Source organism: Novosphingobium sp. (assembly GCF_039595395.1).
Classification (GTDB): domain Bacteria; phylum Pseudomonadota; class Alphaproteobacteria; order Sphingomonadales; family Sphingomonadaceae; genus Novosphingobium.
Genome location: NZ_JBCNLP010000006.1, coordinates 1,100,755 through 1,216,097, shown reverse-complemented (window position 1 = coordinate 1,216,097; position 115,343 = coordinate 1,100,755). Strand labels below are relative to the sequence as shown.

Here is a 115,343-nt window from a genome sequence, read left to right as displayed (position 1 = left end):
AAGCAACCTTTCCTCTTCGCCCGGATGATCGACAATCTCTCCACGCGCGGCTGGCAGCATGGCGTGGGCCGCAACGACACCAGCGGCCATACCCAGTTCTTCGACAGTTTCGAGAAATTCGGCCCTGCCGAGACGGGCAAGGAAGCGCAAGGGCTGGTCTCGACCCGGCGCATCGCCGCGCTGGACCATGTGCTCTACCTTGAGTTGCAGCATAATCCGGGCGGCATCTGGGGCTGGGCCGGGGCGGCGCCCGATGAGGCTCTGACGCAGGCCGATCTGCCCCGCATCTTCGCACGGGAAAAGCCCGTGATGGAGGCGGTGGTTGCCCGCTCGGTGGCCGCTCTCGATGCGCAGGAGCAGCAGGTGAAAGCCGCCATGGGCTGCGGCACGGACAGGGCCGAAGCCGGCTGCGGCGTGGCGGTGCATTATCTGGCGCAATCGGCGCGGGGCATGCCGCCGCTCGGCGCTTTCCGGTCGCTGATGGCCAGCTTTGCGCTGGCGGCGCGCGATCCGCGCTATGTCGGTGTCAACATCGTCGAGCCTGAGGACTGGCCGATCTCGCTGCGGGACTACGACCTGCATATGGCAATGTTCCGCTTTCTGGAGGGGCAATATCCACAGGTCCACCGCAGCCTGCATGCCGGAGAGCTGGCTTTCGGACTGGTGCCGCCCACCGATCTTGCCGACCATATCGCCAAGGCCATCCGCGACGGCGGCGCCCAGCGCATCGGCCATGGCACGGATATCGCACTGGAAAGCGAGGCCAATGCCACCATGGCCCGCATGGCGCGCGAGGGCATCGCGGTGGAGATCAACCTCACCAGCAATGCGGTGATCCTTGGCGTGTCCGGCGCGGATCATCCGCTCAATCTCTATCGGCGGCGCGGGGTGCCGGTGGTGCTCTCCACCGACGATCAGGGCGTGCTGCGCACCGATATGACCAATGAATATCTGCGCGCCATTCGCGAGCAGGGGCTGACCTATCGCGACCTCAAGCAGATCTCGCGCAATGGGCTGGAGTTCAGCTTCATCCCCGGTGCCAGCCTTTGGCAGAGCCGCCATGTCGGCCTGCCCGTGGCAGCCTGCGCGGCAGGGTTCGAGGCCGCCGCCTGCCGTGTGCTGGCGGCGGGCAGTGAAAAGGCGCGGATGCAACTGGCTCTGGAAGGCCAGCTCGCCGCTTTCGAACGCCGCGCCATCGAGGAGAACAAGAGCGCCTGACGGAAGGGCGCAACGGCGCACAAAGCATTCAAAAACATAAATGAAATGCCTGGGATTGGAGGTTCAGCAATCTTGGCGAGGCGAGGGTAGAGCCCCGTCTGGCCGCAAATATGGGGGCAACAATGCCGCGTCTTGACCATCGCACATCGACCGTTACCGGCCAGAGGGCGCGCCGCGCGCTGATGTTGGCCAGCATGCTGACCTGCGTTTCACTGAGCGTTCCCGCCTTTGCCGCCGACGCGCCCGCGCCGGCTCCCGTCCCCGCGCCGGAGCCTGATCCCGCTGGCGAACAGAAGCCCGATATCGTGGTGCAAGGCTCGCTGGGGGCCTTGCCCTTGAAGGATGTCGGCTCGGTCTTCGGTTTCAACAAGACGCTGGTGGAAACGCCGCGTTCGGCTTCGACCGTCTCGAAAGAGCAGATGGAGCGCTTCGGCATCACCCAGATCTACGATCTGGTCTCGCAGGCGCCGGGTACCTTTACCTCCTCCTTCTTCGGCACCGGCGGCGCGCTGGATATCCGTGGCGCGCCTTCGGACGTTTACTATCGCGGCATGCTGCGGCTGGACAATCCGGGCAACTATTCCACCCCGATCGGCGCTGCCGACCGCATCGACATCGTGCGCGGGCCCGCCAGCGTGATCTATGGTCCGTCCAAGATCGGCGGCTATATGAACTTCGTGCCCAAGACCGCGCGCGCGGCCAACGGCACCTATGCGCCCGAGGCCAAGGGCGACATCCAGCTCGATCTGGGAAGCTGGGGCCGCAAGGTGTTGAAAGCCAGCGTCACCGGTCCGGGCAAGGTCGGAGGCCATGAATTCGGCTACAGCCTTTATGGCGAGCTTGAGGATTCGGGCAGCTATTACCGCAATGTCTTCACTCACAATGCCCTGTTCTCGGCGGCCTTCGACACCGACATCACCCCCAACCTGCTGGCCGAATTCGGCGGCACCTTCCAGCAATATCACAGCGTGCAGAACAGCGGCTGGAACCGCGTCACGCAGGATCTGATCGACAACGGCACCTACATCACCGGTCAAGGCACCAGCCTGGACACCAATGGCGACGGCAAGATCTCGCGTGAGGAAGCCTATGCCGCCAATGGCGGGAACGGCCTTGGCTGGTTCGGCAGCTTCAACTGCGGCGGTGGCACGGCCACGGCCGCGGGCTACACCGCGGCCTGCTTCCGCGGGGCCAAGGACTTCAATCTGGTCAACCCCGGCACCACCCATCTGAGCATGCGTGACACGCTGACCGGCCCTAACGACAAGCTCAACAACACCCAGAAGACCGCCTATTTCGACCTGACCTGGAAGGGCGGCGGCGATCTGAAGATCAAGAACCAGCTGTTCTACGACGGCGGCATCAACCTCAACGAGAACGCCTATGGCTTCGCGCAGGCCTTCAACTCCTATGTGATCGAGGACAAGATCGTCGCCTCCGACAGCTTCGACACGCCCTTTGCCAAGATCTCGCTGCAGCTCTCGCCCTCGCTGCGCTACACCCACTTCGACTTTGCCGACGATTACGGTGTGGAGCTGTGGAACCGGCCTGACATCACCGTCGGCTTCAACGCCCAGTCCACCCGCCTGCTCTCCACCCAGAGCGGCAACGATTATTCGGACTATGTGCGCGGCCATTACAGCGATTTCGGCATGGCCGGGCTGGTCGACATCGACTCCAAGGTCGGCCTCGATCTGATCGCGGGCGCGCGTTACGACACGGTGCATGCCGTCTCGACCGCGCTGCTGGGCAAGTATGACCCCACCAACATCGCGGGCAATGTCGGCGCCGGTTACGGCTCGACCGGCACGGCGACGGCCAAGGGCACGCAGGGCGGCTGGTCGTGGAACACCAGCCTCTCCTACAAGTCGCCGATCGGCCTGATCCCCTACATCACCGTCTCGCGCCAGCAGACGGTGGTCGCGGGTGAGGGTTCGGAACTCTATCTTTCCAATATCTTGAGCGGCAATGTTCTGGGCGAGTCGAACCTGCTGGAAGGCGGCGTCAAGGGCGAGTTCCTGAACAAGAAGCTCTATGCCGCCGTCTCGGTCTATAAGCAGAAGCGCACGCAGGCGGGCGCCGAAAGCTCGCTGACCAACCAGATCCTGCAGACCAAGGGCGTCGAGGCCGAGGTGCGCTGGTCGGTGGACAAGCATTTGCTGGTGACGGGGTCCTACACCCATATGAACGTCATCAACATCGGCGCGCTGACCGCCGGTTCCTACTTCAACTATTTTGGCGCCGCCGATTTCCCCGGCGTCAATCCCGCGCTGACCTTTGGCGGCTCGCAGTTCGGTCTGGTGCCGATCACCAAGGCCAACGCCAACCGCCCCGGCGAGCCCAAGAATGTCGTCTCGGCCACGGCGACCTATGCCTTCGACAATGGCATCGCCTTCACCGGCGACGTCACCCATGTGGACTCGGTTTTCCTGAGCTATTCAAACACGGTCAAGCTGCCCGCCTATTGGCTGCTCAACCTTGGCGCCTCCTACACCACAGGCTCGTGGATGCTGCGTGTTGGCATGAAGAATGTGAACAATGCGCGTTACTTCCGTGCGGGCGGACAGGATCTGTTCGGCGCCGATATCGTGCTGCCCCAGTTGCCGCGCAGTTGGCAGGCCTCGCTCAAGTACAAGTTCTGATGATGGGGGGAGGGGCTGCCGCGCGGCCCCTCCTTTCCTAAAATACCCAAGGAGTTTTGAAAACGTGTCCCCTCGAGTTCTGATCCGCCACGCCGATGTTCTGGTCACCATGGATGATGAGGGCCGGGAGATCGCCGATGGCGCCATCGCGTTTCAGGATGGCGTCATCACCGCCATCGGCACCAGCGCCGATCTGGCCCCGCTGGCGGATGGCGCGGAGGTGATCGAGGCGCATGGCTGCGTGATCACGCCCGGCCTCGTCAACACGCATCACCATCTCTACCAGACGCTGACCCGCGCCGTGCCGGGCGGGGCCAGCACATCCTTGTTCGGCTGGCTGAAAACGCTTTACCCGATCTGGGCGCGTTACACGCCTCAGGATGTCTATGCCGCCACGCGGCTGGGGCTGGCGGAGCTGGCGCTGTCGGGCTGCACGCTCAGTTCCGACCATCTCTATCTCTTCCCCAATGGCGTGACGCTGGACGACACCATCGCCGCCGCTGCCTCGGTTGGCCTGCGCTTCCACCCCACACGCGGCAGCATGAGCGTGGGCGAAAGCGCCGGAGGCCTGCCCCCCGACAGCCTCGTCGAGCGCGAGGATGCCATTCTGGCCGACACGATCCGCGTGATCGACCGTTTCCACGACCCGCGCGATGGCGCCATGGTGCGCGTCGGCGTGGCACCCTGTTCGCCCTTTTCGGTCAGTCAGGATCTGATGCGCGATGCCGCTCTGCTGGCGCGCGACAAGAAGGTGATGCTCCACACCCATCTGGCCGAAGACAAGGACGATGTCGCCTATTCGCTGGAGCGTTTCGGTTGCCGCCCCGGCCAATATGCCGAGGATCTGGGCTGGACCGGGCCGGATGTGTGGCACGCCCATTGCGTGCAGCTCGATGCCACCGAAATCGCGCTGTTTTCCGCCAGCAAGACCGGCGTGGCGCATTGCCCCTGTTCCAACTGCCGTTTGGGCTCCGGCATCGCGCCCATCCGCGCCATGGTGGATGCGGGCGTGCCGGTGGGGCTGGGCGTCGACGGTTCGGCCTCCAGCGATGCGGGCCATCTGCTGGCCGAGGCGCGTCAGGCCATGCTGCTCCAACGTGTGGCGCTGGGCGCCGAGGCCATGACCCCGCGCGAGGCTCTGCGCCTCGCCACCAGAGGCGGCGCGCAGATCCTTGGCCGCGAGGATTGCGGTCAACTCACGCCGGGTAAACGCGCCGACCTCGTCATATGGCCCATCGACGACATCGCCAGCGCTGGTAGTTGGGACAAGGTAGCCGCTCTGGCGCTGGCCCCTCCGCTCGCCGCGCGCGACGTCTTTGTCGAGGGCCGCGCCGTGGTGCGCGAGGGCGAGCTGGTCCAGGCCAGCCGCGCCGAGATCCTGACACAAGCCCGCTCTTCCCTGTCCCGATTGATGAGCCTGTCATGACGCCAGATGCCCTGACCCAAACCGCACCGCTGCCCCGCCCCAGCGCGCTGACCGCCGCACAGGCGCGCGATCCGGATTATTTCCCCGGTATGGCCATGGCGGTGCCTCTGGGCATCCAGCATATTCTCGCGATGTTCGTGTCGAATCTCACCCCGGCGATCATTGTTGCGGGGGCGGCGGGCTTCGGCTTTGGTTCCCATGATACGTCGCAGATGATCTATATGATCCAGATGTCGATGCTGTTCGCCGGCATTGCCACCCTGCTTCAGACGATCGGCCTTGGCCCCATCGGCGCGCGGCTGCCTTTGGTTCAGGGCACTAGCTTTGCCTATATTTCGGTGATGGTGCCCATCGTGGCGGGCAAGGGCCCGGCAGGCATGGCCGCGCTGACCACGGCGGCGCTGTGCGGCGGGCTGTTCCATGCCGCGCTCAGCCGCTTTGTGGGGCGGATCCGCTTTGCCCTGCCGCCGCTGGTGACGGGCCTTGTGGTGCTGATGATCGGCCTCTCGCTGATGCGGATCGGGGTGGAATATTCGGCGGGCGGCGTCACCGCCATCGGCACACCGGCCTTTGGAGCAGGCGAAAGCTGGCTGCTGGCGGGCACGGTGGTGATGGTGACGCTGGGGCTCAAGTTCTTTGCCAAGGGCATCTGGTCGACCGCCTCGGTGCTGCTGGGACTGGCGTCGGGTTATGGTCTGGCCATGGCGATGGGGCGAGTGGATTTCGCGCCCGTGGCTCAGGCCGGGCTGGTGATGGTGCCCATGCCGTTCCATTTCGGCTTCGAACTCTCCGCCTCGGCCATTGTCGGCTTCTGCCTGACGGGCTTTGTTTCCTCCATCGAGACCATCGGCGATGTGGAGGTCATCTGCGAAAACGCCGCCGGACGCCGTGCCACTGATCGCGAACTGGAAGGCTCGGTCGCCGCCGATGGCGTGGGCACGGCGCTGGCGGCGGTGTTCGGGGCGATGCCCAACACCACCTTCAGCCAGAATGTCGGCCTGATCGCCATGACCGGCATGATGAGCCGCCATGTGGTGACGCTGGGCGCGGTCATTCTGGTGATCTGCGGCCTGCTGCCCCGCATCGGCGCAATCATCACCACAATCCCCATCGAGGTGCTGGGCGGCGGCGTGATCGTGATGTTCGGGATGGTGGCCTCCAGCGCTTTGTCGATGCTCTCGGCGGTTGCGTGGAATCAGCGCAACATGCTGATCTTCGGGGTGGCGCTCTCGCTCAGCCTTGGTCTGCAACTGGAGCCCGCGGCACTGTCGCATCTGCCCGAGACCCTGCGCATCCTGTTGACGTCCGGTGTCATTCCGGCGGCAGTGATCGCGGTGGTGCTCAATCTTGTGCTGCCGCATGGGCTGGAGGAACCCCTGGCCAACGCCTGACAGTGAGAAGATCTAGAATTTCGTATCGAGCCCGAACCGTATGGTGCGGGGCCGCAGCGGCGTGATCTGATTGCCTTGCGAAAGGCCGAAAGGATTGCCGAAGGAGAAGGTGTTGGCCCGGACATTGCCCAGATTGTCCGCCATCATCGACAGGCCCAGACGCCCGATCTGGATGCGGGCATTGGCGCCCAGCACGACATAACCGCCCTGCGTCACCCCCTGATCCGCGCCTACGCCCAGCACCGACCGGCCGATGTAGCGCATGGTGGCGCCCGCGTTCACCGGCCAGCGCCGGCGCCATTGTCCGTTCCATCGTGCCTCGCCGCGTATGCCGCCCCGTGCGACATTGGGCAGTGTCTGCGACAGGCTGGAGGCATAGGCGGGCGCCGGATCGTTCAGGCGGCTGTCATTGAGAAAGGCCGCCGCGCTCAGCGTCCATGACGGGGCAGGATGCCAGCCGATCTCGCCATCCAGTCCGTAGATAAAACCATGGCCGATGTTGGCCGTGGTGATCAACCCGTTGCTGCCGACCAGATCGGCCTGGATGTTCGCCCAATCGGCAAAGAACAGCGCGCCGCGCAGCCACAGGCGGTCATGATCCTGCCGGCCATAGCGCAGGCCCAGTTCGTCCATGCTCAGATTGTCGGTCTCGAAGCGCTGGCTCTGCACGCCGCTGCCCGATGCCGCCACGGAAAGGCCGCCGGGGCGATAGCCCTGCTGGTAATGGAAGAAGGTCGAGACCGGCCCGCCGGGATGCCAATCCAGCGCCAGCGTGTGGGAGAGCCGCGCCGCAATATGGTTCACCCGGTTGGTGAAGGCGCCATTGGTATCGACAAGAAAACCGGTGCTGCTGGCCACGGTCAGCCGTTCCCCCACCGTGACGGTGAGGCGGCGGCCAAGGGGCAAGGAGACTTCGCCGAACAGCGCGCCTTCGCCCCGCGTGTTGACCACGGTGGTCAGCGCATCTTCCGCGTTCAGCGGGCCGAGACTGCGCATCAGCGCGCTGGCGTTGTAAAGGGTGGAGGCGCCCAGCACCCATGGGTGGCGCCGGCTATGGCCGCTCAGGCGAAACTCGCCGGTGAACAGGGTGATGTCGTTCAGCTCGGTGTAGCGGGCGGGGGTGGCCGTGCCGTCATAGCCGGTGGCGTCGAAGACCGTGCTCAGATCCTGTTTCACAAAGCCCAGACTGCCGGTCAGATCCGCCCAGCTCAGCGCGCGCCGGGCCGAGACATAGCCCATCCGCTCATCATTGTGGAAGGGCTGGGCGATGGCGCTGTTGCGGGTCAGTTCGGGAGTGCCCAGCAGCGTATACTGCCCGTCCGCGCTGTAGAGATTCTGGAACACCATGCCCAGATCGAGCCGCCAGCCGCCCAGATCGTCCAGCCGCACCGCCAGCCGCTGGCCATAGCTGGAGCTGCGGTTGATGTTCTTCAGCCCGCGTGAGGGGTCGTCGATGTAACCGCCAGACTGGCTGCCATAGGCCACCATCCGCACCGCTGCCTTGCCGCGCGCCAGCGGCAGGTTGACCATCGCCGCGCCATCCTCGCCCACCGCGCCGGACCATGTGTTGCTCAGCCCTGCCGAGGCGGTGGCGGCCACGGCGTGGCTGTCGGGCGGATTGGGCACAAAGCGGATGATGCCGCCCAGCGTGCCCGCGCCATAGAGCGTGCCCTGCGGGCCCACCAGCACCTCGACCCGGTCCATGTCGTAGAGGTTGAGGTTGGGATCGGGAGCGTTGTAGTTGAGGCGGATGTCCCCCAAATACTCACCCACGGTGGATTGGGTGGGGCCGTTGAAGCTGCTGTCGGCGATGCCGCGGATGAACAGCTTGTCGCGCCCGTCGCCCAGATTGGTGGAGGCCAGAATGGGCAGCAGCCGCGCGATGGCTCCGGTGCCCGATGCCGCGTTTTCGGCCAGCCAGCCCCGGTCGGTGGCGATGATCTTGGCCGAGCCGGGATAATGGTCCAGCCCCACCGCCTGCTTGCTGGCCGTGACGAGGATATCGCTCTGGGCCAGTGCGAGGGGCGCGACCACGGGGGCAGGGGGCGGCACCCGGCGCGGGGCGGCTGATACGCGGATGGTGTGCGGATCGATGAATTGCGCCTTGGCCTCGATGCCCTTGATCGCCTGACGCAGCGCGCCATGCAGTGAATGGGCATCATGCACCCCGCGCGATGGCCTGGTGCCCAGCACCGGATCGGTGACCAGAATGGTGGCATGGCCCGTCGCGCCGATGCGGGCCAGCACCTGCCCTAGCGGCCCGGCGGGAACCTCATAGCTGCCCGCCCTTGCCGCGGGGCCGGCCAGAAGCAGGGGGGCGCACAGCAGGATGCCCGATACACCCCGCCATGCGCCGTCAGGGCGTGGGGCCATGGGCGGGCTTCAGGATCCAGATCTTGCCCTTCTTCACCACCCGGACATTGAGGGCCGTGGCAAGCAGCGGGATGCGGGCGGGCGTGACATCCTGCACATCGATCGTGCCGAAGACCGGCTGGCGCGCGATGGCGGCATCCACCCGGAACGCCGCGCCCAGCACCCGCCCCAGATCCTGCGCGACCTGTTCCAGCGGGTTGCCGTCATAGCTCAGGCGCCGGTGTCGCCAGCCGCCGACCGCCTCGCGGTCCACGGGCGAGACCCGCGCCGTGCCGGTTTCCGCCTGCATCTGCTGCCCGGCGTGGAGGGGGATGGATTGCCCCTCGGGCCGGTAATCGACGGCGCCTTCGGCCACGGCAATGCGCGTCTGATCGGGCAGGCTGACCACATTGAACAGCGTGCCGACATCGACCACCTTGCTGGCGTTCAGCTCCAGCGTGAAGGGGTGCTGCGCGTCGTGCTGCACGGCAAACAGCGCTTCGCCATGGTCCAGCCGGGCGAAGCGGGCATCCTTATGGTCGAACACCATCCGCGTGTCGCCGTTAAGCGTGATCTGCGTGCCTGCATCGAGCTGGACGGTGCGGCTTTCGCCCGGCGCGGTCGCGATCTGGTAGCGGCTGGAGCCCGGACCCATTTTTGGCCCCATGAACAGCGCCAGGGCCAGTCCCGCCGCCAGCACGCCCCCCGCGCCCGCCACCCGGCGCCAGCGGCGCGTCGGGGGAGGGGGATCGTCATTGGCGGCGATGGGCAGGGGGGCCGCAGGCTGGGGCTGCGGAAAGTGCAGATCGGGCAAAGCGGGATCGAGGGCATGATCCATGGCCTCGATTTCGGCATAGGCCTCGGCGTGGTCGGGGTGCTCTGCCAGCCAGTCGGTGAAGGCATCCCAGTCCGCATTGCTGCCGTCGCGCAGGCGGATGTGCCAGCTCAGCGCGGTTTGGGTCAGGTCGGATGCGGTCTCAGTCATGATGTTGGCCCTGTTCATGAGCAGGATGCCGCACAGGCCCGCTTTCCTCATCAAATTTTTTGCGCGCGTTCAGAATATCGAGATAGGCCCGCGCCAGATGCTTCTCCACCGCGCTGACACTGATGCCCAGATCGGCGGCGATGGTCTTTTGGGGCACGCTTTCCAGCCGGAACAGGCGGAAGATGGTGGCGGTACGCTCGGGCATGGCATCGATCACGCCTTGCAGCAGATGCAGATGCTGGCTGGCGATCAGCGCGCTCTCCGCCGAGGGCTGGGGATCGACCTCGCGCATGAAGCCGCTTTGCGCATCGACCCAGCTTTCGTCGCGCAGCCGCCGCCTGGCATCACCCCGGCGGTGCAGCAGGAAGGCATTGGTGGCCATGCGGTAGAGATAGGCGCGCGGCTGATCGACCGGGCCGGTTTCCTGTGCCGTCAGCTTCAGGCCGACGCTCTGCAGAATGTCCTCGGCTTCGTCGGGCATGGCTCCGCGCAGCCGCAGGAAGCGCAGCAGCTCTGGCCGGGCGTTGAGGAAGGTCTGCAGCAGACCGCTGTCGGACATGGGATCGCTATGGCGTTTCGAGGAAGGGAAGGGGCATCGGGCTCGTGTACGCGTGAGGATAAAACCCTATCGCGCCGCGTCAACACGGGAGTAGATTTTGCAAGGCGTCAGTTTAAAGCACATATTTTCAGATGCTTGCGTAAATTATTGCCTGTTATGTCGATTTTCGGTGAGGGTCGGCGAAGGTCATGGTGTCTCAGCCATGAAAGGACCAGATCCATGCCCCCCGATGATCCTGAACAGCTTTCTCCCGCTCCCCCGCAATCGCTGGCGTCGCTGGAACGCACCGTGGTTGCTCTGGGCCTGCGCGATCCCTTGTGGAGCGTGCCGCGCCCCCGCCGCTGGTTTCATCTGACCCAGCCCCAGGCAGAACGGCTGCAACTGGCCAATCCCCGGCTGGAACGCCTGCGCCGCTTTGTCATCCTGCTGCGCCATGGTCAGCCCATCGAGGATGACGCCACCGTCTTGCTGACCAGCGGCTTCAGCCCCGGCCAGATCCTTGAGGCCCGCTTGCTGACGGATATTCACGCCGCCGCCTGACCGGTTCGCACACCACCATCCCCGCAAGCATCGCCCGATCCACGCTTACGGTGGAGAGTGGTGCTTGCCCGATATCCAGAGAGACCACGCATGAAGACTGTCATCACCACCGCCTGCGCCGCTTTTGCCCTGCTTGCCGTTTCCGAGGCGCGGGCACAGGATGTCGATGCCGCCGCCCAGGGCGACGCGGTGCGCAACACCGACCATATCATTGTGGGCATGGGCGCGCTCTATGCCCCGGCCTATGAGGGCGGTGACAAGTACCGCGCGCTGCCTCTGCCGGCCATCGACATCAAGCAGGGGCGCTTCTTCGCCAATCTGCGCGACGGCGTGGGCGTCAATCTTGTCGACACCAGTCTGGTGACGGTGGGGGCCAGCATCACCTATACGCAAGGCTATCGCTCGAAGGATGTGCCCGCCGGGATTGGCGCGGTCAATTTCGGGGCCGGCGCGCGCGGCTTCGTGTCGCTTCACGAAAAGGGCGTGATCCTGACTTTGGGCGCCACGCAGGGCTTTGTCGGCGGCACCAAGGGGTTGGTGGCCGATGCCAGCCTGTCCTACCCGGTCGCGGTCACGCGCCGCCTGACGATCATCCCCAGCGTGGGCACGACCTGGGCCAATGCCAAGTTCAACAACCGCTATTTCGGCATCGATACGGTGCAGGCCACCGCCTCGGGTCTGAGCACCTATGCCCTCGGCGCCGGTTTCAAGGATGCCAGCGGCAGCCTGACCGCCAGCTATCGCCTGACCAGCAACATCATGCTGAGCGCCTCGGGCGTGGTGACCACCGTGCTGGGTGCCGATGGCCGCAGTCCGTTGGTGGTCCACAAGACGCAGCCTGCGGGCTTCCTGTCGGTGGCCTATCGCTTCTGATCGCCCGGCCTTCCGATTGGAAGGCCGCCCGCGACGGCTGGAGCACCGATCGGGTCATCCCCCCACCATGGACCCGATCGCGTTGCTCCAGCCGGTTTTCGCCCTGGCAGGAGATCTCATCATGACTGGATCTTGCGTTGTGATCCGCCACCGTCTCGCCTTGCTGCTTGCCACCATGGCTTTGGCGGGCGGCGTGGCCTTTCCCCTCGACGCCTTCGCCCGGAACGAGGCGACATGACGGTTTCGAGAAAAGGCGCCGTTTGCCGATCCTGAAGGCCTCTACGGATCGGCACGCCAGGGCGAGCGATCGGCCCATCCCTTGATCGCCGCCGTGGCCCAGGCTGCAGTCTTGTCTTTATGGCAGGCATTGCACGCATTCGGGATGCCCAGCTTCTCGGACTGCGCGGGCATCACGAAACGGAAGGTGTGGCTGGCGACATTCACCTTGCCCACCGTCTGGGCGATCTTGGGCATATGACAGGCCACGCATTGGCTGCCAGGACTGCCTGGCAGATGATGCGTATGAGCCTCGATCGTTTCGGCATGCGGCCCGTTTTGGGTGTTCGGGCCATGGCATGACAGGCAGACCTGCGTGACCGGCTTGCGCAGCATCGCCTCATTCCCGCTGCCATGCGGATCATGGCAACTGAAGCAGGTGACACCTCGCGCATACATCAGGCTCTGCACGAAATCATTGCCTTGCATGCGGTTCTTGTGAGCCGTGCCGTCGGGGAAGTGGGTGAAGGAGAGCTCACCAAGCTTGTGATCCTCCAGCTTCCAGAAGTCTGACAGCTTCAGGCCCGCATGATAGCCGACCGGCCAGTCATAATATTGCCCGCGGATCGGGTTCCTGATCGGCTGTCCCTGCGAATGACACTGGATGCAGGTGTCATTCGCCTTCACATAGCCTTGCCGCGCCGGATTGAGGATGTTGACCATCGCCGGATTGGCGACATGGGCACTGCCGGCGCCGTGGCACATTTCACACCCGACATTCCATTCGGCGACAGCCTTGGTGGCAATGTTGTAGTTTACCGAATGGCAGCCATCGCACAGCGGCCCGGTGGGGCGGTTGGCGTTATCGCCCTTGTCGGGATAGTGCCGGGCCCACCAATCGCCGCCCTTGTCGGGAACGTGATAGGGCAGCCATTTTCTGTTGGTGATGTCCCACTGGACCGGAAACGGCGTGTAGGTATCGCCGGATTTCCTGAAATACCGCTGCTTCCAGTGGCTGCCATAGACCAGCGCGATATCGCTGACCTTGAACTTGACCAGCGCATCGGGCTTTGAAAAGTCGGGGATGATGGCGTCAGGGTGTTGTCGCGGATCGCGCACCACATTGGCCATTCTTGTTTTTGCCCAGCGCGCATAGATCTCCTGATGGCAGGACCGGCACGTTGCCGACCCGACATAATGGGCTTCGCGCACCGCCGCTTCCTGCCGTGGCGCAATGGGGCCGGATAACTGCGGGGCGACAAGAGGCAGCGCGCGAAGATAGGCAACCAAGCGCCAGATCTGGTCATCGGGCATGTTCCATGCAGGCATGGCGGTGTTCCGGATGCCGTTGCGGATATGGTAGAAAATCTCTCCGTCGCTCAGGGATGGCAGAAGGGCATGCAGAGCTGGTGGCCGGGGATATTCACCGGCTCCCATTTCGGACTTTCCGCCACCATCATAGGCGTGGCAGGATGCACATTTCCGCACAAACAGGTCATGTCCGGCAGCAATGGCTGCCGGATCGGGGCGATTGCCCAAGGGGTTCTTTGCAGCTTTCGCCGAGGCCGGGACACTGTGGCGCAGAAGCCAGCTTGCCGTCACGACCTCAAGGCGGGGCGGCTCCTGCCGGGCGACCGAAAGCCCCGGCAAAACCCACTGAAAGCCGAGAAGCGCAAGGAGCAACAGGAGGATGGTACCAGCAAGAAACCAGTGTTTCCGGGCGACAGGTAAGGGATTCCAAGACATCAGACAACGCTCCGCAACCTGCTTTCGCAAGGTGGAGCGGGTCTTGGCTGATCAGATCAGCTGATCGGGCGCCCCGCATAAGCCCGAGGTCATACCCATAACATCTGAACAGGTCAGTCGCCAGTGCTCATCCGAAGCTCTTTGGCGTTTAGCGGCCTATCGCATTACGCCATCTGTCAAGGATTTTTGCGGTGATGATGCTGTCACGGGCGGTCATGCCGGGGGAAGGAAATTCTTCGGCCCCGGCACGGATCGCCTGATTGGCGGCCTCGAACTGGAAGCTGTAAAGGTTGCGCGCCTCGGCGAGCGGAATGCTCTCAAGCCTGCCGTCGGATGTGAACAGCCGGATGGCCTTCACCCCGCCATCCTTACCGCTGCCGAACCAGAACTCGTCCACTTCGAGCCGGCCTTTGGTGCCCATGATGCGCAGCACATTGTCCTGATCGAGCGTGATCGAGCAGGACAATGTCGCCAGAATATCGCCGGGAAATCGCAGAATGGCGCAGGACCATTCGTCCACGCCGGTCTCGCCGATATGCGCCATGGCCTCAAGATGCTCGGGCTCGACCATCTGTTCGTCCGGCCCCACGCATCCAGCGAGCAAGGCGGCCATCGAGGCCGGATAGCCGCCGATATCGAGGATCGCGCCGCCGCCCAGCTCCGGGGAGAAGAGGCGATCGCCGGGGCCGGTGTGGCCGGCGGCAAAGCCGAAGCTCGACTGGATCAGGCGAACATCCCCGATGGCGCCAGCGCGGACAAGCTCAAGGATGCGCGAGATCAGCGGATGAAAGCGATACATATAGGCTTCGCCGAGGAAGGTTCCGGCCTTGCGCGCTGCGTCGAACATGGCCTGAACCTCGGGCAGGGACATGCTCATCGGCTTTTCGCACAACACATGCTTGCCATGGGCCATCGCGGCCAGAGCCCACTCCTTGTGAAGCGGGTGAGGCGTGGCGACATAGACCGCGTCGATATCCCTGTCGGCCAGCAAGGCATCATATCCGGCGATCACGCGGGCACCGGGGAAGCTGTGGGCCAGTTCCGCCGCATCGGGATGGCGCGAGGCAACCGCCGCGATAACGCCCGAAGCAGAGCCTGCCGCGCCATCCCGAAAGGCTCGGGCAATGCGGCCGGGCCCCAGGATGCCCCAGCGGATCGGCGCGGATGTCGTCATGATGTGTCTCCGGTGTTGACGCGGCGAGCAAGAGGAAGGTGCTGGGATAGTGGCATCTTCGAGGTGGCCATGGCAATCGCCTCAATCCACGGAAAATTCAGCCGAAAAGCCCGAATGATGACGAGAGCAACCGCAGTGATGTGGGGGCCCGGCAGGCGGTTATTTCTTCTGGCCCAGCCCCGTCGCGGCCCAATAGATGCCGCCCATCAGATGGGAGAGGTACTGCGGATCGCGGTACATCTCCACATTATGGCCCAGCGCGGTCACGAAGACGCGGCCCTTTTCCCAACTGTGGTACCAGGCGAGGGGATGGTCACGCCCCATCGGACCGGCGGTCTGTCCCGGCCAGATGCGGGTGGGGTCATAGCTGCTCTCATCGATGCCGAGCACCGTGTGGATGGGGATCGCATGGGGATTGGTCGTGACGTAGAACTCATCGCTCCAGATCCAGCGGGCGGGCAGGCCGAAGGTGGCGGGAAAGCTGCTGTCCTCCACCGTCACCACGCCGGTCTGCAGCATGGGGTGGATCACGAAATTGCGGCCGACCATCTTTTCATACCACGGCCAGTCATGCTTGGGCATGATCAGCGCGCGATGCACCACGATCGCATTGCCGCCGCCGCGCATATAGTCCTCGAAAGCGGCGCGCTGCTTGTCGTTGAGTTCCTCGCCGGGGGTGTTGAGGAACATCACCGCGGCATATTGCTTCAGATCGCCCTCGAAAGCGGTGGGCTGGTTGGTCCAGACCATGCTGAACTCATGCAGCTTGGCCAGATGTTCCAGACTGTCCCTGGCGACGGGGATATATTCATAATGGTACTTGTTCGGGATCGCGAACACCAGAATGCGATATTGCGATTCGGCCATGGCGCCTGTTGGCAGGATCGCGGTGAAAATCGCTGTGAGCATGAGCAGAAAGCGGGTCATGAGCACCTCAATGGCAGCAGCCTGGGCCGTGTTATGTGTGTCTGAGGACTGAATTTCTGCATGTTAGCCACGCCATCGCCTGATGGCCAAGGTCTTCCGGGCAGGCGCTGGCATCGAGGACCAGCGCTGTCTCGTCCGGCTCCGGCATTTCCAGCGTGGCCAATTGGCTGTTGAGCAGACTGGGCGGCATGTAATGGTCAGGCCGCCCTTCCATCCGCCGCGCCAGTTCCGTGGCGGTGGTGTTCAGCAGGATGAAGACCATCGGCTGATGCGCGCCGGTTGCCAGCCTTTCGCGATAGCTCCGCCGCAAGGCCGAGCAGGCCGCCACCACCAGCCCATCGCGGCCAACCGCCTCGCCCATGGCCGCCCCCAGATCATCCAGCCAGGGCCAGCGATCGGCATCGGTCAAGGGGATGCCATGGCGCATTTTCTCGACATTCTGCGTGGAATGAAAACTGTCGCCCTCAAGAAAGGCGCAGCCCAGTTGCTTGGCCAGCAGCGCGCCGAGCGTCGATTTGCCGCTGCCGCTTACCCCCATCACGGTGATGGCCAGGGGTGGCAGCAAGCCTGTCTCAAATTTGCCCGGCACCTGCTTCCATCTCCTGTGATCGTCCCGGCATCCTGTCCGGGGGCGTCCTGTCATGGCGCCGTCAGATTCCAGTGTTTTATCGCCCCCTTGCTGCTGCCAACTACTGGGACCTTGGTCCCTGCTGTGGCGGCGGGCAGACTCCCCTAACATCGCCTCTCTAAACGGGCGGATCTGAATGATACCGCTAACGGAAAAAGGGTAGGGCATGCGCAGAGGCTGGTTGGCACTCACGATGATCTGTGTCTGTGGCGGGCAGCAAGCCTCGGCCGCCACGGCGCCTTCGGCATGGAGCAGCGCGCCTGCGGACCCGCGTGCCGTCACCGTGAAGGGCGCGGGCGACGGCAAGACCGACGACACCGCCGCGATCCAGTCCGCCATTGCCGCTTCGCGCGGACGCACGGGCGAGGGGATCGTCTTCCTGCCCTCGGGCCGCTATCGTCTGACGCGCTCGATCCTGGTGCCGCAGGGCGTGCGCATCTTTGGCGTGGGCGCCACCCGCCCGGTGCTGGTGCTGGGGGACAACACGCCGGGTTTCCAGCAGGGGGTGGGCACGATGGTCGTCTTCACGGGCGGCGACCAGTATGATGTGGGCAAGGTCCCCGAACCGGTGCCCAGCGCGGTGCCCTTCAACGACAAGGTGCGCGACGCCAATTCGGCGACCTTCTATTCGGCGATGAGCAACATCGATATCGAGATCGGCGCGGGCAATCCGGCGGCGGCGGGTGTGCGCTTCCGCGTGGCCCAGCATGCGTTTCTTTCGCATATGGACTTCCACATCGGCTCGGGCTTCGCGGGCATCTATCAGGCCGGAAACGAGTGCGAGGACCTGCGGTTCTTCGGCGGCCGCTATGGCATCGTTTCGGAGAAGACCTCACCCGCCTGGCAGTTCACCTTGCTGGACTCCAGCTTCAGTGGCCAGCGTGAGGCTGCCATTCGCGAGCATGAGGCCGGGTTGACGCTGGTCAATGTCTCGATGCGCGATGTGCCGGTGGGGATCGATATCGATCAGGGCTATGGCGATTGGCTGTGGGGCAAGGATGTGCGCTTCGAGAATGTCTCGAAAGCGGGCGTGATCATCTCCAACGAGGACAACGCCTATACGCAGATCGGCTTTGAAAACGCCGTGGCCAGCGGCACGCCGACCTTCGCGCGCTTCCGCGACAGCGGCAAGACGGTGGCGGGCGCTGGCCCCGCCTACCGCGTGAAGGAATTCACCTATGGCCTGACACTGGCCGGGCAGGGCGCCATCGGCACCTATCAGACCCGGATGGATCAGGCGCGCATCGCCGCTCTGCCGCCGCGCCGCGCCCCGGCCATTCGCGCTCTGCCCGCGACGAAGGATTGGGTCGATGTCCGCACGCTGGGCGTAAAGGGCGACGGCAAAAGCGATGACACCGCTGCCATCCAGCGCGCCATCGACAGCCATCGCGTGCTCTATTTCCCCATCGGTTTCTACATGATCAGCGATACGCTGCATCTCAAGCCCGATACGGTGCTGATCGGGATGCATCCCAGCCTGACCCAGATCGCCCTGCCGGATAACGCACCGGCCTATGCCGGCCTCGGCGGTCCGCTGCCGATGATCGAGGCACCCAAGGGCGGTGACAACATGCTCTTCGGGCTGGGCGTGTTTGGCGGCCGGGTCAATCCGCGCGTGACGCCAGTGCTGTGGAAGGCCGGGGCCAGTTCGCAGATCGACGATGTGAAGATCCAAGGCGGTGGCGGCACGTTCATCGCCGACGGCAAGCCGCTGGACTTCTACAGCCGCCCCGGCGGCGATCCGGTGGCCAGCAACCATTGGGACGGGCAATATCCCGGCCTGTGGGTCACCGATGGCGGTGGCGGCACCTTCGCGGCGATCTGGGCCCCGAACACGCAGGCGCAGAATGGCCTCTATGTCTCGAACACGAAGACGCCGGGGCATGTCTATGAGTTTTCCAACGAGCATCATGTCCGCAACGAGATCGTGCTGGATGGTGTGGAGAACTGGGAGTTCCTGGCCCCCCAGACCGAGCAGGAAGTGGGCGAGGGCGGCGATGCCGTCTCGCTGGAAATCCGCAACTCCAGCAAGATCCTCGTCGCCAATTATCACGCCTATCGCGTGACGCGCAATTTCAAGCCCGCGCCCATGGCGGTGAAGCTCTACAATGCGTCCGACATCCGTTTCCGCAATGTGCATGTGAATGCCGAAAGCGGCTATGCCACCTGCGACAACAATGGCTGCGGCACCTATCTGCGTGCCAGCAAATTCCCCTTCGAAAACAGCATCGTCGATATGACGCACAAGATCGACACGCGCGAACGCGAATTTGCCGTGCTCGACGTGACGGCCGATCCGGCCCGGCCCGCGCCCTCCACCTTCCCGGCCAGCGCGAAGGTGGAAAAGCTGGAGGATGGCTTCTGGTCGATTTCCGGCGCGGCGGTGGCGGGGGACGGCACGCTCTATTTCGTCGATCACCGTTTCCAGCGGATTTATAGCTGGTCCGACAAAGCCGGGCTGGGTGTGGTGCGCGACAATCCCGTCGATCCGGTCAATCTGGCGGTGGCGCGCAACGGTGATCTGATGGTGCTATCCTCGCTGGGGCCGGAGGCGGGCGTCTACAGCTTCCGACCCGGCACGCAGGATGGCGCGATCAACATCATCAAGCCCACGCCCGCCACATCGCATCCCGCAGCGCAGACCCTGCTGCCGGTCAATCTGTGGAACAATGGCGAGTTCAAGGATCAATACGATCCGGCCACCGACCATTTCACCACGCTGGCCGAGATGTTCAAGCGCGATATGGGCGCCCCCAAGGCGCAGGAGTATGTCTCGCCCGATGGCAGTCTGGTGCTGCCCGCCTTCCGCGTGTTCCAGCAGGGATCGCCCGACCATCTGGGCTGGCGCTTTTCCGATACGCTCGATGCCCATGGGTTTGTCACCGCGCGCGCCGGAGAGCGCGTGTTCCTCAGCAATGAGTCCGAGGACAAGACCTATTCAGGCCTTGTCGGGCAGGGCGGCAGCGTCACCGACCTCAAGCCCTTCGCCAACCGGGGCGGGGAAAGCGTGGCGGTGGATGGCCAGGGCCGGGTCTATGTCGCCAACGGGCAGGTCTTCGTCTTCGCGCCGGACGGCAAGGATCTGGGCCGCATCGATGTGCCCGAACGCCCGCTGCAGATCCTGTTTGGCGGTGAGGACAACCGCACCCTTTTCATCCTGACCCATCACGCGCTTTACGCCGTGAAGGGCCAGTAAACCGACGATCAGAACCATAAATGGGGGACTACCAAATGATTGTTCGTAAATATCATTCACATCGTGGCCTGCGGTGCCGCGCCATGCTGGCGAGCGGCGGGGCGCTGATCGCCCTGACGCTGGCCGCCCCGGCGCTGGCCCAGAACGCAGCGCCGCCGCCGGTTTCAGCGCCGGAAACGCCCGCGCCGGCGCCTGCCTCAGCTTCGCCATCCGACATCATCGTGACCGGCTCGCGCATCACCAGCAGCGGCTTCAGCGCGCCCACGCCGACCCAGGTGCTCAGCTCGGCGGCGATCGCCAAGAACGCTCAGCCCAATGTCTTCACCACCATCGCGCAATTGCCCTCGCTGCAGGGCAGCACCGGCGCCACCGTGGGCACCAACAGCACGTCGAGCGGCACGCAGGGCCTCAGCTCCTTCAGCCTGCGCGGTCTGGGCACCATCCGCACGCTGACGCTGATCGACGGCCAGCGCGTGGTGGGCGCCAATGTGACCGGCGTACCCGATGTCAGCCTGTTCCCACAATTGCTGATCGAGCGGGTCGATGTGGTGACCGGCGGCGCCTCGGCCTCCTATGGCTCGGACGCGGTGGGCGGCGTGGTGAACTTCATCACCAAGACCCATTTCGAAGGCTTCAAGGCCAATGTGCAGGGCGGCATCTCCACCTATGGCGATGACGGCAACTACACCTTCCAGGCAGCGGGCGGTAAGAGCTTCCTCGACGGCCGCCTGCATGTGGTGCTGAGCGGCGAATACAGCCATGAGGACGGCATCCCCGCCGGCGGCTTCGGCGAGGCGGCGGCCAATGGGCGCACGTGGTACAACACCGACACACTGATCAACCGTGGCATCAACCCGGGCGATGGCGGTCCGCAATATCTCTACCGCCAGCATGTCCAGTCCTATCAATACACCAAATATGGCCTGATCTCGGCAGGGCCGCTGCAGGGCATCGCCTTTGACAAGAACGGCAATCCCTTCAACTTCAACTATGGCTCGAATGGCGTTCCGGCGCGTAATGCGGCGGGCAATGTGTCGAACTGCTATGGCGGTTTCTGCGTGGGCGGCGATCTGTCGGGCAATGTCGGCATCGGCACCAGCCTGCAGTCGGAAATCACCCGCTGGGATGGCTATGGGCGCATCGGTTTCGACATTGATTCGAACAACGAGATCTATGGCACGCTGAACGTCTCGCGCGTGGCCTCGAACAACACGCCCAACCCCGGCGCGGCCAAGACCGGCCTGACGATGCAATGCTCCAACCCCTTCGTGCCTGCCTCGGTGCAGGCCATGTGCACGACGGCCGGCATCACCAGCTTCAGCTATGGCGTCAGCAATGCGGTGCTGCCGGACTTCATCAACGTCAATCCGGTGCGCCGCCAGATCCGCGGTGTGGTCGGCGCCAAGGGCAAGCTGGATGTGCTGGGCACCAACTGGTCCTATGACGGCTATTACGAGCATGGTGAGAACATCACCGACATCCACGTCAGCAACATGACGCTCAACAACCGCTACAGCGCCGCGATTCAGGCGGTGCGTCAGCCTGATGGCACGATCACCTGCGCCAGCGCGGTGGCGGTGGCCTCGGGCTGCCAGCCGCTCAACATCTTTGGCGGGGCGACGCCCAGCGCGGCGACCTTGGCCTATATCTCGCCCGCCAACGGGCCTTACCAGCACACCCGCCAGACGCAGGATGTGGTCAGCCTGGCGATCAATGGCCAGCCTTTCTCGCTGCCGGGCGGCCCGGTGTCGGTCGCCTTCGGTGGCGAGTACCGGCATGAATATTACAAGGTCAACGGTGACCCCTATGGCAATGGCGTCACGGCGGACGATCCCAACACCTCGGCCTATCCCGCCGATCCGCTGCTCAACACCGCGGGCAACAACTGGTATGCGGGCAATTATCACAATGGCACCGGCAAGTATGATGTCTACGAGGGCTTCCTCGAACTCAACGTGCCGCTGTTCGACAGTCAGAAGTTGGGCAAGGCGAACCTGAACCTGGCCGGGCGCGGCACGCATTACAGCACGTCGGGCACGGTCTACACCTGGAAGATCGGCGGCACCTGGCAGACGCCGATCGACGGCATCCGCCTGCGCGCGGTGACCTCACGCGACGTGCGCGCGCCCAATCTGAGCGAACTCTATGCCGCGCCGATCACCATCACCGTGCCGGGCATCACCAACCCCACCAACAACCAGTCGGTGATCATCCAGCAGAACACCATCGGCAATTCGGCGCTGAAACCCGAAATCGCGCGCAACACCGAGGCGGGCATTGTGCTCTCGCGGCCGCATTGGGCGCCGGGGCTCAGCCTGTCCTTCGATTACTATCGCATCAAGATGACCGGCGTGATCTCGGCCCTGAGCGCGCAGCAGGAGATCAACTATTGCTCGGCGGGCGTGACGCAATTGTGCAGCGCCTTCAACCTGACCGCCGCCACGCCCTATGCCAATGTGCAGTCCTTCAACCTGGCCTCGATCTTCACCGACGGCTTCGACATCGAGGCGAGCTATCGCTTCAATCTCGACAGCATCAAGCTGCCGGGCAGCCTGACCTTGCGCGCGCTGGGCACCAATGTGCGCAACTTCATCACCGACACCGGCCTGCCGGGCACGATCCCCACGCAGGGCGCCGGGGTGAATGCGGGCGCCACGCCGCATTGGAAGGTGCTGGCCACGCAAAGCTGGGACACCGACAAGTTCAGCCTGAGCCTGACCGAGCGCTGGTTCAGCGCGGGCGTGTTCAACAATGAATACATCGTCTGCCAGACCAATTGCCCGGCCTCCACGGTCAACCACCCGACCGTCGATTACAACCGCATGCCCGGTGCGCTCTACATCGACATCGGCGGCACCTACAACATCACCAAGAAGCTGACGGCCTATGTGAAGGTGGACAATCTGTTCAATCACGATCCGGCGGGATCGCCGCAGACCAACACCGGTATCGACGTCAATCCGCAGCTCTATGATGTGATCGGGCGGATGTATCGCTTTGGTGTGCGGTATAATTTCTGAGGTTGAAGGGTGACCGCTTCCTTGCGGGGAAGCGGTCACCGTCAGGCGAATGCCACAGAAAAAGGGCGTTTCCACATCGTTGTGGAAACGCCCTTTTTTGATGGTCGAGAGCTTTCGCTCGCGTCAGATTTTGGTCGAATAGAGCGAATGCTGGGTCAAGATGTAGAGCGTGCGGCGATCCGTGCCGCCCAGCAGAAGCTGCAGCGGGCGTTCGGGCACATCGATGCGGCCCTGCTCCTTGCCGTCGCGGTCGTAGACGAAGACCTGCCCATTGGCGACATAGACCCGGCCCTGGCCGTCCACCGCCACGCTTTCCCCGCCCCGGTTGGCGAAGGGCTTCAAATCGGTGACGCTGCCGCCCGCACCCACCAGACCGGAATAGGTCTTGTCCTCGGACTCATTGCTGAGGAACACGCGGCTTCCGGCCTGTGCGGTGACAAACCCATAGGCATCCATCGTATCGCCAAAGCGCCAGCCACGATGATCCGACGGCCCCTGCTGGAACATGCGGAAGGCCGGTAGCACCAGACTGCCGTCGGGCGAGACATACTCTTGCGCCTTGGGCTCGGCCATATCGCGCGCGAACATCTCGGCCAGTGTGGTGAAATGGTCAGTCGTCGGATCGTACTGATCCTTGAACTCACCATTGTTCCAGAGGTTGACCGGCAGGGCGGTCAGGGCGCCCTGATGCGGGGCGGCAGGCGTGGGCGGGATCACCGTCAGGGCGGTGTCCGGCGTCCCCGGCTTGAAAGCATAGACCGTGCCGTTGCGCCCATAGGAGGACAGCACGATCAGATTGCCCGCCCGGTCGATGGTCAGATTGACCGGATCGAGCGGGTCGTCACGCTCGACGGTCAGGCCTTCAGCCTCGCTCCAGCCATGGATGCGGTGGCTGTGATGATCGACGAAATAGAGCTTGCCCTGCGCATCCACCACGCCGCCCGCCGCCGCGTAGAAATCGCCGGCCAGCTTGGTCACGCTGGGGGTGGCCGGTGGCGCCGAGGGATTGGCGGGCACATCCAGCACGGCAAACTCCCGCTCGCGCATCTCCAGCCGATGCGTGATATCGACGATGGCGTTTTCGAAGGGGAATTTGCTGGCGCGCAGCCTTGTGGCGCAACCGTTCTCGTCGCAGGTGCCCAGCCCGCTCTCGGCGTTCACATGCACGTTGCGGAAGCGGATGTTGCTTGCGTTCTGCAGACGCACCGCCATCAGCGCGGGGCGCACCGTGCGCGTCACGCGATAGGCATGCAGGTTGGCGATCAGAATATCATGCGCGTTGCGAATGTCGAAGGAGACCGCCTCCTGGCTTTCACCGCTTTCCTCCTCGGTCTGGGGGGCGAGGAACTCCCAATTGGCGACATTGTTCAGGGCAAATTCGGTGTGAACATGATGCTCGCTCGACATTTCATAGACATGGCCGGGCGTCTGCGTGTCCGAGACATACATGCCCGCGCGGGCATAGGTGTCGGGCGTCCACAGGTCGCTGAAGGTGCCCCCGCCGCCATCGGTGACCCACAGGCTAGGATATTGCCCGCCCCAGCGTTTGCGCGGGTCCGCGTCGGCGCTGTGCGTGGCATCATAGGGATCGAAGCGTGAGCCATCGGCCATTCGCGTGCCATGGCCGCCCTGGAATTTCACATCCTCGACCAGCGATCCGGCGCCCGCCTTCCACAGCAGGGCGGTGGCGCGCATGTTGATCCCGCCGGTGAACAGGCCAAGGCCGGTGACCACGGCCTCGCCGCCCCTGGCGCTCTCGATCAGCGCCTTGGGGGTGCCGATTCCCTGAAAACCGGGCGTGCCATCGGGCAGAACAATCTGGGTGAGATCGGGATGCAGGCCGATCAGCACCGTATCGGGCTTGAGATGCAGCGTGTCCGTCACGGCGTAGCGCCCGGTCGGGAAATAGAGCACGCGATGCGTGTCGATGGCGCGCTGCAGGGCGGCAGTGTCGTCGCTGGTGCCATCGCCCTTCACGCCCAGCGTGTGGACATTGACCCAGTCCTTCGTGGCAGGCAGCGCACGAATGGCCAGACCTCGGCGCGGCGGCAGGGCGGCAATGCGCGCCTGATCCATCCGCGTCTGATAGGTACCCATCGTGCCCAGTCCGGGCAAGGTCAGGCCATAGGTGAACTCTTTCACCCGATAGGCCGGGCCAGCGCCTGCCACCGCCTTGCCGCTGTCACGGAAGCGGGCGAAGGTCGGCGTGCCGCTGGCGACCGCATTCTCAAATCCGATCTGCGTGTAGGCGTTCTCCTCGTTGGAAATCACCACGCCCGCTTTCGAGATATTCTCGAAGCGCACATCCTTGCCCCACAGCCAGTCGCCATAGCCCTTGTCGATGTCGATCCCCACCGGCACGTCGCGCATGGAGACATTGACCAGCGTGAGGCTCGCCTCATGCTCGCGGATGGCCGCATCGCGTTGGCCGCTGAAGCTGGAATCGAGCAGGGTGAACTGCCATGCGGGCGATGGCTTCTCGGTCAGAATGCCATAGCGCCCCCCGAAGAAGCGCAGATCCTGACAAGCGTTGGCCACCTGATAGAGCCCCGCCAGCCCCGAGCCCACATGGAAGTCCATATGCCGCAGATAGGCATGTTGCGCGGCATGGAACCGCACCCCCACCGCCGCCGGATTGCCCGCGCCGATGGCGATGTCGATCCCCTCCATGGCCGAATAGAAAGTGCCCGGATTGGCATCGGCAATGGCGGGATTGAACGGAACGGCGTCAGGCGGCGGGAAGGGCACCTTGCCTGCCGGACCCTTGCCCTCTTTGGGGCCGCGCCCGGCGAAGATGACCATCGTCGCGACGCCTTTCTGGAAGCCGGGCGTACTGTCGGCCAGCACCAGTTCGGGGCGGCGTTCTCCGGTGCCGAACAGGCGCAGGCCCGGCCAGATGAACAGCGAGCGGGTGATGCGATAGCGCCCCGCAGGCAGGAAGACGATGCCTTCGCCCTTCTCCGCGGCGCTATCGAGCGCCTGCTGGATCGCGGCGGTGTCATCGGCCTTGCCGTCGCCCACGCCATGCACGGTGATCGCGAACGGGTCGGCGGGGGCCACGGCCAGCATCGGCCTTTCCGCCGGGTCCGTCGCGGCCATGGCCGGGAAAGTGTGTGCCAGCAGGCAAAGGCCTGACCCCAGCATCAGAACATGTCTGAACCTCACGCATCGTCTCCTATGGATATGCGCTGTTGATAGGCGAGGCGGCGTGGCAGGACATGCGGGACCAAGGTCCCGGCTTTTCGTCCCGCTGCAACCGTTCGGTGGTCAGGGCATCAGCCGCTTGCGCCCCTGCGACAGGTGCCAGCGCATCGCCAGAGCGGCAGCATCGCCGTCCTGTACCTTGATCGCCTCGACGATCATCTCATGCTCATTGAGCATGGCGCCGATCGCCTCGGGCGGGCGTGAGCGGGAAATGTCGACGCCCGCGCGCATGATGCGGTCGACCTCTTCATGCATATGGTCAAAGCAGGAAAGGAACACCGGATTGGCCGTGGCCAGCACGATGGCGCGATGCAGCAGCATGTCCTCGAGATGGGCCGGGCCGGTGGAAATCAGCGCCGCGCGCAAATTGTCCATCGCGCGCTGGATGGCGCTCATCTGCTCGACAGAACGGCGCATGGCGGCCAGCCGCGCCGCTTCAGCCTCCAGCACGAAGCGCACCTCATAGCTGCCCATGGTGGCCGACAGGTCCATCATCTGCATATGCGAGCCCAGCCGCATCGAGGGCCGCCGCTTGACGAAGGAACCCGCGCCGCGCCGCGCCTCGGTGATGCCGTCGGAGGCCAGCCTTACCAGCGCCTCGCGCACCATGGTGCGGGAAATGCCGAAGATCTCGGCCAGCCGCGCCTCGGAGGGCAGGCGGTTGCCGATTTCCAGATCCTCGGTGTTGATGATCTCGATGATGCCCGCATAGGCCCGATCGGCCAGCCGTCCTTCCTGCATTGTTCCCTCCCGCATCACAGCAGATAGCTGCCCGCCAGAACGAAAGCCAGAGCCACCACCGAAACGACGGTTTCCATGGCGGACCAACTGCGAAACGTATCGGGCGTGCTGGTGCCCAGATAGCTGCGCACCAGCCAGAAGCCCGGATCGTTGACATGCGAAAAGAAGATCGACCCGGCGCCGATGGCCAGCACCGTCCATTCCGGCGAGGCGCCCGTGGCGGTGACCACGGCGGGCATGATCCCGGCGGCGGTGATGGTGGCCACAGTGGCCGAGCCGGTCGCCAGACGGATGCAGACAGCGGTCATCCAGGCCATCGGAATGGCGGGAATGCCGCCATGCGAGGCGAGATGCGCGAGGAAATCGGCAAGCCCGGCGGTCACCAGCACCTGCTTGAGCGCGCCGCCCGCGCCGATGGCCAGAATGATGGCGCCGGCCGGTTTCATCGCTTCGGCCCAGATGGCGCCCTGCACGGGCGCCGCGCACATGCGCCGCCCGAACAGCAGGGGCATGGCCGCCAGATTGGCCAGCACCAGCGCAAAGACGGGATTGCTGACCAGCCCTGTCCAGCCCAGATGCGCTGCCATGGCGGGCGGCACCACGGCCTTGACCTGACCCAGCGCGATCAGCACCACCGGCAGCAGCACGGCGATCAGCGAGGCGCTGAGGCCCGGCGCCTGCACCAGCGGCTCGGCCTTGCCGATCACCGGCGCGGAAGGATGTACATGCCGCGCGATGATGCCCGCCAGCAGCGGCCCGGCGATGATCGCCGTGGGCAGGCCGACCAGCAGGCCGTAGAACATCGTCAGCCCCAGATTGGCGTGAAGGGCCGTCACCGCCAGCAAGGGGCCGGGGTGAGGGGGCACCAGCGCATGCAAGGTCGAGAGACCGGCCAGTGCGGGCAGCATCAGGCGCAGGCGCATGGTTGATGTGTCCTTGCCACCGCTCAGCCCGTCAGCGGCGGCGGCCACGATCGGCAGCAGCAGCACCAGCCCGGTTTCGAAAAACAGCGGCAGGCCCAGCAGCAGCGCAACGGCCATGCTCATCCATGGCGCCGCGCGCGGACCGCTCACCCGCAGGCCGGCCTGCGCTACGGCCTCCGCCCCGTTGGAGAGCTGCAGCATGGCGCCCAGCGACAGGCCCAGCGCGACGACCAGCCCCGTGCCGCCCAGCACATCGCCCGCGCCCTTTTCCACGGCATGCGCCAGCTCTGCCGGAGGAAGCCCCGTGAGCAGGCCGATCAGAAAGGCACCGCACAGCAGCGCCAGAAACGGATGGAACCGCGCCTTGACGATCAGCGTGATGGCCGCAGCGATTCCCAGCACCGCCGAGAGGATGAGTCGCATGTCCTCGGTCATCATACGGCCTCCGGTGAGGGATGCCGGTCTGGTCCGGGCGCCCGGAATGGCAGGCTTGCGATCACATTCATGTCCTCTCCGTGGTCCGCTTGGGTGCGCTTTTGCGTCACCTTCGGTCTTGTCATGCCAAAAAGCTGTATAACAGATGATAGGGCTAACAAAGCAGAAAAACAAAGATTGACGTCGGAACAGCGTCGCAATATTCAAGGGTTGTCCAACCACATCGGGCCATCCTACCGAATCTTCCATGATCGGGCGGGGCTTGCATGGCACACAAGAAGGCCTCGCCGGGAAGCCGGGCGAGCGGACATGGCAAGAGGAGGCTTGAGAGATGCAGCAAGTGAGCATTGAGGGCGCTGGTGTTGGCTCCGCGCCGCCGGTCCGGTTGACGCCCACGCAGATGAAGGTGATGCAGGGCGTCCGTTCCGGGCTGCTCAACAAGCAGATCGCTTTCGATCTGGGGATCGCCGAAAAGACGGTGAAGGCGCATATGACGCTGCTGATGCGCAAGCTGAATGTGCGCAACCGCACGCAGGTGGCGCTGGCCGCGCAGAATCTTCTGAAGACGGTGGCCTGATCGCCGGACGGGCGTCACCCCGTTTGACATGATGGTCGGGCCCGCCCCTTCTGGGTGGGGAGCAGGCCCGAGGGGGCGCTAGGCCGCAGGAACCGCGCTGCCCTCCTCTTCCGCGATGGCGCGGTTGATCATCAGCCGTGAGCGTGCCCCGCCCGCATCGATGTTCAGCTTGAGAAGCTGGCGTTCGGGGTAATCGAGCAGATTCTGCTGCTGGCGTTCCAGCATGTCGAGGTCTTCGCCAAAGATCTTGCCCTGCCCCTGACGGATCGTGTCGGTCAGCGCGCTGTCCTCCACCGCGAACTGGCGCGCCATGCCCCAGAAATAGTGATGTGAGGTCTCGGTCTCCGGCGTGATGAAATCGACCACGATGCTCGATGCCTTCTTGGAACGATTCGCCTCGTAACCGCCATGACCTTCCAGCGCGACGCCGACCTCGATCATGACATGGCTGGGCAGGGTGAAGCGGCAGATTTGCCAGCGGTCGACGGTGGCATCCTCGGGCAGCCCCGCGCCCTTCAGCGCCATGCGCCAGAAGGGGGGCGCCTTGATGCCGTCCATCATGCGGCTGGTGATGACTTCCTGCCCCTCGACGCGGGTCTTGACCGGCGCCTCATCGATTTCCTTCTGCCCGATGCTGGAGGCATGGACATAGGTTTCATGGGTAAGGTCCATGAGATTGTCGACCATCAGGCGGTAATCGCACTTGATGTGATAGAGGCCGCCGCCATAGGCCCAGTCCTCGCTTTCGGCCCATTCGAGGTGATGCAGCTTGTCGGGCGAGGCTTGCTCCGGATCACCCGGCCATACCCAGATGAAGCCATAGCGTTCGACGATCGGAAACTGTCGCACTGCCGGGAAATTCTGCACGCGCTGGCCGGGCATGTTGTCCGCCTTGCCCCGGCAATCCACCGCCAGGCCGTGATAGCCGCAGACCAGCGTGTCGCCGCGTCGGAAGCCCAGCGAGAGCGGCGCGCCCCGGTGCGGACAGAAATCCTCAAGCGCGACCACCCCGCCCGACTCCGGCCGGAAGAAGACCATGCGATGCCCGCAGATGCGCCGCCCGAGCGGCTTGTCCGCGACCTCGTCAGGCGTTGCCGCCACATACCAGGCGTTGCGCGGCCAGGGGGCAGGGGCTTGCGAAACGCTGGCGTGTGAAACAGGGGTTTCGTCGCGGGTGGGTGCTGTGTTCACGCGTATCATCTCCCGATCGGGCCTGTGCGACCTCGATTGCATCGTGCTGTCGGCAGGTCCTTCTCTGGACATGGTCCTGCAGATCCGTTGTGGCCGCAGGATAACAGGCGCAGGGATTATAAGCATCGCGCTATCTTTTTATGATCTGTATAAGCCCTGGAAATGATGCTCGACCTCAATCTGCTGCGCGTGCTCGACGCCATCTTTGCCGAAGGCTCCGTATCGGGCGCCGCGCGGGTGCTTGGGCTGAGCCAGCCCGGCGTCAGTCTCGCGCTGCGCCGCCTGCGCGACCATTTCGATGATGAGCTGTTCTTTCGTCAGGGCGGCATCATGGTACCCACCGTTCTGGCCGAGCAGTTGCGGGCCCCCGTTCAGCAGATGATGGGCACGCTGCGCGCGGATATCGTTTCCACCGGACGGTTCGATCCCGCGCAGAGCGAACGCTGTTTCGTGCTCAACATGTCGGATCTGGGCGGGCTGTCGTTCCTGCCGGATCTGGTGGCTTCCTGCGCGGCGGTGGCGCCGGGCGTCTCGCTGAGTTCGGTCGATCTGGGGCCTGATGAGCTGTTGCGCGCGCTGACGGCGGGGACGATCGATCTGGCCATCGGGCATCTGGTCGACATCGACACGACGAGCCTGTTCGAGCAGACCCTGTTCGACCATGAATTTGTCTGCCTCGTGCGCGATGGTCATCCCGCGATCACCGATCACCTTACGCTCGCCCAATATCTGGAGGCCGATCACATCGTGGTGCGGCAACCGGGGCGCAGTCAGGAGCGTTTTGAAAACCGCATTCAGGAGCTGGGTTATCAGCGCCGGATCCGTCTGCAATCCTCGCATTTCATGAGCGTGCCGCTGCTGGTGGCGCAGTCCGACATGATCGCGGTGGTACCGCGCTCGGTGGGGACGATCTATGCGAAGGTGTTGAAACTCAACATTCTTCCTCTGCCTTTTCATGTTGCTCCGGTGGAGCTCAAACAGTTCTGGCACCGGCGTGGGCATGCCGATCCGGCGATCATCTGGTTGCGCAAACAGGTGGCCGATCTGTTTCGCGGCAGGAATCCGACGGAAAGTGGCCTGTCGCCTTTCTGGTCGCGGTTTCTCGGATCGGCTTAGAGTCCGTTTGGAACATGCGCGACAGCGCATGTTCAGTGCGGTACCGGCCCTCTCCCCCACCCGGCCACCCAACGGCAGTATTCTATGGGTGGCCGGGTGGGGGAGAGGGCCGGTACCGCAAATCCGGCTTCCGCCGGATTTCCAAACAGTCTCTTCGTTCGAAGGTGATGTTCGACCTGGGCATCACCTCATGCAAAGATGGTCGATTGATCTGCCGCAAGCAGGGCATGTTTGACGAAAAGCGAGAAGAGGCGTAACCCGTGCCACCTTTATCCGACGAGGGTGACCATGGCCGACACTGTATCCGACAACACCGAGAGTTCATCCAAGCTTGCCGCCGATATTACCATCGCCTGGCTGCAGAACCCCAACGTCCATCCCGCCCTTGCGGATGTTTCCAATCTTTTGAAGACTGTGCTTGCCGCGTTCGACGGGAACAGCACGGGCGCGCCTGCCGCGAAGCCGGTTGCCCCTGCCAAGCAGCAGACCGCCGCCAAGCCGGTGGCCAAGGCGAAGCCTGCAGCCAAGGCCAAGCCCGCCGCGAAGACGGCTTCTGTTGCTGCTCTGAATGGTACGGGCAAAATCGCTGCTGACACGGCTGCGAAGCCCGTGCGCAAGGCGGCCGCCAAGGGCGCCGCTGCTGCTGTGACCGCATCGACCGCGAAGGCCGCCAGCACGCCTGCCGCCGCCAAGCCGGCCCGCGCTCCGCGCAAGGCGAAGGCTGAGGGCCTGGCCTTGTTGCAGGGGCTCACGGCCCCCGCGGCAGTGACCGCGCCCAAGGCTGCCTCGGACGAGAAGGTTGTCGCGCCTGCCGCGAAAGCCAAGCCTGCCAAATCCGCCGCCAAGCCGGTGACCAAGGCGAAGACTGTCGCGAAGGTGGCCGCCGAGACCAAGGCCGCGCCCAAGCCGGCGAAGGCCGCCAGCGCCGTGAAGGAAGCCGCACCTGCAGCGACTGACACGACGGCCGCGCCCGCTACGGCAACGCCTGCCGCCAAGCTTGCCCGCACCGCGCGCAAGGCGAAGGCTGACGCCGCTCCCGCCGCCGCCAAGGCAACCGAGAGCAAGGACGCCAAGCCCAAGGCCGCTGCCAAGCCGCGCCGCATGGCGCGTGAGCCGCAGCCTGCCGCGGCTGTTGCCGCTGTTGCCGCTGAGGCTGCGCCCAAGGCCTGACCGCTTTTGCGGCTGATGCCGTCGAACACCGTCCGGTCCTTGCGGGCCGGGCGGTGTCGTGTTTCAGGAAGACCGGGCGCCAGTCCTTTGGACGCTGGTCAGAAGCTGTCGAGATCGCGGGCCATGGTGATCGTCCCGTGATACTGCGCCGCGATGCCCTGCCGCAAATGCTCAACCAGTGCCGCCGATGGATCGGAGGGGGCGAAATGGGTCAGCACCACCTGCTTCACGCCGGCAGCGGCGGCCATCTTGCCGACCTCGGCGGCGGGCAGGTGATGGCGGCTGAGATGCTCGATCATGCCATCGCGTTTTTGCGCATCGAGATGGGGGTTCTCGCGGTTGACCATGGCCAGCGTGGCGTCCAGATCGATGATCTCGCTGACCAGCACATCGGCGCCTTTGGCAAAGCGCGTGACCGCCTCGCTGGGCCCGGTGTCGCCGGTGAAGACGAAGGAGCGCCCGCCCGTCTCGAAGCGCCATGCCAGCGAGCGGAAGCGCCGGTCATCCTCGCTGCCCGGCGCGAAGGAGTAATGGGTGTTCTGCACGGTGCTGGCCGCCACCGACCCCAGCGTGAGATGATCGCCGCCCGACAGTTCGGTGACGCTCACCGTGCTGGCCGGATCGACATGCGGCGTGCCGGGGATGCCATAGCCGCTCATGGCAAAGGGCATCATCGCGGCGACCAGTCCGTCCACCATGGCTTTGGTGCCCGGCGGGCCATAGATGGGCAGCGGCGCATAGGTGCTGGTCTGATAGCGCAGCCCCAGCAGCGCCGAGACCCCGCCGACATGATCGTAATGCAGATGGCTGATGAACAAGCCTTTCACCCGGTCGAGCGGGATATGCGCCTTGGCCAGTTGCTCGACACAGCCGTCGCCGCAATCGACCAGATAGACGCCCTCGCCCGTCACCAGCAGATTGGCCGGCTGGCTGCGCGTGGGCGAGGCCACGGGGCCGCCCGCCGTCCCCAGCGTGATCCATTGCGCGGCGGGCGCGGCGGAAACCGGTGCGGCGCCCAGCAGCAGAAGGGCGGTGAGAAGGGCATGACGCATCAGAATTTTACTCCTGCTCGCACGCCGAAGGTGCGCGGCGCGCTGGTGATGTAATTGAGGGATGAGGCCGCCGGATAGGTGGGCGCATTGACCGGGATGCGCGTCCCCTCGATGTTGCGGACATAGCCGGCCAGCGACCAGCGCCCTTCCTTGGGAGAAAGGCGCAATTCGGCATTGGTGGTCCAGGTGGCGCCGATCAGCTCTTCGGGCAGAAAATCGAAGGCGATATAGCGGCTGGTCTTGTATTGCGTGTCGATGGCGGCAACAAGGTTGTAGCGGCCCAGCGGCAGGGTCTGTTCCAGCCCCAGGTTGGCGGTCCAGCGCGGCGATTGATAGCCCGGCTTGCCGCTGCAATTGATGGTGTAGAGCGCCGCATTGGCCGGATTGAGCGCATAGGCGCAGCCGGTGATCGGCGGATTGGCGCCCACCGGCACCGAATAGGTGTAGCTGCCATATTTCGAATCCAGATATTGGATGTTGGCGGAAAGCAGCGTGGTGCGCGTCGCCTTCAACTGAAGATCGGCTTCAACGCCCTTGATCTTCGAATTGCCGACATTCTGGGTGAACTGCCCCTGATTGCCGTTCAGATCGATGCCCGAATGGTTCACCTGCTGGTTGGTGTAGTCCCAATAGAAGGCTTCGAGGTTGAACTGAACCCGGTTGTTCCAGAAGCGGTTCTTGCTGCCGATGGTGTAGGCGGTGAGATATTCCGGCTGAAACGTCTCATAGCCTGCCGAGAGCGAGAAGCCGCCCGAGCGATAGCCCGTCTCCACCGTGGCATAGAGCAGCGAGCGGGGCGTCACATCGAACTCCACGCCCGCGCGCCATGTCGCTTTGCTCTTGGGCAGCGAGGCATGGACCGGGGTCTGCGCATGGACCAGCACCGCGCCCGTGGCGCCGATGGGGGCCCCACCGCCCGCCGGAGCGATGACGAAAGGCGCGGTGAGATCGGTGTAGGAGGCGGTGACAGGCAGCAGCGGCGCGCTGGGGCAGGAGGGGCGCCCCGCCACCCGCAGCGTGCAGGTGTCGATGAACACATCGGCCTGTCCATCGAAGCGCTTTTCGTCACGGGTGAAGCGCAGGCCGCCGATCAGGCGGAAGCCTTGGGAAAGATGCGCGGTCAGGCGGCCGAAAGCGGCATAGGATTTGGTCTTCGAGGTGAAGGCCTGATAGGCGTTCAACTGCTGCTGCGCGAAGGTGTAATTGCCGTTCACCGTCTCGTCGAAATAATAGCCGCCCAGAATGGCTTCGAAGATGCTCACCCGCTTGGTGGCAAGCCGCGCTTCCAGACTGATCTGATCGTCCTTTTCGCGGATCCAGCCGACAAAACCGGGATTGCCGAAGCGGCTGTCGAGCTGGGAATGGCGCCATGCGGGCAGCAGGGTGAAGGTGCCGATGCCGCTCTTCCAGGTGATCTCGGCATTGGTGCCATAGAAGCTGTTGTTCTGATAGGCGGTGTCGTCCAGCGGGGCGGCGTTGCGACCGGTGGCGCCCAGAAACAGCGTCTGGCGATAGGCCTGAGATGCCGGGCTATAGAGCCCGGTGTCCACGCTCAACCCCGAGGGAACGAAGCTGTAGCTGCCGCTGGTGCGGTTGTAGGCATAGGCCCCGGCATAGCTGGCGCCCGGCCCCTTGCCGCCGGTGTGCGACCAGTCGGCGCCGACGCGCACAGTCAGATCTGGCGTCAGTTCGGCCAGCATCTGGCCGCGCAGGGCCTGGTTCTTCTCGTCGCTGGTGCCGTCGGACATGTAGCCGTCATGGCTGACGACATTGCCTGCCAACCGCAGCGCGCCATGCTCGCCGATGGGGGCATTGATCGCGCCTTGCAGGCCGAAGGCGTTGTAATTGCCGTAATAGGCGCTGGCATTGCCCGACCACTCGCCGATCTTCGGCTTGGCCGGAATGGCGTTGATGGCGCCTGCCGTGGCGTTGCGGCCATAGAGCGTGCCTTGCGGCCCTTTGAGCACCTCCAGCCGCTCCAGATCGTAGAACATGCCCGAGGTGGAGGTGGCGCGGCCCATGTAAACGCCGTCATAGGCGAAGGCGACCGCCGGGTCGGAATAGCCGTTGACGGTGAAATTGCCGACGCCGCGCACGAAGAAGGAGGTCAGCGGCCCACCGCCCGCCTGCACGTTGAGCGCGGGCACCGCCTTGCCCAGATCATTGGCGCTGGACAGGCCTTTTTGCAGCAGTTGCTCGCCGCTGAGCACGGCAATCGCAATGCCCGCCTTTTGCGTGCTTTCGGATTTGCGCTGGGCGGTGACGATGATGTCGCGGATGCCCGTGTTGCCGTTTCCGGCGGTGTCTTGCCCGGTGTCCTGTGCGGCGGCCGGTGCCCCCCAGCCTGCGATCAGCACCGATGATGCCAGCAGAAGCCTGCGCATGATCTTTCCCCCCTCTTTTTGACCGCCATTCTGTTCATGATGGCGATTCTTCACTTGTTGTCTACAAATGTAGAAGGTGCTGGGGCTTGTCAAGCGAGGCGTGAGGGCGGAAAGACCACGATGAAAGGATATCGGCACATGGATGAGAGTTCGCTCGCCCCGTTCAGGCAGGACAGCGATCGCGCGGATCGGCGCGCGGCCATTGCCGATGCCGCGATCGACATTCTGGGCGAGCAGGGCAGCCGCGGCCTCACCCATCGCGCCATCGACAAGCAGTTGGGCTATCCCGAAGGCACCACCTCGGCCTATTTCCGCCGCCGCGAGGATCTGGTGATGGCGACGGTCAAGGCGCTGTTCGACGCCGATTTCCGCCGTATTCGCATCCTGTTCGACACGCTGCTGGCGCGCGAGGTGGTCGATGTCGCCTCGGTGGCGCGCTGGTTTGCCGAGATGCTGGCCGCCGTTCGGCGGGAGCAGGGGCCGGTGCGCATGCTGGCGCGCTATGAGTGCTTTTTGATGGCGAAGCGCCAGCCCGAGACCGATCGTCTGCTGCGCGCCTCTTTCAGCCTGCGCACCGAAAGGACGCAGGAGGTCTTCCGGCGTCTGGGGGCGGCCGATCCGGAACGCGCGGCCATTCAGTTTGAGGTGTTGCTGCGCGGGGCCTTCTTCACCGCCTCTTTCGTGCCGGACATTCTGGATGACAGCGGCCTGGCCGATGAGGGATTTTTCCTGCGCGAGATCACCGCCGCCATGGCGGCGTGACGATGCTTTAGTCGACCTCTGCCGGAACGGCTGTTGTCAGGCGATCCTCGAAATAGCGTCGCAGCGTCTGATCCAGCTCGTTCGTGTCGATGATCGCGGCCAGATAGCCATCAGGGCGCACCAGCGCCCATTGGCCGGGCGCAAGCCCATAGGCATCGGCGATATGCCCGGCATCGTCGATAAGGTCGCCGTGCTCTCCAATCACGGCCATGCGCAGGCCCGCGCGCGGCGAGGGGCGTTCAGGGGAACCGAAACCGAGCAAGGTCCAGTGCGGCCCGGCAAACACCGAGAACAATCGTGTGGGCTGACCGGCCCGCCCCCGACATGGCGCGTCAGGCGCGCGGTCGCCCGGCTGGAGCCGTGTTTCGCCGGACAGCACCTTGCAGGACAGGGAGGATGCGCGATAGCCAAGGTCGAGCTGGCGTGACTCCCGGTCGCGGCGCATCGTGCCTTCCCTGGCTTCGCCCAGCAGGCGCGTGGCGAGGCCCAGCATGCCTGCCGCGATGGGGCGCCGCTCTCCCTCATAGGTGTCGAGCAGCGTATCCGACGCACCGGTAATAACCGCAGCCAGCTTCCAGCCAAGGTTGTAGGCATCCTGCACACTGGTGTTGAGCCCTTGCCCGCCTGTCGGCGGATGGGTGTGCGCCGCGTCTCCCGCCAGAAAGACCTGCCCGACGCGATAGCGGTCCGCCAGCCTTGCATTCATCGAATAGACCGACGCCCATGAGACGGCATGCACCACGATATCGGTCCGCCCGGTGCGCCGGGCGATCAGCTCGGTCAGGGCGGCGGGGGAGAGGTCGATATCGCCTTCGAGCGGCACTGGCCCCTGCAACTGGAACAGATCGGTGCCCGCCAGTGGGCACACCATGAACTGCGTCGCGGGGGAGCCGATCTGGAAACGGTGCCAGGCCAGCCGGTCGAGCCCCTCCAGCCGCACATCGGCGACCAATGCGCGAACCCCCAGCGTTTCGCCGGGAAAGCTGATGTTCAGCGTATGGCGCACAAAGCTGCGCCCGCCGTCGGTGCCGATCAGGAAGCGGGCGCGGACAAGATGCTCGCCCTGCGCATCGACGATGCGGGCGGCGACGCCGTTTTCGTCCTGGTCGAACCCGGCCAGTCGCCGTCCGAAGTGCGGGCGGTGGCCCAGTTCGGCCAGCCTTTCGCGCATTACGGCCTCGGTCCGGAACTGGGCGATCATCAGCGGGGCGGCATAGGGTTCCGAGGGGCTGGGGGAGACCTCCTCGCCGGTCAGCAGGGATTCCTCGGTGGTGCCGTCGCTGCGGTAATGGCGCAGCGGCGGATAGGGCGCCCCCGCCGCCGCCAGCCGGTCGACCAGACCGAGATCCTCGAAGACCTCCAGCGTGCGGGGCTGGATGCCCTTGCCGCGTGATCCGCCGAAAGGCTGTTCATTCTGCTCGATCAGGGTGAAGGCGATGCCGCGCCGCGCCAGATCGATGGCAAGCGCAAGGCCTGCGGCGCCTGCGCCGCTGATCAGGACGTCTGTGTCGAAAGACATTGGCATCTCCGCGAATCAATGTGTAATATGCACATATATCCGGCCATGCCATGGGGCAACGAAAAACGTGAATAATGCACATAATCGCGATATCCTGCGCGGGCTCCACGCCGCGCTCATCGATGTGGTGGATGAGTTCAACCGCCCCCGCCGGGATGACCGGCTGATCGAGGAAGCGGGCATTCCGCTTGACCGCGCGCTGTTTCCGTTGCTGGCGCGGATCGGGCGCTATGGGCCGATCGGCGTGGTCGAGCTGGCCGACCGGACGGGCCGCGACCATACCACCGTCAGCCGCCAGATGACGAAGCTGGAAGAGCTTGGGCTGATCGAACGGCAAGCCTCGCCGCGCGACAAGCGCATCCGCGAGGCCAGTGTCAGCACAAAGGGTCAGGCCATGATCGATGCGCTGAACGCCGCGCGCGAGCGCCTTGCCAACCGCATTCTGGCGTCATGGACCGACCCCGAGCTTGATCAGCTCCGGCAATTGCTGCGCAGGTTCGCGGACGATATCATGCGCTAAAAGCGGGGGGGCGTCATTCGCGCTTTTCCCGCAAGGGCTCGATGATCGCGGCGATGTCGCGATGGCCTTGCCCGGCTGCATCGGCGGCGGAGAAACGCTGCCGGGCCGTCTCCGCGATCCCCGAGTGAATGCCGGCCTCGCCCAGCGCCGCCTGGGCATAGGCCAGATCCTTGGCCATCAGCGGCACGAGGAAATGCGGCGTATAGGCGCGCTCCAGCATGCGGCGCCCCACGGCCTTGACCAGCGGGCTGCCCGGCGCGCCCTCGGCCAGAATAGAGAAGGCCTGCTCGACATCGAGGCCGCTTTTTTCCAGCAGAGCCAGCGCTTCGGCCAAAGCCGCTGCCTGAACCCCGCAGAGGAAATTGTTGGCCAGCTTGACCGTGGCCGCGCTGCCCGCCGGGCCCAGATGCACCGAGGCGCTGCCCATGGCGTCGAGTGCCGGGCGCGCCGCCGCGATGGCCGAAGCCTCGCCGCCCATAAGGAAACGCAGCGTGCCTTGCGCGGCCTGATCGCGGCTGCCGGTGACCGGGGCTTCGAGAAATTCCACGCCGCGCGCCGAAGCCAGCCCGGCCAGTTCGCGCACCCATGGGCTGGTCAGCGTGCTCGATTCCACCGCGACCGCGCCGGGTGCCATGGCGGGCAGGGCGCCCTCGGGCCCGGTCCAGACCTGCCGGGACACGGTGTCGTCGGCCAGCATGGAGACGACGATCTGCGCACCCCGCGCGGCCTCCGCCGGACTGGCGGCGACATGGCCGCCCAACGCGCGCAGGGCGGCGGCTTTCTCCGCACTGCGGTTCCACACGGCCACCTCGAAACCGGCTCCGATCAGTCGCGCGGCCATCCCGGCGCCCATGATGCCAAGGCCGAGAAATGCTGTCTTTGTCATCCGATCACCTTGAAACGCGAGAGGGCCGCCTCATCGATCTCCAGACCGAGGCCGGGGAGGTTGTCGTCCAGATCGATATAGCCGTCCACCGCCTGCGGCTCGCCCTTGAAAATATACCAGAAGAGTTCGTTGCCGACCTCGACATCGACCATCGGGAAATATTCGGCGATGGGGCTGTTCAGGCTGGCCATCACCACATGGTAATTGTGCATCTGCCCGGCATGCGGCACCACGGGGATGGAATAGGCCTCGGCCAGTGCCTGGATTTTCCGCGCCGCTGTGATGCCGCCCACGCGATTGGTGTCGAACTGGAAATAATCCAGCGCGCGCGCCTCGATCATCTGGCGGAAGCCATAGCTGGTGAACTCATGCTCGCCAGCCGCGATGGGGGTAGAGCCGAAACGGCGCAATTCGTGATAGCCGTTGATGTCGTCGGGGATGATCGCTTCCTCCAGCCAGCGCAGGTTGAAGGGTTCGATCAGGCGCATCATGCGTTTGGCGTAATCGAGGCTCCAGCCCATATAGGCGTCGGCCATGATGTCGATCTCGTCGCCCACGGTTTCGCGCACGGTGCGGATCAGCTCGACATTGCGGGCCATGCCCTCGGCGCCATCGATCGGCCCCCAGCCGAAGCGTAGCTTCATCGCCTTATAGCCCTGCGCCTTGTAGCTGGCCGCTTCCTGCGCCAGTTGGTCGAGCGGCACCGAATAGAGCCTGCTGGCATAGACCGGGATCTTCGCCTTGGTGCGCCCGCCCAGCAGGCGGAACACCGGCTGTTTGGCCGATTTGCCCATCAGGTCCCACAAAGCGATGTCCAGTGCGGAGATCGCCACCAGCGCCACGCCCTTGCGTCCGAAGGCCATGGTCTTGCGGTACATATGCTGCCACAGGAACTCGCTGTCCCACGGGTTCTGGCCGATCAGCAGCGGGGCGAGATAGAGGTCGATCATCTGCTTGGTCACCAGCGGCGCCAGAGCGGCATTGCCGATGCCCACCAGCCCCTCATCGGTGAAGATCTCCACGATCAGCCAGCCGTGGAAGGTGAAGGTGCCCATCGTCTCTGGGGTGAGCAGAGGGGAGACCAGATCCATCGGGTTGGTGCAGAAATGCGGCGGCAGGGGCACGGTCTCGCCTTCCCACTGGACGACGCGCGTGCGGATTTCGGTGATCTTCAAGGCAGATCCTTTCGGGTGAAGGTGAGTTGCGCAATGCGGGGAATGGCAAGGCAGATCAGCGCGAAGGCGATCAGATGGAGCAATGCGGCCACGGTCAGCACCGGCCCATAGCCCGAGCCCGCATCCAGTGCCCATCCAGCGGCCTGCCCCATGACGATGCCGCCAAAGGCGCCGCCCAGCCCGACCAGCCCGGCGAGGCGCCCCAGAGCGCTGCGCGGGGCCAGATCGGTGGGCAGGGTCATGACCAGTGTGGACCAGCTCTGCTGGCCGAAGAAGGCGAGGCTGAAAATGGCGATCACCGCCCCCACCGAGGCCATGGCGGGCGCCAGCATCACCCATGGCATGCAGGCGGCGCTGAGGCCCAAGGCGATCTTGCGCGCGGCATTGACCGAATAGCCCGAGGCGAGCAGCCGGCTCGACAGAAAGCCGCCGCACAGGCTGCCCACGCCCGAGGCGGCATAGGGTATCCAGCCGATGGTGGCGGCCTGTTTCAGGTCGAAATGATGGGCTTCGAACAGATATTTGGGCAGCCAGAAGAGGTAGAAATACCACGCCCCGTCGCTCAGGAATTTGGCGAGGACGATGGCGCGCACCTCGCGATGGGCCAGCAGTTGGACGATGCCGGGCGCGGCATCTTGCGATGGTTCAGCGGGCGTGGGTGAAGGCTGGCGATAGGCGAGCCACCACCACAGCGACCATGCCAGCCCAAAGCTGCCGGTCACGAAAAACACCCAGCGCCAGCCCGCCAGACCCAGCCAGCCGCCATGGGCCAGAATGCCTGCGATCAAGGGCGGGGCCAGCACGGCGCCCACGGCGGTTCCGGCATTGACCAGCCCCATGGCGGCGGCGCGTTGCGCGGGGGCGAACCATTCGGCGATGGCGCGGGTGGCGGCAGGAAAGCTGCCGCCCTCGCCCATGCCCAGCAGCAGGCGGCTGGTGGCCAGAGCCGCGATGCCGCCCGCCAGCCCATGGCTGGCGCAGGCCAGCGACCAGAACAGCATGATCGCCAGAAAGCCGATCCGCGTGCCCACCCTGTCCAGCAGCCAGCCGCCGCCCAGATACATCAGGCCGTAAGTGGCCAGAAAGGCGCTATCCAGAAAGGCCTTGGTCTGGTTGCCGATGGGGATGTCGGCCTCGATATGCTTGATCGCCCAGGGCAGGGTCTGGCGGTCGAGATAGCTGATGGCGATGGCCACCGCGATCATCGCCGCAATGGCCCAGCGCCCGGATCGCGCCGTTTTGGCCATCAGTTGAGTACCAGCAGAGCAACACCCTGACGCGGCAGGCGCAGGCTGATGCTTTTGCCCGAGGTGACACTGACGGTCTCGGCCTGAAGCTGCGAGGCCTTTTCCAGTTGGGTATACTGGTTCTGGTCGGGTGATTGGGGTGAGCCCATCGCCTGCCATGCGGCAAAGGCGTTGGCGTGGGTCTTGTCGACGCGCCACAGGGAAGCGGAAGCCGGCGCGGCTTTCAACCCCTTGAGGCTGATGCTGATCTGCGCATCGGGGCCGGCCACATCATCATCGTGATAATGCCACAGCAGCAGCGCCAGCTTTCCATCGGCGGTGCGCGTGGCGATGGAGCCGACATCGGCCTCGCCCTGCACGCCCTTGGCCATCACCGTGTCCAGCGGCACTTGCGCATCGCTGGTGGCGGCCAGTTGCGTGGTGCCGAGCTTGGCGAACAGCCGGAAGACGTTGAGCACCGGCAGATCCACGCCATTGGTGGCGAGCTGGCGGTAACCGGCGAACCACGGCTGATCCTCGAACTCGAAGGACCATGAGACCGCGCCCTCCAGATTGACGTGGCGTTTGCGCGCCAGTTCCCACAGTCGCGCCACGCTGGCGGCGGTGTAGCTGGAATACATCGTGCCGTTGCGATAGGCGTTCTGCGGACCGGGGCAGGCCGCGCAGCCTTCCGGATCGCTTTCCCCGATCACCACCGGCTTGCCTGCCAGAGCGGGAACCGACAGCACCTTGGTAAAGCCGCCATCGGCCTCGCTCAGATGGGTGGCGATGCCCATACGGACATGGCCGTCGACGAAGCTGGGCCTGCCCTTGGCGTGGAAGGAGAGGAAATCGGTGGGCGTACCCGTCTGGCCGGTGGCGTAATTCGTGCCGGATGAGACATGCTTCAGAAAGCCGTCCATAAAGGTGCCGCCCGGCCCGGCCACATCCGGCCCGCCCACGCGCGCCTTGGGCAAAGCGCGGCGGATGGCGGCGATGGCGTAATCGTGGAGCTTGTAGAAATCCTCGGGGCTGCCCTGCCAGTAGAAGGTCGAGTTGGGCTCGTTCCACACCTCGAAATACCAGTTTTCGACCTCGGCGCGGCCATAGCGTTCGATGTTGTGGAGGGTCCATTGATAGACCAGTTCACCCCATTTGGCATAATCCTTGGGCGGATAGGTCCAGCCGGTGGCGATCAGGCGGTAGTCGAAGCCGGGGCGCCAGAGATGCTGATAGGGCGTGCCCGGCGGGGCGCTGGAAAGCGCCTCGGGCATAAAGCCGATCTGGAGATAGGGGCGGATGCCGCGCGCGCGATAGGTGTCGATGATGTGATCGACGATGGTCCAGTCATAGACCGGCTTGCCATTGGCATCCTCGCGATAGGCGTTGGTGCTGCCCCATTTGAAGGCGGCGGTGCCGTCGCCGCTGCTCAGCAGATTGTGGGCGCGGAAATAGACCTCACCCTTCTTGAGATCGCCCAGTTCGAGCAGCAATTTGCGCCCGTCCTTCATGGTGGCGTAATTGGGCTCATCCGCGCCGAAGAACCGCCAGATGGGGGGCAGCGTGCCGATGGTCTGCCCGGCGTCCACGCTGATCGCGACGGGGCGCGGGGGCGCTTCCTGCGCCTGCAAGGTGGAGGGCAGGGCGGCGGCGAGGGAGAGAGCGGCAAGAGTGCGGGATAGGGTCACGGGGCATCCTCTCAGCTTACAGTTTGGCTCTGAATCCGATGGCGAAGGTGCTTGTGTAAAGCACCGTGTCGCGCGGGTAGAGCGTGGGATCGTTGAAAGAGGTCTGGTAGAGGTTTTTCAGCACATTGGTGGCATCGAAGACCACCGTAAATTTCGGCGTGACCTCATAGGAGAAGGACAGGTCGAGATTGCTGATCGCCCCGGTGGTGATGAAATTGGGATTGACCCCGGTGAAATGCAGTCCGGAATTGTATTTGTCGCGCCAGACATAGGAGGCGCGGGCGGAAAAGCCCTGTTTCTCGTAGATCAGCGTGGCGGTGGCCGAATATTTCGACACATTCTGGAAGGGGATGGTCATATAACCCGTCACGCCGGGCAGCGGCGAGAGCGCCTTGTTCTTGCCATCGATATAGGTGCCATTGGCGCTCAGCCCGAGGCCGGTGAGCCAGCGGGGCAGGGCCTTGGGGAACAGGGTGATGCCGCCCTCGATCCCCTGCAGGCGTCCCGAGCCCGAATTTTCCGGGCGTGTCACCTGATAGACGCCGTTGTCGGCGCCCAGATAGTCGATCTGGAAATTGCTGGTGACCGACTGGATAAAGCCGGTGACATCGCGGCGGAAGGCCGTGACCGTGATCGAGTTCGACCGGTCGATATACCACTCCAGCGACAGGTCGTAATTGTTGGAGCGCACCGGCTGTAGATCGGCATTGCCGCTGGTGCCCTTGCCGAAGGGCTGCTGGCCGGGGATCGGCGGGGTAAGCGTGAGCGCGGGATTGAGCTGCGCGAAGCTGGGGCGGGTGATGGTCTTGCTGGCGGCCAGGCGCAGGAAGAGATTGTCCTTCAGCTTGTAGCGCAAGGCCAGGCTGGGCAGCCAGTCGGTCCCCTTGTTGCGGATGGTGACGGGCGAGGTCGCACCGCTCAAGGCCAGAAAGGCGTTGGAGGTGATATCGGTCTGGATCGCGCGCAGGCCGATCTGCCCGTCCACTCGACCAACCGCGATGTTGCCCTGCACATAGCCGGCGTAGTTCTTCTCGGTGATGTCGAAATGCTGGGTGTTCTGGAAGGCCGGATCGCCGGGCGCGAGGCCGAAGATCTGGCGCAGCGTGCCGATGTTGTTCAGCAGGTAATCGGTGCCGGGCGTGCCCCATTGGCGCACGAAATTGCGCGTGCCGTCGTAAAAGCCGCCGGGAGTCACCGTCATCAGCCCCGGCAGGCTGTTGGCGGCGATGCTGTAGCACTGCACCGCCCCGGTGGCCGAGCAATTGACCGTCTGGGTAAAGCTGTCCGAACGGGCGTTGCGGCTGCTCAGGCGCGCGCCGGCGTCCACGCTGGAAAAGATCAGGAAGGGCTTGCGGTAGGTGATATCGCCGCGCCAGGCCCATTCCGTGCCTTGCCCCACCGTGCGCGTGGTGGACAGGCGTGAGAGGTAATAGCGCGAGATATCGGCGATGTTGTCATTGGGCAGGGTGAAGGTGGGCGTGCCGGTGCCGTTGTTGAACACCGCATCGGTGCGTGATGCGATAAAATCCACATCGAGATTGTTGGCGATATCGGTGGCGGAGGAGCGTGTGTAGGCCACCTCGCTCGCCGCTTTCCAGTCATCGCTTTTCCAGTCGGCGCCCAGCGCGCCCTGCCAGCGGTCGGCGGTGCTGCTGTAGCCGCTGCCGAAGGTGGCGACGCGGTTGTTGGCGATGCTTTCGGACTGGACCAGCTTGGTGTCCCCCACGAATTGCAGCGGCGAGAGCAGCGTGCCGTTCATCGAGGTGAAGTTCTGGTTGTTGTTGCCCTTGTCACGATAGCCATAGAACAGCCCATCGGCATGGATCGTCAGCCGGTCGTCAGGGGCCCATTGCAGCGTGGCGTTGACGGCGGGGCGGGTGCGGGTGCCGATCTGCTCGAAGGCGCCGATGGTGTCGGTGCGGAAGACGGCGGCATCGGCCGGATTGGTGCCGTGCGGGTCGAGCGGGACGCCGGGCGTGTAGGGGGCGCGGCTGTTGTCGCGGTTGTAGCCGAAATAACCGCCGCTGTAGATCGTCTCGTCGCGATAGCGGGTCTTGTGGTAGGAGACGCTAACCAGCGCGCCGAACTCGCCGATGTCGGTGGTCCAGCGGTTGCTGATGAGGGCGCTGAGATAGGGATCGGCGGTGCCGGGCTGCTCGCTGTAGACCTGCCGCCCGGCCAGCGCGAGTTCGAAGTGCTTGAAATCGAAGGGCCGCCGCGTGCGGACATTGATCAGCCCGGCGATGCCGCCCTCCAACTGATCCGCCGAGCGCGATTTGTAGACATCGACGCCCGAGACCAGATCGGCGGGCACATCGGCCAGCGACAGCGAGCGGCCCGTGGTACTGAAGATGTTGCGCCCGTTGATGAGGGTGACGACATCGGGAAGCCCGCGGATCAGCACCGTGGCGGATTCCCCGCGAGCGCGCGGCGAAACCTGCACGCCGGGCACACGCTGCAGCGCCTCGACCACATTGTTGTCGGGCAGCTTGCCGATGTCTTCGGCGATGACGGAATCCACCAGTTGCTGGGCGTTGCGCTTGATCGACTGGGCCGAGGACAGGCTGGCACGCATGCCGGTGACGATGATGTCGGCTGAGGAAGGTTCGGGCTTGTCGGCCTGATTGCCGGTTGTTGGTGCGGCCTGCTCAGGGGTTTGCGCCATGGCGGCCGGGGCCAGCAGCGGCACCAGCAATTGGGCCGCGAGTGGCAGGTGAAGAAACCTCATTCTGCGCTTTGACATCATCCCCTCCGTTTTTATTTCTCATACTAGATGCGGGAATTTTCGGCCAAGGCAAGCGGTGAATCTTCAAAATCTTGTTTCGTCATGGTTTCTTTGCATATTTTCTCATACCAGTGAGAGCTGTCTCTCAGCGATCTTGACGAAAGCGGGCGGAAAGCGGACGAGAACGGCATGACTCGGGATGCGATGACTCAGGCAGGCGATTACCCTCTGGCACGGCCCGTGGCGGGAACCGGGGGCGGTACGCGCGCCGTGCATGATCGCATCGCGCATGATCTGGGCATTGCCATTGTCGGCGGGCGCTACCAGCCGGGCGATATGCTGCCCGGCGAGGAGCGCTACAGCGCCGAAACCGGCATCTCGCGCACGGCCTATCGCGAGGCGGTGCGGGTGCTGTCGGCCAAGGGGCTGGTCTACAGCCGGACCAAGAGCGGCACGCGGATCAATGAGCGTGTGCGCTGGAACATGCTCGATCTCGACGTGCTGGCCTGGATGTTCGAGGCGGGGCCATCGCCGGAATTTCTGCGCGATATCTTCGAATTACGCACCGTGGTGGAGCCTGCCGCAGCGCAATTCGCCGCTTTGCGCCGCGATGCTCAGGATATCTCGCGCATGGGCCATGCGCTGGAGGAGATGCGGCGTTTTGGCCTGCAAACGCCAGAGGGACGCGCGGCGGACCAACTGTTCCATCGCCTGATCCTGCTGGCGACGCGCAATGAATCGCTGATCTCGCTCTCCACCTCGGTGACGGCGGTGGTGGCCTGGACCACCCATTTCGCACGGGATGAGCGCAAGGAATCGCGCGATCCCATGCCCGATCACGATGCCGTGTTCGATGCCATCATGCGTGGCGACAGTGAGGATGCGCGGCTCAAGATGCTGGCGCTGATCCGCCACGCCTCAGGCGATGCGGGCATGGCCTGAGGGGCGGCCGGATTTGATTTCTCGTACTAGATATGCGTCTCGGGTGGAGGGGATGGCGCCTGCCTGAAAGTGTGGGGCTGGCGCCGATGCGGCGTGCTCTTGGTGGCTGTATCCGCTGCGGGATCATCGGCGCGAAAGATCCGGGCGAAGGGCGAATATCGACCCAGCCAGATTGTGTCAGGGCTCATCAACCTATCCCTTCGATCAGTCGGAGACATGCTGCAAAAAGGCCACCATCGCCTGCTGCGCCGTCACGGACACGGGCGCCGCCAGCAGAGGCGCAAGCCAGGTGAAATGGGCGATGACGCCCAGAAAACGCACCGCCGCGCCGTCATTGTCGATGGCGACAAGCCGCCGGGCAAAGCTTTCCGCACTGTCGCGAAAGCCGTCGAGTTCGGCGGTCAGCACCAGCGTCGGCGGCAGATGCCGCAACTGGTCCCGCGCCAGATCGAGCGGCCAGCCACAGGCTTCGACGGACTGATTGGCCTGATGCAATGCCGCCGCATGGAGCTCCTCAAGATAGGCATCCTGCGGGCGGAACGTCTCGGCGGGCCCCAGCACGGGCGTCACGAGCAGCAGGGCCGCCGGCGCCACGGGAGCGGATCGCGCGCAGATTTCATGGACCAACCCGATCGCCGCCACGCCATCCGCCGCCACGGCCAGCCGATCCGGAGATGCGCCAAAATCCCGCCCATGCCGGGCGACCCAGCCGAGGCCGGAAGGGGCGGCGGCTTCGGGCGCATCATGCCAGAACACCAGTCGCCCGGTGCACTCGGCCAGACGCTGCAGCCCGTGATGGCGGGTCCATGGCGCGCAGGAGGGCAGGCCGCGATAGAGCAGGGCGGGCCGCGCCGCGCGATCATCGCCGCATGGCCGGAACAGCATCATGCCGGGCGCGATACGTTCGCCGGGCTGGCTTGAAAGGCGCGGGTTCAACCCCTCATTCTGCTGGTCCAGGAAGGTCTGAACCATGGGGTCGGGCCGCGCCATGGCGTGGGCGGCCCTCATGCCTGTGCCATCGCGAAAGCGGCATGGCGGCGGCGCCAGACGGCCGGAGTAACGCCTTTCGCACGGCGGAAGATGCGGCTGAGATGCGACTGGTCGTGAAAACCGCAGGATGCCGCGATGATCGCCAGTTTCTCATCGCTGCCGGTCATCATCTCGGCGGCCAGATCCACGCGGCGGTCCAGCACATAGGCATGCGGGGTGGTGTTGAAGGTCTGGCGGAAGGCGCGGGTGAAATGGCCGGTGCTCAGATTGATCAGCGCCGCCAGTTCGTCATTGGCGATGGTGTCCTCGAGATGCGCCTCGATATGGGCGATGATGCGCTTGGTCTGCCAGGGGGCGAGGCCGCTGCCCATGGCTCTGGGCGCTTCGATCCGGTTGCCGAGCAGAATGTCGCGCGCTGCCGAGATGCGGTCGCGGGCCAGAGGCGCATCGCCGCCGATCGCCGAGGCCGCCTGATCGAGCAGGCTGATGGCATTGGCAAGAGAGATGGGGGCAAGCGAGGCAGGGACCGGCGCGGTGGCGGAAGTTGCGGACATCATCGTCATCTTGTGTCTCCGTAAAGCCGATCCGCTCGATCAGCGTTGGAGACACTTTGGCGTGATTGGCCAAAGGGCGTGAGTGAAGCGTCGCGAAGAAGTGTGAAGGCTGCGGGAAGACGGTTAAGGCCCTGCGTTACAAGGGTTTTACCCTGTGCCAGATCACATCGCTCATCGGATCGGCAGCGACACGGAACATCTCGGTCTGCATCGGGCTGGCCCCGGCAGGCAGAGTGCCCGCGCCCTTGAACGCCGCATCATAGCCGAGCGCGAAACGCCCCCAGTGATCGAGGTCGAAGCGGTTCGTCACGCCGCGCAGCCGGGCGATCCATGCCTGTGCCAGCACGGTCTCGCCCGCCGCCATGGCGACGGGGATGCAGCCGATGGCCAGACCATAGCAGGTGGAGAGCGCATGATCGACCAGATCGATGTCCACCGCGATCTCGCGCGCCAGGGCCAGCGCCTCGGTGATCTCGCCGTGCTGCCATTTCAGGCGGGCCAGCAGGCTGAGCGCGGCAATCTTGCCATCGACCAGAGCGTGATTGGCGTGGCTGGCGCGTTCCGGCGCGGCATCGCCCGCCAGCACGGCGAGCAGGCGCTCCAGCGCTTGCCCGTGGTCGCCCGAGAAATGGAGCGAGAGCGCCTCCATATGCAGCGCCGTCTGGCGGTTGCCCAGATCGTCGCTGTCGCCCAGACTTTGGGTGAAAAGCCGGGCCAGCATCAGGCTGTCGGCATAGTCCCCGGCAAGGATGGCATGGGCCCAGATCCCCCAGCGGGCGCGCAACATCAGCCCTTCCGATCCGCAGGCCTCGGCCAGCGACAGCGCCTGGGCAAAGGCGTCGCCCATCGCGGGAACCGGCCCCTCGACATGCCAGAGCGCATGGCCATAGCCGAGGAAAAGCTCTGCGCGCAGATCGGCGGGAATATCGGCCCCGGCGATGCTCGCCAGCGCCACTTCGGTATGGCGCAGATAGTCTCTGGCCAGCGAGAGGTGGAACCACAGCACCGCGCTCTTGATCTGGATTTCGATGGCCAGCGTCAGTTTGGTGGCGTCGCCGCGCGCCCAGATCAGCGCGGCGCGGACATCCTCGATGGCGCGGCTGTAGGTTTCCAGCCATGGGCGCAGCGCATTGCCTTCCCAGCCACGCGCGCTGTCGTCCAGATGTTTCAGCAGATATTCGGCATGGAACCCGCGTGTGGTCGAACCTTCTCCGGCAAGGTTCAACTGCTCGATGCCGTAATGGCGCGTGGTGTCGAGGAGGCGATAGAAGCCGACCGGATCGGTGGTTTGGTTGATCAGCGATTTGGCGACCAGATCGGCCAAAACATCGGTCAGCCGATGGGGTGGCAGTTGAAGGTCGCGCGTCACGGCAGTCGCCGCTTCAAGATCGAACGTCGATTTAAACACGCCAAGACGGCGTAGAATGGTCTGATCCGTCGGTTCGAGCAGGGCATAGCTCCAATCGAGCGCACCTTTCAGGGTGCGATGACGGGGCAGGGCGGTGCGTCGCCCGCGCGACAGCAGGGCGAAGCGATCCTCAAGCCCCGCCAGAATGGCATCGGGCGCCATATGGTCGCTGCGCGCGGCGGCAAATTCGATGGCCAGCGGGATGCCGTCCAGTGTGCGGCAGATGCCGATGACGGCGGGGGCATTATCGGCCGTCAGCGCGAAACCGGCATGGGCGGCCAGAGCGCGCTGGGCAAACAGGGCGACGGCGGGAAAATCGTCCAGTTGGGTGAGGTCGAACGCCTCATCTTCGGCGGGCACGCGCAGCGCGGGCAGGCGATGCACCCACTCGCCCTGAGCGCGCAAAGGCTCGCGGCTGGTGGCCAGCAGCATCAGCGTGGGGGCTTCCTCAAACAGCGCTTCGGCCAGCAGGGCGGCGGCATCGACCACCTGCTCGCAATTGTCGAGGATCAGCAGGGCGGGCTTTTCCAGCAGATGCGCGGCGATCTGCGAGGTCAGGTTCCGGCCGCCCGCGGGAAGGCCCAGCACCGCGGCCACCGTGCCGGAAACCAGCTCCGGATCACTGATCGGCGCCAGATCGACGAAATGGGCGTTGAGCCCGCGCTGCGCAAAAAGCTGCCGGGCGACAGCGATGGCGACCGTCGTCTTGCCGATGCCGCCCGGCCCGGTGAGGGTGATGAAGCGCTGTTCAACCAGCCTTTCCGCGATGGTGGCGATGGTGTCGTCGCGTCCCACGATGCTGCTCAACCGGCCCGGTACGGCGCAGCGTGGAGCCTCGGGCGGCAAGGCGGCGGGGGCCTTCTGCTCCCCGACCAGGGTGACGGGCAACAGTAGACGATAGCCCCGCCCGGCCTCATTGACGATGATGTTGTCCTGACTGCCGCCCTGAGACAGCGCCTTGCGCGCCGCCGAGAGATGGACGCGGATCGCGCTTTCATCGATGGCCTGATTGGGCCAGACCCGCGCCAGCAAGGCATCGCGCGGCACCAGATCGCCCCGTGCCTCGGCCAGCGCCGCCAGCAGGTTGAGCGCGCGGCCTCCCAGCTTGACCGGCGCCTCGCCCAGCCAGAGCTGAAGCTGCGGCAACACCAGAACAAAGTCGCCGATGCGGTATGTCTGACTGGTCTGGTCCACGGGGTGTCTCGACAGCATTCCGGGCCGGATCCTAAAGGAAAGGACCGTGCCTCACAATCCTGCCTGATGGCGGTTTTACCGCATGCCGGCCATCCCGAAAGGGGGCGGAGGAGCCCCCTCTTTCGTGGTGGAGGCGCAGTACCGCCCTGTCAGCCCGCGATGACGGATGACCGCAACGCCAAATCGCCCATGCTCACATTGGGCAGCTTGGCCAGCGCCTTGGCCGAAATCGGATGGCTGAAGAGATAGCCCTGCAGATGGGTGCAGCCCAGCCCTGCCAGCAGGCTCATCTGGGCCTCATTCTCCACGCCTTCGGCCACCACCGCCATGCCCAGTTGCTGCCCCAGCCCGACCACCGCCTGAACGATCGCCCGCGCCGCCTGAGAGGTGGCGATCTCGTCGATAAAGCTCTTGTCGATCTTCACCTTGTCGAAGGTGAAGCGCTGGAAATAGCTGAGCGAGGAATAGCCCACGCCGAAATCGTCGATCAGGATCTGGATGCCCAGCTTGCGCAACTGTTCGAGCTGATCGAAGGTCCGCTCGACATCGCGGATCACCAGCCCCTCGGTCACCTCCAGTTGCAGGCGCTGCGGCGCCAGACCCGAGAGCGCCAGCGCCTCGCAGACCGTCGCGATCAGGCGGCCCGACAGGAATTGCAGCGGGGAGAGATTGACCGCGACGCACAGCGGTTCGGGCCAGGTCTGGGCATCGATGCAGGCGCGGCGCAGCAATTGCTCGCCCAGAATATCGATCAGCCCATATTCCTCGGCCAGCGGGATGAAGATGTCGGGGCGGATCGGCCCGCGTGTGGGATGCGTCCAGCGGGCCAGAGCCTCGGCGCTGGTCACCTGCCCGCTCTGGGCGCAGATCAGCGGCTGATAGGCCAGAGCGATCTCGCCATCGGCCACCGCCTTGCGCAGGTCGCGCGCCACGCTGCGGCGGTCGCGCGCGGCGGCGTCCATGTCGCTGTTGAAGAAGCAGGCGCCAGAACGGCCATTCAGCTTGGCGCGATAGAGCGCCAGATCGACATTCTCGCGCAACTGTTCGGTGGTGGAGCCGTCCTCGGGCATCAGCACCACGCCGACCGACGCGCCCAGATGCGCCACGCCCCGCTCGGTGAAGAAAGGCGCAGCCAGCCGCTGGACGATGGTTTCCGCGACGGTCTTGGCACGGTCGCGCAGATCCTCGCCGGTCAGGATCGCGAAGAATTCGTCGCCGCCGATGCGCGCCACCCAATCCGTGGCGCCCACCACACAGGTCAGCCGCTGTGCCACCTGCACCAGCACCGCATCGCCCACCGGATGGCCGAACATGTCGTTCACCGCCTTGAACCGGTCGAGGTCGACGCTGAGCATGGCAAAGGGCTCGCGCGCCTGCACCATGCGATGGATGCGGTCGGTGAAGCTGGCGCGGTTGAGCAGGCCGGTCAGTGTATCGTGATGGGCCAGCCGCAGCACCTCGGCCTCCTTGCGGCGGACCTGGGTCACATCCTCGGAAATGCCCAGAATATACTGGTCCGGGCGGTCCGGCCCGTCGATCAGCTTCCGGATGGTGCGCAGATGGACGGTTTCGCCATCGTCACGCACAAAGGCGCTTTCGAAGACCAGAGGTCCCGGCGCGGCGGCGGCTTCGCTGTCGCGCTCTTCGTAAGCGGCGCCATAGTCGGGGAAGAGTTCGAGGTCAGTCCGCCCGATCATCTCGTCGGCATTGCGGCCGATCACCTTCTCGCCCGCCTGATTGACCACCAGATATTGCCGGCTCTCCACATCCTTGACGAAGAGCATGGCGGGCAGATTGCTCACCACATTGTCGAGGAAGGTCTTGGCCAGCTCATGATCGCGTTGCAGCGCCTTGCGGCCGGTCATGTCGTGCAGGATGACCGCCCGGCCCTGAGGGAGCGGCGCCTGCCCCCATGGCGCCAGCGACAGCTCGACAGGGAAAGTCTGGCCATCGGCGCGGCGCCCCAGCGTTTCGGTGCGCGATGCGGTGTCCTGCGCGGGCAGGCCGCCGGGGATCACCTGCTCGATGCGGCGGCCCAGCATGGCTTGCCGGGGCAGGCCGAACATCGCCTCGGCCGCCGGGTTCCAATAGATGATCGCGCCATGCGGATCGACCGCCAGCACGGCATCGGGGGTGGCATCGACCACGCGGGTGGCGATCTCGCCCATGCGGTTGAAGCGCCTGGCCTCGATCAGATCGGTGGCGAGCCTGGCCAGATCGCTCAGCAGGCCAAGCTGCCGGGGAGCCAGTTCGGGCCGGGGGCGCGTATCGAAGACACAGAGCGTGCCCAGGCAATGGCCCGAGCCCACGATCAGCGGCACGCCCGCATAGAAGCGGATGCCATCCTCGGGCACGACGAAAGGATTGTCGGCAAAGCGCGGATCGAGCCGCGCATCGGGCACCACCAGCACCTCGCGCGCGGCCACGGTGTGAATGCAGAAGGCCACTTCGAGCGGGGTTTCCCCGAAAGGCACATTGTGGCGGGCCTTGAACCACTGGCGGGCCTCGTCGATCAGGCTGATCGCGGCGCATTCCGTGCCCAGGGCGGCGGCGGCAAGCCGTGTCAGCTCATCGAAATCCCGCTCCGGGGCGGAATCGAGGATGCCAAGGCCGGCCAGCACGTCGAGGCGCGCGGGATCGCTGCAGAGGACTTTGGGTGCGTTGGAGAGGTCCATGCGATCATGCTTAACAGCCGTTCATTGAAACTTCGGTCAAGCACCTAGTCGCAGGATATAAGGGGGATTACCGGGGTAAATCTTAATGCGGAGGGAGGGGCCGGTGTTGAAGCACCGGCCCCGGTGTATCAGGCCGTGGCGCGCTGGATCAGGCGGCCGAGCCGGTCGACGAAGGCGCGCGGATCGAGCGGCTGCTCGCCATCGACGATGCGCGCCTCATCGAGCAGCAGATGGGCGGCATCCTCGCGCAGCGCATCCTCGGCAGGCAGAGCGGCGAGGCGGGCGATCTGGGCATGGCCGGGGTTGATTTCCAGCACGGGCTTGGCGCCGGCGGGCGTCTGCCCGGCATTGGCCAGCAGCTTTTCCAACTGGCGGTCCAGACCGCTGTCCGATGCGACCAGACAGACCGCGCTGTCGGTCAGACGGTCCGACAGGCGCACATCGGAGACCTTTTCGCCCAACGTCTCCTTGACGAAGCCGAGGAAGCTGCTGACCGCATCGCTGGCCTCGGCCTTGGGGGCTTCCTTGCCTTCGGGCAGCGGGATCAGGCTGAGGTCGGCGGCGCCCTGCGTCACCGAGGTGAAGGGCTTGCCGTCCAGATCCATGCCGCGCGCCCAGAAGCTGTCGACCTGATCCGGCAGCAGCAGCACTTCCACGCCCCGCGCGCGGAAACCCTCAAGCTGGGGCGAGGCCGCGATGCGTTCCAGATCGCTGCCGGTGGCGTAATAGATCGCGGTCTGGTTCTCCTTCATCGCCGCGACATAGTCCTCCAGCGAACGCCAGGCGCCGTTCGACGTGGTGGTCTTGAAGCGGGCCAGACGCAGCAGGGCCTCGCGCCGCTCGAAGTCCTCATAGAGGCCTTCCTTCAGCACCGCGCCGAAGGTCTCCCACAGCTTCCCATAGGCCTCGGCGTCATCGCGGGCGGTCTTTTCCAGCTCGCCCAGCACCTTGCCGGTCAGGCCCTTGCGGATGGTGGTGAGGATCGGGCTGTCCTGGATCATCTCGCGCGACATGTTGAGCGGCAGATCGGCGCTATCGACCAGACCGCGCACAAAGCGCAGATAACGCGGCAGAAGTTCGGCCTCATCGGTGATGAAGACGCGGCGGACATAGAGCTTCATCCGCCCCTTGCGGTCGGGATCGAAGAGGTCGAAGGGCTTGCTCTCCGGCACGAAGGCCAGCACCGAATATTCGTAACGCCCCTCGGCGCGGTAATGCAGGGTGAGGGCGGGTTCGTCCCACTGCCCGGCCACGCTGCGGTAGAAATCGGTGTACTCTTCCTTGCTGATCTCGCTCTTGGGCCGGGTCCAGAGCGCGGTGCCGTCGGCCAGTTGCGTGCTTTCGGCGTCGGGCTTGTCCTTCAGCTCGATGGGCACGGGGACATGGCCGGACTGGGCGCGCACCATCTGCTCGATGCGGTGGCGCTCGGCGTAATCCTTGGCCTCTTCCAGCAGGTGGAGCACGATGCGCGTGCCGCGCTGCGGGGCTTCCTCAAGGGCGACAGGCGCGATGGTGTAGGTGCCCAGACCATCCGACGACCACACGGCGGCGGTATCCTCGCCGGCCCGGCGCGAGATCACATCGACCTTTTCGGCCACCATGAAGGCCGAATAGAAGCCCACGCCGAACTGGCCGATCAACTGGGTTTCCTCGCTGCCCTTGGCGGCGGCGATGCTGTCCATAAAGGCCTTGGTGCCCGAACGCGCGATGGTGCCCAGCGTTTCGGCCAGATCGGCGGCGCTCATGCCGATGCCATTGTCCGCGATGGTTAGCTGGCGCTGATCGGCATCCAGCGTGATGGTGATCTGCAGCCTGGGATCCTCGCCCAGCAGGGCGGGCGCGGCGATCGCCTCATAGCGCAGCTTTTCGCAGGCGTCGGCGGCGTTGGAGATCAGCTCGCGCAGGAACACATCTTTGTCGGAATAGACGGAATGAACCATCATATGCAGCAATTTCGAGACATCGGCCTCAAAGGCATGGGTCTGCGTCGTCATGGGCTGGCGGGGCTCCAGTGTCAGGATAGGTTGAAGGTCGCGACATGAGGCCTGTTTGCGCGGATTTCAAGGGTATCGCTACCGCAGCGCCTGCGCCGCCAGCCCATCGCAATCGGCATCCTGAGCGCGGGGCCCCTGATGCCCGGTGATGGCATCCCCCACCATGCCCAGAATGCCGCCCAGCGATTTGGCATGGGGCGGCACCCGGATATCGGGCCTCTTGATGGTACCGCCAATCGGCACCTCGCCGGGCAGCCGCAGCAGCGCCTTGCCCTTTGGCGCGCCCTTGAGCCGCAGATCCAGCCGCTCATCATCCAGCGCGATCTGCCCTGTGACACGCGATTGCCCGCGCGAGGTGTCGATGATCACCGGCGCGGCGCGGGCCACGCCCTGCCGCACGTCCAGCCGCACCACCAGGCAGCGCAGACTGGCCATCGTCTGCTTGCCCGCCGTGATCCCTCCGCCGACATCCTGCCCAAGCAGCGCGGCGGTGCGCGCCGGAATGGCGCCGTCGCGCCCGACCAGCGCCACGCTTCCGCTGCCCCGGCCGATGGCGGCGCGCATCGTGTGGCCGTATCCGCTGATCGCCATCCGCGCGAGCAGGCTGCCGTCGATCCGCGCGCGCGGGAAGAAGTCGAGCAGCCGCGCCCCGCGCATGGCAAGATCGATGTCCAGACGCGGATCGCGCTGATCCTTGCGTGTCTGATCGATGCGCAGCCTGCCCGCAAAGGTACCATGGGTCAGGCCCACCGTTAGCGGATCGAGCACCAGTCGGCCATGATCCAGCACCAGATGCGCTTTCATGCTGCGGAAGGGGCTGGGGCCGGGCCAGAGCAGATGCGCGACCCGCAGGTCGAGCGTGCCATCGGTCCGCCGGACATGGCCAAGGTCGATCGCCGAGCCGGGCAGCAGACGGGGCCCCAGCCGCGCCCTTTGCGCCGCACCGCGTCGCTTGCCCGCATCGGAGGACAGGTCTTCGATATCGAAACGGTCGGATGACAGCGCGCCGGTGATGCGTGTGCGCCCATGCCGTTTGACGATGGTGGCGTGACCGGCCAGATCGGACCGGCCGACCGTGCCGGAAAGCTGCTCGATCACCCAGTCGGGGCGGTTGCGGCGGAGCCTTGCCGTCAGGCGGACGGGCTGGGTGCCGGGCAGGCCCGCCTCGATGATCGCGTCGAGCAGCTTGAGGTCCAACGCATGGCCGCGCGCCTCCCCCTGAAGATGCGCCAGATCGAGGGGTTTGGGCATCGTCCCGCTGAGGGCAAAACCGATGGCGGGCCCTTCGATGGCGAGTTGGTAGGGCCATGGCCCCTTGGCCTGCCCATCGACCAGCGCCGCGCCGCGCGCCGTCACCGTGACGGGATGGCTCATCACCAGCCCGGTGCCCTCAAGCCGCAGGCTTTGCGCGTCGGAGTTCACCGCGACATCGAGCGAGCGGTCCCGCTTCTCGTCGAGATAGCGCAGGCGGCTGCCCGCCACCCGAAGAACGCGCAGCAATGGCCCATGGCTGGCCGCATTGCTTTGCCCGTTGGACCAGTTCTGGCGCCCGGCCTCATCACGATAGAACTGCAGCCGGGCACCGCGCAGATCGGCCTGCTCCACCGCGCTATGCCCGGCGATGAGCGACCAGACCGAGAGCTGGACATCGGCCTGATCGATCAGCGCCAGATCGTCGAGGCGGGGCTTGACCCAGGCCGGTTGCGGAATGCGGATGGCGCTGAGGCGGACGCGGGGATGGAAGGAGAGGCTGTCGAGCCGTTGCATCGCCCCGATGGTGACAGGGCGGCCGATCCGCGTGGAAAGGCGCGCCTCGATCCGCCCTTTGAGCATCCCCCAGGGAAAGGCGGCCAGCCCGGTAAGGCCAAGCCCCAGCAGCGCGGCGCCGATCAGGGCCGCGCGCAGCGGCCGGCGCAGATGGCGGTCAGGCTTGGCCACAAGCCGCCTTGTCCCGGCGGCATGGACTCTGGCCTTTGGAAGAAAGTGGGGCATGGCTGTGGTGGTTCACACCGTGAAACTCGGCTGATGGACTCTCCATCATCAAGTGCCGGGCCCGGTCCATGTTCCTTTGCGATGGCGGGTTCGGACCGGGTACGGCGCAGACTTTGGCCGGGTTCCCTGTAGCGCGCAGGCGCTGAACCGTCGGGAGGGTGGGGCCATCGCTCCACCCTTCCGGCTTTGTCAGATCGTCTTGGAAATGCCGATGAAGACCCCGCGCCGCGCGCCGAAGGAGGGCGCGCCGACGCCGACGCCGGTGCCGTCGCGCACCTCATAGATCTTGTCGAACAGGTTCTGCACATCGAGCCGCACATCGACACCGCTGCGCACGAATTTGTGCCCGACCGAGAGGTTGAAGGTCGCATAATCGGGCAGCGCCGCGCCGTTGGGGATCGAGCTGCCATCGGCCAGCGTCAGATCGCTGCGCAGGCCCGAGCCGAAGACCATATCCGCCGAAATGCGCGAGTCCTTCAGCATTCCGCTCGACCAGCGCCAGGAGGCGCCTGCCGAGCCGCTCCAGGTCTGGTCATGGTCGAGATAGATGTAGTGATTGGCGATATAGGCCAGATCGGCGGCGGCGAAATTGTATTCGTTGGAGACGATCTGCGTGCCCTGCGCCTTCTCCCAGGCGATGTTGCCATAGGCGCTGAAGCCGCCATGCGTGTAATTGGCGGTCAATTCGGTGCCGAAGATGCGGCCCTTGGCATAGTTGAAGGGCGTCAGGATGATCGGCGCGCCGAACTGGCCCTCATCCACCAGATGGGTCGAGCGGCGGAAATAGCCGTCCAGCCCCAGCGTCAGCCCGCCGATCTTCTGCTGGATGCCCGCGTCCCAATAATTCTCGCGCTGGGCATAGGTGGCGGTGTTGGCGCGCACATTGGGCGTGGCGGTGGTGTTGAAGACCTGGGCCAGATTGCTGCTGGCGATCAGCTCGAAAGGCGCGGGGGCGAAATAGCGCGCGTAACCGGCATGGACGGTGGTGCTGTTGGTGGGCGTCCACACCATATTGACGCGCGGGCTGAGCTGCCGCTCGTCGCGCACGCCGTCATTTTCGTCGAAGCGCGCGCCGAAGTTCAGCACGAAGCGGCGGGTCAGATGCCATTCGTCCTGCAGATAGGCGCTGTAGGTGCGCTGGGTGATGTTGGTGATGCTGGCGTTCAGCTGCGCCGGGCCGATGATGTCGCCCGCGCCATAGCCGTTGAGCGGCTGAGTGGGATCGTAAACATCGCCATCGGTGGGGAAGGTGCCGGTGTTGGTCCAGCTGTGCGAGCTGTCATTCTCGAACAGCAACCCGCCGCGCAGGGTGTGATGCTCGTTGATCTTATAGGCGCTGTCCCATTGCAGGCCCAGGGTGATGTCGCGCTTGCTGGCATATTGCGCGGTGCCGTTGAACAGCATCTCGCCGACATAATCGGGGCGATAGTCCAGATTGGCCACCCGGCCGAAGGCCGAAAGCTGCGAGGAGAACTGGCCATTGGTGTGCAGCCAGCTCAGCGCCCCGAAGCCGAAGGTCTGCAACTGCTGCTCGTTGAGGTTCTCGCTGTTGACGCTGGTCACGCCATTGACCGCGATCGGGTTGCCGTTGACGTCCGTCTGCCCGCCCACCAGCCCGGTGGGGTTGGGGATCTGGTAATGCTGGTTGGCATAGCCGCCGGTCAGCGCGATCCGGTCATTCTCGCTCAGAATATGGTCGACATAGCCGAAGCCGTTGAACTGGTTGGTACGGTCGTGGATGGCGCTGTAATTGCCGTTGACGTTCTCGATGCCCAGATTGCTGTGCTTGTAGTCGCCCGAGAAGAACCAGCTTGTCGCCCCCTTGCTGCCGCTGACCGAGACGCTGGGCTCGATGGTTTCATGGCTGCCACCGTACAGGCTGAAGGTGGCGCTGTTGGCTTGGCCCGACTTGGTGGTGATGTCGATGATGCCCGCCGTGCGCAGCCCATATTGCGCGGGCAGCGTGCCGGTGACGAGGCTCATCTTGTCCACCATGCGCGGCGAGAGCATCTGGCCGAAGACCGCGATGCTTTCGGGCAGGATGATGCCGTTGAGGCGATATTGCACGCCATTGTGCTCGTCGCGCACATGGAACTGGCCGAACTGGTCCTGACTGACGCCGGGCATTTGCAGGATGATATCCTGCATCCCCAGATTGTCGCCGCCCGGCAGATTGGCGATCGCCTGCGAATCCAGCGTATAGGTCGAGGCGCCAAGGCTGGGCTTGATGCTTTCGCGCGCATCGTCGAGCCGCTTGGCCGTCACCACGATATCGGCGGGGGCGCCGGTGCTGTCGGCAAAGGCCTGCGGGGCGGCAAGCAGCGCGGCCCCGCTGACGGAGAGGGCAAGGATCGAACGAAAGGAGGCATGGAGCATTGGGGGGACCCTGTCTGAAACGATGCCCTGCCGAATATCGCGCGCGCAAAAGCCAAGCGATGCCAAGGCTTCCCGATCTTGCCGGGAAGAATTCCCGATCTGCATGCCTGTTCAGGAAAACCGTCCCGCAGCGGCGCGGCCTGTGTTAGGCCCTGGGCCATGCCGCTTCGCCTTCGCATCATTCTGGTTATCGGGCTGGTCCTGCTGCTGGCCATGACTCTGGGCACGCTGGTGGCGGGCTATGAGGTGCGCCGCGCGCTCTCCGCCGAACTCTCCGCCGGGATGAGCGGCGCGCATCAGACCGCCGTTGGGGCTTTCGAGGACCTACCCCAATCGGACCATCCCGCCCGCGATCTGCGGGAACTGGTCTCGACGTTTGACGGCAACCGCCATATTCGCGCCACGCTGCTGGGGGCCGATGGGAAGGTCTTTGCCTTCTCCAGCACCCGGCAGGCCGACACGCCGCCGCCCGGCTGGTTTCGCGCTTTGCTCAAGGTCACGCCCTCGGGTATGGCGCTGCCTCTACCGCCGACGCGCTTCGGGGCCGGCAGGCTGGTTTTGACACCCACGCCCGACCTTGATGTCAGCGCGACATGGAACGAATTTCTCGCCCTGATGGGGGTGCTGGTGGTGACGGCGATGGCCGGGCTGCTGATGGTCTATATGGTGATCACCGCAGCCTTCCGCCCGCTGACCGTGCTGGCGCAGCGCTTTGCCGGGCTGGGCAGCGGGGATTATGCCGGGCGCGTGGCCGAAACGGGCGCGCCGGAGTTGCGGCATCTGCAACGTGGCTTCAACCGGATGGCGGGCGCGCTGGAAGCCACCAGCGCCCGCAACCGCCAACTGGCCGAGCAACTGGCCAATCTTCAGGAGGAAGAGCGCGCCGATATCGCCCGCGATCTGCATGACGAGATCGGCCCTCATCTCTTCGCCGTCAGCCTCGATGCCGAGGTGATCGCGCAATTCGCGAGTTCCGGGCGTCACGAGGCGATCCCGGAGCGGGTGCAGGAAATCCAGGGATCGGTGCGCTATATGCAGAAGCAGGTGCGCGATCTTCTGGTGCGCCTGCGCCCGACGCAGGTGACGGAGTTCGGCCTAAACGCCGCCATCGAGGACCTTGTGCGCTTTTGGGCCACGCGCCAGCCCGATCTGCTGTTCGACCTCGCCTTGCCCGAGGAGGCGATCTCGGGGCCCACCGCCGAAGTGGCCTATCGCATCGTGCAGGAGAGCGTGAACAATGCCGTGCGCCACGGCAAGCCGGGTCTGATCCGCATCGCTCTGGCGCGCGAAAGAGAGGAGTTGCTGGTGATGGTGGAGGATGATGGCTCCGGCCAGGGTGCCGCCAGCGGCAGTGGGCTAGGCCTGATCGGCATGCGCGAAAGGGTTGAGGCAGGAGGCGGCTCGCTGGCCTATGGTCCGGGCGCGTCGGGCCTGGGCTGGAGCGTGCAGGCCCGGCTGGCATGGCCACATAGGGAAGGACAGCCATGAGAATTCTTCTGGTCGATGATCATGCCGTGGTGCGCGCGGGCTTGCGGCGCATGCTGGCGATCATCTCTCAGGATGAGATCTTCGAGGCGGAAACCGGGCGTGAGGGCCTGGCCATCGCAAGGGCGCAAAACCTCGATCTGATCATTGTCGATCTCAACCTGCCGCAACTGGGCGGGGTGGAGCTGGTCGCCCGGTTGCGCCAGATCAGCGCCACACCCATTCTGGTGCTCAGCATGCATGCCGAGCCGCTCTATGTCACCCGCGCGCTCAATGCCGGGGCGCAGGGCTATGTCAGCAAGAACGCCTCGCCCGACGAGATGCTGACGGCCATCCGCAAGGTGGGCGCTGGCGGGCGCTATATCGAGCATGAGCTGGCCCAGGCGCTGGCCCTGCAGACGGCCACGCCCGCCAGTTCGCTGGCACAGCTCGCTCCGCGCGATCTGGAAATTCTGCGCCAACTGGCCTCGGGCAAAAGCCTGAGCGAGATCGCCGATCTGCTGGGGCTGGGCTACAAGACGATCGCCAACAATTGCAGCCTGATCAAGACCAAGCTGGGCGTGGCCCGCACCGCTGATCTGCTGCGTCTGGCGCTGGAGGCAGGGCTGAAGTGACGGAGACGATCGGATTGGCGCAGGCGCGGCGCATCGCGCTTGCGGCTCAGGGTTTCGGGGCGAGGCGGCCGGATGCGCCTGCCGGCAACCATCTGCTGCGTGTGATCGACCGGTTGCAGTTGCACCAGATCGATAGCGTCAATGTGCTGACCCGTGCGCATTACCTCCCGGCCTTTTCCCGGCTGGGCAGCTATGACACGGCCGAGCTCGACCGGCTGGCCTGGGGGCCGCTGCGCCAGCGCAGGCTCTACGAATATTGGGCGCATGAGGCATCGCTGCTGCCCCTCGACATGCATCCGCTGCTGCGCTGGCGGATGGCGCGCGCCGATCGGGGTGAGTCCGGATGGAGCAGCATGCGCCTCTATGCGACGGAGCGGCGCGCTCAGGCGATGGATGTGCTGGAGCGTATCCGCTCCGAAGGCCCGATGGCGGCGTCCGATTTCGAGGCGCATAAGGGGCAATCGGGCTGGTGGGAATGGAGCGAGGTCAAATGCGCGCTCGAATGGCTGTTCTGGGCAGGGCATATCACCACCACCACCCGCCGCCGCAGTTTCCAGCGGGTCTATGACCTGCCGGAACGGGTGCTGCCCGCCAGCGTGCTGTCCACCCCCACGCCTCCGGAGGCCGAAGCCCATCGCGCCCTGATCGAGCGTGCCGCCCGCGCCCATGGCATCGCCACCGAGAAGGAATTGCGCGACTATTTCCGCCAGTCACCGGAGCAGGCCAGACCGGCCATCCATGCGCTGGCCGAAGCGGGCGTGTTGATCCCCGTGGCGGTGGCGGGATGGGGGCATGGCTGGCTGCACCGCGATGCGAAACAGCCGCGCAAGGTGGAAGCACGCGCGCTGCTGGCGCCCTTCGACCCGCTGATCTGGGAGCGGGATCGGACGGAAAGACTGTTTGGCTTTCGCTATCGCATTGAAATTTATGTGCCAGCGGACAAGCGGGTCCATGGCTATTACGTCCTGCCGTTTTTGCTGGGCGAGCGGCTGGTGGCCCGCGTCGACCTCAAGGCCGACCGGGCCAGGGCAAGGCTTCTGGTGCGCGCGGTTCATCTGGAACCCGATGCGCCCGCGCACACAGAGGAAGCTCTGACCGGGGAATTGCAGGCCATGGCCGGTTGGTTGGGGCTGGAGGCGGTCGAGCGCGGGTGAGTTAAACCTCGATCAGCCGACTGCGCAGTTCCAGCGCGCTGCGCTCGACCCAGCATTCGGCGAGGCGCCCGTCGCGCACCCGCCAGATGCTGATGCCGGTATAGTCGATCGCGCGCCCGTCCGCTGCCGTGCCGAACAGACCCCTGTTCACCGCGCGGGTGATCCAGCGCGACACGACCTTCTCGCCGGTTTCATCCATAAAGAGGTCGAGATGCTCATTGGTGGGCTCCCCGATCTGCGCCTGCATTTCCCCAACCCAGGTCTTGAAGTTGTCGCGGCCCTCGATGGTGGTTCCCGCATTGTGCAGGCGATAGTCGGGCGTCATCAGCTCATCGATGGCGTCGAGATCGTGAGGGGCCGCCCAGACCCGTGCGAAAAAGGCGCGGGCCAGCGCGATACCGTCCGGTGTTTCAGTCATGATGCAAAAACCTTTAACAGAGGCTGCCCCGTTGCAGCGCGCCTCGGAGGTCGCAAGTTTCGCCAAGCCCGGCCAACCAGAATTTGTGAGCCAGGCCATTAGAAGTCATAATGGCTGCATGATTCGCAACATCGACATCGGCCTGCTGCGCGCCTTCGTGGCGATCGTGGATGAGGGCAGCCTGAGCGCGGCGGCGCGGGCACTCCATCTGACGCAGGGTGCGGTCAGTCAGCAGCTTGCCCGGCTTGAGGCCCTGTTCGATCAGCGCCTGCTGTGGCGCGACCATCGCGGCGCCCGTCTGGCGCCCAAGGGCGAGAGCCTGATCGCCACGGCCCGCGAGATAATCGCGCTCAACGACCGGATGTGGCGCGATCTGGGTGGGGTGCGCGATCGGGTTCGGCTGGGCGCGCCGCCTGATGTGATCAGCGAGACCCTGCCGCCCTTGCTCAAGGCCTTTGCGCTGGCCTCGCCGGGGACGGAGGTGTCGCTGATTTCGGCGCCATCGGCTTTGCTGGGCAAGGCGCTGGCAGATGGGATGGTTGACATTGCCCTTGTCCAGCATCGCATCGAGGAGGGCCAAGAGTCCCTGTTTCGGGACACGCTCGTCTGGGTTGGCGCGCAAGGGGGCACGGCATGGCGGCAAGACCCGCTGCCGGTCTCGATCTCGCATCCGGTGTGCCGGTTTCGTCCGGTGATCACGGCGGCGCTGGACGGTGCAGGGCGGCGCTGGCGCCCGGCCTTCGACAATGAGGGTTTCGAGGCGATGATGACCGCCATCCGCGCTGATCTGGCGATCACCATCGCGATGACATCCATGGTCCCGGCTGGTTTCGAGGTGATTGCGGACAAGGCGCTGCCCGCGCTCCCTGATTTCGGGATGAGCCTGCTGGGGGAAGCCGAGAAAGGGCCGGTCAGGCAGTTGGCGGCGCTGATCACCGATGGCCTGCGGGACAGCGCCTCACCCGAGGCTCTTCTGATGCAGCCCTGATCCACCAGCATAAATTTCTTGCAGGACAGGGCCTTCACAAAGCCCCGGCCATGCCCATCTCCGCTTCGCCTACCTGACCTCCAGGCGGCTTTTGCCAAGGACATGTCCATGCCCGATCTTTATGCGATGACCGTTCCCGTCTTCATCCGCGCTTTCAAAAATCTCGACCATGTGCTGGCCAAGGCCGAAGACAGCGGCATCGCGGAAGAGGAGCTGTTCGGGGCGCGACTGATCGCGGACATGCTGCCGCTTGCCAAGCAGGTGCAGATCGCATCGGACACGGCCCGTTTCGCGGCGGTGCGCCTGGGTCAGGCCGAGCCTTCGGCCATGGCGGATGAGGAAACCACGCTCGCCCAGTTGCGCGAGCGTGTGGCCAAGACCATCACTTATCTGGAAGCTGTCGATCCCGCTGGCTTTGCCGGTCGCGAGACGGCTGAGGTCATCCTCAAGCTGCCCAAGACCGAACTGACCTTCACCGGCCAGAGCTATACCACCGACTTTGCCCTGCCCAACTTCTTCTTCCACGTCACCATGGCCTATGCGCTGATGCGTATGAAGGGCGTGTCGCTGGGCAAGATGGACTTTCTGGCTGGCGGCAACCCCGTAGCCTGATCAGGTGAGGGGCCAGCGAATGCCGGCGCTGGCCCCTCTTTTGACAGCGGGGAGTCTCAATCCGCTGTCAAAATCTGGCCGCCATCAAAATCCGGTGTTCGTGGGGATGATCAGCAGCCATCCCAGCGGCAGTGGTCATAGCGCCGGGCGTCCCAATAGCGGCGCTCCTGCTCATGGCGCCAATGCCAGTCGCGGCGGGCCTGCCAATAGCCGTCATCGCGACGCCAGCCGTCGCCATGCCAGCCATCACCCCGCCAGCCGTCACCCCGCCAACCATCGTGACGGGCTTCCCAGCCATGACGTGGGCCCCATTCCTGAGCGCTCGCGCTCGAAGCCATGCCCAGCGTTCCGACAAGAGTTGCAGCCATCAGGGCTGCCGAGATGAATTTACGCATGTCGCTTACTCCATCGAAGTTCTGTTACCGCTTCTAGGAGCGCGCAATTGAACGGGGCGTGGCTTGGCTGATGTTTTCAGTTCATCTTTGAATGGTCGATATGGTGGGGTGAGGTCATGTCTCCGCGCTGGTGGCGCGGCCGTTGGTCTCGATGCGTCCGGTCTTTTTGCCCTGTTTCAACCCACAAAGTGTTTGCGATTCCGGGGGAAATGTGAAATTTCGGATGCCGTAAGCCCAAGGCGCCGATGCCCGGCTGATATCCCGCCCCGATGGGCATTCGAATGGCAACGACGCCATCAGTCCGGCTCCCATGGGTCGTACCGATGGCGTTTTTTATTGGAACGAAACCGTGAGGGAATGAACTGCATCCAAATCCTGAAAGGATCGGTGCAGAGATGACCGGACTGACAGAATAACACCCGGACAACGGGCACGGATCACCATAATCAGGGAAGACAATCATGCGCGCGTTTTATGCAGGCCTCTTGCTGGCCGCCAGCTGCCTTGCCACTCCGGCGCTGGCCCAGGACACTCCGCAAACCGCCAGCTTCGGCCTTGGCGAGATCGTGGTGACCGGCACGCAGCCCTCGGCTCCGGACATCACCGGGCAGACGCTGTCGGCCAATGCGATCAGCCTGTTCAACCGTGTCAGCCTCGACGATGCGGTGGGGTTGATGCCCGGCGTCTCGGCGGGCAACAGTGGTGGCACGCGCAATGAGCGGCTGGTCTTCGTGCGCGGCTTCAACCGCTTCGAGGTGCCTCTGACCATCGACGGCATCCGCGTCTATCTGCCCGCCGACAACCGGCTCGATTTCGGGCGTTTCCTGACCAATGATATCGCTCAGGTGCAGGTGGCCAAGGGCTATGTCTCGGTGCTCAACGGGCCGGATGGCATGGGCGGGGCGATCAACCTCGTCACCTCGAAGCCGACCAAACCGCTGGAGGCGCAGGTCAGCGGCACGCTCAATCTGGGGCGTAACGGCGAATATGCGGGCTATTCGACCTCGGCGCTGATCGGCACCAAGCATGACAAGTGGTATGCGCAGGCCTCGATCGGGCGCGCCTACACCGATCACTGGGATCTGGCGGGCGGTTTCAAGCCCACCGCCAATCAGGGCGCGGGCCGTCGCGGGCTGTCCCAGACGGGCGACTGGCGGGTGAATGTGAAGGCCGGTTTCACGCCGAACGCCACCGATGAATATGTCATCAGCTACACCCGGCAGGAGGGCCAGAAGCTGGCCCCGCTGCATGTCACCGATCCGCTTTCGGCGCAGCGTTTCTGGACCTGGCCCGCGTGGAACACGGAAAGCCTCTATCTGCTGACCACCACGCAGCTCGACCCGATTTCCACGCTGAAAACGAGGCTTTATTACAACACCTTCTACAACATGCTGCGCTCCTTCGACACGGCGGCGGAGAACACCCAGACCCTGGGCCGCAGCTTCAACAGCCCCTATTGGGACGATGCGCTGGGTGGTTCGCTGGAACTGACCCTGCGCCCCTCCGCGCGTGAACGTGTGACCATCGGGGCCCAGATGCGCTCCGACCGTCACAAGGAGGCCCAGACCAGCTTCCCCGCGAACACCACCGAGCCGGTGCAGACCGATCTGGAGAACACCTACAGCCTGTCGATCGAGCATGCCTACAACTTCACCCCCGCCATCAGCCTGACGTTGGGCGGCGGCTATGACTGGCGCGATCTGAAGCGTGCCGAGGAGTATGGCGCACCGCTCGGCACGTCGGGCGCCAGCGTGCTCTACAACTATCCGAAGGCGAACAGCAGCACATGGAGCGCTCAGGGCCAGCTCAATTGGGCGGTGAATGCCAGCTCGGCGCTGCATCTCAGCGTCTCGTCCCGCGCCCGTTTTCCCACCATCTTCGAGCGGTTCAGCCAGCGCTTCGGGACCTCCATCCCCAACCCCGGCCTGCAGCCCGAGCGCGCAAGGCAGATCGAACTGGGCGGCTCGACGCAGCTTGGCGTGCTTCATCTGGAGGGCGCGCTGTTCCACGCCCACATCACCAACGCCATCGTGAGCGAAAGCGTGCTGGGCTATGCCTGCACCGCCAGCACCACGCCGGGCCCCTGCGCGCGCACGGTGATGACGCAATCGCTGAATGTGTCACGCGGGAACACCTATGGCGTGGAGGGCAGCTTCTCGGCGCAGGTAACGCCGGGCTTCACGCTGGGCGGCAATTACACCTGGACCCACCGCAACCTTGTCGATCCGGGCAATGCCGCCTTCCGCCCCACCGATGTGCCCACTCACAAGGCCTTCGTCTATGCCGACTGGACCGTGCTGCCCCGCCTGCATCTGGTCCCCAGCGCCGACATCGCGTCGAGCCGCTGGACCGTCACCGATGTCGCGCCCATCGTCTATTACCGCACCGGCGCCTATGTGAATGGCGCGATCAAGGCCGAATATCAGTTGCGCCACGGCACCAGCATCAGCGCCTCGGTGCGCAACCTCTTCGACCAGAACTACCAACTGGTCGATGGCTATCCCGAGGCCGGGCGCAGCTATCAGCTCTCGCTCAAGGCCAGCTATTGAGGGCTGCCCGCCCCCTGCGCCATCAAACGCGCAGGGGGCGGATTGAGTTTGTTTCTGCCTCGGATGGGTAGGGGCATGGCTGGAACCCTTTTGGTGTCGCCGGGTTGATCAGCCGAGAGGAAACCGATCATGGCGACAGAGACGCTCGACACATCTGACGGCCTGAAACCGGCGAGGGACCTGGCCGAGGGCATGCAGATGGCATTTCCCGGTGCCTCCCCCGCTTATCTGGAGGCCCGCAAGGCATTGCTGGCTGAAGAAATCGAGCTGCGTCGGCATGCCACCCGGTTGGTGCAGCAGCGGCAGGCTCTTCCTCCTGGGCCGATCATTGCCGCGGCCTATCGCTTCAAGGATGAGCAGGGCTTCGAGGCAACACTGGCCGATCTGTTTGGCGACAAGGATACGCTGGTCGCCTATTTCTGGATGTATGGACCCCAGCGGGAGCGGCCTTGCCCGATGTGCACCAATTGGCTCGGCGCGGTGAACGGCAATGCGGCCGATATCAAGCAGCGCGTCGCCCTGAAGATTTTCGGCCGTTCCCCGGTCGACCGGCAATATGCCTTCGCGCAGGAGCGCGGATGGCGGCATCTTGATTTCGTGCAGACCGTCGGCGACGATTATGCCCGTGATCTGGGCCTGCTGAATGAGGACGGCACCGAGAACCCCGCTCTGGTGGTCTTCCGGAAAGACGGTCCATCCATTCGCCTGTTCTGGATGAGCCAGATGCGCCGGGAGATGGCCGATCCGGGTCAGGATCCGCGCGATTCTCCCGATATCGCCAGCCTCTGGTCGGTGCTGGACCTGACGCCGCATGGGCGCGGCACAGATTGGTATCCAAGACTGTCATATTGACCGGCCCGGTCTGGAGCACCGCCCATGCCAGAACGCCTGACAAAAAGGGCGGCACCGGCAGCGCAAGCCAACCGGTGCCGCCCTCTTTTCACCGCAGGATCACCCGTGCAGCACGGCTGTCTCCAGCGCGGCGACATGGGCCTGAGGCACGGCGGTCACATGCAGCACCACATCCTGGAAATCGTCGTCGCTCTTTCCGCCCGAGCGCAGCATATCCTCGAAGCCGATGCGGATCGTGCCCGATCCATCGCTCGCCACGCCCGAGAGCACATGCTGCATCCCGTCGACATTGGCCGCCGCCGAGGTCGAGAAGAAGGTCGTCGCCCCGCTGATCGCCGTGCCATTGTTGGCCAGCGCCAGATGACCGTTCTGGCTGATGATCGACAGGTTGGTGCTGCTCAGCGCAGAGCCCAGCGTGCTGGCGCCGTTCTGCACCAGGAAGAAGCCCAACTGGTGCCCGGCATCCACACCGGTGACGCTGATCGCGCTTCCGGCATTCTTGGCGTCGGCGGCGATGATATGCACATCCGAGATCTGCCCCGTGGCGCTGTCCACCTCATAGACGCCGATGGTGTTGTGGAAGCTGGCCCCGCCCATCGCCTCGACATCGACGGTGAAAGCTGTGGAGGTGTCGCCGCTCAGATAGGCCTGATTGACGATGCCGTTGATCGCGCTGCCCGATACGGACATGTTTTCGCTGAGCGCTGCCAGATAGGACTGGAAGGTCACGATGGTGTCATTGCCCGAATGGGCGACCATGATGTCCCCGCCTGAAAGGCCTGCGGTCAGATGCAGTGCGCCGCCACCGAAGTTGAGCGCCGTGGTGGCCCCGCTGCCTGACACCGTGAAGTCGGAGCGGTGGAAATCGGAGCTCTGGATAAGGATGCGGTCTTCCCTGCCGAAATCGGTGATCGTGTCCCCCAGCAGCTCATTGAGCAGCGAACGCACCGTATCGGCCCCGGCGCCCAGCGTGATCGTGTCGATCCCCAGGCCACCGTTGACGATATCGTCGCCCGCGCCCGCATCGATGACATTGTTGCCGGCGTCGCCGGTGATCGTGTCACTGCCGGTCGAGCCGCCGAAGGTCTCGGCCACATCCTGCACTGCCAGCGTGATGGTCGAGGTGGTGTGCAGCCCGCCCTGATCGGTGGCGGTGATGTCGAGGCTGATGCTGTGCTGCGCCTCATAATCGATGTTGGCGCCCGCCGCGACCAGCAGCTTGTTGTCCTGAATGACAAAGCGGCTGTCAGCGGTGGCCAGCGCATAGGTGAGCGTGCTGTTCGCATCGGGATCATGCCCGTCAAGCGTGCCGATCACCGTGCCGCCGACCGAATTCTCGACCACCATGGTATTGCTGATGGTGACGCGGGCGGGGGCTTCGTTCACATCGCTGACAAGGATGGCGACGGTCTTGGTGAAGCTCAGCCCGCCGCTGTCTGTGGCCGAGATGGTGATGCTGGCGCTGGCCAGCGTCTCGTGATCGAGCGCTGCCGTGGTGGTGATGACGCCGGTCGCCGCATCGATGGCGAAGAGGCCCTTGGCATTGTCAGTCAGCGCATAGACCATCGCGCCACCCTCGGCATCGACGGCCGCTGCCGTTCCGACCACCGTACCGGCGGGCAGGTTTTCGGCTACGCTGGCATTGGTGAGGGTGATGTCGGTGGGCGCCTCATTCACATCGGCAATGGCGATGGTGACGGTCTTGGAAACGCTCAGCCCGCCGCTGTCGGTGGCCGAGATGGTGATGTTGGCGCTGGCCAGCGTCTCGTGATCGAGCGCCGCCGTGGTGGTGATGACGCCGGTCGTCGCATCGATGGCGAAGAGGCCCTTGGCATTGTCAGTCAGCGCATAGACCATCGCGCCGCCCTCGGCATCAATGGCCGCTGCCGTGCCGACCACCGTCCCGGCAGGCAGGTTCTCGGCTACGCTGGCATTGGTGAGGGTAATGCCGGTGGGGGCGGTGTTGACCGGAGTGGTCGTGGCGCCGGGCAGATAGATCGTGGCCACCACCTGATCGTGGTCGGTAATCGGCTGCACGGTCTGCTCGGCGTTGACATGCACCGCGTCGAAACCCGCGCCGCTGGTCAGATTGCTGCTGACCAGAATGTTGTCGAAAGCCTGCGAAGCGCCTTCATAGAGGTAGGAGTAGCGCTCCTCCTCGGGCAGCAGCGAATAGAGGTTGGTGAAGCTGCCATCCTTGGTGAAGGTGCTCAGCGCGGTTTCGTAATAATAGCCGTTGAAGTCGCCCAGGATCACCATCTTGGTCGAGGGATCGGCGGCCTGCAGCGCATCGGTATAGGCCTTGATCGCCTCGGCCTGCGCCGTGCGCGAGGAATCCCCCGCCTGCGTCGCGGGCTGATCTGCGCCCCATGCCGATTCCGAACCGCCGCGTGAGGTGGAGTGAACGTCGATCACCGTCACGGTCTGGCCGTTGAACTGGAATTCCGCCGCCAGTGGGCTGCGGCTGCCGGTGAAGGCGGCGCCGGGCACCAGTTCGGCGCTGCCCTCGACATAGGTCACGCGCTCGGGGTTGTAGAAGAAGCCGTTGCGGATGTTGCCGCCCGGCTCGCCGCCGGTGCTGCCCGCTGTGGTGGGGGCAATTTCGACATAGACATAGGTCGGGCCGCCCGCCGCCACGATGGCGTCGATCACCTTCTGCGCCGTGGCCGCGCCCGACAGGTCGCTGCCGCTGCCCGCGCCATCGGCGTCCTGAATTTCCTGAGCGCCGATGATGTCGGGCGAGCCCAGATTGTTCACCACCTCCTTGCCGATGGCGTCGAACTTGGCCTGCGGATCGGTGGGATCGGCATTTTCCATGTTGAAGCTGGCGATGGAGAGATGATCGGCATCGCCCTTCAGCGCGGTCACCTCCTGCGTGGTCTCCTTGTCGACCAGCGTGGTGACGGCCTGCGTGGGCAGCAGTTCGGGCGAGTTGTAATAGGTCAGAATGCCGGTGACATTGTTCAGAATGTCACCCAGCGTGTGATTGGGCACATAGCCGGGCAGCACGGTGTTGTCGGCAAAGATCTGGATGCGCTCGGGCGCGGCATCGGTGCCCGACAGGGTGATGCCGCCGCGATCGTTCATATTGGTCGCGCCTTCGCCCGCCGAGGCGACGACATAGGTGTTCTTGCCGGAGGTCGGCCCCACGACGATCGGCGTTTCCACCGTCACCAGCATGCCTTCGAGCGATTCGTAGAAATCGATGCCGTCGTGCTGCGGATCGTAAGAGGTCATGCCATCGTCATCGATGACATTGGTGGGGGGCAAAATGCCGTCCACGCCGATCACGATGGCGGCGGGCAGCGCATTGTCATGCGAGACCACGGTGACGGTGGGCGTGTTGATCTCGGTGACGGTCAGCGATCCGGCGGCGGGCTGGAATTCGGTGACGACGCCCGAGACCTGCACGCTGTCGCCCACCGCAACGGTCGGGGCGCTGCCCACGAAAACCTGAATGGCATCCGAAGCGCCGGTCTCGCGATGGCTGGTCGGGTCCTGGATCCAGAAGCTGTTGCTGCTGATCGCCGTGACGATGCCGGTGGTGCTCACCGTCTGGCCGACCACGGGCGAGGTATGGGCCGCGCCCTGGATCTGATAGATCGCCAGCTCGATGGGATCGTCGTTCAGGATCGTGCCGGTGGCGCTGGCATGGTTGATCTGCGCATTGCCCACCGGATTGCTCAGCGTCAGCGAGAGGGCTTCATTGTCCTCGCCCACCGTGTCGCCGATCACGCCGATGGTGATCGTCTTGGCGACCTCGCCCACGCCGAAGGTCAGCGTGCCCGAAAGCGGGGTGGCGGTGATGTCGTCTGCCGATACCGTGCCCAGATCGATATGATAATCGACGCTGGCCGCCGCCGCCGAGCCGCCCGCGCGGGTGACGGTGAAGGTCAGCGGGGTGACGCCGCTGTTGCCTTCATTGATCCTGGTGTCGCTGACGCTGAAGAAGCTGGTGCCGGTGGCGGGCAGGAAGCTCTGGCCGGTGTTGATCGCGCCCGCGCCGCTGGCGCCTGCGGCGGGCATGGTGCCGAAGGTGTTCTGCGCGGCATTCTGCCAGGTGAAGTCGCCATAGTTCGAGCCCGTGCCCGAAAGCTGGAGCGAATAGCCGGTGGTGACCGAGGTTTCCGACACGCCGATGTCGGTGCTGGTCATGCCGTCGGCCGCGCCGCCCTTGGCGGTCATCGTGCCTTCATAGGAGAGGAACTGCACCACATGGCCGCTGGCATCGACCAGGGCCATGCCGCTGGGCGAGCCGTTCTGGATGCCATTGCTGGCATAGGCGAAGGTCAGCGTGCCATAGCCATGGTCCTGATCGGGGATCACGCCGGTCAGCGCGCGGGTGCTGTAGGCCGCGCCGCTGGTGCCGTTGTAGAGCACCAGCGTCCAGCCCGTCAGATCGGTGCCCGCCGGGCCGGCCAGCTCGATGGCCTCGCCGCTGTCGGTGCCGACATTGTCGTAATGCAGCTCGTTGATGAAGACCACGCTGGTGGGGTCGTCATCGATGATCGTGCCCACAGCCTGCGCGCGGACGATCACCGCGCCGCCTGTGGGGTCGAGCAGGTTGACGGTGAAGGTCTCGTTGGGCTCGATCGCCGTGTCGCCCACGATGCCCACCAGCAGCGTGGCGGTGGTTTGCCCGTCGGCAAAGGTCACGGTACCCAGAGCGCCCCAATTCGGATCGAGATCGTCGCCGCTCGCCGTGCCCAGCGCGAGCTGATAATCGATCATGATCTCACCCACGCTGCCGCCCGCGCGCGTCAGCACGAAAGCCATCGACTGGATGCCGCTGTTGCCCTCGACGATCGAGGCATCGGCGATGGAGATCGTGCCCGACGCCGGGACGGGATCGTCGTTCAGGATGGTGCCCGTGGCGGTGGCCTGGGCGATGGTGGCGCCGCCGGTGGGGGCGCTCAGGGTGATGCCGAAGGTCTTGTCGACTTCATAATTGACGTTGCCGCCCACATACACCACCGCATCGGCAGTGGTCGCGCCATCGGCAAAGGTGACCGTGGCATTGGCGGGGGCGATGACATCATATGATTTGGCAGTGCCGTTGTAGGTGAGGGCATAGCTGGCGGTGACCACCCCGTCGCTGCCGCCCGTGCGGGTGACGGTGAAATGCATCTCGGTGGTGGCGTTGCCCTCCAACACGCTGGCATCGGCGATGGAGAGGGTGCCCGCGTGATCGTCATTGACGATGGTGGCGCTGGCCGAGGCGGTGGCGATGGCGGCGTACTGGGCGCCGCTCAGCGTCACCACGAAGCCTTCGTCATTTTCCGCGAGATGGTCGCCGGTGACGGTGACGCTGATGGTCTTCTGCGTCTCGCCATCGGCGAAGCTGACCGTGCCGGAGGGCAGGGTGCCGCCGAAATCGGCCGCATTGGCGCCGTTGGTCGCCGCGCCAGTCACGGCATAGTTCACGCTGGCCGTGCCGGTGGCGTCGCTGCGGGTGACGGTGAATGTGAAGAGTGTGCTGTCGCCGGGCGCGCCCTCGCTCAGGCTGGCGTTAACAGCGGCGATGGAGAGCGTGGCGCCGGGCGTCGGCGGCGTAACGGTACCGGCGGGGGCGGTGTAGGTCTGCCCGTTGTTGATCGCATCATAGGTGCTGGCGGCCGATGCTGCCCAGCTGAAATCCTCGTAATAGCTGCCGCTGCCGGTCAGTTGCAGCGAGGTGCCGACGGGAGTCGAGGTGGTTTCCTGCTGGATGACATCCACACTGGTCATCCCGGCGGCGGGGCCGTTGGAGGCTGTCAGCACACCCTCGTAAGACAGGAATTGCACCACCTGCCCCTGGGCGTTGACCAGCGCGAAGCCATCGGGCGAGCCGTTCTGCAGGCCATCCTGCGGGTAGGTGACCATCATCGTCCCCAGCCCGCTGCCATTGTCGACCAGCACCCCCGACAGGGTCTGCACGGTGCCATAGGTGACAGCGGCAGCGGCTGTGGCGGCAGTGGCTCCGCCATTGTAGAGAACGATCGTCCAGCCGGTCAGATCGGTGCCGGGGATGCCGGCGATTTCAATCGCCTCATCCTTATCGGTGCCGAGATTGTCGTAATGGAACTCGTTGATGAAGACCGACGTGGACATGGTGCATGAATCCCAGAAAACAAAAAACGATGCGGGGGTGGCGATCGCGACAGGCAGCAGCCAGCCATTACCGCCCGGACGTTATGTTCGAAGCGGTTTCATGACCAGAAAAGGGATGCTGATTCAGTCTTGATAAAAAATTTATATAATCCAGACTGTCTCACATCGAAGAATGACTTCATTGTCCTGTCGTATCGGTACACCCTCCGACTGACCGTCATTTGCTAGGAATAAAATAAGACATAACTGTTACGTCAAGAAAAATTCGTCATTCAACTTATATATTTATATTTTAATACAAATTATGCGACGAAATTCCAGCAACGGGTCTGGACAGATTGTGCAGGCAGAAGCTAGGGCCCCGTCCCGTTCGGGGCATGGGCAGCCCCGCCGAGGATTTCCCCCTTTCATGCGTGTGCTTTCCAGGATCGTGTTGTGCCCCCTTGCCGGGGCAGCGCTGCTGTGCGGAGCGGTTTCCGCTCTGGCGCAAACCGGGCTGCACGCTTTGCCTGTGCCTCAGGGCGATCCGCTGGCGATCGATCCGGCGCAGGATCCGGTTCTGGCATTGGGCGAAGCCGCTGGCGCGGAGGATGCTTTCCGGCAGGCCCTGGCCGAGGCGGTGGCGCGCAACCCCGCTCTGGCCGAGGCGCAGGCCGCCGGAGAGGAGGCCCGCGCCGCCCGCAGCGAGGCGCGCACTGCCCGGCTGCCCACAGTGACTTTGGGCCTGTCGAGCTATCGCACCCTGTCGCGCAGCTTCGACAACGATCCCAATTATGTCATCGAGCGCCTGCGTGCCCCGCAGCGGACCGACACCACCGTTTCGCTGGACCAGCCCTTGTTCGACGGTGGTGCGAGCAATCGCCGCATCGGCGCGGCGGGTGACCGGTTGCGCGCGGCGGCGGCCGGCGTGGACAGCGCGGCGGAGGATATCGCCCTGCGCGCCATTGCGGCATGGTATGATGTCTATGCCGGGCGGACGCTGGTGCAGCTCGATATGGGCTATGCTCAGGAAATCGGCATGATGCGCGCGGCACTGGCCGAGCGTATCGAGCGCGGCGCCTCGGCCCCCACCGATGTGGCGCGCATGGACAGCGTGGCGGCCTCCATTGCCACGCGGCTGGCCGGTTATCGCCGCCAACTGGCCAATGCCGAGGCGCGCTTCAGCCAATTGACCGGAGCCCCGCCGCCCGGCACGCTGGACCGTGCCCCTCTGCTGGGGCAAGCCCCCGAGGATGGCGCCGCCGCGCGCCAGGCCGCCGATGACAGCCCTGCCGTGCAGGGCGCGCAGGCTCAGGCCGCGGGCAGTCGCAAGGATGCGCGGGCCGCCCATGCCGATCTGTTGCCAAGGGTCAGCGCGGGGATGGATGCGGGCCGTTATGGCGTGTTCGAGAACGATCAGAATTACGATGTGCGCGCGCGCGTCTCGCTCAATTACCGCTTTTCCTTTGGTGCCAGCGCTCATGCCCATCAGGCCGATGCCCGTGCCAGCGCCGCCCTTGCCCGCGCCGACCGCGTGCGTGAGGAAGCCGCGCGCGATGCCGCCATCGCCCGCTCCGACCTTGATGCCCTGAACGAGCAGATCGCGGCCTTGCGGGTCAGTTACATCGCCGCGCGCCGCTCACGCGATGTGCTGGCCGAGCGGTTTCGCGTCTCGCGCGGGGACCTCTTCGATGTGATGGCCTCCAACACCGCCATGTTCGACGCCGCCGCCGCCTATATTGAGGCGCTCTCGCAGCGCGATGCGGCTCATTATGTTCTGCTTTCCCGCACGGGCCGTCTGCTGCCCGCGCTGGGGCTTGCTTCTGCCATGGAACGGATCATCCGATGACACGCGAGATCGACATCGCGCCTGCCCGCCCCCGCTTTGCGCCCTGGCTGGTCCAGCCGATGCTGGAAAACAAGGCGATCTATCTGAAGGTCGCGCTGGCGGCGGCGATGATCAACCTGTTCGGGCTGGGGTCGTCACTGTTTTCGATGACGGTCTACGACCGGGTGGTGCCCAACAATGCCACATCCTCGCTGATCGGCCTGAGCATCGGGTTGGGCATTGTGGTGGTGTTCGATTTTGTTTTGCGATCCCTGCGCAGCTATTTCGTCGACATGGCGGGGATGGATATCGACCGCAAGCTGGGCGGCGCGGCTTTCGCACGGCTGCTGGCGCTGCGGCTGGACCTGCGCAAGGGCTCGACCGGATCGCTGGCGGCGATGATGCGCGAGCTGGAGACGCTGCGCGATTTCTTCGCCTCGGCCACGCTGACGGCTCTGGTTGATGTGCCTTTTATCGCGCTCACCTTGGTGGTGATCGCGGCGATGGGGGGCTGGGTGGTGCTGGTGCCGCTGGCGATGGTGCCTCTGGTCATCCTCTCGGGGCTGGCGACCTATCCGGCGCTGGACCGTCTCTCGGCCAAATCGATGGGTGAGGGGCTGGCCAAGCAATCGGTGCTGGTCGAGACCATCGGCGCGATCGAGACGGTGAAGACCAGCGGTGCCGGCGGCCTGATGGGGCGGCGCTGGCTGGCGGCGATCGACCACCATGCGGATTCGTCGCTGCGGCAGCGGCTGGTGGGAGCGATCGGGGTGAACATTGCCACCTCGGCGCAGACCATTTCCTATGCCGGGGTGATTATTCTGGGTGTGTCGATGATCGCGGCGCATCAACTGACCTCGGGCGCGCTGATCGCCTGTTCGCTGCTGGGCGGGCGGGCGGTGGCGCCGCTGGGGCAGATCGCGCAATTGCTCTCGCGTCTGACCGCGACGCGCACCGCCTATCGCCAGCTTGATGGCATGATGGCCATGCCGGTCGAGGGCGGCGAGGGCGAGCCTTTGCGCCCCGCCCGTATCGAGGGCGGGATCGAGTTCCGCAATGTGTCCTTCCGCTATCCCGGCGCTGCCGAAAAGGCGCTGAGCGAGGTCAATTTCACGATCCGCCCCGGTGAGCATGTGGCTTTGCTGGGCCGGGTGGGCTCGGGCAAATCGACCATCGCGCGCATGGCTCTGGGCCTCTATCCGCCTGCGGAGGGCATGGTGCGGATCGATGGCACCGATCTGGCACAGGTCGACATTGCCTTTCTGCGCAGCCAGATCGGTGCGGCCCTTCAGGAAAGCGTTCTGTTCACCGGAACGGTACGCGACAACATCGTGCTGGATCGCGCCATCGACGATGACGAGCTGCTGCGCCTGTCCGGCATTTCGGGCGCGCATGAGTTTATCGGCCGTATGGCCAATGGTTATGATCTGAAGCTGGGTGATCGGGGTGACAGCCTGTCGGGCGGGCAGCGCCAGTCGATCGCGCTGGCCCGCGCGTTGGCGGGACAGCCGCCGATGCTGATCTTCGACGAACCCACCAGCGCCATGGATGTCGGCAGCGAAGGCGCGCTGATTGCTCGGTTGGAGCGGGAATTGAAGGGCAAAACCCTGATGCTGATTACCCATCGTCCCTCGCTGCTCAGGCTGGTGGACCGGATCATCCTGCTTGAGGGCGGGCGCGTGGTGGCCGATGGCCCGCGTGATGCGGTGCTGGCCCAGATCGCGCAGGTGGCGGCATGATGCATCTGGAAGACCGCGCCGCGCGTATCCGCCCCAATGCGGCTTCGAACCTGCTGCTGTGGTGCATCGCGGGCTTTTTCGCTCTGGCGATCCTCTGGGCCTGTTTTACCCAATTGGATCGTACTGTGCACGGACAAGGGCGGGTAATCCCCACCGCGCGACTGCAGACCGTTTCCAATCTGGAGGGCGGGATGGTGGCCGCCATTCTGGTGAAACCGGGCATGGATGTGGCCGCGGGCACGCCGCTCATCCAGCTCGACCGCACCGCCAGCACCGCTGAACTGGGCAGCGGCGAGGCGACTGTCGAGGCGCTGAAGGCGCGTACTTCGCGTTTGGCCGCTGAAGTTGCGGGTTCCGCGCCGCATTTCGCACCTGCTGCGCAAGGTGAAGCGGTGATCCGCGAAAAGGCCGCCTATGCCGCGCGTCAGGCCGAGTTGGCCGGAACCATGGCCACCGCCGAGGCGCGCATCGCTCAGGCCCAGCGCGCCATTGCCGAGGCCGATGCCACCCATGCCGCCAAGCTGGCTCTGCGCGATACCGCCAGGGAACAGGCCGAGGTGCTGCGCCCGCTGGTGGAGAAAGGCATCGAGCCACGCCTCTCGCTGGTGCAGGCCCGCAATGCCGCCATCGCCGCGCAGAGCGAGGCCGAGGCTGCCGCCGCCACGGCTCAGCGCGCCCGAGCCGCTCTGGCCGAGGCGCGGGCCAGCATGGGGCAGCAGCGGCAGGAGTGGCGCGCCCATGCGGCAACCGATCTGGCTGCTGCTCAGGGCGAATTGTCCTCGCGCCAGAATGCCTTGCCCGCGCTGGCCGACAAGGCGCAGCGCACGGTGGTGCGCGCGCCCATGGCCGGGCGCATCAACCGTCTGCTGTTCACCACGCTGGGCGGGTCGGTGCGCGCGGGGGAGCCTTTGCTCGAACTGGTGCCCGCCGATGGCGCGCTGACCGTTGAGGCTATGGTCAAGCCCGAGGATATCGCCTTTGTCCGCAAGGGGCAGCGCGCTCTGGTGAAGATCACCGCCTATGATTATTCGGTCTATGGCGGGCTGGAAGGCAAGGTCAGCGATATCTCGCCCGATGCCACCGTGGAGGAACGCACCGGCGAGGCGCATTACACCGTGCGGGTCAGCGTTCAGGCCGGTGCGCTGAAAGGGCCCGATGGCGCCCCTTTGCCGATCGGGCCGGGGATGGTGGCCGATGTGAACCTGATTGGCGATAAGCGCTCGATCATGCGTTACCTGCTCACGCCGTTCACGCGCCTGTCGGGCGAGGCCTTCCGCGAGCGCTGAGGCCATCTGACAGGGAGGGGGGCCTCATGCCCGTTGGGCGTTGCTTCAGGCGGATCACGTCCCCATGTTGATCGCCTCGATCAGATCCCGATGGGAGGGTAATTCGCGAATGGCCTGATCGCTGAAATTGCGGATGCGGGCAAACATCGAACCGGCATCGCTCTGCCCTGCCGGGCCGCCGACAGCTTCGGTGCAATACTCCATCCCGTAGAGGATGTATTGGTAGTTGAAGAAAGAAAAGGTTTCGACATCGATGAGGAAGTCGAAACGGCCCGGAGGGCGATGGCGCCAGCGATCGAGCATGGTTTGCAGGGAAGGGGGAATGGAGGCCGGGTCAACATTCTCGCGCCAATAGGTCTCGTCTCTCCGGCTCAGGCAGTAATGCAGCTTCAGGAAATTGACGAGATTGTCGTAACGCGCTGTCATCAGCATGTTGAACCGGTCGGCCGAGGCATCGACGGGGCCGTGGAAAGGGAACATCTCCGCGATCATGGCGGCGGCCGCCTCGATCACCACGATGCCGGTCGATTCAAGCGGCTCGACAAAGCCGCCGGACATGCCCACCGCCACGCAATTGCCCACCCATTGCCGCGCGCGATAGCCCGGCTCGAAGCTGATCAGCCGCGCATCCTGCGCCGCTTCGCCCACCCCGCGATGGTCGGCGAGCACAGCCCTCGCGCGATCCTCGCTCATATGCGCGCTGGAATAGACGCAGCCCACGCCGCGCTTGTCGCGCAGGCCGATGTCCCAGATCCATCCTGCCTCATGCGCGGCGGCCAGCGTATAGCTGGGCAAGGGGGCATCAGCCGTGGGGCCGGGAACGTGGCAGGCCAGCGCTCGGTCGTTGAAGAGGATGTGCTTCACGGAAGTGAAGGGTTCTGCCAGCGCGCCACCGATCAACTCGGACCGCAGACCGGTGCAATCCACATAAAGGTCGGCACCCATCTCGCCGCCGCGCTCGAATTGCAGATGGTCGATGGTGCCGGTCTGGTCCATCGCGGCATGCAGCAGGCGATCCTGATGGTGCACGACGCCCAGCGTTCTGGCGCGATCGGCCAAGATGGCGGAAAACCGCGCGGCGTCGAAATGATAGGCATAGTTGAGCGGTGCGGCAAAGCCCGGCTCGGCACCGGTTTTGGGTCCGCGATGATGTTGCCCGACGCGCTGCTGGATCGTCACGGCCTCGGCAAAGGGCGGGCGCGATGCCTTGTCCTGCGACAGCCAGTGCGACACCAGATTGGCGTCATGCGCATAGAGCGGCGCTTCGAAAGGATGGATGAAGTGGCTGTGGCGGCCATCGACCGGCGTATCCAGCCAATCGTCGAAGCGGATGCCCTGTTTGAAGGTCGCGGCGGTTTCGCGGATAAAGGCGAATTCGTCGATGCCGAGAAATTCCAGCGTGCTGCGCAGCGTCGGGAAGGCGCCCTCGCCCACGCCTGCGATGCCGATCCTGGGGTCTTCGACCAGCGTGATCGACAGGGCGGGGTGGCGGGGCAGATCGAAAAATTTCGCCAGATAACAGGCCGTCAACCAGCCTGCGGTGCCGCCGCCGACAATCAGGATCTCGCGTTTGCCCTCCACGCTCTGCCCTCTACCCTTTTTAGCTGCGCACGAACAGGTTTTTGATCCATGCCGGGCCAGCCCTTGCGGCCTGCCGCCAGTCGTCCACCCCGGTTGCCGGAACATAGCCCAGCGGATTGAACAGACGGACCCGCCCCTGCCGAAAGGCGCGGGGGCGCAGCGTCACCAGCGTGAAGCCATGCTCCAGCGCCGTTGCGGCCAGCAGCCCGTCACGCTGGTCCTCATAGCCCAACTGGGCGGCGCGGCGCACCACCGGGGCATCGATGCTCAGCACGCGCCCGTTGAAGGCCTGCATCACCTGATCGTCGATCCATGCGCGCCAGACCGCCCCGGCGGCCTTGTCCTGCCGCGCGACATGGACAGCCTCGCTTTCCAGCTCATGAAGAATGAGCGCCGAGATGAACAGGCTCTGGCGCGATACGCCGGTAGCCCAGGCGGTCAGCCCCGGATCGGCGGTGCCGCCGCGCGCCTCGCGCAGGGCCAGCACAATCGGCGTATCGAGCAGATGCATCAGCGGCTGGCCGGTCGATGCTGCCAGGGATCGCCTTGCGGGCCATCCTGCCGTGCACGGGGCAGCGCGACAACGGATGGCGCGGCGAGCAGGTCGACGATGCTTTCGGTTTCGCCCGAGAGGCGCTGGAAGGCCTCGATGCTCATCAGCACATGGGTGGGGCGCCCGCGATCGGTGACGAACACTGGTTCGAATCGCGCCGCCCGTTTGGCCTGGCCCACGTCCTGATTGAATTCACGGCTGGACATTGCCCGCATGCCTTGCCTCCATCCCTCTGCTTATAATGTAGGTACGTTACTACAATGTAGCATGGTCGCAACAGAAGGGCGATGGCCTTGAAGAAAATGTCGGTCATCGGGCTGGCCCGGCTGGTTCGGGCTTGCGCGATGCCGCCGGCTTGGCTCCTTTCGCCCCCAATCGCGGTGCCCGAGCGCCGCCAAGGGGAATGGGAAAGGTCTTATGACGCAGGGGATGATCGAGAGTCTGAGGTCGACGGTGGCCGGGGTGCTGTCACCGCATGGACCGGCGGTGCAGGCAAGCCACAGCTATACGCCGGGTGATTTCAGCGTGCATTTCTTCATGCAGTTGGCGGTGATCCTGCTGGCCTGCCGCATCGTGGGCTGGGCGGGCAAAAAGCTCTTCAATCAGCCTCAGGTCGTGGGCGAGATGATCGCGGGCGTGGTGCTGGGGCCGTCGCTGCTGGGGCTGCTGTTCCCGGATGCGCAACTGGCCCTGTTCCCCAGGGAGACGCGCAATGTGCTCTATGCCGGGGCGCAATTGGGCGTGGGGCTGTATATGTTCATGGTGGGCCTGACCCTGCGGCTCGACCATGTGCGCAGCAAGGCCAAAAGCGCGAGCATGGTGTCGGGCGCGGGGATTGTCGTGCCCTTTGTGATGGCCGCGCTGATCACGCCCTGGCTGCTTGACGTGCCGGGGCTGTTCCTGCCCGGCGTCAGCCAGGCCAATGCCACGTTGTTCATGGGCGCCTGCATCGCGCTGACCGCTTTTCCCATGCTGGCGCGCATCATCAACGAGCGCGGGCTGGCCAATTCCTCGCTGGGCACGCTGTCGCTGACGGCGGGCGCCTTTGACGATGCCGCCTCCTGGTGTGTGCTGGCCATCGTGCTGGCGACTTTTGGCGGCGGTCCGGGTGTGGCTCTGCTGGCGATCGGCGGAGCGGTGCTGTACGTCGGCTTCATGCTGCTGTGGGGCCGCCGCCTGCTGGCGCCGCTGGGCGCAGCGGTGGAGGCCAAGGGCGAGATGAGCATGACCGTTCTGGCGGTGACGCTGATCCTCTTCTGCCTGTCGGCCTTCCTGATGGATGCGATCGGCATCCACGCCATCTTCGGCGGTTTCGTGATGGGCGCCTGCATGCCGCGCGGCCTGTTCGTGGAGGAGCTGCAACGCAAGGTCGAGCCGCTGGCCGTGGTGCTGCTGCTGCCGATGTTCTTCACCTATTCGGGGCTCAACACGCGGATGGACATGGTCAATTCGCTGCCGCTGCTGCTGGTGGCGTTGGCTGTGCTCGCGGTGTCCGTGCTGGCCAAATTCGGGGCCTGCTGGGCTGCGGCGCGCCTTTCGGGCGAGGACAACCGCACGGCGCTGGGGATCGGTGCACTGATGAACTCGCGCGGGCTGATGGAGCTGATCATCATCAACATCGGCCTGCAGAAGGGCATCATCGGCCCGGCGCTGTTCTCGATGCTGGTGCTGATGGCCATCGTGACGACGATGATGGCCGGGCCGCTGTTCGAGCTGGTCTATGGCCGCCGCGCCCGCAGCGAGGGCGAGCTGGACGCCCTTCCCGATGGCCTGGTGCTCGACGCCGCCTGATCCCGGAGACAGTCATGGTCCATTTTACCGGTCGGGCGCTTGCGCCCGCCGTGATGGGGGCGGCTGTGCTCGCCCTCGCCGGGGGAAGCGTGTCTTGCGCGCAGGCTCAGGACATCACGCTCAAGCCTCTGATCGATGCCCGCCTGCGCTATGAGCATGTCGAGCAGGCGGGTATCGCCGACAGCGCCGATGCCCTGACCTTGCGCCTGCGCAGCGGCGCGCAGGCCGATACGGGCCCCTTTTCCGCCATTGTGGAAGGGGAAGGGACCCTCGCGCTCGACGGGCGCTACAATGACGGGTTCAACGGGCGGCCCTTGCCGCTGGTCGCCGACCCCCAGACGGTGCAACTGACAAGGGCGCAGCTCAGCTACGCCAACCGGGGGATCAAGGTGACCGCCGGGCGCCAGTTGCTGGAACTGGCTGACCAGCGCTTTGTCGGATCGATGCCCTGGCGCCAGAACGAGCAGACCTTCGATGCCGTGCGCGTGCAATGGGCCGGGGTCGGAGGGCTCAGCGTGGATGCCTCCTACTCATGGTCGGTGCGTACCGTGAACGGCATTCAGGGCACCCCGGCGCGGCCGCAGTCGATCCCCGGCCACAACTGGTTCGGCATTGTGGGCTATGCCACGCCGCTCGGCACTGTGTCGGCCTTTGCCTATCTGGTGGATCAGGACTCGGTCGCGCTGTCGGCCTATCAGCTCTCCAGCCAGACCTATGGCGTGCGTCTGGCGGGCAGCAGGCCGCTGGGGGATGGGCTGAAGCTGTCCTATATCGGCAGTGTCGCGTGGCAGAGCAATTATGCGCGAAACCCCAATGATTACAGCGTGCTCTATGGGCTGGGCGAAGCGACACTGGCGGGCAAGGTTCTGGCTGGCACGGTGGGTTATGAAGTTCTGGGTGCTGACAAGGGCATCGCGCTGACCAGCGTGCAGACCCCGCTCGCCTCCTTCTTCCGCTGGCAGGGCTGGGCCGGTAAGCTCTCCACCACCCCGCCCAATGGGTTGCGTGATGCCTATGCGACGCTGGCGACCAACTGGAAGGGGCGCGGCAAGATCAAGAGCTATGGTCTGGCGGCAACCTATCACCGTTTCGACAGTGACCGCCTGTCGCTGCACTATGGCGATGAGCTGGATCTGGCCGCGACGGCGCGGATCGGGCGCTATGCGGCGGCTGTTCGCTATGCGCGCTATCATGCGGATAGCTTTGCCACCAACACCAACAAGCTGTTCGTGACGCTGGACTGGATATGGTGAGGGCGCTGCCCGCACGCTAGGCCTGAGCGGGAAGTAGCAGCCAGACCATCAGCGCCAGCGGCATGGCGGCGAGTGCCAGCCCGCGCCATGCCCGCGCCGGGCTGCTCGCGTGAAACACCGTCATGGCGATGGCGGCAAAGAGGATGAAGCTGGCCAGCGTGGCGGCGGTGACCGCTTCGCTGCGCGCCATGCCGCAGCGCGCCAGCACCAGTGAGAGCGCCACCGTTGCCAGCGCGGCGACGACATAGGCGCCCAGCGTCCCCGCCAGCGTGCGCGAGGCCACCGACCAGCGGTGGCGTGCCGCCGTGGAGAAGATCGATTTGGGCATGGAAAGGCCTTTCATCGGCGCAGCAGGGCGAGGATGCGCTCGCGGTTGGTCTGGGCGGTGAGGGTGATGGCAGAGCCGACGGAGAGCCATCCGCACCAGACCAGCGTGCCATAAGTCCAGCCAAAACCCAGCCCGGCGATGGCGAAAGCGGCGGTGAGCAGGGCAAAGCCGGAGATCCGCAGCAGGCGGCCGGTGGGCGGGGGCAGCTTGCGTTTCAGCCAGTCCTGCTGGTGGCGGGCCATGGCCAACAGCAGCAGCGCAAAGCCGAGCAGGCAGGGCAGAGCAGTGAGCAGATGGGTCATGCCGCGATCTCCTGTCTGGCGCGTTGGCGGGGGGCAGGGCGCGCCTTGCGCTGGGCCAGTCTGCGCGCGGTGAAGGCAAAGCCGCCCGCCAGCGCCAGCATGGCAAGGTCGAAACCGGCAAAGACCCAGTCCCCGGCGGGCAGGCTCTGGCCGAGGCCGCGCGTGGTGGTCAGGGCATTGAGCAAGGGAATGGCGGCGAAAAGCGTGCCGCACAGGGCCAGCATTTCGATCCATGCGCGCGCGGCATGGCAGGCAAAGGCGCGGCCCAGGCCCCACACCAGCACGCCGCCCCAGGCGATAAACAGGCTGTTGATCTCCCATGCGGCGCGGTCGGGCATGTCAAAGGGCAGCAGGCGGTTGGCGAGGAAATAGGCCGCGATCCCCAGCGGGCTCCCAAGGATAAAGCCGATGTTGAGCCCCTCGACCAGCCGGAAGCCGAAGTGAGGCCGCGCCGGATCGGGCAGGCGGGCGCGGCGTTTGACGCACCACAGGCACAGGCCTGTCGCCACCATCGCCACGCCGCCAAGGCCCGAAAAGGCCAGCAGCCAGCGCAGCCCATAGCCGGCAAACTCTGCCATATGCAGATCGACCATCACCCGCCATGTGGCTTGCGCGGCGCCTTTCTCGGTTTGGTTCGAGGGCAAGGGCGCCCCGCTCGCCCCGTCGAGATAGAGCGAGGGATAGGATGGACGGCCCCAGCCTCCCTGCTCGGGATAGAGGGTGATGGTGGCGTTGCTGTCGCCGGGATGGTCGATGCCGATGGTGGTCGGCAGGGCGCCATCCCATTGGCCTCGCGCCGTTTCGATCATGCGGGCGAGAGGGATGGTGGGCACGGCTTTGCCGCCGGCTTCGCGTTCGGGGGCGGCGGCATAGGCGGCTTTGTAAAAGGCCTGCCGATCGGGGAAGTTGGCGGCCAGCGCCCATGGCATCAGCGTGAACAACAAGGTCGCCAGGCCGGTGTAGGTGATCATCAGATAGAAGGGCAGCACCAGCACGGCGCTGGCATTATGCGCGTCGAGCCAGCTTCGCTGGCCCTTGCCGAAGCGCAGCATGAAGAAGTCGGTGAAGATCTTCTTGTGGGTGACAACGCCTGACAGGATCGCCACCAGCATTGCCAGAGCCGCGATGCTCACCAGCATGCGTGCCCACATCACCGGCATGTAATGCAGGTCGAAATGGAACCGATAGAGGAAATAACCGCCTTTGGTGGCGCGGATCTGCGCCTGCTCTCCGGTGGCGGGGTCCAGGGTCATGCGGTTGCCGGTCTCGCCGCGTTTCTGGCCCTTCATCCGCCATGACAGGTCCAGTCCGCTGCCCCCGCGGGCATTGGGCAGCGAGACGGAAGCGCTTTCCGCTCCCGCCGCGCGGGCCTTCAGCACCGCATCGGCAGCAGCAAGAGCGCGAGGGGAGACCCGCGTTTCCGAGGACAGTTCCGGCCGCATCCAGCCGTCGATCTCATGCTGGAAAAAGGCCGCCGTGCCGAAGACGAAGATCACATAAAGCACCCAGCCCGGCAGCAGCCCGACCCATGTGTGCAGCCATGCCATCGACTGGCGCAGGCCCTGCTTGGGCTGACCCTGTGTCATGATGCGCGCTCCCTCCGGCCCATCAGAAGCCGTATTTCACCGAGAAGGCGACATTGCGCGGGATGCCCAGCGAATAGGATGTCGCCCAGTAATCCCGCCCGGTGATGTTGGCGATGTTGAGGTCGAAGCGCAGCGCATGCCTGTCCACCTGCGTCTTGAAATGCAGGCCCAGGTCGAAGATCGTATAGCCGGGGATCTTCTGCAGATTGGCGCTGTCCTTGTACATCGTGCCCGCGTAATAGGCGCCGCCCGTCACCGACAGGCCCGGCACCCATGGCAGGCTGTAATCCAGATAGGCCTTGAGCAGCCGGTCGCTCACGCCGGTGGGGCGGGTGCCGATCAGCGTGGGATCGGCGGCTTTGGTGACCTTCAGATCCATGAAGGAGCCGCCCAGCACCGTTGAGAGATGTTTGGTCAATTGCCCGGTGACGGTCAGCTCCAGCCCCTGGTGCACCTGCACGCCATCCTGGGTGATGGTGATCTTGCCGTCGGGCGTGCGGCCCTCATAGGAATTGGCCTTCTCGATGCGGTAAAGCGCGCTGGTCAGCAGCAAGGCGCTGGAGGGGGCATATTTCACCCCCACCTCATATTGCTTGGACAGGAAGGGTTTTAAAATCTGCCCCGGATTGCTGTAGGCGGGGTCATTGGGGATGATCGTCCCCTGCTCCAGCCCCTGCATATAGCTGGCATAGGTGGTGAGGCGCTTGACCGGCTTGAACACCAGCGAGACGGTGGGCGTATAGGCCGTCTTGTCATAGGCCGAGGAGGTCACGCCGGTCGCCGTGTAATTCTTCGCGTTGATCGTGGTGCGGTTGAGGCCGACCAGCGCGCCCAGTCGGTCGGTGAACTGGATATCGTCGCCGATGATGACGTTGGCGTTGGTGGTGTAGCTGGATTTGTAGGTACCGTCCCAATCCGTGGCGTTCAGCGCGGTGGGCATGGCCCAGCTCATCAGATCGTCGGGATTGGTGAAAGCGGGCGAGGCGGTTGCGCTGACCGAAGCGGTGAGATGCCTGACCACCCGCAGACTGTCACCCGAAGCGCCCAGCGTCAGATGATGCCTGATGCCAAAAGTCTGGAAGCTGCTGTCGAGATAGGCATAGGCCCCCATCGCAAAATTCCACGATGGCGCGCTGCGTGAAGGCCAGCCGTTCGCATAGCCGCTGTCCTCATAATAGGCCGGATAGATGTTGATCGATTCCGACTGGTCGCGCTTGTAGAGATAGGCGGCGCGCAGGCTGAATGTATCGTCCAGCTTCCATTTCACATTGGCGCCGATGCGGTCGGTCTTGGTCTGGTTGTAGGTCCAGCTTGGCGTATAGGTCTTGCTGTTGTCCAGCGCGGGGATCCAGTGGTTGAGCGCGCCAAAGCTGCTGTTGGCATAGGCATAGAAGCGGGAATCGATACCCTGCAGCCGGTAATAGGTATGGGCGCCTTCCACCTGCACCAGCAGATTGGGCGCGGCATTCCAGTCGATGGCGCCGCTGATCAGCGTGCGGGCCAGATTCTGGTTCTTCTTGGAGGTGCGGCCATCCTGCCATGAGACATTCAGGCGATAGGCCAGCACCCCGTTCTTATCGATACGGTTGCCCAGATCGACATGAGCGAACCACTGCTGGCCGCCATAATTGCCCCCGGTTATATCGGCGGTGCGGCTGTAGGTCGGGCGCTTCAGCACATAATTGGCGACGCCGCCCGGATTGCCCGCACCATACATGAAGCCCGACAGGCCGTTCATGATCTCGACCCGCTCCAGCTCCTCGGTGGCGATGCCGGTCAGGGTGGAGGACAGGCGCAGCCCATCGACAATGCCTTTCTGGGAATCGAAGCCGCGGATCGTCACATAGGGCGTGCCATAGACGGTGGAGGGCGCGGAATTCTGCACCACCGGGTTCATCTTGAAGATCTGGTCCATGTCCGAAGCGACCATGGTCTCGATCATCTGATGCGATGTGATATTGATCGAATAGGGCGTGTCGATGATCGCCTTGGCGCCCCATGGGCCGCTGCTGGCGGCGGCGTCGATCTGCTCATTGTGGCCGAGTACCAGAATGGGCGTGCCGCGCCTGATGGCGTCTTCATCGGCATCGGCTTCGGATGTGTCGCCCCCGGCACTGGCCAGAATGGCCGCAGCCTTGTCCTCGACGCGCAGCGTATCGAGCGTCATGGCGCCGGTGGTGGCCGGGGCGATCGTCACCGCATCGGCCCCGCTGGCGTGTGCGACCAGCCCGGTGCCCGACAGCAGTTGCGAGAGCGCATCGCGGGAGGACATTTGCCCGCTTAGCCCGGCTGTGGTGCGGCCTCTGGTCAGGGCGGCGTCATAGTTGAGCTGCAGGCCGCTCTGCTGGGCAAAACGGTTGAGCGCATCGCTCAGCGCGCCCGCCGGAATGGTGTAGGCATGCGTGGCAAGGGAGCTTTGCGCCGCTGCACTGGCCGCGAAAAGCAGTGTGCCTCCCGCCAGAGCCGAGCCCGCAAGCAAGGCCGTGGCCAGCAGGCGCGCGGCCGCACGGCCGTTCCCGATCATCTCGTTCATTCAAGACCCCCATCGTCGTCCATCAGGCATCGCAATTTTGCTGTTGCGACGCATTCTCGAAATTGGAGACGGAGCGGGGATGGAAATGACGACCAAGCGTCGCAGATTTTTTTGAAAAAAAGGTCAGCGATGCAGGATGATGATCCGGTCGGAGAGGCGGAAAGCGCGAAGCTTCAGGCTGCGCTGGATGTTCTCCACCGCCAGAAGCGGATGGTCCAGATCATAGACGCCGCTGACGCGCTGATCCGCCGCCGATCCGGTCACGGTGAGATAGCCACGCCGATGGCGGGCGATCTCGGCCAACACCTCGCTCAGCGGGCGGTCCACCACCACCAGTCTGCCGCTGGTCCAGGCGGTGGCGCCGTCGGCTGCGGCTTCGACCGGGCTCAGCGTTTCCGCGCCGAACCGGGCTTGCTGCCCTTCGCTCACCACTTCGGAGCGGCCTTTGCCTGCTACGGCCACGCGGTGCTGGGTCACCACGATCTCGGCCCTGTCATCGTCTTTGCGCACGGCAAAAGCGGTGCCCAGCGCGGTGGCGCTGCCCCCGGCGGCCTCGACGGTGAAGGGATGGGCCCGATCGGGCGCGACCGTAAACAGCGCCGCGCCCTTCAGCAGGCGAATGCGCCGCCGGGCTCCGGACAGATCGACCGCGATGGCCGATCCGCTGTCCAGCGTGACATGCGATCCATCGGCCAGAGCGACGCTGCGCCTCTCACCGACACCGGTGGTGTAGTCGGCGCGCAGCAGCATGGGCCAGTCCTCCAGCGCGCCCAGCACGGTCAGGGCCAGAGCCGCCGCGATGCTGCCCCCGATCCATCGGCGGCGCGGGCGGACAGGGGATGGCTTTGCGAGGGGCGGCACGTCCAGTGCCCCCCACAGGCTTTCCAGCCGCGTGAAACCATCGCGATGCGCCGGAACAGCCAGCCACTGGTCAAAAGCCTGCTGATCCTCGGGCGGCAGCGGCCCATCGTCGCGGCGGATGATCCAGTCGGCGGCCTGCTGCGCGATGGCGGCGGGGATGGGGGGCTGATTGTCATTCATGGCACATCCCTCCGGCAGGCGGTGTCATCCTACAAGACGGGATGGGCGGGCAAAACGCGACATCGACAGGCGCTGAAAGGTGGATCACAGGGCGCCTTCGATCTCGCCCATGCGGGTGGCCAGCACCAGCAAGGCGTGGCGCAACTGCTTTTCCACCGCACCGCGTGTGATGCCCAGCCGCCCGGCGATCTCATTCTGGTCGAGCCCCTCCAGCTTGCGCAGCGTGAAGATTTCGCGGCAGCGCGGAGGCAGGGCCTCGGCCAGATCCAGCACGATCCGCAACTGGTTCTGGGCCAGCGCATGGCGCTCGGGGTCGGGGGTGTCGTCGGGGATGGCCGCGGCCATCTCCTCGCCGCCCAGCCAGGGCGACCATTTCCTGTGGTGGCGGGCGCCGTCATTCACCAGATTGCGCGCCACGCGATAGAGGAAGGCGCGCGGGTTCTCGACCTTGCCGCTGCGCAGCGAGGGGATTGCGCGGGCCCATGTCTCCTGCACGATATCGGCGGCCACCGGCGGCGAGTCCACCAGCGAGCGGACATAGGCCGTCAGCGAGGCCTGATGATGGGCGACGATCGCCGCATCGCTGCCGCTCATGGTTGCGCGCCCGAGGGATGTTCGAGCAGGAAGGCGACGGGCATGGTGATGGCCAGTTCGTCGGGCAGGCTGTCGGGGATGGCGGGGAAAGGCGAGGCGCGCTGCACGATGCCAAGCGCGGCCTTGTCCAGAGCGTCATGGCCGGTGCTGTTGGCGATAGTGGCGTCTAGCAGGCGCCCGCTGCGCTCGATGCGGAACAGGACCGCGCCGCTGCCCTGCCAGTCGCCCCGCAGGGCGGCATCGGGATAGAAGCGCCGCGCTTCGAGCCGGGCCATGATCGCGCGGCGATAGGACTGGACCTCCTGCGCGGGGGCCTCGCGTCCCTCTGGCGCAGCGGGCGGTGCAGGTGCTTCATCATCCTGCGGCAGGGCGGGCATGGGATCGTCGGACCGGATGGGGGCGGGCCTGCTGGCTAAGGGGGCAGGCTTTGGCGTGTCGGCGGCGGCAGCCGCTTTCGCAGAGGTAGGCGTTTGATCCTGATGGTGCATCGCAACAAGCACTGTTTGCGGCAAGGGCTTGCGTCCTTCCTCGCCGGTATCCTGCCAGTTGAACGCCAAAGCCCCTGCCGCCACCGCCAGAGCATGCACCGCGCAAGTGATCCCCAGCTCGATGCCGCGCAGCGGAGGGCGCGATGCATGCTTCATCCTCTCCGGGCGAGGGGCGGGAATGGGCGGCGAGGCGGTCATGCGCCTGCCTCATAGTAACATGCGAATGATTTGCAATAGCCTCGATTGCATGATGGCGTGGGCTTTTCCGGTGGCGCCTGTCATGGCCCGCGATATATCCGCGCTGGAACGATATGTTGATCGACAGGAGCGACGGTGATCATTCGTCAGACTGTGCCGGAAGACCTGCCGGGCCTGCGTGATCTGTTTATGCAATCCCGCCGGACAGCCTTCGTCTGGGAGCCATCATCGGCGCAGGCCCTCGATGATTTCGACAGTCAGACCGAGGGCGAAATGCAGATGATCGCGCTGGAGGGCGGGACAGTGGCGGGCTTTGTCTCGGTCTGGGAGGCGGACGACTTCATTCACCATCTGCATGTCCATCCCGCTTTTCTGCGTCGTGGCATCGGGCAGGTGCTGCTGCGCGCCTTGCCGGATTGGCCGGCAAGGCCCTATCGGCTCAAATGTGTGTCCCGGAACACGGCTGCGCTCGCCTTTTACGCGGCCAACGGCTTTATGCCGATCGGTCAGGGGCGCGCGGATGGACAGGATTATATCCTGCTGGAATCGCGCGCCGACCTCGACCGGTAAAGGGATCGGACCGAACGGATCCGGCGTTATGGCACGCCGGCTGGATCGGTGATGGCCTGCCATGCGCCATCGACGCGCCCCGCCAGCCGCCTCTGCCAGCCGCCCGGTGCCTCGACCAGAAGATCATACCAGCCGTGGGTGGGGGCCAGCGCCCATGCCATGCTGCCGCCCTCGGTGTCCGGGGACCAGTCGTGGTGATGGGCGAGATAGGCCTGCGGGGAAACCTTCACCCCGCCATGCCCCGGCCTGACGGTCAGGTTCAGGCGGCCATCGCTGATCGACCAGGTGAGGCCGGGCTCTCGCGCCGCTGCCGTGCCGACAAAAGCGCGATGGAAACCGGCGGGCCCCAGCACCCACAGATCATAGGCCTTGTCTGCCCCATGCAGCGGCCAATGGTCGGTCACCTGCTTGCCCGGCTCGACGGTGAAGCGGCGGGGCACCAGATCGAGCCGCAACCGGTCATAGACCTGAAACACGCCCGCCAGCCCCTCTGCGGCGGAGAAGGTCAGCGCTATGCTGTCATCCGTAACGCCTCCGGACACTTCCAGCCGATAGCGTACCGGACAGGCCGGGCGGATGCCGGGATGCTGCGCGGGCAAAGGCTGGTTTTCGGGCGGGTGGGCGTCGGGCTGTTTGGCGATGGCATGGGCCCGCGCGCCGCGATCGGGCGCCGCGGCCATGGTCGCGGACATCGCCGGAGTCAGGAGAGGCTGCATCGGCGCGCTGTGAGCGAAATCGAAAGCGCTGGTCAGATCGCTGCACACCGCGCGGCGCCACGGACTGATGTTGGGCTCCTGCACGCCGAAGCGGCGCTCCATGAAGCGGATCACCGAGGTGTGGTCGGAGACCTCCGAATGAATGCGCCCGCCGCGCGACCAGGGTGAGAGCACATACATCGGCACGCGCGGCCCCAGCCCATAGGGCCGCCCGCGCAGGTTGAGATCGTCGCCCTCGGCGCCCGGCGCGCGCAGGTTGTGATATTCGCCCAGCGTGGAAACGGTGCTGGAGCCGGCGAAGCCGCCCGGCAGATCGGCATCGGGCGAGGGCGGGGCGGGAGGGGGCACGTGATCGAAAAAGCCGTCATTCTCGTCGAAATTGATGAACAGCACGGTGCGCGCCCAGACGGCGGGATTGGCGGTCAGCGCCTCGATCACCTTCGCCGTATAGGCCGCGCCCTGCGCCGGGCTGGAGGGGCCGGGGTGTTCCGATCCTTCCGCCGTGCCCACCACCCAACTGATCTGCGGCAGGCGGTCGGCCAGCACATCGGCGCGCAGCGCGTCGAGCGCCTGCGTGCTCAGCCCCTTCTCGGCCAGCACCTTGCGCGAGTCCTTATCGCCGCGATGGGCCGCGCGATATTGCAGGAAGTTGGCCAAAGGATTGTCGGTGAAATTGTCCGCCATATCCTGATAGACCCGCCAGCTGACGCCCGCCGCCTCCAGCCTTTCGGGGTAGGTCGTCCAGAAAAAGCGCGGGCTGCTGGCGGCATCGGGCTTGGCCAGATCGTCGTCGGGATTGTTGATCGCAGGGCCGCCGCCCTTGCCCAGCGGATCGTTGCTGCCGGTCCACAGGAACAGCCGGTTGGTGTTGGTGCCGGTCTGCATTGAGCAGTGATAGGCATCGCACAGCGTGAAGGCGTCGGCCATCGCCCATTGGAAGGGAATGTCGGCCTGTTGGTAATAGGCCATGGCGCGCTGGGTCTTGGCCTCTGGCCAATGCGCCATGCGGCCATTGTCCCACGCGGCCTGAGCGTTGGACCAGGTGTGCGGGGTTCCCAGCATGCGCATCAGGTCGAAATCCTGCTGCGTGGAGAGCGGGAAGGGGCGCATGCGGCGCGGCGGACTGGCGGCGGCGTCGCGCTGGTCCCACACGGTGCGGGGTGTGCCGTCCGGGTCGGCAGGGAGCGGGATGGGGAAGCGGTCACCAAAGCCGCGCACGCCCGGCATGGTGCCGAAATAATGGTCGAAGCCGCGATTTTCCTGCATCAGCACGACGATATGGGCGACATCGCCAATCGTGCCGGTGCGCCGGTCTGGCGCGACGCTGGCCGCCCGCGCCAGAATGGGGGCGAGCCCGGCAGGCAGGGAGGCGAAGGCCGCCCCTTGCAGGGATTGGCGCAGCAGGGCTCGGCGGTCGATCATTGATGATTCTCCTGATTGGCCCGGCGTATCAGCGGTTTGTGACAGAGGGCAACAGGCGCGCGGTCAGGCGCTGGCGGAAGGTTTGCGCGGGGCAGGCGGGCTGGGGGCAGAGGCCCAGTTTCAACGCCTGCTCATAGGGGCGCTGCCGGCGGTTGAAATGGGTCAGATGGCGGACCTGATCGGGTGTCGCGGCCACGTAAGAGGCCTTGACGCTGGTGCTGCCGTCGCCGTGCTTCACCAGCGCCAGTTGCAGAGCGCCACCGGGCGGGGGATCGTTGCGGCCCAGACCCGGCACGCGGAAGGAGGCGCCCAGCAGCGAGGTCAGCGCGGCGATGTTGTTGTCATGGCCGACCAGCAGGGTCAGGCGGGGCTGGTCGGGGGCGAACAGGGCGGTCAGGGCCTGACGCGCCAGCTCTCCGCCGCTGCGCCGGGCCATATAGGGCGAGCGGTCGAAGACATCGAAAAGCGCGGCATGCAGCGGGCTCATCAGGGCAATCGCCTGAGGCGTCGTCCGCCCCCAGCCGACATGCTCCATTGGCATGCCTTCCATATACTCCAGCAGAAAGACCTGCGCCGTGCCCGAGCCCTTGTCGATCGGCCCGGTCAGCGACAGGCCATGGCCATCGGCGCTGCTGGCGATGGCGCCGGGCATGGTGGCGAGATGGCAGGGGGCAGGTGTCCTGTCGCAGCCCAGAACGCGCTCCATCGTGGATAGAGCCGGGGTTTGCCGCGCGGCCATGGCGGGGGCGCCGCCGGTGTAGCGGTTGACATCCTCGGCGGCCTGCCGGCCATCGACGGTGGCGGTGCCGGCTTCCATCGGTTCGAACAGGGCATCGTGCTGGCCCAAAGGCTTATGCTCCACGGGCAGGTTGCAACCGGGGGCAAAGCCCTCGGCCAGAGCATGAGCGCTGGCGATGGTGCGCTCAGTAGCATTGGCGTGGATGGTGAGATCGTGCGGGCTCGGGCAGCCATGGGCGGGCAACAGGCCAAGGTGGCGCCATTGCCCGGCCTGCCAGCGCGCCAGCAGGGTCAGCGCCTGCGCGCCATGCGGGGTGAGCAGGGTCGGCGCGGTGGACCACTGCGCCATGGGGGCCGGGGCGAGATCGGCCAGCCCGGCCTCACCGGGCAAGGGCGCGCGCACGCCATGGCGGTAGAGCAGGACCAGCCTTTCGATCCGCTCTGTGGTGGGGCGCGCTTGCGCCGGCAGGGCGGCCTGCAGACTGATGGCCAGCGTCAGGCCGAGAAGGCGCAGGCGGCGCACGAAAGGCTGGGCGATCATCACAAAACTCCGGGGCATATAAGGGTAAAGGGGGCCACGGCGCAGTGCCATGGCCCCGGAAGGTGACAGATCAGAGGCTCCACTTCAGCGTCAGCAGCAGGGTGCGCCCGGAATCGACCACATCGGAAAGAGCCGCCGTGTCATGGCCGACATGCGACCAGTAGCTGTAGGCCCCGAAGATGTTCGCCACCGAGAAATCGGCGCGCACATTGCGCTGCAACTGATAGCCGACATGCGCGTCCACCGTCTTGAGCGGGCGCACCCAGAGATCGTCCCAGGTGCCGATGCCCAGCGCCGCATATTGCGAGACATATTCGCCGCGATATTTGAAGCTGATGTCGACCTCGGCCGGGCCCTTCTCCCAGAAGAGCTGGGCATTGGCGAGCCATGCCGGAGCATTCTGCACCTGCTTCATCACGCCCGCGCCGATGTCCACGCTGGTCCACTGGCGGGTGCCGTTGATGTTGACGCCCAGCTTGCCCATCCATTCGGGCAGGCCGGTGAAGCGGGTGCGCAACTGCGCCTCCAGACCATAGATATCGCCCGAACCGCCGTTCTGCGGCGTCTGATAGATCGTGGTGTTCTCGGCCAGCGTGCCGCTGTTGATGTAGCCGCTGCCATTGTCATACATGTAGTTGCGCAGATGCTTGTAGTAGAAGCCGCTCATCAACTGGGTCTCGCGGCCGAACTTCCACTCGCCCGAGGCATCGACATTCATCGCCTGAATGGGCTTGAGGTTGGGGTTGCCCTGGGTGATCGTCGTCACCGTATCGCCCACGCTGACCGTCGCGCCGCCGCCAAGCTGGACGAAGGCCGGGCGGGTGTAGCTCCACCACAGGTCGGCGCGATAGACGGCGTTGGAATTGGGGCGGTAATTGGCGAAAAGGCTGGGCAGCCACTCATTGTAATGGGTGCTGTTGTTGCCCCAGCCGCTCTGCACGCTGTTGCCGTCGCCCATCAGCCAATAGGTGTTGTGGATGGCGGTATGCTCGTAACGCAGGCCGGGGATGACCTCCAGATTGCCGCTTTTCAGCGTGCCGGTGAGGTAGAAGGCGCTGACGGCCTCGCTGCCGCGCATCGTGTCGCAGTTGAGGTTGTCGGTGGTGGTGCCGCCGCAGGTGTCGAGGCTGCTGTCGTTCTTGTACTGGTAGAAATAGTTGAACAGCGCGGCTTGGTTCACCTTGGGCAGGCGGATGTTGTACACGCCGGGGAAGGCCTGGCTGTAATAGCTGTTGGAGAGCCCCAGCGACTGCCATGTCTCGCCGCCATGGCCGATCAGATTGGCGAATTTGCCGTTGCTCCAGTCCACTTCGGTGAAGAGGCGATGGCTGATCGCGTAATTGCCGCCGAAGCGGATCTGCTGCAGCACCGAATTGTCGATATCGCGCGAGACATCCACGCGGCCGCCATATTTCGTCTGGCCGCTGTATTCCGAGGTGAGCTGACCCGCGCCGCGCGCCAGTTGCACCGTGTTGGCATTGTTCATCGCGTTGCTGATCGCGCTGGTCAGCACCGGCTGAGGCAGGCCGTTGATGTAGGTGATCGACTGGCCGCCCAGCGGCAGGCTCTGGCCGTTGTTGTAATTGTCCTGCTGGTTCAGGCGTTCGGAGGCCTCGATATGGTCGGGCCGGTCATTATGGCCTTCGGAGTAGAAAAGCTGGGGCGAGACGGTCCATGTGCCCATCTGCTTGCGCAGGCCCAGCGCGGCGGTGCCCAGGCTGGCGAGTTCCGGGTTGGTTTCATACCACACGCGCGGCGAGATGGTGTTGACCGAGAGCAGGTAATTGCTGGTGCCCGGCACCTGCTTCCACGATTTGCTGTCGGAGACATATTCGGCCAGCGTGGAATCCTGCTCGGTCTTGGCCGAGGCCCAGGTGCCGCGCAGATAGACCTGCGTGGTGTCGTCCGGGTGCCAGTCGAAGCTGGCATTGGTGCCCCAGCGCGTAGTGTAGCCGCTCGATGAGCCGAAATCGATGCCGGTCTGGGTGATGTTGTGCTGCGGGTTGAGCCCGGCCGCAGAAGTCTTGCCGCTGGAATCCCCGGCCAGCAGATAGCCCCAGCCGCCATCATTCTGCGCGGCCATCACGCCGCCCAGTTCGCTGTTGGTGAAATGGCGCAGGTCGTAATAGCCCGAGACATAGACGCCGAACTGGCCCTCATCGCCAAAGCGCTTGGCGATGTCGGCATTGAAACCCCCGCCGAGCCCGGCATTGCCGTAATCCTGATCGCGCGTTTCCATCCGCCCGGACAGCGCCACCGACATATGGAAGGGCTTGGCGAAATCGAAGGCGTTGGGCGTGCGGAAATCCACCGTGCCGCCGATGGCATCGCCGCTCATCTCGGCGGTGGAGGCCTTTTCGACGACGATGGTGTTCAGGCCCGAGGGCGGCAGCAGGCTCAACTGCACCTGACGGCTGTAGGGCATGCCCTGCGCCACATTCACACCATTGATCAGATTGACGTTATATTCGGAATTGAGCCCGCGGATGCCCACGAACATGCCTTCCCCGCGCGAGGCGCCATCGACGCCGCCGAAATAGGACGACCCCGTGTTCATCACATTGACGCCGGGCAGCAGCCCCAGCGCCTCGGCCACATTGTGGACGGCGGTGTGCTGCAGATCCTCCTGCGAGAGCGCCGCCACCGGCACGGAGGAGCGGAACTCCAGCGAGGCGGCATCGGCGCGCTTGGCCAGCACGACGATGCTGTCGGCCTGATCGGCGCTGTTGTCGGTCGCGTTTGCCGCTGCCGGTTCGGCAGCCGGGGAGCCGGCCACAGGCGCCGCCGCGAAAGCAGGGGTGGTCAACGCCAGAGTGGCCACCCCGGCCAGCCAGCCCGGACGAAGAGAGAGATGCATGTCAGCCTCCAGTTGGCGGCACACCATTGGCCGCTCGAAGGCGAAGGACGCAGGGGAGGCGGAGATTCCGGGGCGGCAAAAACAAAATTTTTTGTCATCAACTCGTCACCAAATGCTCCCTAAGAACCCGCGCCCCACCATCCGCCGCAGCGCCCATCCTTGGAGAGCCCCCAGAGGGCAGCATCATGAACAGCCTTGGCCAGATCGTGCCATCCATGATGCCTGACGATCTCCCGGAGGACAGTCTGGAGGCCCATCGCCCGACGCTGAAGCGCTATTTCCAGCGCCGCATCGATGCGGGCCGCGATGCCGAGGATTATGTGCAGGATGTCTATCTGCGCGTGCTCTCGGCGGAACAGGCGGCAGGGCAGGCGGGGGGACAGGAGCCCAAAAAAATTCATAATCTGCGCGGATTTCTGCTGCGCGCTGCGTCTAGCGTATGGATAGACCGGCATCGCCGCGCCAAAACCCGTATCGAGCAGGATGCCCAGACGCTGACCGACGACCTTGCCCAGACCTTGACCGACCCCGCCGCCGCCTGCCCCGAACGCACCGCCATCGCGCGTGACGAGCTGCGCGCGCTCTCCGTCGCGATCGAGACCCTGCCGCCCGTGGCGCGCGCCGCCTTTATGCTGGTGCGTGTCGAGGGGCTCAGCCACAAGGAAGCGGCGCGGCAATTGGGGCTGGAACCAAGGCAGGTGGCCAATCATGTCGAACGCAGCCTCGCCCGGCTGAGCCGCAGCCTGCTGGAGACCTCGGCATGAGCGCCGATCTCTCGCCTTCGCAGGAGGCCCGGATCACCGAGGCCGCCGCCGCATGGGTGGCCAAGGCCCGCACCTCGGGCCTGTCGGCAAGCGAAAAGGCCGAGTTCCTGAGCTGGCTGCGCGAAAGGCCCGAACATGCCGCCGCGGCCGATCTGGCGTCTCAGGCCTGGGCCGCGGCGCCTGCGGTGATGGGGCAGGTTGCGGTGCCCCGGCCCGCGCGAACCCATGCGGCGGCGCGTCTCTGGCGGCCTCTGGCGGCGGGCAGCATGGCGCTCGGGCTGGTGATTGCCGCGACGCTGGGCTGGCGCGCGGGATGCCATGATCTCGATCTGGCCACCGGCACAGGGCAGCAGCGCCTTGCCATGCTGCCCGATGGCTCGCGGCTGTGGCTGGCGCCGCAAACCAGGGCGCAGGTGGCGATCACCCCGCTGGCGCGCGCGGTGCGGCTGGCGCAGGGCGAGGCGGTGTTCGATGTTGTCCATCAATGGCGCCCCTTCCGCGTGACAGCGGGCGATCTCACCGTGGTGGATCGCGGCACACTGTTCGGCGTGCGCAACCGCCATGCGGGCGAGGTCAGCGTGGTGCTGGCCCATGGCGCGGTCGAGCTGCGCGATACGGCGAGTGACACGCCCTTGCTCAGCCCCCGCCCCGGCGAGCAGGCGCGCCGCGATGGGCAAGGCATGCATATCGCCCCGGTGGATGCTCAAGGGCTGCTGGACTGGCGGCAAGGGCGGCTCGTCTTCGATCATCTGCCGCTGGGTGAGGCGCTGGACCGCTTCGCCGAACAGGGCGCGCCCAGAGTGCGTCTGGCCGATCCCTCGCTGGCCCGCCAGACGGTGAGCGGCGCCTATGACATTGCCGACATCGCCTCTTTTCTGGACGGGCTGACGGCGATTATGCCGGTGCGCGTGGCGCATGAACGTCAGGGATATGTCATCGAACGGCGCTAGGCGGCCGGGGATGGACATGCGGGCTTGGCCATGGTGGACGGGAGTGGTGCTGGCCGCGCAGGCGGGCAGCGCCATGGCCTCGCCTGCGCCCGTGAGGGAGATCGTCATCTCGCCCCGACCGCTTGAAGCGGCGCTGATGGAACTGACCCGCCAGAGCGGCAGCAACATCCTGTTTCTGCCGGGCAGCATGGCCGGGCTGACCTCGCGCCCGGTGCGGGCCAGGGGGCTGGATCAGGCCTTGAAGCAGATGCTGGCCGGTACATCGATCAGGGTGCTGCATCAGGCGCATGGGGTGGTGATCGCACCGGGGCGGTTGGCTGCCAAGCCTGCTGCCCCACACGCGGGCTCTTTGCGTCCGCAGCCCGCTCGCCCAGCCCTGCCACCCATGGTGATCGTGGTCAGCGGGCGAGAAACAGCAACCAGCTTCGGCGCCGAGCCCTTTCACAATGCCTCACCCGATGTCGCCGTCCTCTCCCCCGCCGAGCGCCCCACCGCCCGCAATCTGGCCGAGGCTTTCGCCCGCTCGCCCGGCGTTCTGGTGCTGGCCACCAATCTTCAGGGCGATCTGGGCGGTATCGACCGCGCCGGGCGTGCCGAGGGCCAGTTTCTCGCCATTCGCGGCCTCAGCGGAGCCTTTGCGGCGGTGCGTGTCGATGGGGTCGATCTGCCGCAAAGCCTGCCTTTCGGGCGTGATGCGGAACTGGGCATGCTCTCCACGCTGGTCTTCGACAAGGCCCGCATCACCCTGACGCCGGGCGCTCAGGAGGCGGGGGATGCCACCTCCGCGCTGGTTGATCTGGCCACGCCCTCGGCCTTTGCCGACCGTCATCCCGGCCTGAGGATCACGCTGGGCGGCGATCTCGACGGACAGGCCATGGCGTATCGCCAACCCGCAGCGAGCTGGCAGGCCGGACTGCGCTATACGCATCGTTTCGGCGAGGCGCAGCAATGGGGGCTGGCGCTGGGCGTCACCGCCTCGCGCCGGATCTTTGCCACCAGCGAGCAGACCTATCAGCAGGGCACGGTCGAGCTGAAACAGGTCACCGCCGCCGGAACCACGCCTGTGGGCATCGATCCTGCCGCCAATTTGCTGCTGACAGGCCTCAATCTGGAGTTCACGCGGGGCAGCACGTTCAGTCTGGCCGGGCATGGCGCGCTGGAATGGCATGGAGACAGGCTGCAAGCGGCCTTGCGCGTGCTGCATGCCGTCAGCCGCACCCGTCAGGATATCTATCAACTGGGGCTTCAGGGCGGCAATTCCGCCGAGGATGAAACGCTCACCAATCTGGGCGGCGGCATCAGCCAGATCGCCAGCACCACCGCGCGGGCGCATTACTGGTATGAAACCAACCCCGAAAACAGCCGCCTGACGATGGTGCAGGCCCGCATCGGCAGTGCGGAGGGCCTCAAGGCACCGTTCGACTGGCAGGCGCGGCTTGGCTTCACACAAGGCGTCACCGCGAGGCCCGACCATATCGAAACCTCCTTCTGGGGCGAGAATGCGACGCTGCTGTCGCAAGGCACAGCCTTCACCGATGGCGGCGGCTATCCGCAGCCAAGCTTGAACGCCGCCGACAAGGCGTTGATCGGCAATGCCTTGTCCTACCCCGTCCACCTTCAGGCAGAACGTCGCGACGAGGAAGGCCGCGACCGCCACTGGAGTTTCGATGGCAGGCTGGGCTGGAAACCGGAACAGGGTCTGCTGTCCCGGCTGGAAACCGGCCTGCGGCTGGATCTGGCGAGGCGTAGCTGGCGGCAGATCGATGTCACCTATTCCAATCTTTTCCCCGGCGGCACGACGCTGGCGCAGAGCGGATTGGTCGATGGCAGCATCGCCGCGATCCTGCCCGGTGTCTATGATTTCGGGCTGCCGCTGGTGTCGGGCACGCGGCTGGCCGCGCTGATCGCCAGGGCCACACCCGATGCGCTGACCCTGGATGCGGCCAATGCCCAGACGCTGGACGGGCGGGAAACCAAAGCTTCCGCCTTCCTGCGCGCGGTGCTGGGCCGGGGCGCCTTCACCCTGCAACCGGGTCTGCGTCTGGAAAGCAGCGTGATGAACACCACCTTCTGGCTGGCGGGCAATCAGGGCACGCCGACGGGCGGCATCGCCTATGGCTGGAACCATGGCCATGCGCGCTTTCTGGCGTTGCTGCCCAGCCTGTACCTCGATTGGCGCGATGGCCCTTGGCAGGCCCGCGCAGGCCTGTGGACCAGCACCACCCGCCCCGCCGTCAGCCAGCTTTCCGGCGCGGCCAGCCTGACGACGCAGGCCGATGGCTCGCTGCTGCTGACGCAGGGCAATCCCGATCTCAAGGCGATGCATGCCACCAATCTCGACCTTTCGGGCGCATGGCACGGTGCGGGTGGCGTTCGGATGCATGGCGCGCTCTTCGCCAAATGGCTGACGCATTACATTTACGACGCTGGCTCTGATTACGCCAATGCCGCCACGCTCAGCGAGAATGGCCTGCTGATCAGCCAGCCCGTCAACGGCGGCACGGCGCGGGTGCTGGGCGCCGAACTGTCGGCCAGCCTGCCGCTGGGCCTTGTGGGCCAAGGCCTGCAAGGCTGGACTTTGGGCACCACCGCCACGGCGCTCGATGGCCGGGTGCGCTTGAACAATCCGTTGCTCGATCCTGTCGAGCACCTGCAGGACGCGCCGCCCTACAACATCTCGGTCGAACTGGGCTGGGCACGCGGGGCATGGTCGGCGCGGATCGCGGGGCGCTGGACGGGGGCTTTTCTGCAGCAATATGGGGTGTTTGGCACATCGCTGTCGGGCCATTCGCGGCTGGATGGCAGCGCTTTCGATATATGGGTGAGGCCCTCGCGCCAGATCGATATCGATATCGGCCACAAGCTGGGCGAGCGCGGCGAGATCCGCCTGTTCATCCGCAATCTGCTGGCGGATTTCGCATGGCGCAGCACGATGGGGCGGGCCAGCTATGCCGTGCCTCAGACCATCAGCGGGGGGCGCCAGTTTGGGGTGAGGGCCGATTATGCGTTCTAGGCTGCTGACAGCGATGCTGGGGTTTGTGCTGGCCCTTGGCGGCGGCGCGGGCAGAGTTTTGGCCGATGCCGCTTCCTTCAATCAGGACATGGCGCGCATGGCGGAGGCATCGCCCCTTTATCGCCGCGCGCGGCAGGCGGTGGAGCGCAATGTCATGGCGCTGCGCGATCCCCTTCTGGCCCGCGAAAGCCGTGAGGCGTTGCTTGAGCCGGGCAATTGCATCCACCATCGCGTCGCGCAGGGTACGGCGGAGCAGGAGGCGATTGTCGAGCGGCTCAAGGCGGCGGGTTTCCTCCCCGCTGCCCTGCCGATGGAGGCCGCCCGCGCCGGCCTGTTCCCCCCGCTGCCCGGCGAGGATGGGCCCTGTCCGCATCTGCTCTGGCCAGTCCTGACAGCAGCGGGCGGGAACAGCCATTCGCATCATAGCTGGCCGGGCGGGCTGGCCGGGCATACGGCAGGCAATCTGGCGCGCGGAGCCCGGCTGGCACGGGCCTATCCTCATATCGACAGCGATGAATGGCGCGCCGCGATCCTGTGGCATGACTGGGCCAAGGCGCTGATCCTCCCCTGGCAGGCCGATGGCACGACGCGCCCGGAACTGAGCGTGGCGGGCACGGGCGCGCACCATATCCTCGGCCTTGCCGAAGCGATGCGCCGGGGGCTGCCGGCGCGGCAGATCGCCGATCAAGCCTGCGCGCATGCCTTGCCGGGCGCCGATGGCCAGCCGGTGGCGCGCTGGTTGCAAGCTGCCGCCATCCTTGCCGACCGGCCTGCCGATCGCGTGCCCGTTCCAGCGCTCACACCTGCCTGCCGGATCAATTTCGCGGCGGATCAGGGATGGGTGCAGGACGATGCCGCTCTGCTGCGTGCCGAGCGACGGCTGGCCGGGCCTTGCGGCATGGCTCCGTCGGCGCGGATCAGCCATGCGCTGTTGGCCCGCTGGGGGACGGATGTGCCCAGTCTCGGGCGGTGCCCTCAGTAAACGTCTCTTACGTAACGTTTGTCCTTTTGCATGGCGGCGAGATAATCGCGGGCCCGGTCATGATCCATGCCCGCATGGTCGGCGATGATGCGCAGCAGGGCGGTATCGACATCCTTGGCCATGCGGCTGGCATCGCCGCAGACATAGATATGAGCGCCGCCCTCGATCCAGCTCCACAGGTCGGCGCCCTGTTCGATCATGCGGTGCTGAACATAGATCTTCTCCGCCTGATCGCGGGAGAAGGCCAGCGACAGCCGGGCCAGATGCCCCTGCGCGGCCCAGGCGCTGATCTGGTCGCGGTAATAGAAATCGCTGCTTTCATGCTGCTCGCCAAAGAACAGCCAGTTGCGGCCCTTGGCGCCTGTCGCCTGCCGGTCCTGCAGAAAGCCGCGAAAGGGCGCGATGCCGGTGCCCGGGCCGATCATGATGCAGTCGCGCGCAAGATCGGCGGGGGGACGGAAATGCGGCGAGGGCTGCAGGAAGATGCGCGCGCCCTGCTGCCCCGCACGGTCCGCCAGAAAGCTAGAACAGACCCCCTTGCGCATCACATGCTGCTGCTTCCAGCGCACCACGGAGACCGAGAGCTGCACCTCATCGGGATGCACGCGCGGGCTCGATGAAATGGAATAAAGACGCGGTTGCAGCGGTTTAAGCGCATCGACCAGCGCCTGAGGCGGCAGCGCCAGCGTGGAGGCATGCAGCGCATCGACCATCTGGCGTCCCCACAGCCAGCCATCCAGATCCTCCTTGTGCTCGGGGCCGAGCAGGGGGGCGAAGGCGGCCTCGGGATCGCGCGCGGCGACCATGTCGAGAAAGGCCTTGGTCGGGCGGGTGATGTCCAGATGATGGGTCAGGGCGTCGCGCAGGGCCATGTCATCCTTGCCCGCCAGCGCCACGGGCGCTTCGGGATGCAGGTCGAGCCGGGTCAGGATCTCGCCGACCAGATCGGGGCAGTTGACCGGCCAGACGCCCAGAGCATCGCCCGCCTGATAGGGCAGATCATGCCCGGCAAGGTTGAAGCCGAACTGCCGCACCTCCTTTTGCGAGGTGGGCGCGGACAGCAGGTGATTGGTCACCAGCGTGGTGGTCAGCGGGTTCTTGCGGTCGTGGCTGGGCTTCGCGGCAGGCGAGGGGGCGGCCACGGGCTGGGCAGGCTCGGCAAGCAGTGTCGGAGCAGGTAGGGCTGGAGCGGCCAAGGCGGGGATCACGCTGTTGATCCATGCCAGATCGGCGCCATCATGATCGGGTTCGCAATCGACGCGGTCGACCAGTCGGCGCGCGCCCAGTGCCTCCAGCCTGGCATCCATCTTGCGCCCGAAGCCGCAGAACTGGTCATAGCTGGAATCGCCAAAGGCCAGCACGGCGAAGGAGAGATGATCCAGCCGGGGCGCGTCCTCCCGCGCCAGCGCCTGCCAGAAGCTGGCGCCATTGTCGGGCGGATCGCCATCACCAAAGGTGCTGGCCAGCACCAGCACATGCGATGCCTCGGCCAGCGTTGTGGGGGCGACCTCTTCCATGGGCAGGTGGCGCGCGGCGATGGCCTGAGCGCTCAGGGTCTCGGCACAGCGCTCGGCGGCATCCTGCGCATTGCCGGTCTGCGAGGCCCAGAGGATCAGCACATCGCGTTGCGGCGCAGGCGCGGCGACGGCTTGTGCCACCAGCGGCAAAGGCGCGGGCATGCGCGCATAAAGCCCCGCCAGCAGGCCGTTGATAGCATGGCGGCGATCCCGGTCGAAAGGCGCATGGTCCGGCACGAAGGGAATGGCGTGTTCGGACTGGCCCTGCATGCGCAGGCCTTGCGTGAAGCCGCCCATATAGTGCTGCTCGGCCATCGACAGCTCGATCGGCGCGGGCGGAAGCCGCAGAAATGTGGCCAAAGCGTCTGCGACGGACGGGGCGGAGGAGGCTGGCACGCTCATGGCGGGCTCCCTGCTGGATGAGGTCCGGGCGGCGGTGTCGTCAGCGATCTCTTCGACCACGACAGGCCCCGACAGACGGGTCAGGGCGACGGCGGAAAACTTGAAATCCGGCTGCATCGAGATGGGGTCGATGGCGTCGCTGGTCACCGCATTGATGGCCAGATCGTCCCCGAAGACATCGTTCCAGTGGAAGGGGGCAAAGCAATTGCCCGGCCTCACCCGGTCGCTCACCACGGCGGGCAGCACGGCGCGGCCCCGCCGCGAACGTATCTCGACGCGGTCGTCCGCGCCGATGCCCAGAGCCTGCGCATCCTCGGGATGGACTTCGACGAAGGGGCCGGGGTTCAGCTTGTTGAGCATCGGCACCTTGCCGGTCTTGGTCAGCGTGTGCCACTGGTGCTGCAGGCGCCCGGTGTTGAGCACCAGCGGAAAATCGGCATCGGGCATTTCCTTGGCCGCCAGATGGGGGCGGGGCAGGAAGAAGGCCTTGCCGCCTTCGGTGGGGAAAATGATGGTGGGCTGATCGGCCCCATTGTCCAGATAGCGGATCGGGTTGCGGTCCGACGCCGCACCGGTCGGGCAGGGCCATTGCATCGGTGTTTCGCGCAAGGCGGCATGGCTGGCGCCGGAGATATCATAGCCCGTCTTGGGATTGGCGAAGCGGCGGATTTCCTCGAACACTTCGGATGCCGAGCCATAGCTGAACCCTTGCCCATAGCCCATCGCGCAGGCCACGCGGGCGATGATCTGCCAGTCGGCCAGCGCCTCGCCCGGGGGCGGCACGGCCTGCCGCATCAGCGTCAGGTTGCGTTCGGAGTTGATCATCACGCCCTCGGCCTCGGCCCACAGCGCGCCCGGCAGCAGGATGTCGGCATAGCGGTTGGTTTCGGTATCGAGAAAGGCGTCCTGCGCGATCACCAGCTCCGCCGGCTTGCAGTGCCGGCGATCACCTTCTGGCGGTTGGCGACGCTGGCCACCGGGTTGGTGCAGATGATCCAGCAGGCCTTCATCTCGCCCGCCGCCATCTCCTCGAACAGCGCGATCGTGCCCCCGCCCGAGGGCGTGCCCGCCTCGACCTGCAACGTGCCCGGCGCGATGCCCCAGACCTCTTCGGTGAAACGACGGTCAGCCTCGCTCAAAGTGCGAGCGCTGGCCCGGCAGGCCGGGCCCCATGTAGCCCATCTCGCGCCCGCCCATCGCGTTGGGCTGGCCGGTCAGCGAGAACGGGCCGCTGCCGGGCCGGCAGATCGCGCCGGTGGCCAGGTGCAGGTTGCAGATCGCATTGGTGTTCCAGGTGCCGTGGGTGCTCTGGTTCAGCCCCATGGTCCAGCAGCTCATCCATTCGCCCGCCTCGCCGATCATGGTGCGCGGCGCGGCGCAGGTCCGCCTCGGCCAGGCCGGTGATGCTCGGCCACCTTGCGCGGTGGGATAGTCGGCCAGGAAGGCCGGCATCGCCTCCCAGCCTTCCGTGTGCGCGGCGATGAAGGCCGCGTCGGTCTGGCCGTCGGCATGCAGCAGATGCAGCAGCCCGTTGAGCAGCGCCAGGTCGGTGCCGGGCTTGATCTGCAGGAACAGGTCGGCCTTGTCGGCGGTGGCGGTGCGGCGCGGATCGACCACGATCAGCTTGGCGCCCGCCTTGACCCGGTCCATCATGCGCAGGAACAGGATCGGGTGGCAGTCGGCCATGTTGGCGCCGATCACGAAGAACAGATCGGCCCGGTCGAAATCCTGGTACGAGCCCGGCGGGCCGTCGGCGCCCAGCGACAGCTTGTAGCCGCTGCCGGCGCTGGCCATGCAGAGGCGCGAGTTGGACTCGATGTTGTTGGTGCCGATGAAGCCCTTGCCCAGCTTGTTGGCGAGGTACTGCGCCTCCAGCGACATCTGCCCCGACACGTAGAACGACACCGCATCGGGCCCATGCTCGTCGATGATGTGGCGCAGACCCTTTGCCGTCAGCGCAATCGCCTCATCCATCGGGATCGCGCCCTGATCGCTGCTGCCCTCCAGCCTTGCATAGGCCTTGTCGGCCCGCCCTGGCGCGGTGACAGGCGTGTGGCAGCTTCCCCCCTTGGTGCAGAGGCGGCCGAAGTTGGTGGGGTGGCTCTTGTCGCCGCTGACCTTGGTGATGCGGCCCTCCTGCACCTCCATCACGATACCGCAGCCGACACCGCAATAGGGGCAGACGCTTTTGATGTGTTTGGAGGGCTGCGCAGGCGCCATGGTCAGATCCGCACGCCCTGAACGGCGGCGCCCCAAGTCGTGCGCCAGCGACGCTTCACGCTGGTCAGACCCGTCAGGGCAATCAGCGCCAGAGCGGCAAAGACCAGAAAGCCCATCGACTGCGATCCGGTATACTGCTTGGCCAGCCCCAGCGAGGAGGCGAGGTAGAACCCGCCGACACCGCCGCCAAAACCGACCAGCCCGGTCATCACGCCGATCTCGTGCCGGAAGCGCTGAGGCACAAGCTGGAACACCGCGCCATTGCCCACGCCCAGCGTCGCCATCACCAGCAGGAACAGCGGCAGGATCACCGGCAGCGACACCGGCGCCGTGGCGATGCCTCCCAGCAACACGGCGGCACCGGCATAGACGAGGCTCAGCGTCTTGATCCCGCCGATGCGATCCGCCAGCGCGCCGCCCAGCGGGCGCACCATCGATCCGGCAAAGACACAGGCCGCCGTGGCATAGCCCGCAAGGATCGGGCTCAGTCCCAGTTCGGTGGTGTAGAAGATCGGCATGGAGGACGACAGGCCGACAAAGCCGCCGAAGGTGACGCCATAGAACAGGATAAACCACCAGGCATCGGCCTGAGCCAGCATCTTGAAATAGCCCGCCACGTAAGCGCCCAGCGGCTTGGTCTCGGGCTGGTTGGGGCTGTCCTTGGCGAAGATCACGAAAGCGGCCAGCACCAGCGCGGCGGGAATGGTGGCCAGCGCCAGCACATTGGTCCAGCCGAAGGTCTTGGCCAGCAGCGGGGCGAAGAGCGCGGCGAAGACTGTGCCCGAATTGCCCATGCCCGCAATGCCCATCGCCTTGCCCTGATGCTCGGGCGGATACCAGCGCCCGGCCATGGGCAGCGCCACGGCAAAGGCGGCTCCGGCAAAGCCCAGCACCATGCCCAGCGCGATCAGCCCGTTCATCGTCTCGACGCCGAAGTGCCAGATGGTCAGCAGGCCGAGGATGACGATGGTCTGGCTGATGATGCCGGTGGTCTTCTGCCCGATGCGGTCGGCCAGAAAGCCGTTGACCAGACGCAGCACCGCCCCCGCCAGCGTCGGCACGGCGACGACAAAGCCCTTTTCGGCGGGCGACAGGCCCAGCGCCTTGGAAAAGATCGGCGCCAGCGGGCCTAGCAGGTTCCACACCATGAAGGCCACGTCGAAATACAGGAACGCCATGATCAGCGTGGGCCGGTGGCCCGATTTCCAGAACGAAGTATCGGTCATTGATGTGCTCCCCCAAGGCAAGAGAAACCGGCTTGACGGGCCGGGGGCATGGCGGCTCCCATCGCGTGCATGTGTGCACGGGGGAGGGCCAGGCGTTGATACAGGCAGGACGATTGTGGGCGGCGGTGGGCTGGGCGACCCGGCAGGGACCGCGCCCGGACAATCAGGATTTCGCCGGCGCATGGCTGGGCAGCGAGGGGGAGCGCGCCCGCCATGGCATGGCCGCCGCGCTGGCTGACGGGGTCAGCGGCGGCAAGGCGGGGCGCGTGGCGGCGGAACTGGCCGTGCGCGCGATGATCGAGGGCTATTACGCCCAGCCCGACACGATCGGCGTGGCCGCTGCCGTGGACCGCGTGATGGCGCCCTTCAACCGCTGGCTGACCGCGATGGGGCGTGGTGACGGCATGGCGCATAGTGCGACCACTTTTACCGGATTGGTGATACGTGGTCGCAAGGCCCATGTGCTGCATGTGGGCGACAGCCGCGCCTGGCATCTGCGCGGCGACCGTCTGGCGCAGATCACCACCGACCACACCCATTCGCATCCGGACCGGCGCCATATCCTGCTGCGCGGGCTCGGTCTGGAGGAGCATCTGCGGCTCGATCACCACGAGCTGGCGCTGGCCGAGCATGATCGCCTGCTGCTCACCAGCGATGGTGTGCATGGAGTGCTGGGGACGCGCCGTCTGGCCGATCTGCTGGGCGCGCGGCGCTCGGCTCAGGCCGATGCCGAGGCGATTGTCGAGGCGGCGCTGAGTGCTGGCGGGCAGGACAATGCAACCGCTTTGGTGATCGATGTGGTCAGCCTGCCCGCGCTGGATCACGATGCCATCGCCGGTGATCTGGCCGCACTGCCCATCCTGCCTCCGCCGGTGGAGGGCGAGAGTGTCGATGGTTTCCAGCTTGGCCGCATGCTCTCCGATGGGCGCTACACCCGCTTGTTCCTCGCCAGCGACAGCGTGAGCGGGCAGCAGGTGGTGGTGAAATTCCCCAAGCTGGCGCTGCTCTCCGAAACGGGCGCGCGGGCGGCCTTCACCCGCGAGATGCTGGTGGGCAGCCGGGTGGACAGTCCCTTCGTCGGCGCGGCCTGGCCGGTGGCCGCCGAGCGGCAGACCCGGCTCTACGGCGTGCAGCCCCATTACGCTGGGCAGACGCTGGAGGAGCGTCTGGCCCATCCCGTCGGCCTGAAGGAAGGATTGCACATCGCCATTGCCCTGACGCGCGGCGTTGCGGCGCTGCATCGCCTCAGCATCATCCACCGCGACATTAAGCCGGACAATGTGATCCTGACGCAGGATGGCGGCTTGCGGCTGATCGATCTGGGCGTCGCGCGCCTGCCGCGCGTCGAGGATTTTGCCGGAGACGAAATCCCCGGCAGCCCGGCCTATATGGCGCCCGAAATGTTCGACGGGCAACCCGGCAACGAGGCCACCGACCAGTTCGCGCTGGGCATCTGCCTGTGGCGTCTTTTCACCGAGATCTGGCCCTATGGCGAGGTCGAGGCTTTCAGCCGCCCGCGCTTCCGCCGCCCCGAGGCGCCCGGCAAGGCTCGCCCTGATCTGCCAGCCTGGCTGGAGGCGGTGCTGATGCGCTGCGTCGCCATCGAACCGGGCGAGCGTTTCGGCGATGTCGTCGATCTGCTGCGCGCGCTGGAGGGTGGAGCGGCTGTGCCCCGGCGCCGTCTGCGCAGCGTGCCCTTGATCGAGCGCCACCCGGTGCGCTTCTGGCAGCTTCTGTGCTTGCTGTTGCTGGTGGCTCTGGTGATATCGCTGGTGAGGCGCTGACGGCATGGCGGATTTCCCAAAGGAAGACCGGGTCCTGCGAAGCGGAACCGGCGGCGCCATTGCCGAAGCGAAGAAAAGGGAGGAACCGCATCACGTCGGTTCCGAAAGAGCCATCCGCGTCCTTGCGGAAGGCTGTGACAACAAGAATGCCGATTCGTGGTTCATGATGCAAGTGCGAAATGACGTAGGATGATGAAGGATGCCCCATTGCCAAGCGCCGCTCCGCGCGCCACCCTCGCGCGTATGCGTGTGGCCATTGTCGATGAAAGCGCAACCCGTGCCGCGGTGATCGGCGAAGGGTTCGCCGCTCTGGAAGATTGCGAGCTTTTCGTCGTGACCGAACGGCGTGGGCTGGTGGCGCGCATGGCGCAGATCGACCCCGATATCGTGTTGATGGATCTGGGCAATCCCAGTCGCGACGTGTTGGAGGAATATTTCACCGTCAGCCGCGTGCTGGACCGGCCCATCGCCATGTTCGTGGACGAATCGGATGAGGAATCGATCGGCGCCAGCATCGATGCGGGCGTCTCGGCCTATGTGGTGGATGGCTTTGCGCCGCATCGCATAAGGCCCATTCTCGATCTGGCGATCCGGCGTTTCAGCGCCTATTCCCGGCTGCAGACCGATTTGGCCGAGGCACGCGGGCGCCTGGCCGAGCGCGACGCGATCGATGGCGCCAAGCGCATCCTGATGACCACCCGCCGCCTGAGCGAGCCCGAAGCCTATGCCGAATTGCGCAAGACCGCGATGAACCAGGGCCGCCGCATCGCCGATATCGCCGAAGCGGTCGTCACCGCGCATAATCTGCTGGGAGGCGCCTTATGAGCGCAGCATTTTCGATTGGATTCCTGCCGCTTGTCGATGCGGCGCTGCCCATTCTGGCGCATGAACACGGCTTTGCCCGCGAAGAGGGGCTGGACCTCACGCTGGTCAAGGATGTGAGCTGGGCCACGGTGCAGGACCGCCTGCTCTATGGCCAGACCGATGCCGCGCATATGGTCGCGCCTTTGGCCATCGCCACCACGCTGGGGCGCGGAAGGCCGGCGCAGCCGCTGTCGGTGCCCTTTGTGCTGGGGCTGAACGGCAATGCGATTACCCTGCGGCCCGATCTGGCGGCGCGGGTCAATCCGGCGGGCGGGCTGGGCGTTCCGGCGGAGGTTGGCGCGGCGCTGAAGGCGGTGGCGCAAGAGCGGGCTTCTGCGGGCGATCCTCTGCGGTTTGGCGTGGTGCATCGCTATTCCAGCCACAATTACATGCTGCGCTATTGGCTGAAGGCCTGCGGTATCCAGCCTGATCGCGATGTCGAGATCGTCACCGTGCCGCCGCCCTTCTGCGCCGACGCGCTGGATGCTGGCGAGGTCGATGGGATCTGCGTGGGCGAGCCCTGGAACAGCGTCGCGGTGGAGCGTGGCGTGGGGACCATCGTGCTGGCCACGGCGCAAATCTGGCGGCGCGGCGTGGAAAAGGTGCTGGCCATGCGCGAGCCGGTGATGGAGCAGCGGCGCGGGGAGGTGGAAGCTCTGGTGCGGGCGCTTCGCCGTGCGGCGCAGCATTTCGTCGATCCCGAGGCCTTGCGGGCCCATGCCGAAATTCTCGCGCGGCCTGAATATCTGGATGGGAATGCCGGGTTGATCGAGCGGGCTTTGGCTGATCGCCTGTTGCTGCATCGCGGCGGCGATCTCACGTATTTCCCTGATTTCATGTTCCAATATCGCGAGGCGGCCAACTTCCCCTGGGTCAGTCAGGCGCAGTGGCTCTACACGCAGATGGTGCGCTGGGACGGGACGGGCTTTTCCGCGGAAGATGCCGAGCGGGCCGGGCGCGTCTTCCGCCCCGATGTCTATCGCAGCGCTCTGCTGGGGACAGGCGAGCCGTTGCCGGGGGCCAGTTCCAAGGTCGAGGGCAGCCTGACCAGGATCACCGCCGTTTCCACCCAGCAGGGTGATATGGTGCTGGAAGATAACCGCTTTTTCGATGGTCTGGTGTTCGATCCGCTGCATATCGCGGAGTATGCCGAGAGCCTGCCGTAAAGGTGTTCTGAAAATTTTCGTGCTGCATTGCAAAAATTAGACTTGGCAGAAATCCCGTAAAGCCCTTAGCCTAAGCACAGAACGAGCCGGGCCGGTCCAAGGATGGATCGAACATCCCCGGCGGTTCGACAGCATTCATGCGTGGCAACGATGCCGCCCGATCGCCCCCGTGAAGGGGGACGATCGTGGCGGCTTTTTCGTGTGCGCGGCCCACTGGCCGCTGCCCGCATCGCTGTCGTCGGGGATTGGCGCAAGATGTTCGATGGGGGAACAGACGGATGAAGAGTTTCAGAACGCAAGCCGCGATGATCGCCCTGACCGGCCTGCTGGGCATGGCTCAATCGGCGCGGGCCGATACGGCCCCGGCGCAGTCGCATGTCGGAGATCCGATCAGCATTGGCGATGGTGTCAGTTTCGATCCCATGCTGGATGCCCGGCTGCGTTGGGAGGATGTCGATGCGGGCACGAAATCCGCCGATGCCGTCACCTTGCGCACTCGTCTGGGCTTCGAGGTGAAGGACACGCACAGCCATCTGGGCTTTCTGGCCGAGGCGGTGGGGACGCTTGCGCTCGACAAGGATTACAGCGCCTTTCCCTTTGCCGTGGCCAACAACGATCAATATCGCCCGGCGCTGGCCACCGTTGCCGATCCGCAGACCCTGGGGCTCAACCGGCTGCAACTGCAATATGCCACCAAGGCGCTGACCCTCACGCTGGGGCGTCAGCGCATCAATCTGGACGATCAGCGTTTCGTCGGCTCGGTGGGCTGGCGGCAGAATGAGCAGGTCTTCGACGCCGTGCGCGGGCAGGTGCATCAGGGCGTGTTCGATCTGGATGCGACTTATGCCATCCAGCAGCATTCGATCTATGGCGCCTATGGCAACCCGCGTGATTATTATTCGGGGCGCTTCGTCTTTGTGAACGGCGGGGTGAAGGATGGGCCGATCTCCTTGAAAGGCTTTGCCTATCTGCTCGATTACGACAAGACCGGCTTTATCAACCTGCCAAGCACGCGCGGTCAGCTCGACAGTTCGCAGACCTATGGCATGCGTTTCGCGACGC

The 115,343-nt window shown here is 65.3% G+C and carries 82 protein-coding genes (2 of these 82 only partly in view); 36 read left to right on the top strand and 46 right to left on the bottom strand.

Translation table 11 applies throughout. From position 1 onward, the window contains the following. From ABDW49_RS25110 to ABDW49_RS25095, 4 genes are all read left to right on the top strand, one after another. Positions 1-1,218, top strand: the 3' portion of a protein-coding gene (locus ABDW49_RS25110; protein ID WP_343616276.1) for an adenosine deaminase. 336 nt of this gene lie to the left of the window's left edge; 1,218 of the gene's 1,554 nt are visible here — the last part of the coding sequence; its start codon lies off the left edge, out of view; the stop codon is at positions 1,216-1,218. 122 nt (positions 1,219-1,340) lie between these two features. Further along, positions 1,341-3,860 (top strand): TonB-dependent receptor, encoded by a 2,520-nt coding sequence (locus ABDW49_RS25105; RefSeq protein ID WP_343616275.1) that lies wholly within the window; start codon positions 1,341-1,343, stop codon positions 3,858-3,860. Positions 3,861-3,924: 64 nt separating this feature from the next. After that, positions 3,925-5,286, top strand: coding sequence for an 8-oxoguanine deaminase (locus tag ABDW49_RS25100; protein WP_343616273.1), 1,362 nt, complete (start codon positions 3,925-3,927; stop codon positions 5,284-5,286). Beyond that, positions 5,283-6,677: a nucleobase:cation symporter-2 family protein gene (locus tag ABDW49_RS25095; protein WP_343616271.1), complete on the top strand. Its 1,395-nt coding sequence runs from the start codon at positions 5,283-5,285 to the stop codon at positions 6,675-6,677. Before ABDW49_RS25100 ends, ABDW49_RS25095 begins: the two co-directional genes overlap by 4 nt. Positions 6,678-6,689: 12 nt before the next feature. Here ABDW49_RS25095 and ABDW49_RS25090 read toward each other — a convergent pair whose 3' ends face one another. From ABDW49_RS25090 to ABDW49_RS25080, 3 genes are read right to left on the bottom strand one after another with little or no spacing between them, the layout of a single operon-like run. Then, complete coding sequence (locus tag ABDW49_RS25090; RefSeq protein WP_343616269.1) at positions 6,690-9,050, bottom strand: TonB-dependent receptor plug domain-containing protein; 2,361 nt, start codon at positions 9,048-9,050, stop codon at positions 6,690-6,692. Then, a complete protein-coding gene (locus ABDW49_RS25085; RefSeq protein WP_343616267.1) occupies positions 9,034-10,014 on the bottom strand; it encodes a FecR domain-containing protein in 981 nt (326 codons plus the stop codon). The genes ABDW49_RS25090 and ABDW49_RS25085 overlap by 17 nt, the downstream gene beginning before the upstream one ends. Further along, complete coding sequence (locus ABDW49_RS25080; RefSeq protein WP_343616265.1) at positions 10,007-10,573, bottom strand: sigma-70 family RNA polymerase sigma factor; 567 nt, start codon at positions 10,571-10,573, stop codon at positions 10,007-10,009. The genes ABDW49_RS25085 and ABDW49_RS25080 overlap by 8 nt, the downstream gene beginning before the upstream one ends. A 219-nt stretch (positions 10,574-10,792) precedes the next feature. On the opposite strand from ABDW49_RS25080, the gene ABDW49_RS25075 reads away from it, so the two are divergent. Then, positions 10,793-11,113 carry a hypothetical protein gene (locus ABDW49_RS25075; RefSeq protein WP_343616263.1) on the top strand — a complete coding sequence of 107 codons (321 nt, stop codon included), beginning with the start codon at positions 10,793-10,795 and terminating at the stop codon, positions 11,111-11,113. A 90-nt stretch (positions 11,114-11,203) separates the two neighbouring features. Then, the gene (locus tag ABDW49_RS25070; protein WP_343616261.1) at positions 11,204-11,986 is read left to right on the top strand and encodes a MipA/OmpV family protein; all 783 of its coding nucleotides are present in this window, start codon (positions 11,204-11,206) and stop codon (positions 11,984-11,986) included. 279 nt (positions 11,987-12,265) lie between these two features. Here ABDW49_RS25070 and ABDW49_RS25065 read toward each other — a convergent pair whose 3' ends face one another. The 4 genes from ABDW49_RS25065 to ABDW49_RS25050 all read right to left on the bottom strand — a co-directional run bounded on the left by ABDW49_RS25065 (position 12,266) and on the right by ABDW49_RS25050 (position 16,614). Next, positions 12,266-13,948, bottom strand: a complete 1,683-nt coding sequence (locus ABDW49_RS25065) for a c-type cytochrome (protein WP_343616260.1) — start codon at positions 13,946-13,948, stop codon at positions 12,266-12,268. A 148-nt stretch (positions 13,949-14,096) separates the two neighbouring features. Then, positions 14,097-15,122 carry a Gfo/Idh/MocA family oxidoreductase gene (locus ABDW49_RS25060; RefSeq protein WP_343616259.1) on the bottom strand — a complete coding sequence of 342 codons (1,026 nt, stop codon included), beginning with the start codon at positions 15,120-15,122 and terminating at the stop codon, positions 14,097-14,099. A gap of 159 nt (positions 15,123-15,281) precedes the next feature. Continuing rightward, positions 15,282-16,049 carry a ThuA domain-containing protein gene (locus ABDW49_RS25055; RefSeq protein WP_343616257.1) on the bottom strand — a complete coding sequence of 256 codons (768 nt, stop codon included), beginning with the start codon at positions 16,047-16,049 and terminating at the stop codon, positions 15,282-15,284. A 31-nt stretch (positions 16,050-16,080) separates the two neighbouring features. After that, a complete protein-coding gene (locus ABDW49_RS25050; RefSeq protein ID WP_343616255.1) occupies positions 16,081-16,614 on the bottom strand; it encodes a gluconokinase in 534 nt (177 codons plus the stop codon). Between the two features lie 256 nt (positions 16,615-16,870). Here ABDW49_RS25050 and ABDW49_RS25045 point away from each other — a divergent pair, with 256 nt between their 5' ends. Beyond that, positions 16,871-19,873 carry a glycosyl hydrolase family 28-related protein gene (locus tag ABDW49_RS25045; RefSeq protein ID WP_343616254.1) on the top strand — a complete coding sequence of 1,001 codons (3,003 nt, stop codon included), beginning with the start codon at positions 16,871-16,873 and terminating at the stop codon, positions 19,871-19,873. 35 nt (positions 19,874-19,908) lie between these two features. Continuing rightward, positions 19,909-22,893 carry a TonB-dependent receptor gene (locus ABDW49_RS25040; protein WP_343616253.1) on the top strand — a complete coding sequence of 995 codons (2,985 nt, stop codon included), beginning with the start codon at positions 19,909-19,911 and terminating at the stop codon, positions 22,891-22,893. Between the two features lie 123 nt (positions 22,894-23,016). Here the strand turns inward: ABDW49_RS25040 and ABDW49_RS25035 are convergent, their stop codons facing one another. The 3 genes from ABDW49_RS25035 to ABDW49_RS25025 form a co-directional block, all read right to left on the bottom strand. Beyond that, positions 23,017-25,992, bottom strand: coding sequence for a glycosyl hydrolase family 28-related protein (locus tag ABDW49_RS25035; protein WP_343617392.1), 2,976 nt, complete (start codon positions 25,990-25,992; stop codon positions 23,017-23,019). Between the two features lie 168 nt (positions 25,993-26,160). Further along, the gene (locus ABDW49_RS25030; protein ID WP_343616252.1) at positions 26,161-26,838 is read right to left on the bottom strand and encodes an FCD domain-containing protein; all 678 of its coding nucleotides are present in this window, start codon (positions 26,836-26,838) and stop codon (positions 26,161-26,163) included. A 14-nt stretch (positions 26,839-26,852) separates the two neighbouring features. Further along, positions 26,853-28,199, bottom strand: coding sequence for a gluconate:H+ symporter (locus tag ABDW49_RS25025; RefSeq protein WP_343616251.1), 1,347 nt, complete (start codon positions 28,197-28,199; stop codon positions 26,853-26,855). Between the two features lie 328 nt (positions 28,200-28,527). Here ABDW49_RS25025 and ABDW49_RS25020 point away from each other — a divergent pair, with 328 nt between their 5' ends. After that, a complete protein-coding gene (locus tag ABDW49_RS25020) occupies positions 28,528-28,773 on the top strand; it encodes a LuxR C-terminal-related transcriptional regulator (RefSeq protein ID WP_343616249.1) in 246 nt (81 codons plus the stop codon). 78 nt (positions 28,774-28,851) lie between these two features. Here ABDW49_RS25020 and ABDW49_RS25015 read toward each other — a convergent pair whose 3' ends face one another. Then, complete coding sequence (locus tag ABDW49_RS25015; protein ID WP_343616247.1) at positions 28,852-29,964, bottom strand: aromatic ring-hydroxylating dioxygenase subunit alpha; 1,113 nt, start codon at positions 29,962-29,964, stop codon at positions 28,852-28,854. Positions 29,965-30,126: 162 nt separating this feature from the next. Here ABDW49_RS25015 and ABDW49_RS25010 point away from each other — a divergent pair, with 162 nt between their 5' ends. Both ABDW49_RS25010 and ABDW49_RS25005 read left to right on the top strand, forming a co-directional pair. Then, positions 30,127-31,080: a LysR family transcriptional regulator gene (locus tag ABDW49_RS25010; RefSeq protein WP_343616245.1), complete on the top strand. Its 954-nt coding sequence runs from the start codon at positions 30,127-30,129 to the stop codon at positions 31,078-31,080. A gap of 288 nt (positions 31,081-31,368) precedes the next feature. Then, on the top strand, positions 31,369-32,250 hold the full coding sequence (locus ABDW49_RS25005) for a hypothetical protein (RefSeq protein ID WP_343616244.1): 882 nt from the start codon (positions 31,369-31,371) through the stop codon (positions 32,248-32,250). Positions 32,251-32,348: 98 nt separating this feature from the next. On the opposite strand, the gene ABDW49_RS25000 is transcribed toward ABDW49_RS25005, so the two are convergent. Together ABDW49_RS25000 and ABDW49_RS24995 are read right to left on the bottom strand one after the other, a co-directional pair. Then, positions 32,349-33,302, bottom strand: a complete 954-nt coding sequence (locus ABDW49_RS25000; protein WP_343616243.1) for an MBL fold metallo-hydrolase — start codon at positions 33,300-33,302, stop codon at positions 32,349-32,351. After that, positions 33,302-35,686: a TonB-dependent receptor gene (locus ABDW49_RS24995; protein WP_343616241.1), complete on the bottom strand. Its 2,385-nt coding sequence runs from the start codon at positions 35,684-35,686 to the stop codon at positions 33,302-33,304. Before ABDW49_RS24995 ends, ABDW49_RS25000 begins: the two co-directional genes overlap by 1 nt. Before the next feature lie 138 nt (positions 35,687-35,824). On the opposite strand from ABDW49_RS24995, the gene ABDW49_RS24990 reads away from it, so the two are divergent. Then, a complete protein-coding gene (locus ABDW49_RS24990) occupies positions 35,825-36,448 on the top strand; it encodes a hypothetical protein (protein WP_343616239.1) in 624 nt (207 codons plus the stop codon). A gap of 7 nt (positions 36,449-36,455) precedes the next feature. On the opposite strand, the gene ABDW49_RS24985 is transcribed toward ABDW49_RS24990, so the two are convergent. Further along, positions 36,456-37,967 (bottom strand): FAD-dependent oxidoreductase, encoded by a 1,512-nt coding sequence (locus tag ABDW49_RS24985; protein ID WP_343616238.1) that lies wholly within the window; start codon positions 37,965-37,967, stop codon positions 36,456-36,458. A 67-nt stretch (positions 37,968-38,034) separates the two neighbouring features. Between ABDW49_RS24985 and ABDW49_RS24980 the strand changes: the two genes are divergently transcribed. Then, positions 38,035-38,487: a MarR family transcriptional regulator gene (locus tag ABDW49_RS24980; RefSeq protein WP_343616236.1), complete on the top strand. Its 453-nt coding sequence runs from the start codon at positions 38,035-38,037 to the stop codon at positions 38,485-38,487. A 13-nt stretch (positions 38,488-38,500) separates the two neighbouring features. Here ABDW49_RS24980 and ABDW49_RS24975 read toward each other — a convergent pair whose 3' ends face one another. The 5 genes from ABDW49_RS24975 to ABDW49_RS24955 are packed head-to-tail and all read right to left on the bottom strand — an operon-like array spanning position 38,501 to position 46,190. Further along, a complete protein-coding gene (locus tag ABDW49_RS24975) occupies positions 38,501-39,373 on the bottom strand; it encodes an NAD(P)-dependent oxidoreductase (RefSeq protein ID WP_343616234.1) in 873 nt (290 codons plus the stop codon). Further along, positions 39,370-40,548, bottom strand: coding sequence for an L-rhamnonate dehydratase (locus tag ABDW49_RS24970; RefSeq protein ID WP_343616232.1), 1,179 nt, complete (start codon positions 40,546-40,548; stop codon positions 39,370-39,372). The genes ABDW49_RS24975 and ABDW49_RS24970 overlap by 4 nt, the downstream gene beginning before the upstream one ends. Beyond that, on the bottom strand, positions 40,545-41,795 hold the full coding sequence (locus ABDW49_RS24965) for an MFS transporter (RefSeq protein ID WP_343616230.1): 1,251 nt from the start codon (positions 41,793-41,795) through the stop codon (positions 40,545-40,547). The genes ABDW49_RS24970 and ABDW49_RS24965 overlap by 4 nt, the downstream gene beginning before the upstream one ends. Then, positions 41,795-43,462, bottom strand: coding sequence for a beta-xylosidase (locus ABDW49_RS24960; RefSeq protein ID WP_343616229.1), 1,668 nt, complete (start codon positions 43,460-43,462; stop codon positions 41,795-41,797). The genes ABDW49_RS24965 and ABDW49_RS24960 overlap by 1 nt, the downstream gene beginning before the upstream one ends. Positions 43,463-43,478: 16 nt before the next feature. Beyond that, positions 43,479-46,190, bottom strand: coding sequence for a TonB-dependent receptor (locus tag ABDW49_RS24955; protein ID WP_343616227.1), 2,712 nt, complete (start codon positions 46,188-46,190; stop codon positions 43,479-43,481). A 186-nt stretch (positions 46,191-46,376) separates the two neighbouring features. On the opposite strand from ABDW49_RS24955, the gene ABDW49_RS24950 reads away from it, so the two are divergent. Continuing rightward, entirely contained in the window at positions 46,377-47,129 is a 753-nt protein-coding gene (locus ABDW49_RS24950) for a FadR/GntR family transcriptional regulator (RefSeq protein ID WP_343616225.1), read from the top strand. 204 nt (positions 47,130-47,333) lie between these two features. On the opposite strand, the gene ABDW49_RS24945 is transcribed toward ABDW49_RS24950, so the two are convergent. From ABDW49_RS24945 to ABDW49_RS24915, 7 genes are all read right to left on the bottom strand, one after another. Further along, positions 47,334-48,101, bottom strand: coding sequence for an alpha/beta hydrolase fold domain-containing protein (locus ABDW49_RS24945; protein WP_343616224.1), 768 nt, complete (start codon positions 48,099-48,101; stop codon positions 47,334-47,336). Between the two features lie 32 nt (positions 48,102-48,133). Next, a complete protein-coding gene (locus ABDW49_RS24940) occupies positions 48,134-48,682 on the bottom strand; it encodes an AraC family transcriptional regulator (protein WP_343616223.1) in 549 nt (182 codons plus the stop codon). Between the two features lie 127 nt (positions 48,683-48,809). Next, positions 48,810-51,275, bottom strand: a complete 2,466-nt coding sequence (locus ABDW49_RS24935; RefSeq protein WP_343616222.1) for a winged helix-turn-helix domain-containing protein — start codon at positions 51,273-51,275, stop codon at positions 48,810-48,812. A 149-nt stretch (positions 51,276-51,424) separates the two neighbouring features. After that, positions 51,425-53,950 (bottom strand): EAL domain-containing protein, encoded by a 2,526-nt coding sequence (locus tag ABDW49_RS24930; RefSeq protein ID WP_343616220.1) that lies wholly within the window; start codon positions 53,948-53,950, stop codon positions 51,425-51,427. A 128-nt stretch (positions 53,951-54,078) separates the two neighbouring features. Beyond that, positions 54,079-55,944, bottom strand: coding sequence for a molecular chaperone HtpG (gene htpG, locus ABDW49_RS24925; RefSeq protein ID WP_343616219.1), 1,866 nt, complete (start codon positions 55,942-55,944; stop codon positions 54,079-54,081). 78 nt (positions 55,945-56,022) lie between these two features. Next, positions 56,023-57,882: an AsmA family protein gene (locus ABDW49_RS24920; protein WP_343616218.1), complete on the bottom strand. Its 1,860-nt coding sequence runs from the start codon at positions 57,880-57,882 to the stop codon at positions 56,023-56,025. A gap of 243 nt (positions 57,883-58,125) precedes the next feature. Further along, a complete protein-coding gene (locus tag ABDW49_RS24915; RefSeq protein WP_343616216.1) occupies positions 58,126-60,312 on the bottom strand; it encodes a TonB-dependent receptor in 2,187 nt (728 codons plus the stop codon). A 159-nt stretch (positions 60,313-60,471) separates the two neighbouring features. Here ABDW49_RS24915 and ABDW49_RS24910 point away from each other — a divergent pair, with 159 nt between their 5' ends. Genes ABDW49_RS24910 through ABDW49_RS24900 form a run of 3 tightly spaced genes read left to right on the top strand, consistent with a single transcriptional unit; the run spans position 60,472 to position 63,565 of the window. Beyond that, on the top strand, positions 60,472-61,800 hold the full coding sequence (locus tag ABDW49_RS24910; RefSeq protein ID WP_343616215.1) for a HAMP domain-containing sensor histidine kinase: 1,329 nt from the start codon (positions 60,472-60,474) through the stop codon (positions 61,798-61,800). Further along, entirely contained in the window at positions 61,797-62,411 is a 615-nt protein-coding gene (locus ABDW49_RS24905; protein ID WP_068079750.1) for a response regulator transcription factor, read from the top strand. The genes ABDW49_RS24910 and ABDW49_RS24905 overlap by 4 nt, the downstream gene beginning before the upstream one ends. Next, complete coding sequence (locus ABDW49_RS24900) at positions 62,408-63,565, top strand: crosslink repair DNA glycosylase YcaQ family protein (RefSeq protein WP_343616212.1); 1,158 nt, start codon at positions 62,408-62,410, stop codon at positions 63,563-63,565. Before ABDW49_RS24905 ends, ABDW49_RS24900 begins: the two co-directional genes overlap by 4 nt. A 1-nt stretch (position 63,566) precedes the next feature. Here ABDW49_RS24900 and ABDW49_RS24895 read toward each other — a convergent pair whose 3' ends face one another. After that, complete coding sequence (locus tag ABDW49_RS24895) at positions 63,567-63,983, bottom strand: nuclear transport factor 2 family protein (RefSeq protein ID WP_343616211.1); 417 nt, start codon at positions 63,981-63,983, stop codon at positions 63,567-63,569. A gap of 118 nt (positions 63,984-64,101) precedes the next feature. Here ABDW49_RS24895 and ABDW49_RS24890 point away from each other — a divergent pair, with 118 nt between their 5' ends. Together ABDW49_RS24890 and ABDW49_RS24885 are read left to right on the top strand one after the other, a co-directional pair. Next, a complete protein-coding gene (locus ABDW49_RS24890; protein ID WP_343616209.1) occupies positions 64,102-64,971 on the top strand; it encodes a LysR family transcriptional regulator in 870 nt (289 codons plus the stop codon). A gap of 108 nt (positions 64,972-65,079) precedes the next feature. Next, positions 65,080-65,583, top strand: a complete 504-nt coding sequence (locus ABDW49_RS24885) for a DUF1993 domain-containing protein (protein ID WP_343616208.1) — start codon at positions 65,080-65,082, stop codon at positions 65,581-65,583. Positions 65,584-65,693: 110 nt separating this feature from the next. Here the strand turns inward: ABDW49_RS24885 and ABDW49_RS24880 are convergent, their stop codons facing one another. Then, entirely contained in the window at positions 65,694-65,978 is a 285-nt protein-coding gene (locus ABDW49_RS24880) for a hypothetical protein (RefSeq protein ID WP_343616207.1), read from the bottom strand. A gap of 461 nt (positions 65,979-66,439) precedes the next feature. Between ABDW49_RS24880 and ABDW49_RS24875 the strand changes: the two genes are divergently transcribed. Both ABDW49_RS24875 and ABDW49_RS24870 read left to right on the top strand, forming a co-directional pair. Next, positions 66,440-68,527: a TonB-dependent receptor gene (locus tag ABDW49_RS24875; RefSeq protein WP_343616205.1), complete on the top strand. Its 2,088-nt coding sequence runs from the start codon at positions 66,440-66,442 to the stop codon at positions 68,525-68,527. A gap of 129 nt (positions 68,528-68,656) precedes the next feature. Next, on the top strand, positions 68,657-69,379 hold the full coding sequence (locus tag ABDW49_RS24870) for a DUF899 family protein (protein WP_343616203.1): 723 nt from the start codon (positions 68,657-68,659) through the stop codon (positions 69,377-69,379). A gap of 99 nt (positions 69,380-69,478) precedes the next feature. On the opposite strand, the gene ABDW49_RS24865 is transcribed toward ABDW49_RS24870, so the two are convergent. Beyond that, positions 69,479-75,469, bottom strand: a complete 5,991-nt coding sequence (locus ABDW49_RS24865) for a cadherin domain-containing protein (protein WP_343616201.1) — start codon at positions 75,467-75,469, stop codon at positions 69,479-69,481. Between ABDW49_RS24865 and ABDW49_RS24860 the strand changes: the two genes are divergently transcribed. The 4 genes from ABDW49_RS24860 to ABDW49_RS24845 all read left to right on the top strand — a co-directional run bounded on the left by ABDW49_RS24860 (position 75,450) and on the right by ABDW49_RS24845 (position 80,301). Next, positions 75,450-75,602: a hypothetical protein gene (locus tag ABDW49_RS24860; protein WP_343616199.1), complete on the top strand. Its 153-nt coding sequence runs from the start codon at positions 75,450-75,452 to the stop codon at positions 75,600-75,602. The genes ABDW49_RS24865 and ABDW49_RS24860 overlap by 20 nt on opposite strands. A gap of 276 nt (positions 75,603-75,878) precedes the next feature. Further along, the gene (locus ABDW49_RS24855; protein ID WP_343616197.1) at positions 75,879-77,297 is read left to right on the top strand and encodes a TolC family protein; all 1,419 of its coding nucleotides are present in this window, start codon (positions 75,879-75,881) and stop codon (positions 77,295-77,297) included. Continuing rightward, positions 77,294-79,015, top strand: coding sequence for a type I secretion system permease/ATPase (locus tag ABDW49_RS24850; RefSeq protein WP_343616195.1), 1,722 nt, complete (start codon positions 77,294-77,296; stop codon positions 79,013-79,015). Before ABDW49_RS24855 ends, ABDW49_RS24850 begins: the two co-directional genes overlap by 4 nt. After that, entirely contained in the window at positions 79,012-80,301 is a 1,290-nt protein-coding gene (locus ABDW49_RS24845) for an HlyD family type I secretion periplasmic adaptor subunit (RefSeq protein ID WP_343616193.1), read from the top strand. The genes ABDW49_RS24850 and ABDW49_RS24845 overlap by 4 nt, the downstream gene beginning before the upstream one ends. A 54-nt stretch (positions 80,302-80,355) precedes the next feature. Here the strand turns inward: ABDW49_RS24845 and ABDW49_RS24840 are convergent, their stop codons facing one another. From ABDW49_RS24840 to ABDW49_RS24830, 3 genes are read right to left on the bottom strand one after another with little or no spacing between them, the layout of a single operon-like run. Next, complete coding sequence (locus tag ABDW49_RS24840; protein WP_343616191.1) at positions 80,356-81,882, bottom strand: tryptophan halogenase family protein; 1,527 nt, start codon at positions 81,880-81,882, stop codon at positions 80,356-80,358. A 19-nt stretch (positions 81,883-81,901) separates the two neighbouring features. After that, positions 81,902-82,393 carry a PIN domain-containing protein gene (locus ABDW49_RS24835; protein ID WP_343616190.1) on the bottom strand — a complete coding sequence of 164 codons (492 nt, stop codon included), beginning with the start codon at positions 82,391-82,393 and terminating at the stop codon, positions 81,902-81,904. After that, entirely contained in the window at positions 82,393-82,641 is a 249-nt protein-coding gene (locus ABDW49_RS24830) for a type II toxin-antitoxin system Phd/YefM family antitoxin (protein ID WP_343616189.1), read from the bottom strand. Before ABDW49_RS24830 ends, ABDW49_RS24835 begins: the two co-directional genes overlap by 1 nt. A 223-nt stretch (positions 82,642-82,864) precedes the next feature. Between ABDW49_RS24830 and ABDW49_RS24825 the strand changes: the two genes are divergently transcribed. Next, entirely contained in the window at positions 82,865-84,226 is a 1,362-nt protein-coding gene (locus ABDW49_RS24825) for a cation:proton antiporter (RefSeq protein WP_343616187.1), read from the top strand. Between the two features lie 14 nt (positions 84,227-84,240). Continuing rightward, positions 84,241-85,479: an alginate export family protein gene (locus ABDW49_RS24820; RefSeq protein ID WP_343616185.1), complete on the top strand. Its 1,239-nt coding sequence runs from the start codon at positions 84,241-84,243 to the stop codon at positions 85,477-85,479. A gap of 16 nt (positions 85,480-85,495) precedes the next feature. Here the strand turns inward: ABDW49_RS24820 and ABDW49_RS24815 are convergent, their stop codons facing one another. From ABDW49_RS24815 to ABDW49_RS24785, 7 genes are all read right to left on the bottom strand, one after another. Next, positions 85,496-85,807, bottom strand: a complete 312-nt coding sequence (locus tag ABDW49_RS24815) for a hypothetical protein (protein ID WP_343616183.1) — start codon at positions 85,805-85,807, stop codon at positions 85,496-85,498. An 11-nt stretch (positions 85,808-85,818) separates the two neighbouring features. Next, positions 85,819-86,109, bottom strand: coding sequence for a DUF3325 domain-containing protein (locus ABDW49_RS24810; RefSeq protein ID WP_343616181.1), 291 nt, complete (start codon positions 86,107-86,109; stop codon positions 85,819-85,821). Next, positions 86,106-87,695, bottom strand: coding sequence for a PepSY-associated TM helix domain-containing protein (locus ABDW49_RS24805; RefSeq protein WP_343616179.1), 1,590 nt, complete (start codon positions 87,693-87,695; stop codon positions 86,106-86,108). Before ABDW49_RS24805 ends, ABDW49_RS24810 begins: the two co-directional genes overlap by 4 nt. A gap of 22 nt (positions 87,696-87,717) precedes the next feature. Beyond that, positions 87,718-90,228 (bottom strand): TonB-dependent receptor, encoded by a 2,511-nt coding sequence (locus ABDW49_RS24800; protein ID WP_343616177.1) that lies wholly within the window; start codon positions 90,226-90,228, stop codon positions 87,718-87,720. A gap of 123 nt (positions 90,229-90,351) precedes the next feature. Further along, positions 90,352-91,269 (bottom strand): FecR family protein, encoded by a 918-nt coding sequence (locus tag ABDW49_RS24795; RefSeq protein WP_343616175.1) that lies wholly within the window; start codon positions 91,267-91,269, stop codon positions 90,352-90,354. An 84-nt stretch (positions 91,270-91,353) separates the two neighbouring features. Beyond that, a complete protein-coding gene (locus ABDW49_RS24790) occupies positions 91,354-91,863 on the bottom strand; it encodes a sigma-70 family RNA polymerase sigma factor (RefSeq protein ID WP_343616173.1) in 510 nt (169 codons plus the stop codon). Next, positions 91,860-92,507, bottom strand: coding sequence for an energy transducer TonB (locus tag ABDW49_RS24785; RefSeq protein ID WP_343616171.1), 648 nt, complete (start codon positions 92,505-92,507; stop codon positions 91,860-91,862). Before ABDW49_RS24785 ends, ABDW49_RS24790 begins: the two co-directional genes overlap by 4 nt. Before the next feature lie 177 nt (positions 92,508-92,684). Between ABDW49_RS24785 and ABDW49_RS24780 the strand changes: the two genes are divergently transcribed. Further along, positions 92,685-93,119, top strand: coding sequence for a GNAT family N-acetyltransferase (locus tag ABDW49_RS24780; RefSeq protein WP_343616169.1), 435 nt, complete (start codon positions 92,685-92,687; stop codon positions 93,117-93,119). Positions 93,120-93,145: 26 nt separating this feature from the next. Here ABDW49_RS24780 and ABDW49_RS24775 read toward each other — a convergent pair whose 3' ends face one another. The 3 genes from ABDW49_RS24775 to ABDW49_RS24765 form a co-directional block, all read right to left on the bottom strand. Beyond that, positions 93,146-95,257 (bottom strand): phospholipase C, phosphocholine-specific, encoded by a 2,112-nt coding sequence (locus ABDW49_RS24775; protein ID WP_343616167.1) that lies wholly within the window; start codon positions 95,255-95,257, stop codon positions 93,146-93,148. 28 nt (positions 95,258-95,285) lie between these two features. Beyond that, a complete protein-coding gene (locus tag ABDW49_RS24770) occupies positions 95,286-96,536 on the bottom strand; it encodes a histidine-type phosphatase (protein ID WP_343616165.1) in 1,251 nt (416 codons plus the stop codon). A gap of 70 nt (positions 96,537-96,606) precedes the next feature. Continuing rightward, complete coding sequence (locus tag ABDW49_RS24765; protein ID WP_343616163.1) at positions 96,607-99,393, bottom strand: TonB-dependent receptor; 2,787 nt, start codon at positions 99,391-99,393, stop codon at positions 96,607-96,609. 185 nt (positions 99,394-99,578) lie between these two features. Between ABDW49_RS24765 and ABDW49_RS24760 the strand changes: the two genes are divergently transcribed. From ABDW49_RS24760 to ABDW49_RS24745, 4 genes are read left to right on the top strand one after another with little or no spacing between them, the layout of a single operon-like run. Continuing rightward, the gene (locus ABDW49_RS24760) at positions 99,579-100,157 is read left to right on the top strand and encodes an RNA polymerase sigma factor (RefSeq protein WP_343616161.1); all 579 of its coding nucleotides are present in this window, start codon (positions 99,579-99,581) and stop codon (positions 100,155-100,157) included. Next, the gene (locus ABDW49_RS24755; RefSeq protein ID WP_343616158.1) at positions 100,154-101,107 is read left to right on the top strand and encodes a FecR domain-containing protein; all 954 of its coding nucleotides are present in this window, start codon (positions 100,154-100,156) and stop codon (positions 101,105-101,107) included. Before ABDW49_RS24760 ends, ABDW49_RS24755 begins: the two co-directional genes overlap by 4 nt. Before the next feature lie 10 nt (positions 101,108-101,117). Then, positions 101,118-104,120, top strand: a complete 3,003-nt coding sequence (locus tag ABDW49_RS24750) for an outer membrane beta-barrel protein (RefSeq protein ID WP_343616156.1) — start codon at positions 101,118-101,120, stop codon at positions 104,118-104,120. After that, on the top strand, positions 104,110-105,102 hold the full coding sequence (locus ABDW49_RS24745; protein WP_343616154.1) for a hypothetical protein: 993 nt from the start codon (positions 104,110-104,112) through the stop codon (positions 105,100-105,102). The genes ABDW49_RS24750 and ABDW49_RS24745 overlap by 11 nt, the downstream gene beginning before the upstream one ends. Here the strand turns inward: ABDW49_RS24745 and ABDW49_RS24740 are convergent. The 4 genes from ABDW49_RS24740 to ABDW49_RS24725 are packed head-to-tail and all read right to left on the bottom strand — an operon-like array spanning position 105,096 to position 110,467. Next, positions 105,096-107,939, bottom strand: coding sequence for a molybdopterin dinucleotide binding domain-containing protein (locus ABDW49_RS24740; RefSeq protein ID WP_343616152.1), 2,844 nt, complete (start codon positions 107,937-107,939; stop codon positions 105,096-105,098). The two genes, ABDW49_RS24745 and ABDW49_RS24740, sit on opposite strands and share 7 nt — an antisense overlap. After that, positions 107,936-108,160, bottom strand: a complete 225-nt coding sequence (locus ABDW49_RS24735) for a hypothetical protein (protein WP_343616150.1) — start codon at positions 108,158-108,160, stop codon at positions 107,936-107,938. The genes ABDW49_RS24740 and ABDW49_RS24735 overlap by 4 nt, the downstream gene beginning before the upstream one ends. Beyond that, positions 108,147-109,241 carry a molybdopterin-dependent oxidoreductase gene (locus ABDW49_RS24730; protein WP_343616148.1) on the bottom strand — a complete coding sequence of 365 codons (1,095 nt, stop codon included), beginning with the start codon at positions 109,239-109,241 and terminating at the stop codon, positions 108,147-108,149. Before ABDW49_RS24730 ends, ABDW49_RS24735 begins: the two co-directional genes overlap by 14 nt. Before the next feature lie 2 nt (positions 109,242-109,243). Beyond that, complete coding sequence (locus ABDW49_RS24725; RefSeq protein WP_343616146.1) at positions 109,244-110,467, bottom strand: MFS transporter; 1,224 nt, start codon at positions 110,465-110,467, stop codon at positions 109,244-109,246. A 95-nt stretch (positions 110,468-110,562) separates the two neighbouring features. Between ABDW49_RS24725 and ABDW49_RS24720 the strand changes: the two genes are divergently transcribed. The 4 genes from ABDW49_RS24720 to ABDW49_RS24705 all read left to right on the top strand — a co-directional run. Continuing rightward, the gene (locus tag ABDW49_RS24720) at positions 110,563-112,251 is read left to right on the top strand and encodes a protein kinase (RefSeq protein WP_343616144.1); all 1,689 of its coding nucleotides are present in this window, start codon (positions 110,563-110,565) and stop codon (positions 112,249-112,251) included. A gap of 243 nt (positions 112,252-112,494) precedes the next feature. Further along, positions 112,495-113,076, top strand: coding sequence for an ANTAR domain-containing protein (locus tag ABDW49_RS24715; protein ID WP_343617391.1), 582 nt, complete (start codon positions 112,495-112,497; stop codon positions 113,074-113,076). Further along, positions 113,073-114,281: an ABC transporter substrate-binding protein gene (locus tag ABDW49_RS24710; RefSeq protein WP_343616142.1), complete on the top strand. Its 1,209-nt coding sequence runs from the start codon at positions 113,073-113,075 to the stop codon at positions 114,279-114,281. The genes ABDW49_RS24715 and ABDW49_RS24710 overlap by 4 nt, the downstream gene beginning before the upstream one ends. A gap of 278 nt (positions 114,282-114,559) precedes the next feature. Next, positions 114,560-115,343, top strand: the 5' portion of a protein-coding gene (locus ABDW49_RS24705; protein WP_343616140.1) for an alginate export family protein. The gene runs 524 nt beyond the window's last position; only the first 784 of its 1,308 coding nucleotides appear in the window; it begins with the start codon at positions 114,560-114,562; its stop codon lies off the right edge, out of view.

What these genes read in the sequence shown, in the direction of transcription:
- ABDW49_RS25055 (WP_343616257.1), bottom strand. Translation starts at nt 16,049, where the DNA reads ATGACCCGCTTTCTGCTCATGCTCACAGCGATTTTCACCGCGATCCTG.
- htpG (WP_343616219.1), bottom strand. Translation starts at nt 55,944, where the DNA reads ATGACGACGCAGACCCATGCCTTTGAGGCCGATGTCTCGAAATTGCTG.
- ABDW49_RS25035 (WP_343617392.1), bottom strand. Translation starts at nt 25,992, where the DNA reads ATGGCCGCGACGGACCCGGCGGAAAGGCCGATGCTGGCCGTGGCCCCC.
- ABDW49_RS24880 (WP_343616207.1), bottom strand. Translation starts at nt 65,978, where the DNA reads ATGCGTAAATTCATCTCGGCAGCCCTGATGGCTGCAACTCTTGTCGGA.
- ABDW49_RS24710 (WP_343616142.1), top strand. Translation starts at nt 113,073, where the DNA reads ATGAGCGCAGCATTTTCGATTGGATTCCTGCCGCTTGTCGATGCGGCG.
- ABDW49_RS24715 (WP_343617391.1), top strand. Translation starts at nt 112,495, where the DNA reads ATGCGTGTGGCCATTGTCGATGAAAGCGCAACCCGTGCCGCGGTGATC.
- ABDW49_RS25075 (WP_343616263.1), top strand. Translation starts at nt 10,793, where the DNA reads ATGCCCCCCGATGATCCTGAACAGCTTTCTCCCGCTCCCCCGCAATCG.
- ABDW49_RS24940 (WP_343616223.1), bottom strand. Translation starts at nt 48,682, where the DNA reads ATGACGATGATGTCCGCAACTTCCGCCACCGCGCCGGTCCCTGCCTCG.
- ABDW49_RS24845 (WP_343616193.1), top strand. Translation starts at nt 79,012, where the DNA reads ATGATGCATCTGGAAGACCGCGCCGCGCGTATCCGCCCCAATGCGGCT.
- ABDW49_RS24985 (WP_343616238.1), bottom strand. Translation starts at nt 37,967, where the DNA reads ATGTCTTTCGACACAGACGTCCTGATCAGCGGCGCAGGCGCCGCAGGC.
- ABDW49_RS25000 (WP_343616243.1), bottom strand. Translation starts at nt 33,302, where the DNA reads ATGCGTCATGCCCTTCTCACCGCCCTTCTGCTGCTGGGCGCCGCACCG.
- ABDW49_RS24910 (WP_343616215.1), top strand. Translation starts at nt 60,472, where the DNA reads ATGCCGCTTCGCCTTCGCATCATTCTGGTTATCGGGCTGGTCCTGCTG.
- ABDW49_RS24865 (WP_343616201.1), bottom strand. Translation starts at nt 75,469, where the DNA reads ATGTCCACGTCGGTCTTCATCAACGAGTTCCATTACGACAATCTCGGC.
- ABDW49_RS25005 (WP_343616244.1), top strand. Translation starts at nt 31,369, where the DNA reads ATGGCCGACACTGTATCCGACAACACCGAGAGTTCATCCAAGCTTGCC.
- ABDW49_RS24895 (WP_343616211.1), bottom strand. Translation starts at nt 63,983, where the DNA reads ATGACTGAAACACCGGACGGTATCGCGCTGGCCCGCGCCTTTTTCGCA.
- ABDW49_RS24815 (WP_343616183.1), bottom strand. Translation starts at nt 85,807, where the DNA reads ATGCCCAAATCGATCTTCTCCACGGCGGCACGCCACCGCTGGTCGGTG.
- ABDW49_RS24875 (WP_343616205.1), top strand. Translation starts at nt 66,440, where the DNA reads ATGCGCGCGTTTTATGCAGGCCTCTTGCTGGCCGCCAGCTGCCTTGCC.
- ABDW49_RS24885 (WP_343616208.1), top strand. Translation starts at nt 65,080, where the DNA reads ATGCCCGATCTTTATGCGATGACCGTTCCCGTCTTCATCCGCGCTTTC.
- ABDW49_RS24770 (WP_343616165.1), bottom strand. Translation starts at nt 96,536, where the DNA reads ATGATCGCCCAGCCTTTCGTGCGCCGCCTGCGCCTTCTCGGCCTGACG.
- ABDW49_RS24760 (WP_343616161.1), top strand. Translation starts at nt 99,579, where the DNA reads ATGAACAGCCTTGGCCAGATCGTGCCATCCATGATGCCTGACGATCTC.
- ABDW49_RS24825 (WP_343616187.1), top strand. Translation starts at nt 82,865, where the DNA reads ATGATCGAGAGTCTGAGGTCGACGGTGGCCGGGGTGCTGTCACCGCAT.
- ABDW49_RS24860 (WP_343616199.1), top strand. Translation starts at nt 75,450, where the DNA reads ATGAAGACCGACGTGGACATGGTGCATGAATCCCAGAAAACAAAAAAC.
- ABDW49_RS24795 (WP_343616175.1), bottom strand. Translation starts at nt 91,269, where the DNA reads ATGAATGACAATCAGCCCCCCATCCCCGCCGCCATCGCGCAGCAGGCC.
- ABDW49_RS25080 (WP_343616265.1), bottom strand. Translation starts at nt 10,573, where the DNA reads ATGTCCGACAGCGGTCTGCTGCAGACCTTCCTCAACGCCCGGCCAGAG.
- ABDW49_RS24830 (WP_343616189.1), bottom strand. Translation starts at nt 82,641, where the DNA reads ATGTCCAGCCGTGAATTCAATCAGGACGTGGGCCAGGCCAAACGGGCG.
- ABDW49_RS24870 (WP_343616203.1), top strand. Translation starts at nt 68,657, where the DNA reads ATGGCGACAGAGACGCTCGACACATCTGACGGCCTGAAACCGGCGAGG.
- ABDW49_RS25105 (WP_343616275.1), top strand. Translation starts at nt 1,341, where the DNA reads ATGCCGCGTCTTGACCATCGCACATCGACCGTTACCGGCCAGAGGGCG.
- ABDW49_RS25060 (WP_343616259.1), bottom strand. Translation starts at nt 15,122, where the DNA reads ATGACGACATCCGCGCCGATCCGCTGGGGCATCCTGGGGCCCGGCCGC.
- ABDW49_RS24835 (WP_343616190.1), bottom strand. Translation starts at nt 82,393, where the DNA reads ATGCATCTGCTCGATACGCCGATTGTGCTGGCCCTGCGCGAGGCGCGC.
- ABDW49_RS25010 (WP_343616245.1), top strand. Translation starts at nt 30,127, where the DNA reads ATGATGCTCGACCTCAATCTGCTGCGCGTGCTCGACGCCATCTTTGCC.
- ABDW49_RS25070 (WP_343616261.1), top strand. Translation starts at nt 11,204, where the DNA reads ATGAAGACTGTCATCACCACCGCCTGCGCCGCTTTTGCCCTGCTTGCC.
- ABDW49_RS24850 (WP_343616195.1), top strand. Translation starts at nt 77,294, where the DNA reads ATGACACGCGAGATCGACATCGCGCCTGCCCGCCCCCGCTTTGCGCCC.
- ABDW49_RS24820 (WP_343616185.1), top strand. Translation starts at nt 84,241, where the DNA reads ATGGTCCATTTTACCGGTCGGGCGCTTGCGCCCGCCGTGATGGGGGCG.
- ABDW49_RS25030 (WP_343616252.1), bottom strand. Translation starts at nt 26,838, where the DNA reads ATGCAGGAAGGACGGCTGGCCGATCGGGCCTATGCGGGCATCATCGAG.
- ABDW49_RS24725 (WP_343616146.1), bottom strand. Translation starts at nt 110,467, where the DNA reads ATGACCGATACTTCGTTCTGGAAATCGGGCCACCGGCCCACGCTGATC.
- ABDW49_RS25025 (WP_343616251.1), bottom strand. Translation starts at nt 28,199, where the DNA reads ATGATGACCGAGGACATGCGACTCATCCTCTCGGCGGTGCTGGGAATC.
- ABDW49_RS24765 (WP_343616163.1), bottom strand. Translation starts at nt 99,393, where the DNA reads ATGCATCTCTCTCTTCGTCCGGGCTGGCTGGCCGGGGTGGCCACTCTG.
- ABDW49_RS24905 (WP_068079750.1), top strand. Translation starts at nt 61,797, where the DNA reads ATGAGAATTCTTCTGGTCGATGATCATGCCGTGGTGCGCGCGGGCTTG.
- ABDW49_RS25065 (WP_343616260.1), bottom strand. Translation starts at nt 13,948, where the DNA reads ATGTCTTGGAATCCCTTACCTGTCGCCCGGAAACACTGGTTTCTTGCT.
- ABDW49_RS24730 (WP_343616148.1), bottom strand. Translation starts at nt 109,241, where the DNA reads ATGGCGCCTGCGCAGCCCTCCAAACACATCAAAAGCGTCTGCCCCTAT.
- ABDW49_RS24955 (WP_343616227.1), bottom strand. Translation starts at nt 46,190, where the DNA reads ATGAGGTTTCTTCACCTGCCACTCGCGGCCCAATTGCTGGTGCCGCTG.
- ABDW49_RS24945 (WP_343616224.1), bottom strand. Translation starts at nt 48,101, where the DNA reads ATGGTTCAGACCTTCCTGGACCAGCAGAATGAGGGGTTGAACCCGCGC.
- ABDW49_RS24975 (WP_343616234.1), bottom strand. Translation starts at nt 39,373, where the DNA reads ATGACAAAGACAGCATTTCTCGGCCTTGGCATCATGGGCGCCGGGATG.
- ABDW49_RS25040 (WP_343616253.1), top strand. Translation starts at nt 19,909, where the DNA reads ATGATTGTTCGTAAATATCATTCACATCGTGGCCTGCGGTGCCGCGCC.
- ABDW49_RS25095 (WP_343616271.1), top strand. Translation starts at nt 5,283, where the DNA reads ATGACGCCAGATGCCCTGACCCAAACCGCACCGCTGCCCCGCCCCAGC.
- ABDW49_RS24755 (WP_343616158.1), top strand. Translation starts at nt 100,154, where the DNA reads ATGAGCGCCGATCTCTCGCCTTCGCAGGAGGCCCGGATCACCGAGGCC.
- ABDW49_RS24775 (WP_343616167.1), bottom strand. Translation starts at nt 95,257, where the DNA reads ATGATCGACCGCCGAGCCCTGCTGCGCCAATCCCTGCAAGGGGCGGCC.
- ABDW49_RS24855 (WP_343616197.1), top strand. Translation starts at nt 75,879, where the DNA reads ATGCGTGTGCTTTCCAGGATCGTGTTGTGCCCCCTTGCCGGGGCAGCG.
- ABDW49_RS25090 (WP_343616269.1), bottom strand. Translation starts at nt 9,050, where the DNA reads ATGGCCCCACGCCCTGACGGCGCATGGCGGGGTGTATCGGGCATCCTG.
- ABDW49_RS24790 (WP_343616173.1), bottom strand. Translation starts at nt 91,863, where the DNA reads ATGAGCGGCAGCGATGCGGCGATCGTCGCCCATCATCAGGCCTCGCTG.
- ABDW49_RS24915 (WP_343616216.1), bottom strand. Translation starts at nt 60,312, where the DNA reads ATGCTCCATGCCTCCTTTCGTTCGATCCTTGCCCTCTCCGTCAGCGGG.
- ABDW49_RS25020 (WP_343616249.1), top strand. Translation starts at nt 28,528, where the DNA reads ATGCAGCAAGTGAGCATTGAGGGCGCTGGTGTTGGCTCCGCGCCGCCG.
- ABDW49_RS25085 (WP_343616267.1), bottom strand. Translation starts at nt 10,014, where the DNA reads ATGACTGAGACCGCATCCGACCTGACCCAAACCGCGCTGAGCTGGCAC.
- ABDW49_RS24990 (WP_343616239.1), top strand. Translation starts at nt 35,825, where the DNA reads ATGGATGAGAGTTCGCTCGCCCCGTTCAGGCAGGACAGCGATCGCGCG.
- ABDW49_RS24965 (WP_343616230.1), bottom strand. Translation starts at nt 41,795, where the DNA reads ATGGCCAAAACGGCGCGATCCGGGCGCTGGGCCATTGCGGCGATGATC.
- ABDW49_RS24785 (WP_343616171.1), bottom strand. Translation starts at nt 92,507, where the DNA reads ATGAAGCATGCATCGCGCCCTCCGCTGCGCGGCATCGAGCTGGGGATC.
- ABDW49_RS24810 (WP_343616181.1), bottom strand. Translation starts at nt 86,109, where the DNA reads ATGACCCATCTGCTCACTGCTCTGCCCTGCCTGCTCGGCTTTGCGCTG.
- ABDW49_RS25045 (WP_343616254.1), top strand. Translation starts at nt 16,871, where the DNA reads ATGATCTGTGTCTGTGGCGGGCAGCAAGCCTCGGCCGCCACGGCGCCT.
- ABDW49_RS24930 (WP_343616220.1), bottom strand. Translation starts at nt 53,950, where the DNA reads ATGGACCTCTCCAACGCACCCAAAGTCCTCTGCAGCGATCCCGCGCGC.
- ABDW49_RS24750 (WP_343616156.1), top strand. Translation starts at nt 101,118, where the DNA reads ATGGACATGCGGGCTTGGCCATGGTGGACGGGAGTGGTGCTGGCCGCG.
- ABDW49_RS24800 (WP_343616177.1), bottom strand. Translation starts at nt 90,228, where the DNA reads ATGAACGAGATGATCGGGAACGGCCGTGCGGCCGCGCGCCTGCTGGCC.
- ABDW49_RS24890 (WP_343616209.1), top strand. Translation starts at nt 64,102, where the DNA reads ATGATTCGCAACATCGACATCGGCCTGCTGCGCGCCTTCGTGGCGATC.
- ABDW49_RS24950 (WP_343616225.1), top strand. Translation starts at nt 46,377, where the DNA reads ATGACTCGGGATGCGATGACTCAGGCAGGCGATTACCCTCTGGCACGG.
- ABDW49_RS24805 (WP_343616179.1), bottom strand. Translation starts at nt 87,695, where the DNA reads ATGACACAGGGTCAGCCCAAGCAGGGCCTGCGCCAGTCGATGGCATGG.
- ABDW49_RS24745 (WP_343616154.1), top strand. Translation starts at nt 104,110, where the DNA reads ATGCGTTCTAGGCTGCTGACAGCGATGCTGGGGTTTGTGCTGGCCCTT.
- ABDW49_RS24995 (WP_343616241.1), bottom strand. Translation starts at nt 35,686, where the DNA reads ATGCGCAGGCTTCTGCTGGCATCATCGGTGCTGATCGCAGGCTGGGGG.